The 110,152-nt window shown below is 64.7% G+C and carries 118 protein-coding genes, 4 tRNA genes and 2 pseudogenes (2 of these 124 only partly in view); 38 read left to right on the forward strand and 86 right to left on the reverse strand.

Going from position 1 to position 110,152, the window contains the following annotated elements; genetic code table 11:
• Positions 1 to 737, forward strand: partial view of a cell wall metabolism sensor histidine kinase WalK gene (locus Q9R30_RS06640; RefSeq protein ID WP_104998625.1) — the final stretch only. It extends 934 nt beyond the left edge of the window; only the last 737 of its 1,671 coding nucleotides appear in the window; its start codon lies beyond the left edge, outside the window; the stop codon is at positions 735 to 737.
• 43 nt (positions 738 to 780) lie between these two features.
• Here Q9R30_RS06640 and Q9R30_RS06645 read toward each other — a convergent pair whose 3' ends face one another.
• From Q9R30_RS06645 to Q9R30_RS06680, 8 genes are all read right to left on the reverse strand, one after another.
• Positions 781 to 1,692, reverse strand: coding sequence for a tRNA pseudouridine synthase A (locus Q9R30_RS06645; RefSeq protein ID WP_311217135.1), 912 nt, complete (start codon positions 1,690 to 1,692; stop codon positions 781 to 783).
• A gap of 32 nt (positions 1,693 to 1,724) precedes the next feature.
• The gene (gene rplQ, locus Q9R30_RS06650; RefSeq protein WP_104998626.1) at positions 1,725 to 2,318 is read right to left on the reverse strand and encodes a 50S ribosomal protein L17; all 594 of its coding nucleotides are present in this window, start codon (positions 2,316 to 2,318) and stop codon (positions 1,725 to 1,727) included.
• Positions 2,319 to 2,389: 71 nt separating this feature from the next.
• Positions 2,390 to 3,400, reverse strand: coding sequence for a DNA-directed RNA polymerase subunit alpha (locus Q9R30_RS06655; RefSeq protein ID WP_311217136.1), 1,011 nt, complete (start codon positions 3,398 to 3,400; stop codon positions 2,390 to 2,392).
• Positions 3,401 to 3,530: 130 nt separating this feature from the next.
• Positions 3,531 to 3,932 carry a 30S ribosomal protein S11 gene (rpsK, locus tag Q9R30_RS06660; protein WP_018769149.1) on the reverse strand — a complete coding sequence of 134 codons (402 nt, stop codon included), beginning with the start codon at positions 3,930 to 3,932 and terminating at the stop codon, positions 3,531 to 3,533.
• A 54-nt stretch (positions 3,933 to 3,986) separates the two neighbouring features.
• Positions 3,987 to 4,361 carry a 30S ribosomal protein S13 gene (gene rpsM / locus Q9R30_RS06665; protein WP_003803743.1) on the reverse strand — a complete coding sequence of 125 codons (375 nt, stop codon included), beginning with the start codon at positions 4,359 to 4,361 and terminating at the stop codon, positions 3,987 to 3,989.
• A gap of 183 nt (positions 4,362 to 4,544) precedes the next feature.
• Positions 4,545 to 4,658, reverse strand: a complete 114-nt coding sequence (rpmJ, locus tag Q9R30_RS06670; RefSeq protein WP_009358722.1) for a 50S ribosomal protein L36 — start codon at positions 4,656 to 4,658, stop codon at positions 4,545 to 4,547.
• A 70-nt stretch (positions 4,659 to 4,728) separates the two neighbouring features.
• On the reverse strand, positions 4,729 to 4,950 hold the full coding sequence (infA, locus tag Q9R30_RS06675) for a translation initiation factor IF-1 (RefSeq protein ID WP_009358723.1): 222 nt from the start codon (positions 4,948 to 4,950) through the stop codon (positions 4,729 to 4,731).
• Between the two features lie 167 nt (positions 4,951 to 5,117).
• A complete protein-coding gene (locus Q9R30_RS06680) occupies positions 5,118 to 6,053 on the reverse strand; it encodes a P1 family peptidase (RefSeq protein WP_311217137.1) in 936 nt (311 codons plus the stop codon).
• Positions 6,054 to 6,291: 238 nt separating this feature from the next.
• On the opposite strand from Q9R30_RS06680, the gene Q9R30_RS06685 reads away from it, so the two are divergent.
• From Q9R30_RS06685 to Q9R30_RS06695, 3 genes are all read left to right on the forward strand, one after another.
• Positions 6,292 to 7,248, forward strand: a complete 957-nt coding sequence (locus Q9R30_RS06685; RefSeq protein ID WP_311217138.1) for a sugar ABC transporter permease — start codon at positions 6,292 to 6,294, stop codon at positions 7,246 to 7,248.
• Positions 7,245 to 8,165: a carbohydrate ABC transporter permease gene (locus tag Q9R30_RS06690; protein ID WP_311217139.1), complete on the forward strand. Its 921-nt coding sequence runs from the start codon at positions 7,245 to 7,247 to the stop codon at positions 8,163 to 8,165. Before Q9R30_RS06685 ends, Q9R30_RS06690 begins: the two co-directional genes overlap by 4 nt.
• Before the next feature lie 74 nt (positions 8,166 to 8,239).
• On the forward strand, positions 8,240 to 9,583 hold the full coding sequence (locus tag Q9R30_RS06695; RefSeq protein WP_311217140.1) for an ABC transporter substrate-binding protein: 1,344 nt from the start codon (positions 8,240 to 8,242) through the stop codon (positions 9,581 to 9,583).
• Between the two features lie 86 nt (positions 9,584 to 9,669).
• Here Q9R30_RS06695 and map read toward each other — a convergent pair whose 3' ends face one another.
• The 23 genes from map to rpsJ all read right to left on the reverse strand — a co-directional run bounded on the left by map (position 9,670) and on the right by rpsJ (position 22,838).
• Entirely contained in the window at positions 9,670 to 10,497 is an 828-nt protein-coding gene (gene map / locus Q9R30_RS06700; RefSeq protein WP_311217141.1) for a type I methionyl aminopeptidase, read from the reverse strand.
• 71 nt (positions 10,498 to 10,568) lie between these two features.
• Positions 10,569 to 11,138, reverse strand: coding sequence for an adenylate kinase (locus Q9R30_RS06705; protein WP_199775422.1), 570 nt, complete (start codon positions 11,136 to 11,138; stop codon positions 10,569 to 10,571).
• A 5-nt stretch (positions 11,139 to 11,143) separates the two neighbouring features.
• Entirely contained in the window at positions 11,144 to 12,454 is a 1,311-nt protein-coding gene (secY, locus tag Q9R30_RS06710; protein WP_104998629.1) for a preprotein translocase subunit SecY, read from the reverse strand.
• A 215-nt stretch (positions 12,455 to 12,669) separates the two neighbouring features.
• Positions 12,670 to 13,155, reverse strand: coding sequence for a 50S ribosomal protein L15 (gene rplO, locus Q9R30_RS06715; protein ID WP_104998630.1), 486 nt, complete (start codon positions 13,153 to 13,155; stop codon positions 12,670 to 12,672).
• Positions 13,156 to 13,362, reverse strand: coding sequence for a 50S ribosomal protein L30 (gene rpmD / locus Q9R30_RS06720; protein ID WP_078027228.1), 207 nt, complete (start codon positions 13,360 to 13,362; stop codon positions 13,156 to 13,158).
• A gap of 2 nt (positions 13,363 to 13,364) precedes the next feature.
• On the reverse strand, positions 13,365 to 14,087 hold the full coding sequence (gene rpsE / locus Q9R30_RS06725; RefSeq protein WP_104998631.1) for a 30S ribosomal protein S5: 723 nt from the start codon (positions 14,085 to 14,087) through the stop codon (positions 13,365 to 13,367).
• Complete coding sequence (gene rplR, locus Q9R30_RS06730) at positions 14,084 to 14,467, reverse strand: 50S ribosomal protein L18 (protein WP_104998632.1); 384 nt, start codon at positions 14,465 to 14,467, stop codon at positions 14,084 to 14,086. The genes rpsE and rplR overlap by 4 nt, the downstream gene beginning before the upstream one ends.
• Positions 14,468 to 14,469: 2 nt before the next feature.
• Positions 14,470 to 15,006 carry a 50S ribosomal protein L6 gene (gene rplF, locus Q9R30_RS06735; RefSeq protein WP_050054319.1) on the reverse strand — a complete coding sequence of 179 codons (537 nt, stop codon included), beginning with the start codon at positions 15,004 to 15,006 and terminating at the stop codon, positions 14,470 to 14,472.
• Positions 15,007 to 15,024: 18 nt separating this feature from the next.
• Entirely contained in the window at positions 15,025 to 15,423 is a 399-nt protein-coding gene (gene rpsH, locus Q9R30_RS06740) for a 30S ribosomal protein S8 (protein WP_041652213.1), read from the reverse strand.
• 92 nt (positions 15,424 to 15,515) lie between these two features.
• On the reverse strand, positions 15,516 to 16,097 hold the full coding sequence (gene rplE, locus Q9R30_RS06745) for a 50S ribosomal protein L5 (RefSeq protein WP_102975105.1): 582 nt from the start codon (positions 16,095 to 16,097) through the stop codon (positions 15,516 to 15,518).
• The gene (gene rplX / locus Q9R30_RS06750; protein WP_102975106.1) at positions 16,097 to 16,459 is read right to left on the reverse strand and encodes a 50S ribosomal protein L24; all 363 of its coding nucleotides are present in this window, start codon (positions 16,457 to 16,459) and stop codon (positions 16,097 to 16,099) included. The genes rplE and rplX overlap by 1 nt, the downstream gene beginning before the upstream one ends.
• Before the next feature lie 3 nt (positions 16,460 to 16,462).
• Complete coding sequence (rplN, locus tag Q9R30_RS06755) at positions 16,463 to 16,831, reverse strand: 50S ribosomal protein L14 (protein WP_009358299.1); 369 nt, start codon at positions 16,829 to 16,831, stop codon at positions 16,463 to 16,465.
• A 636-nt stretch (positions 16,832 to 17,467) separates the two neighbouring features.
• A complete protein-coding gene (gene rpsQ, locus Q9R30_RS06760) occupies positions 17,468 to 17,773 on the reverse strand; it encodes a 30S ribosomal protein S17 (protein ID WP_013601827.1) in 306 nt (101 codons plus the stop codon).
• Positions 17,770 to 18,099: a 50S ribosomal protein L29 gene (gene rpmC, locus Q9R30_RS06765; protein ID WP_013601828.1), complete on the reverse strand. Its 330-nt coding sequence runs from the start codon at positions 18,097 to 18,099 to the stop codon at positions 17,770 to 17,772. Before rpmC ends, rpsQ begins: the two co-directional genes overlap by 4 nt.
• A 2-nt stretch (positions 18,100 to 18,101) precedes the next feature.
• Complete coding sequence (rplP, locus tag Q9R30_RS06770; protein WP_013601829.1) at positions 18,102 to 18,518, reverse strand: 50S ribosomal protein L16; 417 nt, start codon at positions 18,516 to 18,518, stop codon at positions 18,102 to 18,104.
• Positions 18,519 to 19,364, reverse strand: a complete 846-nt coding sequence (rpsC, locus tag Q9R30_RS06775; protein ID WP_104998633.1) for a 30S ribosomal protein S3 — start codon at positions 19,362 to 19,364, stop codon at positions 18,519 to 18,521.
• On the reverse strand, positions 19,365 to 19,730 hold the full coding sequence (rplV, locus tag Q9R30_RS06780) for a 50S ribosomal protein L22 (protein ID WP_009358304.1): 366 nt from the start codon (positions 19,728 to 19,730) through the stop codon (positions 19,365 to 19,367).
• A 38-nt stretch (positions 19,731 to 19,768) separates the two neighbouring features.
• Entirely contained in the window at positions 19,769 to 20,050 is a 282-nt protein-coding gene (gene rpsS, locus Q9R30_RS06785) for a 30S ribosomal protein S19 (RefSeq protein WP_003803803.1), read from the reverse strand.
• Between the two features lie 12 nt (positions 20,051 to 20,062).
• Positions 20,063 to 20,902, reverse strand: a complete 840-nt coding sequence (gene rplB / locus Q9R30_RS06790) for a 50S ribosomal protein L2 (protein WP_104998634.1) — start codon at positions 20,900 to 20,902, stop codon at positions 20,063 to 20,065.
• A gap of 29 nt (positions 20,903 to 20,931) precedes the next feature.
• Positions 20,932 to 21,237, reverse strand: coding sequence for a 50S ribosomal protein L23 (gene rplW / locus Q9R30_RS06795; RefSeq protein WP_102975110.1), 306 nt, complete (start codon positions 21,235 to 21,237; stop codon positions 20,932 to 20,934).
• Positions 21,234 to 21,857, reverse strand: a complete 624-nt coding sequence (gene rplD / locus Q9R30_RS06800; protein ID WP_104998635.1) for a 50S ribosomal protein L4 — start codon at positions 21,855 to 21,857, stop codon at positions 21,234 to 21,236. The genes rplW and rplD overlap by 4 nt, the downstream gene beginning before the upstream one ends.
• Before the next feature lie 4 nt (positions 21,858 to 21,861).
• Positions 21,862 to 22,512 carry a 50S ribosomal protein L3 gene (gene rplC / locus Q9R30_RS06805; protein WP_013601833.1) on the reverse strand — a complete coding sequence of 217 codons (651 nt, stop codon included), beginning with the start codon at positions 22,510 to 22,512 and terminating at the stop codon, positions 21,862 to 21,864.
• Between the two features lie 17 nt (positions 22,513 to 22,529).
• The gene (rpsJ, locus tag Q9R30_RS06810) at positions 22,530 to 22,838 is read right to left on the reverse strand and encodes a 30S ribosomal protein S10 (RefSeq protein ID WP_003803825.1); all 309 of its coding nucleotides are present in this window, start codon (positions 22,836 to 22,838) and stop codon (positions 22,530 to 22,532) included.
• A 410-nt stretch (positions 22,839 to 23,248) separates the two neighbouring features.
• Between rpsJ and Q9R30_RS06815 the strand changes: the two genes are divergently transcribed.
• Positions 23,249 to 24,685, forward strand: a complete 1,437-nt coding sequence (locus Q9R30_RS06815; protein WP_311217142.1) for a GH1 family beta-glucosidase — start codon at positions 23,249 to 23,251, stop codon at positions 24,683 to 24,685.
• Positions 24,686 to 24,710: 25 nt separating this feature from the next.
• Here Q9R30_RS06815 and Q9R30_RS06820 read toward each other — a convergent pair whose 3' ends face one another.
• The 7 genes from Q9R30_RS06820 to rpoB all read right to left on the reverse strand — a co-directional run bounded on the left by Q9R30_RS06820 (position 24,711) and on the right by rpoB (position 37,352).
• Positions 24,711 to 24,836: a hypothetical protein gene (locus Q9R30_RS06820; RefSeq protein WP_267895214.1), complete on the reverse strand. Its 126-nt coding sequence runs from the start codon at positions 24,834 to 24,836 to the stop codon at positions 24,711 to 24,713.
• A 101-nt stretch (positions 24,837 to 24,937) separates the two neighbouring features.
• The gene (gene tuf / locus Q9R30_RS06825) at positions 24,938 to 26,128 is read right to left on the reverse strand and encodes an elongation factor Tu (protein WP_104998637.1); all 1,191 of its coding nucleotides are present in this window, start codon (positions 26,126 to 26,128) and stop codon (positions 24,938 to 24,940) included.
• A 264-nt stretch (positions 26,129 to 26,392) separates the two neighbouring features.
• Complete coding sequence (fusA, locus tag Q9R30_RS06830; protein ID WP_104998638.1) at positions 26,393 to 28,507, reverse strand: elongation factor G; 2,115 nt, start codon at positions 28,505 to 28,507, stop codon at positions 26,393 to 26,395.
• Positions 28,508 to 28,576: 69 nt separating this feature from the next.
• Positions 28,577 to 29,047, reverse strand: coding sequence for a 30S ribosomal protein S7 (rpsG, locus tag Q9R30_RS06835; RefSeq protein ID WP_026531948.1), 471 nt, complete (start codon positions 29,045 to 29,047; stop codon positions 28,577 to 28,579).
• Between the two features lies 1 nt (position 29,048).
• The gene (gene rpsL / locus Q9R30_RS06840) at positions 29,049 to 29,423 is read right to left on the reverse strand and encodes a 30S ribosomal protein S12 (RefSeq protein ID WP_009358312.1); all 375 of its coding nucleotides are present in this window, start codon (positions 29,421 to 29,423) and stop codon (positions 29,049 to 29,051) included.
• A 420-nt stretch (positions 29,424 to 29,843) separates the two neighbouring features.
• Positions 29,844 to 33,743: a DNA-directed RNA polymerase subunit beta' gene (locus tag Q9R30_RS06845; protein WP_104998639.1), complete on the reverse strand. Its 3,900-nt coding sequence runs from the start codon at positions 33,741 to 33,743 to the stop codon at positions 29,844 to 29,846.
• A 99-nt stretch (positions 33,744 to 33,842) separates the two neighbouring features.
• Positions 33,843 to 37,352: a DNA-directed RNA polymerase subunit beta gene (rpoB, locus tag Q9R30_RS06850; RefSeq protein WP_104999808.1), complete on the reverse strand. Its 3,510-nt coding sequence runs from the start codon at positions 37,350 to 37,352 to the stop codon at positions 33,843 to 33,845.
• Positions 37,353 to 37,813: 461 nt separating this feature from the next.
• Here rpoB and Q9R30_RS06855 point away from each other — a divergent pair, with 461 nt between their 5' ends.
• Positions 37,814 to 39,013 carry an acetyl-CoA C-acetyltransferase gene (locus tag Q9R30_RS06855; protein ID WP_311217202.1) on the forward strand — a complete coding sequence of 400 codons (1,200 nt, stop codon included), beginning with the start codon at positions 37,814 to 37,816 and terminating at the stop codon, positions 39,011 to 39,013.
• Positions 39,013 to 39,510, forward strand: coding sequence for a YbaK/EbsC family protein (locus Q9R30_RS06860; protein ID WP_311217143.1), 498 nt, complete (start codon positions 39,013 to 39,015; stop codon positions 39,508 to 39,510). Before Q9R30_RS06855 ends, Q9R30_RS06860 begins: the two co-directional genes overlap by 1 nt.
• 137 nt (positions 39,511 to 39,647) lie before the next feature.
• Here the strand turns inward: Q9R30_RS06860 and rplL are convergent, their stop codons facing one another.
• The 9 genes from rplL to Q9R30_RS06905 form a co-directional block, all read right to left on the reverse strand.
• On the reverse strand, positions 39,648 to 40,025 hold the full coding sequence (gene rplL, locus Q9R30_RS06865) for a 50S ribosomal protein L7/L12 (protein ID WP_013601842.1): 378 nt from the start codon (positions 40,023 to 40,025) through the stop codon (positions 39,648 to 39,650).
• Positions 40,026 to 40,102: 77 nt separating this feature from the next.
• Positions 40,103 to 40,684, reverse strand: a complete 582-nt coding sequence (gene rplJ, locus Q9R30_RS06870) for a 50S ribosomal protein L10 (protein WP_104998642.1) — start codon at positions 40,682 to 40,684, stop codon at positions 40,103 to 40,105.
• Positions 40,685 to 40,981: 297 nt separating this feature from the next.
• Positions 40,982 to 42,100, reverse strand: a complete 1,119-nt coding sequence (locus tag Q9R30_RS06875; RefSeq protein ID WP_104998643.1) for a GNAT family N-acetyltransferase — start codon at positions 42,098 to 42,100, stop codon at positions 40,982 to 40,984.
• Between the two features lie 8 nt (positions 42,101 to 42,108).
• Positions 42,109 to 43,248, reverse strand: a complete 1,140-nt coding sequence (locus tag Q9R30_RS06880; RefSeq protein ID WP_311217144.1) for a GNAT family N-acetyltransferase — start codon at positions 43,246 to 43,248, stop codon at positions 42,109 to 42,111.
• Positions 43,249 to 43,372: 124 nt separating this feature from the next.
• Positions 43,373 to 44,080 (reverse strand): 50S ribosomal protein L1, encoded by a 708-nt coding sequence (rplA, locus tag Q9R30_RS06885; protein ID WP_104998645.1) that lies wholly within the window; start codon positions 44,078 to 44,080, stop codon positions 43,373 to 43,375.
• A gap of 186 nt (positions 44,081 to 44,266) precedes the next feature.
• On the reverse strand, positions 44,267 to 44,698 hold the full coding sequence (rplK, locus tag Q9R30_RS06890; protein WP_003803853.1) for a 50S ribosomal protein L11: 432 nt from the start codon (positions 44,696 to 44,698) through the stop codon (positions 44,267 to 44,269).
• Positions 44,699 to 44,827: 129 nt separating this feature from the next.
• Entirely contained in the window at positions 44,828 to 45,640 is an 813-nt protein-coding gene (nusG, locus tag Q9R30_RS06895; RefSeq protein ID WP_104998646.1) for a transcription termination/antitermination protein NusG, read from the reverse strand.
• A gap of 114 nt (positions 45,641 to 45,754) precedes the next feature.
• Positions 45,755 to 46,039, reverse strand: coding sequence for a preprotein translocase subunit SecE (secE, locus tag Q9R30_RS06900; RefSeq protein WP_104998647.1), 285 nt, complete (start codon positions 46,037 to 46,039; stop codon positions 45,755 to 45,757).
• Positions 46,040 to 46,121: 82 nt separating this feature from the next.
• Positions 46,122 to 46,194 (reverse strand) — tRNA-Trp (locus Q9R30_RS06905).
• A gap of 275 nt (positions 46,195 to 46,469) precedes the next feature.
• Here Q9R30_RS06905 and Q9R30_RS06910 point away from each other — a divergent pair.
• A complete protein-coding gene (locus Q9R30_RS06910; RefSeq protein ID WP_311217145.1) occupies positions 46,470 to 47,687 on the forward strand; it encodes a pyridoxal phosphate-dependent aminotransferase in 1,218 nt (405 codons plus the stop codon).
• Between the two features lie 145 nt (positions 47,688 to 47,832).
• Here Q9R30_RS06910 and Q9R30_RS06915 read toward each other — a convergent pair whose 3' ends face one another.
• Positions 47,833 to 48,522 (reverse strand): response regulator transcription factor, encoded by a 690-nt coding sequence (locus Q9R30_RS06915; RefSeq protein WP_104998649.1) that lies wholly within the window; start codon positions 48,520 to 48,522, stop codon positions 47,833 to 47,835.
• Positions 48,519 to 49,946, reverse strand: coding sequence for a PspC domain-containing protein (locus tag Q9R30_RS06920; RefSeq protein ID WP_311217146.1), 1,428 nt, complete (start codon positions 49,944 to 49,946; stop codon positions 48,519 to 48,521). Before Q9R30_RS06920 ends, Q9R30_RS06915 begins: the two co-directional genes overlap by 4 nt.
• A 124-nt stretch (positions 49,947 to 50,070) precedes the next feature.
• Between Q9R30_RS06920 and Q9R30_RS06925 the strand changes: the two genes are divergently transcribed.
• The 5 genes from Q9R30_RS06925 (at position 50,071) to Q9R30_RS06945 (ending at position 54,201) form a co-directional block, all read left to right on the forward strand.
• Positions 50,071 to 51,663, forward strand: coding sequence for a PspC domain-containing protein (locus tag Q9R30_RS06925; RefSeq protein WP_311217147.1), 1,593 nt, complete (start codon positions 50,071 to 50,073; stop codon positions 51,661 to 51,663).
• Between the two features lies 1 nt (position 51,664).
• On the forward strand, positions 51,665 to 51,964 hold the full coding sequence (locus tag Q9R30_RS06930; RefSeq protein ID WP_234005399.1) for a hypothetical protein: 300 nt from the start codon (positions 51,665 to 51,667) through the stop codon (positions 51,962 to 51,964).
• A gap of 3 nt (positions 51,965 to 51,967) precedes the next feature.
• Entirely contained in the window at positions 51,968 to 52,225 is a 258-nt protein-coding gene (locus Q9R30_RS06935) for a PspC domain-containing protein (protein WP_311217148.1), read from the forward strand.
• A 151-nt stretch (positions 52,226 to 52,376) separates the two neighbouring features.
• Entirely contained in the window at positions 52,377 to 53,402 is a 1,026-nt protein-coding gene (locus Q9R30_RS06940; RefSeq protein ID WP_104998653.1) for an ATP-dependent 6-phosphofructokinase, read from the forward strand.
• An 82-nt stretch (positions 53,403 to 53,484) separates the two neighbouring features.
• On the forward strand, positions 53,485 to 54,201 hold the full coding sequence (locus Q9R30_RS06945) for a GNAT family N-acetyltransferase (protein ID WP_104998654.1): 717 nt from the start codon (positions 53,485 to 53,487) through the stop codon (positions 54,199 to 54,201).
• A gap of 85 nt (positions 54,202 to 54,286) precedes the next feature.
• Here Q9R30_RS06945 and Q9R30_RS06950 read toward each other — a convergent pair whose 3' ends face one another.
• From Q9R30_RS06950 to Q9R30_RS06965, 4 genes are all read right to left on the reverse strand, one after another.
• The gene (locus Q9R30_RS06950) at positions 54,287 to 54,721 is read right to left on the reverse strand and encodes an ankyrin repeat domain-containing protein (protein WP_104998655.1); all 435 of its coding nucleotides are present in this window, start codon (positions 54,719 to 54,721) and stop codon (positions 54,287 to 54,289) included.
• Positions 54,718 to 55,803, reverse strand: coding sequence for a glycine cleavage T C-terminal barrel domain-containing protein (locus tag Q9R30_RS06955; protein WP_311217149.1), 1,086 nt, complete (start codon positions 55,801 to 55,803; stop codon positions 54,718 to 54,720). Before Q9R30_RS06955 ends, Q9R30_RS06950 begins: the two co-directional genes overlap by 4 nt.
• A 100-nt stretch (positions 55,804 to 55,903) precedes the next feature.
• Entirely contained in the window at positions 55,904 to 56,512 is a 609-nt protein-coding gene (locus Q9R30_RS06960) for an FABP family protein (RefSeq protein ID WP_104998656.1), read from the reverse strand.
• A gap of 171 nt (positions 56,513 to 56,683) precedes the next feature.
• On the reverse strand, positions 56,684 to 57,451 hold the full coding sequence (locus tag Q9R30_RS06965) for a permease (protein ID WP_104998657.1): 768 nt from the start codon (positions 57,449 to 57,451) through the stop codon (positions 56,684 to 56,686).
• A gap of 339 nt (positions 57,452 to 57,790) precedes the next feature.
• Between Q9R30_RS06965 and Q9R30_RS06970 the strand changes: the two genes are divergently transcribed.
• The 11 genes from Q9R30_RS06970 (at position 57,791) to asd (ending at position 67,936) form a co-directional block, all read left to right on the forward strand.
• Positions 57,791 to 58,489 carry a response regulator transcription factor gene (locus tag Q9R30_RS06970; RefSeq protein WP_104998658.1) on the forward strand — a complete coding sequence of 233 codons (699 nt, stop codon included), beginning with the start codon at positions 57,791 to 57,793 and terminating at the stop codon, positions 58,487 to 58,489.
• Between the two features lie 33 nt (positions 58,490 to 58,522).
• Positions 58,523 to 59,494, forward strand: coding sequence for a mycothiol synthase (gene mshD / locus Q9R30_RS06975; protein ID WP_104998659.1), 972 nt, complete (start codon positions 58,523 to 58,525; stop codon positions 59,492 to 59,494).
• A 128-nt stretch (positions 59,495 to 59,622) separates the two neighbouring features.
• Positions 59,623 to 61,872, forward strand: coding sequence for an RNA degradosome polyphosphate kinase (locus Q9R30_RS06980; RefSeq protein WP_104998660.1), 2,250 nt, complete (start codon positions 59,623 to 59,625; stop codon positions 61,870 to 61,872).
• Positions 61,873 to 61,883: 11 nt separating this feature from the next.
• Complete coding sequence (locus Q9R30_RS06985) at positions 61,884 to 62,852, forward strand: NUDIX hydrolase (RefSeq protein ID WP_104998661.1); 969 nt, start codon at positions 61,884 to 61,886, stop codon at positions 62,850 to 62,852.
• A gap of 44 nt (positions 62,853 to 62,896) precedes the next feature.
• A complete protein-coding gene (locus tag Q9R30_RS06990; protein WP_104998662.1) occupies positions 62,897 to 63,700 on the forward strand; it encodes a thymidylate synthase in 804 nt (267 codons plus the stop codon).
• Positions 63,697 to 64,281, forward strand: coding sequence for a dihydrofolate reductase (locus Q9R30_RS06995; RefSeq protein ID WP_104998663.1), 585 nt, complete (start codon positions 63,697 to 63,699; stop codon positions 64,279 to 64,281). Before Q9R30_RS06990 ends, Q9R30_RS06995 begins: the two co-directional genes overlap by 4 nt.
• Before the next feature lie 3 nt (positions 64,282 to 64,284).
• The gene (locus Q9R30_RS07000; RefSeq protein WP_104998664.1) at positions 64,285 to 64,503 is read left to right on the forward strand and encodes an NF038396 family protein; all 219 of its coding nucleotides are present in this window, start codon (positions 64,285 to 64,287) and stop codon (positions 64,501 to 64,503) included.
• A 112-nt stretch (positions 64,504 to 64,615) separates the two neighbouring features.
• The gene (locus Q9R30_RS07005) at positions 64,616 to 65,659 is read left to right on the forward strand and encodes a hypothetical protein (RefSeq protein ID WP_311217150.1); all 1,044 of its coding nucleotides are present in this window, start codon (positions 64,616 to 64,618) and stop codon (positions 65,657 to 65,659) included.
• A gap of 20 nt (positions 65,660 to 65,679) precedes the next feature.
• Positions 65,680 to 66,321 carry a hypothetical protein gene (locus Q9R30_RS07010; RefSeq protein ID WP_104998666.1) on the forward strand — a complete coding sequence of 214 codons (642 nt, stop codon included), beginning with the start codon at positions 65,680 to 65,682 and terminating at the stop codon, positions 66,319 to 66,321.
• Entirely contained in the window at positions 66,318 to 66,728 is a 411-nt protein-coding gene (locus Q9R30_RS07015; RefSeq protein ID WP_311217151.1) for a hypothetical protein, read from the forward strand. The genes Q9R30_RS07010 and Q9R30_RS07015 overlap by 4 nt, the downstream gene beginning before the upstream one ends.
• 65 nt (positions 66,729 to 66,793) lie before the next feature.
• Positions 66,794 to 67,936, forward strand: coding sequence for an aspartate-semialdehyde dehydrogenase (asd, locus tag Q9R30_RS07020; RefSeq protein WP_104998668.1), 1,143 nt, complete (start codon positions 66,794 to 66,796; stop codon positions 67,934 to 67,936).
• Positions 67,937 to 68,020: 84 nt separating this feature from the next.
• Here asd and Q9R30_RS07025 read toward each other — a convergent pair whose 3' ends face one another.
• The 9 genes from Q9R30_RS07025 to Q9R30_RS07065 all read right to left on the reverse strand — a co-directional run bounded on the left by Q9R30_RS07025 (position 68,021) and on the right by Q9R30_RS07065 (position 76,208).
• A complete protein-coding gene (locus Q9R30_RS07025; protein WP_104998669.1) occupies positions 68,021 to 69,130 on the reverse strand; it encodes a winged helix DNA-binding domain-containing protein in 1,110 nt (369 codons plus the stop codon).
• A gap of 101 nt (positions 69,131 to 69,231) precedes the next feature.
• Positions 69,232 to 70,299 (reverse strand): UDP-N-acetylmuramate dehydrogenase, encoded by a 1,068-nt coding sequence (locus Q9R30_RS07030; protein WP_104998670.1) that lies wholly within the window; start codon positions 70,297 to 70,299, stop codon positions 69,232 to 69,234.
• A 39-nt stretch (positions 70,300 to 70,338) separates the two neighbouring features.
• Positions 70,339 to 70,776 carry a MaoC family dehydratase gene (locus Q9R30_RS07035; protein WP_311217152.1) on the reverse strand — a complete coding sequence of 146 codons (438 nt, stop codon included), beginning with the start codon at positions 70,774 to 70,776 and terminating at the stop codon, positions 70,339 to 70,341.
• A gap of 2 nt (positions 70,777 to 70,778) precedes the next feature.
• Positions 70,779 to 71,240, reverse strand: coding sequence for a MaoC family dehydratase N-terminal domain-containing protein (locus Q9R30_RS07040; protein WP_104998672.1), 462 nt, complete (start codon positions 71,238 to 71,240; stop codon positions 70,779 to 70,781).
• Positions 71,241 to 71,280: 40 nt separating this feature from the next.
• Positions 71,281 to 71,505, reverse strand: coding sequence for a DUF3188 domain-containing protein (locus Q9R30_RS07045; protein ID WP_311217153.1), 225 nt, complete (start codon positions 71,503 to 71,505; stop codon positions 71,281 to 71,283).
• A 22-nt stretch (positions 71,506 to 71,527) separates the two neighbouring features.
• Positions 71,528 to 72,460 (reverse strand): DUF2797 domain-containing protein, encoded by a 933-nt coding sequence (locus tag Q9R30_RS07050; protein ID WP_234005400.1) that lies wholly within the window; start codon positions 72,458 to 72,460, stop codon positions 71,528 to 71,530.
• Positions 72,461 to 72,489: 29 nt separating this feature from the next.
• The gene (locus Q9R30_RS07055; protein ID WP_104998675.1) at positions 72,490 to 73,353 is read right to left on the reverse strand and encodes a CoA ester lyase; all 864 of its coding nucleotides are present in this window, start codon (positions 73,351 to 73,353) and stop codon (positions 72,490 to 72,492) included.
• A gap of 166 nt (positions 73,354 to 73,519) precedes the next feature.
• Positions 73,520 to 74,461, reverse strand: coding sequence for an aldo/keto reductase (locus Q9R30_RS07060; RefSeq protein ID WP_311217154.1), 942 nt, complete (start codon positions 74,459 to 74,461; stop codon positions 73,520 to 73,522).
• A 34-nt stretch (positions 74,462 to 74,495) separates the two neighbouring features.
• Positions 74,496 to 76,208 (reverse strand): glycoside hydrolase family 13 protein, encoded by a 1,713-nt coding sequence (locus tag Q9R30_RS07065; RefSeq protein ID WP_311217155.1) that lies wholly within the window; start codon positions 76,206 to 76,208, stop codon positions 74,496 to 74,498.
• A gap of 96 nt (positions 76,209 to 76,304) precedes the next feature.
• Here Q9R30_RS07065 and Q9R30_RS07070 point away from each other — a divergent pair, with 96 nt between their 5' ends.
• Positions 76,305 to 77,510 carry an ROK family protein gene (locus tag Q9R30_RS07070; protein ID WP_311217156.1) on the forward strand — a complete coding sequence of 402 codons (1,206 nt, stop codon included), beginning with the start codon at positions 76,305 to 76,307 and terminating at the stop codon, positions 77,508 to 77,510.
• Positions 77,511 to 77,516: 6 nt separating this feature from the next.
• On the opposite strand, the gene Q9R30_RS07075 is transcribed toward Q9R30_RS07070, so the two are convergent.
• The 6 genes from Q9R30_RS07075 to Q9R30_RS07100 all read right to left on the reverse strand — a co-directional run bounded on the left by Q9R30_RS07075 (position 77,517) and on the right by Q9R30_RS07100 (position 82,590).
• The gene (locus Q9R30_RS07075) at positions 77,517 to 78,167 is read right to left on the reverse strand and encodes an NAD(P)H-binding protein (RefSeq protein WP_311217157.1); all 651 of its coding nucleotides are present in this window, start codon (positions 78,165 to 78,167) and stop codon (positions 77,517 to 77,519) included.
• A gap of 16 nt (positions 78,168 to 78,183) precedes the next feature.
• Complete coding sequence (locus tag Q9R30_RS07080; RefSeq protein WP_311217158.1) at positions 78,184 to 78,741, reverse strand: dihydrofolate reductase family protein; 558 nt, start codon at positions 78,739 to 78,741, stop codon at positions 78,184 to 78,186.
• Between the two features lie 195 nt (positions 78,742 to 78,936).
• A tRNA-Met gene (locus Q9R30_RS07085) sits at positions 78,937 to 79,010 on the reverse strand.
• A gap of 61 nt (positions 79,011 to 79,071) precedes the next feature.
• A tRNA-Thr gene (locus Q9R30_RS07090) sits at positions 79,072 to 79,143 on the reverse strand.
• A gap of 250 nt (positions 79,144 to 79,393) precedes the next feature.
• Entirely contained in the window at positions 79,394 to 81,529 is a 2,136-nt protein-coding gene (locus Q9R30_RS07095; RefSeq protein WP_311217159.1) for a DEAD/DEAH box helicase, read from the reverse strand.
• Between the two features lie 404 nt (positions 81,530 to 81,933).
• Positions 81,934 to 82,590: an MOSC domain-containing protein gene (locus Q9R30_RS07100; RefSeq protein ID WP_311217160.1), complete on the reverse strand. Its 657-nt coding sequence runs from the start codon at positions 82,588 to 82,590 to the stop codon at positions 81,934 to 81,936.
• A gap of 196 nt (positions 82,591 to 82,786) precedes the next feature.
• Here Q9R30_RS07100 and Q9R30_RS07105 point away from each other — a divergent pair, with 196 nt between their 5' ends.
• From Q9R30_RS07105 to Q9R30_RS07115, 3 genes are read left to right on the forward strand one after another with little or no spacing between them, the layout of a single operon-like run.
• Positions 82,787 to 83,428 (forward strand): Tat pathway signal protein, encoded by a 642-nt coding sequence (locus Q9R30_RS07105; protein WP_311217161.1) that lies wholly within the window; start codon positions 82,787 to 82,789, stop codon positions 83,426 to 83,428.
• Between the two features lie 2 nt (positions 83,429 to 83,430).
• Positions 83,431 to 84,642 (forward strand): glutathionylspermidine synthase family protein, encoded by a 1,212-nt coding sequence (locus tag Q9R30_RS07110; protein ID WP_311217162.1) that lies wholly within the window; start codon positions 83,431 to 83,433, stop codon positions 84,640 to 84,642.
• Positions 84,643 to 84,655: 13 nt separating this feature from the next.
• Positions 84,656 to 86,194, forward strand: coding sequence for an APC family permease (locus tag Q9R30_RS07115; RefSeq protein ID WP_311217163.1), 1,539 nt, complete (start codon positions 84,656 to 84,658; stop codon positions 86,192 to 86,194).
• 76 nt (positions 86,195 to 86,270) lie between these two features.
• On the opposite strand, the gene Q9R30_RS07120 is transcribed toward Q9R30_RS07115, so the two are convergent.
• From Q9R30_RS07120 to Q9R30_RS07150, 7 genes are read right to left on the reverse strand one after another with little or no spacing between them, the layout of a single operon-like run.
• A complete protein-coding gene (locus Q9R30_RS07120; RefSeq protein ID WP_311217164.1) occupies positions 86,271 to 87,041 on the reverse strand; it encodes an SDR family oxidoreductase in 771 nt (256 codons plus the stop codon).
• Positions 87,042 to 87,075: 34 nt separating this feature from the next.
• Positions 87,076 to 88,380, reverse strand: a complete 1,305-nt coding sequence (locus tag Q9R30_RS07125) for an MFS transporter (protein WP_311217165.1) — start codon at positions 88,378 to 88,380, stop codon at positions 87,076 to 87,078.
• On the reverse strand, positions 88,377 to 88,868 hold the full coding sequence (locus Q9R30_RS07130; protein WP_104998687.1) for a helix-turn-helix domain-containing protein: 492 nt from the start codon (positions 88,866 to 88,868) through the stop codon (positions 88,377 to 88,379). The genes Q9R30_RS07125 and Q9R30_RS07130 overlap by 4 nt, the downstream gene beginning before the upstream one ends.
• Before the next feature lie 57 nt (positions 88,869 to 88,925).
• Positions 88,926 to 90,089, reverse strand: coding sequence for a cystathionine gamma-synthase (locus tag Q9R30_RS07135; protein WP_104998688.1), 1,164 nt, complete (start codon positions 90,087 to 90,089; stop codon positions 88,926 to 88,928).
• Between the two features lie 10 nt (positions 90,090 to 90,099).
• A complete protein-coding gene (locus Q9R30_RS07140) occupies positions 90,100 to 91,485 on the reverse strand; it encodes a cystathionine beta-synthase (protein ID WP_104998689.1) in 1,386 nt (461 codons plus the stop codon).
• Positions 91,486 to 91,518: 33 nt separating this feature from the next.
• Positions 91,519 to 91,896: a DUF1304 family protein gene (locus Q9R30_RS07145; protein ID WP_104998690.1), complete on the reverse strand. Its 378-nt coding sequence runs from the start codon at positions 91,894 to 91,896 to the stop codon at positions 91,519 to 91,521.
• Positions 91,897 to 91,927: 31 nt separating this feature from the next.
• Positions 91,928 to 92,368, reverse strand: a complete 441-nt coding sequence (locus Q9R30_RS07150; RefSeq protein WP_311217166.1) for a VOC family protein — start codon at positions 92,366 to 92,368, stop codon at positions 91,928 to 91,930.
• Positions 92,369 to 92,536: 168 nt separating this feature from the next.
• On the opposite strand from Q9R30_RS07150, the gene Q9R30_RS07155 reads away from it, so the two are divergent.
• The 3 genes from Q9R30_RS07155 (at position 92,537) to Q9R30_RS07165 (ending at position 95,409) form a co-directional block, all read left to right on the forward strand.
• On the forward strand, positions 92,537 to 93,517 hold the full coding sequence (locus tag Q9R30_RS07155; RefSeq protein WP_311217167.1) for a 3-methyladenine DNA glycosylase: 981 nt from the start codon (positions 92,537 to 92,539) through the stop codon (positions 93,515 to 93,517).
• Between the two features lie 120 nt (positions 93,518 to 93,637).
• The gene (locus Q9R30_RS07160) at positions 93,638 to 94,606 is read left to right on the forward strand and encodes an ATP-binding cassette domain-containing protein (protein ID WP_104998693.1); all 969 of its coding nucleotides are present in this window, start codon (positions 93,638 to 93,640) and stop codon (positions 94,604 to 94,606) included.
• Positions 94,607 to 94,626: 20 nt separating this feature from the next.
• Positions 94,627 to 95,409: an ABC transporter permease gene (locus tag Q9R30_RS07165; RefSeq protein WP_104998694.1), complete on the forward strand. Its 783-nt coding sequence runs from the start codon at positions 94,627 to 94,629 to the stop codon at positions 95,407 to 95,409.
• A 49-nt stretch (positions 95,410 to 95,458) separates the two neighbouring features.
• Here Q9R30_RS07165 and Q9R30_RS07170 read toward each other — a convergent pair whose 3' ends face one another.
• Together Q9R30_RS07170 and Q9R30_RS07175 are read right to left on the reverse strand one after the other, a co-directional pair.
• On the reverse strand, positions 95,459 to 96,400 hold the full coding sequence (locus tag Q9R30_RS07170) for a hypothetical protein (protein ID WP_311217168.1): 942 nt from the start codon (positions 96,398 to 96,400) through the stop codon (positions 95,459 to 95,461).
• Between the two features lie 153 nt (positions 96,401 to 96,553).
• A complete protein-coding gene (locus Q9R30_RS07175; protein ID WP_311217169.1) occupies positions 96,554 to 98,230 on the reverse strand; it encodes an AMP-binding protein in 1,677 nt (558 codons plus the stop codon).
• Positions 98,231 to 98,336: 106 nt separating this feature from the next.
• On the opposite strand from Q9R30_RS07175, the gene Q9R30_RS07180 reads away from it, so the two are divergent.
• The gene (locus Q9R30_RS07180; protein ID WP_311217170.1) at positions 98,337 to 98,615 is read left to right on the forward strand and encodes an antibiotic biosynthesis monooxygenase; all 279 of its coding nucleotides are present in this window, start codon (positions 98,337 to 98,339) and stop codon (positions 98,613 to 98,615) included.
• 84 nt (positions 98,616 to 98,699) lie between these two features.
• Here Q9R30_RS07180 and Q9R30_RS07185 read toward each other — a convergent pair whose 3' ends face one another.
• Positions 98,700 to 99,122, reverse strand: a complete 423-nt coding sequence (locus Q9R30_RS07185; RefSeq protein ID WP_311217171.1) for a thioredoxin family protein — start codon at positions 99,120 to 99,122, stop codon at positions 98,700 to 98,702.
• 159 nt (positions 99,123 to 99,281) lie between these two features.
• Between Q9R30_RS07185 and Q9R30_RS07190 the strand changes: the two genes are divergently transcribed.
• Both Q9R30_RS07190 and Q9R30_RS07195 read left to right on the forward strand, forming a co-directional pair.
• On the forward strand, positions 99,282 to 100,205 hold the full coding sequence (locus Q9R30_RS07190) for an ABC transporter ATP-binding protein (RefSeq protein WP_104998698.1): 924 nt from the start codon (positions 99,282 to 99,284) through the stop codon (positions 100,203 to 100,205).
• Positions 100,202 to 100,999, forward strand: a complete 798-nt coding sequence (locus Q9R30_RS07195) for an ABC transporter permease subunit (protein ID WP_311217172.1) — start codon at positions 100,202 to 100,204, stop codon at positions 100,997 to 100,999. The genes Q9R30_RS07190 and Q9R30_RS07195 overlap by 4 nt, the downstream gene beginning before the upstream one ends.
• Here the strand turns inward: Q9R30_RS07195 and Q9R30_RS07200 are convergent.
• Positions 100,996 to 101,547, reverse strand: coding sequence for a thioesterase family protein (locus tag Q9R30_RS07200; protein WP_104998700.1), 552 nt, complete (start codon positions 101,545 to 101,547; stop codon positions 100,996 to 100,998). The two genes, Q9R30_RS07195 and Q9R30_RS07200, sit on opposite strands and share 4 nt — an antisense overlap.
• A gap of 101 nt (positions 101,548 to 101,648) precedes the next feature.
• On the opposite strand from Q9R30_RS07200, the pseudogene Q9R30_RS07205 reads away from it, so the two are divergent.
• Together Q9R30_RS07205 and Q9R30_RS07210 are read left to right on the forward strand one after the other, a co-directional pair.
• Positions 101,649 to 102,107: pseudogene (locus Q9R30_RS07205) on the forward strand (potassium channel family protein); the annotation flags it as partial.
• 353 nt (positions 102,108 to 102,460) lie between these two features.
• Positions 102,461 to 103,429: a LysM domain-containing protein gene (locus Q9R30_RS07210; RefSeq protein WP_311217173.1), complete on the forward strand. Its 969-nt coding sequence runs from the start codon at positions 102,461 to 102,463 to the stop codon at positions 103,427 to 103,429.
• Between the two features lie 98 nt (positions 103,430 to 103,527).
• On the opposite strand, the gene Q9R30_RS07215 is transcribed toward Q9R30_RS07210, so the two are convergent.
• The 5 genes from Q9R30_RS07215 to Q9R30_RS07235 form a co-directional block, all read right to left on the reverse strand.
• Entirely contained in the window at positions 103,528 to 103,959 is a 432-nt protein-coding gene (locus tag Q9R30_RS07215) for a CBS domain-containing protein (protein ID WP_104998702.1), read from the reverse strand.
• 140 nt (positions 103,960 to 104,099) lie between these two features.
• The gene (locus tag Q9R30_RS07220) at positions 104,100 to 105,527 is read right to left on the reverse strand and encodes a CoF synthetase (protein WP_311217174.1); all 1,428 of its coding nucleotides are present in this window, start codon (positions 105,525 to 105,527) and stop codon (positions 104,100 to 104,102) included.
• Positions 105,528 to 105,690: 163 nt separating this feature from the next.
• Positions 105,691 to 106,767, reverse strand: coding sequence for a hypothetical protein (locus tag Q9R30_RS07225; RefSeq protein WP_311217175.1), 1,077 nt, complete (start codon positions 106,765 to 106,767; stop codon positions 105,691 to 105,693).
• A gap of 298 nt (positions 106,768 to 107,065) precedes the next feature.
• Positions 107,066 to 107,147, reverse strand: a tRNA-Tyr gene (locus tag Q9R30_RS07230).
• A gap of 168 nt (positions 107,148 to 107,315) precedes the next feature.
• The gene (locus Q9R30_RS07235; RefSeq protein ID WP_311217176.1) at positions 107,316 to 107,570 is read right to left on the reverse strand and encodes a hypothetical protein; all 255 of its coding nucleotides are present in this window, start codon (positions 107,568 to 107,570) and stop codon (positions 107,316 to 107,318) included.
• Between the two features lie 183 nt (positions 107,571 to 107,753).
• On the opposite strand from Q9R30_RS07235, the gene Q9R30_RS07240 reads away from it, so the two are divergent.
• Positions 107,754 to 108,245 carry a YajQ family cyclic di-GMP-binding protein gene (locus tag Q9R30_RS07240; RefSeq protein ID WP_104998705.1) on the forward strand — a complete coding sequence of 164 codons (492 nt, stop codon included), beginning with the start codon at positions 107,754 to 107,756 and terminating at the stop codon, positions 108,243 to 108,245.
• Positions 108,246 to 108,329: 84 nt separating this feature from the next.
• On the opposite strand, the gene htpX is transcribed toward Q9R30_RS07240, so the two are convergent.
• The gene (gene htpX / locus Q9R30_RS07245; RefSeq protein WP_311217177.1) at positions 108,330 to 109,199 is read right to left on the reverse strand and encodes a zinc metalloprotease HtpX; all 870 of its coding nucleotides are present in this window, start codon (positions 109,197 to 109,199) and stop codon (positions 108,330 to 108,332) included.
• A 51-nt stretch (positions 109,200 to 109,250) separates the two neighbouring features.
• Positions 109,251 to 109,517: pseudogene (locus Q9R30_RS07250) on the reverse strand (MFS transporter); the annotation flags it as partial.
• 217 nt (positions 109,518 to 109,734) lie between these two features.
• On the opposite strand from Q9R30_RS07250, the gene Q9R30_RS07255 reads away from it, so the two are divergent.
• Positions 109,735 to 110,152: the 5' portion of a Fur family transcriptional regulator gene (locus Q9R30_RS07255; RefSeq protein ID WP_104998707.1), read on the forward strand. Its footprint extends 68 nt past the window's final position; the window shows 418 of its 486 coding nt (coding positions 1-418); it begins with the start codon at positions 109,735 to 109,737; its stop codon lies off the right edge, out of view.

Below are 110,152 nucleotides of genomic sequence, written 5' to 3' on the forward strand. Positions count from 1 at the left end.
GTGCGGTGGTGGTCTACAGCGATGTCACCGGCTGGGTGGAAGCCCTCGCCGCCAACCAGGAACTCGTCACGAACGTCTCCCACGAGTTCAAGTCCCCCCTTAATTCGATCATCGGCAACATCGACCTCGTCCTGGACGACGTCGGCGCGGAACTGCCGCCGCAGGTGGCCCAGCGCCTGCTGGTGGTCCAGCGGAACGCGGAACGGCTGGTTGCCCTCGTCTCCGACCTTTCGGCGTCGGCGTCGGCCGCCCTGAATGTCCACCCGAAGCGGACAGACCTGGCCAGCCTGGTGGAGACCAGCCTCGGTTCCGCGCAGGCCCAGGCTGAGCGGGCACACATCGAACTCAGGACCGACGTTCCTTCGCCCCTCTGGGCCTACGCGGATCCGCTGCGCATCGGGCAGGCACTGGACAACCTCGTCTCCAACGCCATCAAGTACTCCCCCGACGGCGGGACGGTCAGCGTCAGCGCCAGTTTCAGTGAGGACTGGGTCCGGCTCAGCGTCAGCGACACCGGAATGGGCATGAGCAGCGAGGACACCGCAAGGGTCTTCAAGCGCTTCTTCCGGACGGAGTCTGCACGGAAGGCGGCCATATCCGGCGCAGGGCTTGGCCTGTCCATCACCAAGATGATTGTGGAGGGTCACGGCGGCACCATCACCTGTGAGAGCGGCCAGGGCAAGGGCAGCACGTTCACGCTGACGCTCCCGGCGGACGGGCCCCCGCCGTCCTTCTAGGCCGGGCCCACGCCCGCAGGGTTCCCTGGCCGTACTTGCGAGGTTAGGGTGTGGGTGGGGACGAGTGCTCCCGTACCGCCCTTGTCAGTTCCGCGCGGGCCAGCAGCTCGTCGTCTGACGGGTAGGCCACTTCCTCCAGCACCAGCGGGTGCGGCGCGGCGAGCACGGACTTGGCGTCCCGCTTCCTGGCCAGCAGGCGCTCATGCAGCCAGCCCGGTTCTTCAACGCCCTCCCCCACATACAGGGCAGAGCCGATCAGGGCGCGCACCATGTTGTGGCAAAAGGCGTCGGCCTGGACAGTGGCGACGATGACGCCGTCTTCGGCCCGCGTGAACTCGAAGCGCTGGAGCTCGCGGATGGTGGTTGCACCCTCCCGCGGCTTGCAGAAGGACAGGAAGTTCTGCAGCCCCAGGAGCTTGGCGGCACCCTCATTGAGCAGATCAACGTCCAGCGGATTCTTATGCCACAGGGTGGAGTAACGGCCCAGCGGGTCCCACAGGGCAGGCCCGTCTGCGATGCGGTAGCTGTAGCGCCGCCACAGGGCCGAGAAACGGGCATCAAAGCCTTCAGGTGCCAGGGAAATCCTGTGCACCTCCACGGCGCCGGTGAGGTCCCCTAGCACCCGGCTCAGGGCGCCGCGGATCCTGCGCAGCATAGCGACGGCGGGATCCAGTTCGTGCCCGCGCGGGAGTCCCAGCCACTCGGCTTCCGTGAGGTCCAGGTGGACAACCTGGCCGCGTGCGTGCACTCCCGCGTCCGTTCGGCCCGCAACAGTGACGCGGACCGGCCGCCGTACCAGCAGGTGCAGGGCCTCCTCGAGGACGCCCTGGACTGTGCGCAGGCCAGGCTGCAATGCCCACCCGTTGAAAGGGCCGCCGTCGTAGGATAAATCAAGCCGGACACGCAAAAACCCGCCGCCCCCCAAAACGGGGGCCGCGGGTTTTTGGTCGTTCATAGACTCAAGTCTATGCGAAGGAAGTCAGCGAATTACTTCGCGTCCTTCTCCTCGGCAGCCGGAGCTTCGGGAGCTTCCTCAGCGGCGGGTGCCTCTTCGGTTGCAGCCTCTTCAGCGGCGGGAGCCTCAGCCGCTTCGGTCTCAACAACCTCAGCCTCAGCTTCGGGAGCTTCCTCGGCAGCAGGGGCAGCAGCAGCGGTTTCCTTCTTGTCCGCGTCGCGCTTGGCAGCGGAGGTAGCCTCAGCCACAACAGCCTGCTTGGCGGAAACGGGCTCGAGGACGAGCTCGATGACAGCCATGGGAGCGTTGTCGCCCTTGCGGTTGCCGATCTTGGTGATGCGGGTGTAGCCGCCGTCGCGGTTCTCCACTGCCTGGGCAATGTCGGTGAACAGCTCGTGGACGACGCCCTTGTTGCTGATCAGGCCGAGGACCCGGCGGCGGGAAGCGAGGTCGCCGCGCTTGGCGAAGGTGACCAGGCGCTCTGCGTACGGCTTCAGGCGCTTGGCCTTGGTCACCGTTGTGGTGATCCGCTTGTGCTCGAACAGGGATGCTGCCAGGTTCGCGAGCATGAGGCGCTCGTGAGCCGGGCCGCCTCCGAGGCGCGGGCCCTTAGTGGGGGTAGGCATAATTGTTTCTCCTCAAATGGAAGCCGTGGGCGCTGCACACCGTGGTGCCTGCCCGCCGGCCAAGGTCTGGTTTAGAGTTCGTCGTCGCCGAAGGCGACGTCGTCCTCTTCGATTGCTGCGGCGCGTGCTGCGAGGTCAAAACCGGGAGGCGAGTCCTTGAGGGACAGGCCCAGTTCAACCAGCTTTGCCTTGACCTCGTCAATGGACTTGGCACCGAAGTTGCGGATGTCCATCAGGTCAGCCTCGGAGCGGGCAACGAGTTCACCCACGGTGTGGATGCCCTCACGCTTGAGGCAGTTGTAGGAACGGACGGTGAGGTCCAGATCCTCGATCGGCAGTGCCATGTCGGCTGCCAGGGCAGCGTCGGTGGGCGACGGGCCGATCTCGATACCTTCAGCTGCGGTGTTCAGCTCACGTGCCAGACCGAAGAGCTCCACCAGGGTGGTGCCTGCGGAAGCAACAGCATCGCGCGGGGCGATGGCCTGCTTGGTCTCGACATCGACAATCAGCTTGTCGAAGTCGGTGCGCTGCTCAACACGGGTTGCTTCCACGCGGAAAGTAACCTTCAGCACCGGCGAGTAGATGGAGTCGACCGGGATGCGGCCGATCTCTGCATCGCCGGACTTGTTCTGAGCTGCCGAAACGTAGCCGCGGCCGCGCTCGATGGTCAGTTCGAGTTCGAACTTGCCCTTCGAGTTCAGCGTGGCGATGTGCAGATCCGGGTTGTGGAATTCGACGCCGGCCGGAGGAGCGATGTCCGCGGCGGTGACGACTCCGGGGCCCTGCTTGCGCAGGTATGCAACAACCGGCTCGTCGTGCTCGGAGGAGACCGAGAGGCTCTTGATGTTCAGGATGATCTCGGTGACATCTTCCTTCACACCCGGAACCGTGGTGAACTCGTGCAGCACGCCATCGATCCGGATGCTGGTTACGGCAGCACCGGGGATGGAGGAGAGCAGGGTACGGCGGAGGGAGTTTCCGAGGGTGTAGCCGAAGCCCGGTTCCAGCGGTTCAATGATGAAACGCGAACGGTTTTCGGAGACTACCTCTTCGGAGAGGGTGGGGCGCTGTGCAATGAGCACTTAGGTTTCCTTTCGGCGAGCATCCGCTATATGACGCAACACAGGTGGTGGAAATTCGGTCTGAAGACTTAACGCGCTGGGCTTGCCCGGACCGTCGACGGTCCGGGCAAGCTCAAACGGCGGAAAAGCCTTAGACGCGGCGGCGCTTCGGCGGGCGGCAGCCGTTGTGTGCAGCGGGGGTGACGTCCTGGATGGAGCCAACCTCGAGGCCGGCGGCCTGGAGCGAACGGATCGCGGTCTCGCGTCCGGAGCCCGGGCCCTTGACGAAAACGTCTACCTTGCGCATGCCGTGCTCCTGCGCACGCTTGGCAGCAGCTTCGGCAGCCATCTGGGCTGCGAACGGGGTGGACTTACGCGAGCCCTTGAAGCCAACCTCACCTGAGGAAGCCCAAGAGATAACAGCGCCGTTCGGGTCCGTGATGGAAACGATGGTGTTGTTAAAAGTGCTCTTGATGTGCGCCTGGCCCAGCGCGATATTCTTCTTGTCCTTCTTACGCGGCTTGCGAACCGCGCCACGAGTCTTCGGGGGCATTTTTTCTCCTACAGAAAGTTATCGGGGGAAAGTCCGTTAGTCCCGGCGGGGATTTTAACGGGCCTTCTTCTTGCCAGCGACGGTACGCTTCGGGCCCTTGCGGGTACGTGCGTTGGTCTTCGTACGCTGTCCGCGTACGGGCAGGCCCTTGCGGTGGCGCAGGCCTTCGTAGCTGCCGATTTCAACCTTGCGGCGGATATCTGCTGCTACTTCGCGGCGAAGGTCACCCTCAACCTTGTAGTTGCCTTCAATGTAGTCACGCAGCTCAACCAGCTGGGCGTCAGTCAGGTCCTTGACGCGAACGTCAGCGCTGATGCCAGTGGCAGCCAGGGTTTCGTGTGCACGGGTCTTGCCCACGCCGTAGATGTAAGTAAGCGCAATTTCCAGCCGCTTTTCGCGGGGAATGTCTACGCCAGCGAGACGAGCCATAGTGGCAGTACTCCTTGATAAACCGGAGGTCCTAGGCAGTACACCCGCACGTTCTGTGCGGCCCCAGCCTCCGACCGGGGGTTAGCTGTCCGGACTCTTTCGAGCTCAATGTTCCAGATCAGCTTGTGCTGCCTTTATTTACTTGCGTGGGTTAGCAACCCAGGATTTCCCGATGAAGGGAAATTAGCCCTGGCGCTGCTTGTGGCGCGGGTTCTCGCAGATCACCATGACCCGGCCATTACGGCGGATCACTTTGCACTTTTCGCAGATCTGCTTGACGCTCGGCTTGACCTTCATGGCATTCCTTTGCGTGTAACAGTTGGTCAACTGGAGCGGCCCTCAGCTCGCGCTGAAGCCGCCCAGCAATTTACTTGTAGCGGTAGACGATACGACCACGGGTGAGGTCGTACGGGCTCAGCTCCACCACTACGCGGTCCTCTGGGAGGATTCGGATGTAGTGCTGACGCATCTTTCCAGAGATGTGTGCCAGAACGATGTGCTTGTTGGTGAGCTCAACGCGAAACATCGCGTTAGGCAGCGCCTCGGTCACAACGCCTTCGATCTCAATGACCCCGTCCTTCTTGGCCATACCCTCCGCTAACTGTTGTTGCCGCAGCCCTGCCGGATTGCACCGGGCATGGCCACGAACGTTTTGGTTGGATCGATTGCCGGCTCCAGACCCAAAAGGGCGTGGCAGTCCAGACAACCAACAAACAACACTACGCCACTTTGCAGCGAAAGTTAAATCCAGCCATGCTAGCGCATCCCGCCGCCGTACGCACCATATTCCCCCGCCGGAGTGCTCACGGCTTGGGCGCTGGCCACGCCATCGAGGATGGCCAGGCGTACGACGTCGGCTGCCGCACTCTGCAGGGTGATGAGGCTGAGCCGCCGGGCAGCTTCGTCCGAACGGTCGAGTGCCGCAGCCTGGGTGGCCAGGCAGAATACAGTGTCCCCGTCGGCCAGGGTGTGGCTTGGATTCAGGGCCCTTGCTATGCCGGCGTGCGCCGCGGAAGCAGTCCGCTTGCACTCGGCAACATCCAGAACGGCGTTGGTGGCGACAACGAGGAGGGTAGTGTTCAGTGGCGCGTCTGCATCATGGAGATTGGGCTTTTCGAAACCAAACGGGAGTCCCAACGCGTTGACGATGGCAAGGGCTCCGACAATGACGCCGTTGTCCAGGGTGATGGAGGCCGTGCCTGCGCCGCCTTTGAACTGTCCCCTGCCGATGAGGGCCCCGGTGCCGGCGCCTACGTTGCCGCGTCCGACGTCGTGCCCTTCCGTTTGCGCCGCAGCGGCGGCGGTTGCCGCGTAGCCCATGTCCGCCGTCGGGCGTGCGGAGAAGTTCCCGCCCCTGCCCAGGTCGAAGATCGCCGCTGCCGGCACGATAGGGACTACTCCCCCGGGCACCGGGAAGCCGCGGCCGTTCTCCTCGCACCAGCGCTGGGCGCCGGCAGCGGAGGCAAGGCCGTAGGCGCTGCCGCCGGTGAGGACTATGGCGTGAACGGTGCTGACCAAGGTGGTGGGATCCAGCGCGTCGGTCTCGTGGGTGGCCGGTCCGCCTCCCTGGACATCCACAGAACCTGTCGTTCCGGGCGGCGGCAGGACCACCGTCACCCCGCTCAGCCAGCCGTCGTCGGATTTTTGCGCATGGCCAACCCGGATCCCGGGCACATCGGTAATTGCTCCCATGGCACCCATTCTTCCCTTTTGACCAGCAAACTGATGAATACGGCGGGTCCCTGACTTTCAAATAAAGTTTGTGCAAGACTGCAGGCAGCACAGCGTTAACAGGCAATGAAGCCTCGTATAACAGTCCCCTTACGAGGGCATTCGTAGCTTTCCGCCTACTGACATTGTGGTGAAGTAATGGCTAGACTCCCCCGACCACGGCCGGCCACGAGCAGGCACGAATCCCGTGAGAGACCGCATGACCCGTCAACTCGCACCCCATCCGTCCACCGATCCCACGAAGCCCGGACCCGCCGCCGCCCCTGGACGCCGGCGCTGGACGCAGCGAACCCGGCGTGACTTCTTCGTGTTCCTTGCCCTCGCTTTGCCCAACCTGGTGCTGATCGCCGTCTTCACATACAGGCCGTTGGTCAGCAACATCTACTACTCCACGCTGGACTGGACCCTGGGGTCGCCCTCAGCCACGGTGGCGGGCATCAATAACTACGTCACCTTCTTCACCAGCGACGACGCCTCCAAGGTACTGGGCACCACGGCGATCTTCACTGCAGTCACGGTGGGCGGATCCATGATCCTGGGGCTGCTCATCGCCCTGGCGCTGAATGCGAAAGTCCCAGGAACCACATTCGCCCGTTCAGCGGTATTCGCTCCCTACGTCCTGTCCGGCGTGGGCGTAGGCCTGGTGTGGCTCTTCATTTTCGATCCGGGCTACGGCGTCCTGGCCTGGCTGCTCCGGGGCATCGGCCAGCAGAGCCCGCAGTGGATCAATGACCCGCAGCTTTCCCTGGTCATGGTCATCCTCGTCTACGTCTGGAAGAACCTGGGGTACTGCGCGGTGGTCTACCTGGCCGGGCTGCAGTCCCTGCCGCAGGATGTCATGGAGGCGGCGTCCCTGGATGGCGCGAACGGGTTCCGGCGGTTCATCAGCATGTCGTTGCCCCTCCTGTCCCCCACCACGTTCTTCCTGCTGATCACCACCATGCTGTCCTCGCTGCAGGCCTTCGACCTGATCCGCATCATGACCCCGTTGGGAACCGGTACCAGCACCCTGATCTACGAGGCGTATCTCCAGGCTTTTGGTGCCTTCAACCGCGCAGGCTATTCGGCCGCCATCTCGGTGGTCCTGTTCGCGATCCTCCTGGTAATCACCGTGTTCCAACTGCGTTTCGTGGAACGGAAGGTGCACTACTCGTGAGCTCCCTGTCACCGGTCAACCCGGACCCCACCGTCCCGGCAACGCAGGAAGCCGAACCGCTTCTTCCCCGCGATCGGCCCTTCTCGCGGCGCAACCTGGCGCAGGCCGTCCTCTGCGGCTACGTCCCGCTGGTCCTGGCAACCCTGGTGGTCTTCCTGCCGCTGCTCTGGATGGTGCTCAGCTCATTCAAGCAGCCTGGTGAGATCATCACCATGGACCTGAAGATCCTGCCGGAAAGCCTCAATCTGCAGAACTACCAGATCGCGATGACCACTGTGCCCTTCGGCCAGTTCTTCCTGAACAGCACCATCGTCACGGTGACGGGCGCCAGCGTGAAAGTCATCCTGGCCATCCTGACGGCCTACGCCCTGGTGTTCGTGCGCTTCCCGTTCAAGAACGCGATTTTCGTCCTGATCCTGGTGGCCCTTATGGTGCCGCCCCAAGTGTCCATCCTGCCCAACTACATCCTGATCTCGGGAATGGGCGGAAAGAACACCCTGTGGGGCATCATCCTCCCGGGCCTCGGAACCGCCTTCGGAACCTTCCTCCTGCGCCAGCACTTCCTCACACTGCCCGCCTCCATCCTTGAGTCGGCGGAAATCGATGGCGCCGGCCACTGGCGCCGCCTCTGGCGGATCGTGGTGCCGGTCTCCGTTCCCTCGATCGCCACGGTGGCACTCGTGACCATTGTCAGCGAATGGAATGAGTACATCTGGCCGCTGATCATCACGGACCGTCCCGACACCATGACCCTGCCGGTGGGCCTGACACTGCTCCAGAACTCCGAGGGCAACGCCTCCGGATGGGGCATCCTCATGGCCGGCGCCGTCCTGGTCATCGTCCCCATCCTTATCGTTTTCGCAGCCCTCCAGCGTTACATCGTCGCCGGGCTCACCCAGGGCAGCGTCACCGGGTAAGCCCGTGCCGCCGTCGTTCGTCACAGAAGAAGCACCCAACTCCTCAATGCGGCACCCAACGAAAGGACCTGCACATGACACAGCACCTCGATCGGAGGCACTTCCTGGGACTCGCCGGGGTCACGGCGTCGGCCGCTGCCCTGGCAGCCTGCGGCGGCCCGTCCACGAGCGGCACGCCCAAGGCCAGCGAAGCCGCGGAACTCGACTTCAGTGGAGTGAAACCGGCCGCGAAAATCGACTTCTGGTCCAACCACCCCGGTAAGTCGCAGGACGTCGAAAAGGCCATTATTGAGAAGTTCCACGCCAAGTTCCCGGACATCCGGGTCAACCTGGTCACAGCCGGCGCGAACTACGAGGAAATCGCGCAGAAGTTCCAGACCTCGCAGGCGGCAAAATCCGGCCTCCCGGGCGTCGTAGTCCTCTCCGATGTCTGGTGGTTCCGCTACTTCACCAACGGCAGCATCATCCCGGTGGACGCCCTCGTCAAGCAGCTGGACATCAAGCTGGACGATTTCCGGAAGTCACTCGTGGACGACTACAAGTACAACGACAAGCAATGGGCGCTCCCCTACGGGCGTTCAACTCCCCTGTTCTATTACAACAAGGACCACTTCAAGGCGGCCGGGCTGCCGGACCGGGCACCCAAAACCTGGCAGGAGTTCGGCGAGTGGGCGCCCAAGCTGAAGGCCAGCTCAGGCGCGCAGTACGCCTACATCTATCCTGCACTGGCGGGCTACGCGGGGTGGACCCTGCAAAACAACCTCTGGGGCTGGGGTGGCTCCTGGTCCAAGGGATGGGAGATCACCTGCGATTCGCCTGAATCCATCGAAGCGCTTCAGTGGGCCCAGGACTCCATCTACAAGAACGGATGGGCCGGCGTATCCTCCAAGGAAGCTGCGGACGACTTCTCCGCCGGGCTGACCTCGTCCACGATCTCCTCCACCGGATCCCTCCTTGGTGTGCTGAAGTCCGCGCCGTTCAATGTGGGTGTAGGCTTCCTTCCCGGCGGACCGAAGGCCGAGACCAACGTCTGCCCCACCGGCGGCGCAGGGCTGGGCATCCCCAGCGGCATCACCAAGGAAGAGCAGCTGGCAGCCGGCACGTTCATCAAGTTCATGACCGAGCCGGAAAACAGCGCAGCCTTCTCGGCTGCCACCGGCTACATGCCCTCCCGCGAGTCGGCGGACATGAAGGCGGTCCTGGCCCGGACGCCGCAGATCCAGACTGCCGTGGACCAGCTGGCTGTTACGCGGGTCCAGGACAATGCCCGCGTGTTCCTCCCGGGTGCTGACCAGGAACTGGCCAAAGCGGCCGCAGCGATCCTTACCCAGCAGGCGGACGTCAAGTCCACCATGACCAGCCTGAAGAAGACGCTGGAGGGCATCTACGAAAAGGACGTCAAGCCGAAGCTCGGTTGAGTTTCTCCTTAAGGACGAAGCGCCGGCTGACGTTGTGGAATCACAACGTCAGCCGGCGCTTCGTCTTGGGCAGGAAGGCCGCGGGGCTACGGGATCGGCACCGGGGTGACGCCGAGGGGCACCAGGTGCTCCGCGCCGCCGTCGGGCGCTGACAGCACCCAGATGCCCTTCTCATGGACAGCCACCGAATGCTCCCACTGGCAGGAGCGCTTGCCGTCCGTGGTCACCACGGTCCAGTCGTCCTCAAGGACAGCGGTGTCGATGCCGCCGCGGACCAGCATGGGCTCGATCGCGAGGCAGAGGCCGGGCCGGATCTTGGGGCCACGGTGGCTGGTGCGGTAATTCAGCACATCCGGGGCCATGTGCATTTCCGAGCCAATGCCGTGGCCTACGTAATCTTCAAGGATCCCCAACGGCTTGCCGGGGACGGAGGAAACGTAGTCGTCGATGGCGGCGCCGATGTCACCCACATGCTTGCCCGTGGCCAGCGCCGCGATTCCGCGCCACATTGCCGCATTGGTCACGTCCGAAAGGCGCTGGTCCTCCGGATCGGCGGTGCCCACAATGACGGTCCTGGCAGAGTCGGAGTGCCAGCCGTTCACAATCGCGCCGCCGTCGATCGAGATGATGTCCCCGTGCTTGAGCACACGGCTGCCGGGGATACCGTGCACCACTTCCTCATTGACGGAGGTGCAGATGGTGGCCGGAAATCCGTGGTAGCCGAGGAAGTTCGACTTTGCGCCCGCCTCGTTCAGCACTGCGGCGAAGACGTCGTCCAGGTGCTTGGTGGTCACTCCGGGCACGGCCGCGGCGACGGCAGCGTCAAGCGCGCGGCTCAGGACCAGGCCTGCCTCGTGCATGGTGCGCATCTGGGCATTGGTCTTGTATTCGATGCGGGGCTGGCCAAAGGCCATGGTGTTCCTTCTTTCAAATGGCTGAGGCTCCTCCCGGATGACGGGAGGAGCCTCGGATAACTGCCGCCTTGTCAGGCTGCCTGCGCTGCCTTGATGGCCTGCATGACGCGGTCGGTGACCTCGTCGATGGGGCCGATGCCGTCCACCTGGGTGAGGATGCCGCGCTCGGCGTACTTTGCCACCACGGCTTCCGTCTGCTCGTGGTAAAGGTCCAAGCGGTGGCGGATGACGGCTTCGTTGTCGTCGCTCCGGCCCGTTTCCTTGGCCCGGCCGAGTAGCCGGTGCACCAGTTCCTCATCGTCTGCAGTCAGCTGCAGGACGACGTCGAGCTTTTCCTCACCCTTGGCGAGGATCTCGTCCAGGTAGTCCACCTGGGCGGTGGTGCGGGGGTAGCCGTCCAGCAGGAAGCCGTTTTCGACGTCGGCCTCGCTGAGCCGGTCCCGCACCATCTTGTTGGTCACGCTGTCCGGAACGAAGTCGCCGTTGTCCATGTACTTCTTGGCCTCGATGCCAAGCGGTGTCTCGCCCTTCACGTTCGCACGGAAGATGTCGCCGGTGGAGATGGCCACAACGCCGAGGCGCTCTGAAATCCGTTCCGCCTGCGTTCCTTTTCCGGAGCCCGGAGGCCCAATAATCAGCATTCTCGTCATCGCAAAAGCCCTTCGTAGTGACGTTGTTGTAGCTGCGCATCAATCTGCTTGACGGTCTCCAGGCCCACGCCCACCATGATCAGGATCGAGGTGCCACCGAACGGGAAGTTCTGGTTCGCGTTGATCAGAACCAGTGCAACCAGCGGGATCAGCGCCACGAACCCCAGATACAGGGCTCCGGGCAGGGTGATCCTGGAGAGCACGTACTGCAGATAGTCAGCGGTCGGCTTACCCGCGCGGATACCCGGGATGAAACCGCCGTACTTCTTCATGTTGTCCGAGACCTCTTCAGGGTTGAAGGTGATCGCGACATAGAAGTAGGTAAAGAACACGATCATGGCGAAGTACAGCACCATGTAGATCGGTTGGTCGCCGCGGACCAGGTTGTTGTTGATCCATTCCACCCACGGCTGGAGCTGCTCGCCCTGCTTGGGCTGGTTGAACTGGGCAATCAGGCCCGGCAGGTACAGCATGGAGGAAGCGAAGATCACCGGAATAACACCGGCCATGTTGACCTTGATGGGGATGTAGGTGCTGGTGCCGCCCACGGTGCGGCGGCCGATCATCCGCTTCGCGTACTGCACGGGGACACGGCGCTGCGACTGCTCCACAAAGACCACCAGGGCCACGGTGAGCAAGCCGACGGCGAGGACGATGAAGAACGTCCCGGGACCCTGCGAGGTCCAGATGGCGCCCAGGGAGGTGGGGAAGGTGGCGGCAATGGACGTGAAGATAAGCAGCGACATGCCGTTGCCCACGCCCTTCTCGGTGACGAGTTCGCCCATCCACATGATCAGGCCGGTGCCGGCCGTCAGGGTGATGATGATCAGGATGGTGGTGACCACGCTGCTGTCAGGAATGATCGGCAGGTTGCAGCCCGGAAGCAGCTGGCCGGAACGCGCCAGCGACACCAGGGTGGTGGCATTGAGCAGGCCCAGCGCGATGGTGAGGTAACGGGTGTACTGGGTCAATTTCGACTGACCTGAGGCGCCCTCTTCGTAGAGCTGCTGGAAACGGGGAATGACCACCCGAAGCAGCTGGACGATGATGCTGGCCGTGATGTACGGCATGATGCCCAGGGCGAAGATGGACACCTGGAGCAACGCGCCGCCGCTGAACAGGTTCACGAGCTGGTACAGCCCGCCTGCCGTCTGACCGTTCTGCAAGCATTGCTGGACATTCTGGTAGTTCACACCAGGCGAGGGAATGAAAGCACCCAAGCGGAAGATGGTGATGATTCCCAGCGTGAACAACAACTTGCGTCGCAGATCAGGCGTGCGAAAGGCCCGGCCAAATGCGCTAAGCAAGCGTCCTCCTGTGGTGTAAATAAGAGTGGTGTGATGGGGATCTATGAATCCCAACAACCGAGTCTAACGGGTGTACGCGCCCTGCGAACAATCCGCGGAAGCGGCACTGCGCCGGATGGCGGCGAAAAAACGCCGGGCGGATGGAAAAACTCCCGGCCCCGGGGGCCGTAGCCCCGGGACCGGGAGTTCAACAACGGGCTTGGCGCCCACCGGCTCTAGAGCGCGGTGGTGCTTCCGCCTGCTGCGGCAATCTTTTCAGCGGCGCTGGCCGAGAATGCGTGGGCGGTGACGTCAACCTTGACGGTGATGTCGCCGGTGCCCAGCACCTTGACGGGCTGGTTCTTGCGAACGGCACCCTTTTCGACCAGGTTCTCCACGGTGACTGCGCCACCTTCGGGGAACAGCTCGTTGAGCTTGTCCAGGTTTACAACCTGGAACTCGACCCGGAACGGGTTCTTGAAGCCGCGCAGCTTGGGCAGGCGCATGTGCAGCGGCAGCTGGCCGCCGGCAAAGCCAGCCTTGATCTGGTAGCGGGCTGCAGTACCCTTCGTGCCACGGCCAGCGGTCTTACCCTTGGATGCTTCACCACGACCAACACGGGTCTTGGCGGTCTTGGCACCCGGGGCGGGACGCAGGTGGTGAACCTTCAGGGCGTTCTGCTTCTCAGCAGCCTGTGCCTTATCAGCAGTGTTCTCTGCCATTTACTTCGCCTCCTCTACCTTTACCAGGTGCGGAACCGTGTTGAGCATTCCAACGGTCACGGCATCAGCGGTGCGGACAACAGTCTGTCCGATCCGCTTCAGGCCGAGGGACCGCAGGGTGTCGCGCTGGTTCTGCTTGCCGCCAATGGCGGACTTGATCTGAGTGATCTCCAACTGGGCGTCGGAGGGAATCAGGTTCTTAGCCATGACTAGGCACCTGCCTTCATGTTCAGAAGGGCCTTCACCAGTGCCGGCGGAGCGATCTCGTCGAGGGGCAGGCCGCGGCGTGCTGCCACTGCTGCCGGCTCTTCGAGGCGCTTCAGGGCATCAACCGTCGCGTGAACGATGTTGATGGCGTTGGAGGAACCGAGCGACTTGGAGAGGATGTCGTGGATGCCCACGCACTCCAGTACTGCACGGACCGGTCCACCGGCGATAACACCGGTACCGGCGGAGGCCGGACGCAGCATTACGACGCCTGCGGCAGCCTCACCCTGAACGCGGTGCGGGATGGTGCTGCCAACGCGGGGAACGCGGAAGAAGGACTTCTTAGCTTCTTCTACGCCCTTTGCGATAGCGGCAGGAACTTCCTTAGCCTTGCCGTAGCCAACGCCGACCATACCGTTGCCGTCACCGACGACGACCAGGGCGGTGAAGCTGAAGCGACGACCACCCTTGACCACCTTGGAAACGCGGTTGATGGTGACGACGCGCTCTACGAACTGGCTCTTCTCGGCTTCACGGCCGCCGTCGCGGCCGCCACGGCCACCACGGTCGCCGCGGCCCTGGCCACGGTCGCCACGCTCGCCGCGACGAGCGCCACCACGGCGGTCATCGGCAGCTGCGGGGGCAGTGGTCTCAGCGGCAGCTACGGCTTCAGTAGCCTTCTGATCTGCAGACACAGTGTCCTTTTCCTTGTTTGCTTCCGTCACAGTGACAGCCCACCTTCACGTGCACCGTCAGCGACGGCGGCGATCCGGCCGTGGTACTTGTTACCACCGCGGTCGAAGACAACAGCTTCGATACCGGCAGCCTTGGCACGCTCTGCGACGAGTTCGCCAACGCGCTTGGCCTTGGCAGTCTTGTCGCCGTCGAATGCACGAAGGTCGGCTTCCAGAGTGGAGGCGCTCGCTACGGTCATGCCCTTGGTGTCATCGACAACCTGGACGAATACGTGGCGTGCGGAACGGTTGACGACCAGACGCGGACGTACAGCCGTACCAGAGATGCGCTTACGGATACGAAGCTGGCGGCGGCTGCGCGAAGCAGACTTGCTCTTGTTCGTACGCTTCTTGTTAATTGAGATGGCCATGGTTACTTACCAGCCTTTCCGACCTTGCGGCGGATGACTTCGCCGGCGTAACGGATGCCCTTGCCCTTGTAGGGGTCCGGCTTCCGCAGCTTGCGAATGTTGGCAGCAACCTCGCCGACCTGCTGCTTGTTGATACCTGAAACAGAGAGCTTGGTCGGGGTCTCAACTGCAAAGGTGATGCCCTCCGGTGCGGAGACATTGACCGGGTGGCTGAAACCGAGAGCGAACTCAAGGTCAGATCCCTTGGCCTGAACGCGGTAACCGGTACCGACGATTTCAAGCTTCTTCTCGTAGCCCTTGGTGACACCCTCGATCATGTTGGAGATCAGGGTGCGGGTCAGGCCGTGGAGTGAACGGGAGGCGCGCTCGTCGTTCGGGCGGGCGACAGTCAGGGTGTCTGCATCCAGGGTGACCTCGATCGGGCTGGCCACAGTGTGGTTCAGCTCGCCCTTGGATCCCTTGACGCTGACGACAGAGCCGTCAACCTTGACCTCAACGCCGGCAGGAACGGTGATGGGGAGACGTCCAATACGTGACATTATTCTCTTCCTTTCCCGTTACCAGACGTACGCGAGGACTTCGCCGCCCACGCCCTTCTTGCCGGCCTGCTTGTCAGTCAGGAGGCCGGAAGAGGTGGACAGGATTGCGACACCCAGGCCACCGAGCACGTGCGGCAGGTTGGTGGACTTTGCGTAAACACGCAGGCCCGGCTTGGAGATACGGCGAACACCAGCGATTGAACGCTCGCGGTTCGGTCCGAACTTGAGCTCGATGGTCAGCTTCTTGCCAACCTCAGCGTCCTCTTCCTTCCAGCCGGCGATGAAACCTTCGGCCTTGAGGATGTCGGCGACGCGTGCCTTGAGCTTGCTGTACGGCATGGTCACGGTGTCGTGGTATGCCGAGTTTGCATTGCGCAGACGCGTAAGCATGTCTGCGACAGGATCTGTCATTGTCATGGTGGGCTCTTGCCCTTCCTCGTAACGGTTTCCGCGGCGCAGCTTTCCTGACGGAGTCAGGACCGTGCCGCCGGACCTTTTACGTAGTTAGATTAGTCTTCGGCCTTGAACGGGAAACCAAGCGCCTTGAGCAGCGCGCGGCCTTCGTCATCGGTCTTGGCAGTGGTAACAACCGTGATGTCCATACCGCGGACGCGGTCGATCTTGTCCTGGTCGATCTCGTGGAACATAACCTGCTCGGTCAGACCGAAGGTGTAGTTGCCGTTGCCATCGAACTGCTTGCCGGAGAGACCGCGGAAGTCCCTGATTCGGGGCAGTGCCAGGGTGACAAGACGATCCAGGAATTCCCACATGCGGTCGCCACGCAGGGTAGCGTGCGCACCGATGGGCATGCCTTCGCGCAGCTTGAACTGTGCGATCGACTTGCGGGCCTTGGTTACCTGCGGCTTCTGGCCGGTGATCTGGGTGAGGTCGCGGACAGCGCCGTCGATCAGCTTGGAGTCCTTGGCGGCATCTCCAACACCCATGTTCACAACGACCTTCACGAGGCGGGGAACCTGGTTGACGTTCTGGTACTTGAATTCCTCAATGAGCGTGCTCTTGATGGATTCGGCGTACTTGGTCTTCAGACGAGGAACGATCTTCGTTGCCGGAGTCTCGAGAGTCTCAGTCATTAGATGTCCTTCCCTGAGCTCTTGGCCACGCGGATGCGGACTTCGCGCTGCTTGCCGTTACGCTCAACGGTCTCAGTGCGGAAGCCGACGCGGGTGGGCTTCTTGGTGGACGGGTCAACCAGAGCCACGTTGGAGATGTGGATCGGGGCTTCAACAACCTCGATGCCACCGGTCTTGGTGCCGCGCTGCGACTGACCGACCTTGGTGTGCTTGGTTACGCGGTTAACGCCTTCAACCAACACGCGGTTGGTGTCGGTGAAAACACGCAGGACCTTGCCCTGCTTGCCGCGGTCGCCGCCGCGCTCAGCCTTGGCGCCAGTGATGACCTGAACGAGGTCACCCTTCTTGATCTTAGAAGCCATGGACTAGAGCACCTCCGGAGCCAGAGAAACGATCTTCATGAACTTCTTGTCACGGAGTTCACGACCAACCGGTCCGAAGATACGGGTACCGCGGGGGTCACCGTCGCCCTTCAGGATCACAGCTGCGTTCTCGTCAAACTTGATGTAGGAACCATCCGCACGGCGGCGTTCCTTCTTGGTACGGACGATGACTGCCTTGACAACATCGCCCTTCTTTACGTTGCCGCCCGGGATTGCATCCTTGACGGTGGCGACAATGACGTCACCGATGCCTGCGTAGCGACGGCCAGATCCACCGAGAACGCGAATGGTAAGGATTTCCTTAGCACCCGTGTTGTCGGCGACCTTGAGTCGCGACTCCTGCTGAATCACTATTTACTCCTTGCGTCGCGCCGGTTCTCAGACCGAAAATCTTCCTACGGAATGAGCCTTGCGGAACGGTTGATCGGGGTGTCTCTTGACCTGCCTGGATTTTGCCAGACCAGGCCTAAACTCCCGTGCCAGAAGCAGTTGCTCCCATCCGGTCCAGGACTGGTCCTGGGCGCAAGGGGGCACTATGCCGTGGCACGCTTGTTTACGAGGTTGATGACGGCGCACGAAAGGCGCCATACAAACTCAAAATCTTAGCACAGTTCCGCCCAGTCCCCATATCACCCCCGGCGCTCCCCCGCAAGGCGGACGACGGCGTCACGCACCGCAGCCTTTCGGCCCCCCCTGGTGCCGCTCCCCGCCGTCGGACGCTCTCTCACTTAATGCGCCATTTCCACCATCGCTCTCTCACTTTCCTGAGGGAAGTGAGAGAGCGACGGCCAAAAACCGGCGTTAAGTGAGAGAGCGTCCGGGGATAACGACGGCGTCATTAGCGGCGGCCTTTCGGCGTACCTTACATGCCACTTCCGCACGAAGCCGCAGCGCCGCCGTCGTGCGGTCACCAGGAGTACACGCTGTTAAAGCGGAAACCCCCGCTCCCAAGGGAGCAGGGGTTTCCGGTTACCGAAGCAGCAGGTGCTACTTGGCCTTCTCGAGGATCTCCACGAGCCGCCAGTTCTTGGTGGCGGACAGCGGGCGGGTCTCGGCGATAACAACGAGGTCGCCGATGCCGGCGGTGTTGTTTTCGTCGTGAGCCTTGACCTTGGAGGTACGGCGGATGACCTTGCCGTACAGGGCGTGCTTCACGCGGTCTTCAACCTGGACAACGATGGTCTTTTCCATCTTGTCAGAGACCACGTAGCCGCGACGCGTCTTGCGGTAACCGCGCTGCTCAGCCGTGGCTGCGGTAGCAGTTTCCGTCACGTTCTCGTCCTTTTCACTCACTTGGCATCCTCCTCGGTCTCAACCGTTTCAGCCGGCTCGGCCTTCTTGGTTGCGGCCTTCTTGGACTTCTTCTCTTCCTTGGCTTCCACAACCGGTGCGGCAACCTCGGCACGAATGCCCAGCTCGCGCTCACGGAGAACGGTGTAGATGCGGGCGATGTCCTTCTTTACCGCCCGCAGACGACCGTGGTTCTCCAGCTGTCCGGTGGCGGACTGGAAACGCAGGTTGAACAGCTCTTCCTTGGCCTTGCGGAGTTCTTCAACGAGACGCTCGTTGTCGAAACCGTCCAGCTGTGCGGGAGCCAGATCCTTGGATCCTACTGCCATTTCTATTCACCACCTTCGCGACGCAGAATGCGTGCCTTCAACGGGAGCTTGTGGATTGCCAGGCGCAGTGCCTCGCGGGCTACCGATTCCTCGACACCGGAGATCTCGAAGAGAACCCGGCCCGGCTTGACGTTTGCGACCCACCATTCCGGTGAACCCTTACCGGAACCCATGCGGGTTTCGGCAGGCTTCTTGGTCAGGGGACGGTCCGGGTAGATGTTGATCCAGACCTTACCGCCACGCTTGATGTGGCGGGTCATCGCGATACGGGCAGACTCGATCTGACGGTTGGTGACGTATGCCGGGCTCAGGGCCTGGATGCCGTACTCACCGAAGGAGACCTTGGTGCCGCCCGTAGCAGCGCCGGAACGACCCGGGTGGTGCTGCTTACGGTGCTTGACTCGACGTGGGATAAGCATTTAAGCCTGTCCTCCTTCTACAGCCTGTGCCGGTGCGGCAGCAGCTGCCTCGGCTGCCGGAGCCTCGGCAGCAGGAGCTGCGTCGGCGGCCGGGCGGTCGTTGCGACGGCGGCGGTCACCACGGTCAGCGCCACCCGGGCGGCCCGGACGGTCGCTGGGACCGCGGCCACGGGACGGGGCGGAAGCGGCCTGCTGGGCCAGTTCCTTGGCGGTGACGTCACCCTTGTAGATCCAGACCTTCACGCCGATGCGGCCGAAGGTGGTCTTGGCCTCGTAGAAGCCGTAGTCGATGTTCGCACGGAGGGTGTGCAGGGGCACACGGCCTTCGCGGTAGAACTCCGAGCGGGACATTTCAGCGCCACCCAGTCGACCGGAGCAGGCGATACGGATGCCCTTGGCACCTGCACGCTGCGCGGACTGCATGGCCTTCTTCATCGCGCGGCGGAACGCCACACGTGAAGTCAGCTGCTCAGCAACGCCCTGGGCAACAAGCTGGGCTTCCATCTCGGGGTTCTTGACCTCGAGGATGTTCAGCTGGACCTGCTTGCCGGTGAGCTTTTCGAGCTCGCCGCGGATGCGGTCTGCTTCTGCTCCACGGCGGCCGATGACGATGCCGGGACGGGCCGTGTGGATGTCCACGCGGACGCGGTCACGGGTGCGCTCGATCTCAACCTTGGCGATACCGGCGCGCTCCATGCCCGTGGACATGAGCTGGCGGATGCGGATGTCTTCGCGAACGAAGTCCTTGTACCGCTGGCCGGCCTTGGTGCTGTCAGCGAACCAGTGCGATACGTGATCGGTGGTGATGCCGAGTCGGAACCCGTGCGGGTTTACTTTCTGTCCCACTTAGCGAGCCTCCTCTTTCTCCGGGGTAGCGACTACCACGGTGATGTGGCTGGTGCGCTTCTTGATCTGAAATGCACGACCCTGGGCACGCGGCTGGAACCGCTTCATGGTCGGGCCTTCATCAACAAACGCTTCGCTGATGATGAGGTCACCTTCGTCAAACGCCACGCCGTCGCGGTCCGCGAGGACCCGGGCGTTGGAGATTGCCGACTGTACTACCTTGAATACCGGCTCCGAAGCTGCCTGGGGGGCAAACTTCAGAATTGCCAGAGCCTCATTCGCTTGCAATCCACGAACAAGGTTGACGACGCGCCGGGCCTTCATAGGCGTTACGCGGATGTGGCGCGCAATTGCCTTGGCTTCCATTGCTTTCCTTCTCTCGTCTTTGACGTAAGTGCAGGCGCCTAGCGGCGCTTGCCCTTACGGTCGTCCTTGACATGGCCGCGGAATGTCCGCGTGGGAGCGAATTCGCCGAGCTTGTGCCCGACCATCGACTCAGTGACAAACACCGGAATGTGCTTGCGTCCGTCGTGTACGGCGATCGTGTGTCCGAGCATGTCGGGGATGATCATCGAACGGCGGGACCAGGTCTTGATGACGTTCTTGGTGCCCTTTTCGTTTTCCCTGGCTACCTTCACAAAGAGGTGCTGGTCGACGAAAGGACCTTTTTTCAGGCTGCGTGGCATGTGTCCAGGCTCCTATCGCTTGTTCTTGCCAGTACGACGGCGACGAACAATAAGCTTGTCGCTCTCTTTGTTGGGGCGGCGGGTGCGGCCTTCCCGCTGACCGTTGGGGTTGACGGGGTTACGTCCACCGGACGTCTTACCCTCACCACCACCGTGCGGGTGGTCAACCGGGTTCATGGCGACACCACGGACGGTCGGGCGGACGCCCTTCCAGCGCATGCGGCCAGCCTTGCCCCAGTTGATGTTCGACTGCTCGGCGTTGCCGACCTCGCCGACGGTTGCGCGGCAGCGCACGTCAACGTTGCGGATTTCGCCGGAAGGCAGACGCAGCTGGGCGAACCGGCCTTCCTTGGCAACAAGCTGGATGGATGCACCGGCGGACCGGCCCATCTTGGCGCCGCCACCCGGACGCAGTTCAACTGCGTGGATAACGGTACCCACGGGGATGTTACGCAGGGGCAGGTTGTTGCCAGGCTTGATGTCAGCGTTGGCGCCGGCTTCTACGAAGTCACCCTGGGCAAGCTTGTTCGGGGCGATGATGTAACGCTTGGTGCCATCAACGTAGTGCAGGAGGGCGATGCGAGCCGTACGGTTCGGATCGTACTCAATTTCAGCAACGCGGGCGTCCACGCCGTCCTTGTCGTGACGACGGAAGTCGATCAGACGGTACTGGCGCTTGTGTCCGCCACCCTTGTGACGGGTGGTGATCTTACCGGTGTTGTTACGGCCGCCCTTTTTGGGCAGCGGACGTACCAACGACTTTTCCGGCGTTGACCGCGTGATTTCGGTGAAGTCCGCTACGCTCGAGCCACGACGGCCCGGGGTAGTCGGCTTGTATTTACGGATTCCCATAATTTATTTCCTCGTTAAAGTGGTCTCCGCTACGAGAGCGGACCGCCGAAGATGTCGATGGTGCCTTCTTTGAGGGTGACAATCGCACGCTTGGTGTTCTTGCGGGTACCCCATCCGAATTTGGTGCGCTTGCGCTTACCGGCACGGTTGATGGTGTTGATCGAGTCGACCTTGACGGAGAAGATTTTCTCCACGGCCAGCTTGATCTCGGTCTTGTTCGACCGGGGGTCCACCAGGAAGGTGTACTTGCCCTCGTCGATCAGGCCGTAGCTCTTTTCCGACACGACGGGTGCAAGCACGACGTCGCGGGGATCCTTGATGGTGGCTGCACTCACTTGGCATCCTCCTCATTCTTTGCCACTGCCTTGCCGGCAACGAATGCGTCGTAGGCAGCCTTGGTGAAGACAACGTCATCAGACACGAGAACGTCGTAGGTGTTCAGCTGGTCTGCGTACAGAACGTGAACACCGGCGAGGTTGCGCACGGACAGTGCAGCAACATCGTTGGCGCGCTCGATGACGACCAGCAGGTTCTTGCGGTCGGAGACGCCGCGCAGCGCTGCAAGTGCAGCCTTGGCGGAGGGCTTGGAGCCTTCTACCAGCTCGGCGACAACGTGGATGCGTCCGTTGCGTGCCCGGTCAGACAGTGCGCCGCGCAGTGCAGCAGCAATCATCTTCTTGGGAGTGCGCTGGCTGTAGTCACGCGGGGTGGGACCGTGGACAACGCCACCGCCGGTCATGTGGGGAGCACGGATTGAACCCTGACGGGCGCGGCCGGTGCCCTTCTGCTTGAACGGCTTGCGTCCTGCACCGGAAACTTCAGCGCGGGTCTTGGTCTTGTGGGTACCCTGGCGAGCAGCAGCGAGCTGGGCAACGACAACCTGGTGCAGCAGCGGCACGTTGGTCTGAACGTCGAAGATCTCTGCAGGCAGGTCAACCTGGACAGTGTTAGCCATTGGACTAGGCTCCCTTCACGGCGGTGCGTACGAGGACGACCTGGCCGCGGGCGCCGGGAACGGCACCCTTGATAAGGAGCAGCGACTTCTCGACGTCAACCGCGTGAACCGTGAGATTCAGCGTGGTGTGACGAACGGCGCCCATGCGGCCGGCCATTTTCATGCCCTTGAAGACGCGGCTCGGGGTGGATGCGCCACCGATTGAACCGGGCTTACGGTGGTTCTTGTGGGCACCGTGGGAAGCTCCAACGCCGTGGAAGCCGTGACGCTTCATAACACCGGCGAAGCCCTTACCCTTGGTGGTGCCGATGACGTCGATCTTCTGGCCGGCTTCGAAGACCTCTACGGAGAGCTCCTGGCCCAGCTCGTACTCAGCAGCATCTGCGGTACGGAGTTCGACGACGTGGCGGCGAGGCGTGACGCCTGCCTTTTCAAAGTGACCAGCCAGCGGCTTGGTGACCTTGCGGGGATCGATCTGGCCGTAGCCGATCTGAACGGCGACGTAGCCATCAGCTTCTGCGTTGCGCAGCTGGGTGATGACGTTCGAATCTGCCTGGACCACAGTGACGGGGATGAGCTTGTTGTTCTCGTCCCAGACCTGGGTCATGCCGAGCTTCGTGCCCAGCAGGCCCTTTACGTTACGGGTTGCGGTCATAGTCTCTCAGCACCTCCCTACAGCTTGATTTCGATGTTCACGTCAGCCGGCAGGTCGAGACGCATGAGCGAGTCAACAGCCTTCGGCGTGGGATCGATGATGTCGATAAGACGCTTGTGCGTGCGCATTTCGAAGTGCTCGCGGCTGTCCTTGTACTTGTGCGGAGAGCGGATCACGCAGTACACGTTCTTCTCCGTAGGCAGCGGCACGGGGCCCACTACCGTTGCGCCTGCGCGCGTGACCGTCTCAACGATCTTCCGTGCTGAAACGTCAATGACCTCGTGGTCGTATGACTTCAGCCGGATGCGGATTTTTTGTCCCGCCATGTCGCCTGACTCTCTTTCAGTCTGTGCTTCCCCTGGTTAGGGCTGCCCTGTTCATTTCTCGTTGTATGGCTGCCGAAGCATTTGAAGTCGTAACTACCACCCGCCGCACAAACTGAATCCGGATGAATCCGGGTTCCTCACCTTGCCGGCGCAACCGACCCCCGCGGTCGGGCGTGTCGCGCTCTGCACGCATACAAATCCGCTATTCCATGGGGAGTGGGTTATGTTTGGTCTTCCACTTGGACCCTGGCATCCGGCATTATCCGGATCGGGACGCGAAGAAGCGCTTGAACAACTCATCTAGTATGCCGGAATTTGGCGGCAGAAGCGAATCGGCGGTCCTGACGCCCGCCTTGGGCCGCCCGCCCGGGGCCATTGCCCCCGGTCCTTGCCGAATGGATGATAGGGGCATGACCCTCGAACGCACTGAATCGGCGACGGAACTCGCCAGCCGCATGCCGCCGTCGTTCACTTTAGGGGTGGCCGCCGCCGCCTTCCAGATTGAAGGAGCATTGGCCGACGGCGGGCGCGGGCCCTCCGGCTGGGACGCCTTCGCCGAAAAGCCCGGCGCCATCGTGGACGGCCACTCCCCCGCCGTGGCGTGCGACCATTACAACAGGCTGCCGGAGGACGTGGCCCTGCTGCAGGATCTTGGGGTGGATTCCTACCGCTTCTCACTGTCCTGGCCGAGGATCCAACCCGAAGGGCGCGGCGGTTTCAACAAAGAAGGCCTGGACTTCTACGACCGGCTCCTGGATCACCTGCTCGCGGCCGGGATCAGCCCCATGGCCACGCTCTACCACTGGGATACCCCGCTGCCGCTGGAACACGGCGGCGGCTGGATGAACCGGGAGACAGCCGAGCGCTTCGGCGAATATGCCAGTGCCGCGGGCAAACGGTTCGGGGACCGGGTGGCGCAGTGGGTCACCTTGAACGAGCCCGTCTCGGTGACCCTGAACGGTTATGCCCTGGGCGTTCATGCCCCCGGCCATGCGCTGATGTTCGATGCCCTCCCGTCCATCCACCACCAACTGCTGGCCCACGGCCTCGGTGCCCAGGCCCTGCGGGCGGCCGGCGTAACCGGAGGCATCGGGGTGACCAACCTGCACGCCCCTGTGCGGCCCGCCAGCGGCAAGATAGGTGACCGGCTCGTGGCCCACCTCTATGACCTGCTGATGAACAGGATCTACGCAGATCCCGTGCTGCTGGGCCGCTACCCGAAGCTTCCCCTGTATGCCAAGCCGTGGCTGCGCTCTATCGGAAAGATCTCCGATGCCGATCTGCGCACCATCCACCAGCCACTGGACTTCTACGGCCTGAACTACTATTTCCCCGTGAAGGTTGCGTTGGGACGCGGCACGGCATCAATCCCGGCAGACGTCCACAAAGCGGTGGCCAGGCTCCCCTTCCACGAGGTGGGCTACCCGGAATACGACAGCACCGGATTTGGTTGGCCTGTGGCCCCGGACCACCTGGGTGTCCTGCTGAAGGAGCTCCACGACCGGTACGGCGAAGTTTTGCCGCCGGTGTTCATCACCGAGGGCGGCGCAAGCTTCCCGGAGCCCGAGACGGTGTCAGGAACGTTGCAGGACGAGGCGCGGGTGCGCTATTTGGCCACGCATCTCGGGGCGGCCCTTGATGCCACGGCGCCGGACGGGATCGCCTCCGGCGTGGACCTCCGCGGCTACTACGTGTGGACCCTCATGGACAACTTCGAGTGGGCGGCCGGATATTCACAACGCTTCGGACTGGTCCATGTGGACTTTGACACCCTGGCGCGCACGCCGAAACAGTCCTTCTACTGGTACCAGGCACTCAGCCGTGCGAGGAAGGCGCGCAGGACCTAGTTTGCGGTAAGGCTGCCGGGAGCCGCTACAACTTTTTGTTTGCCCTGTTAATGCGTTTCGCGCGGTCGATCTCGTGGCGGAAATGCCTCTTGGCCCAAAACACGCCGGCCACGACGGCAACAGCGATGATCAGGAAAATTAGCCAGGTCACGGTGGACTCCTTTCGGTCCAGCAACACTATCAGGGCGGCGTTAACGGAAAAGAACAGCCCCGCTGCAGTAGCAGCGGGGCTGTTCTTCAGTTCAACAAGAATTACTTGATGATCTTGGTAACGCGTCCTGAACCAACGGTGCGGCCGCCTTCGCGGATTGCGAAGCCGAGGCCCTCTTCCATTGCGATCGGCTGGATGAGCGCAACGGTCATCTCAGTGTTGTCGCCAGGCATAACCATTTCCGTGCCCTCGGGCAGGGTGATAACGCCGGTTACGTCCGTGGTACGGAAGTAGAACTGCGGGCGGTAGTTGGAGTAGAACGGGTTGTGACGTCCGCCTTCGTCCTTGGAGAGGATGTAGACGTTAGCCTCGAAGTCGGTGTGCGGGGTGATGGAACCCGGCTTGACAACAACCTGGCCACGCTCGACATCGTCGCGCTTCAGACCGCGGAGCAGGAGGCCACAGTTCTCGCCGGCCCATGCTTCGTCGAGCTGCTTGTGGAACATCTCGATACCGGTAACCGTGGTCTTCTGGACCGGGCGGATGCCGACGATCTCGACCTCGGAGTTGATGGCGAGGGTTCCACGCTCGGCGCGGCCCGTAACAACGGTGCCACGGCCGGTGATGGTGAAGACGTCCTCGATCGGCATCAGGAAGGGCTTGTCGCGGTCGCGGATGGGGTCCGGAACGGACTCGTCCACAGCAGCCATCAGGTCCTCAACGGACTTGACCCACTCGGGGTCGCCTTCGAGGGCCTTGAGGCCGGAAACGCGCACAACCGGTGCTTCGTCGCCATCGAAGCCCTGCGAGCTGAGGAGCTCACGAACTTCCATTTCAACGAGGTCCAGCAGTTCCTCATCGTCAACCATGTCGGCCTTGTTCAGGGCGACCAGCAGGTAGGGAACACCAACCTGGCGGGCGAGCAGAACGTGCTCGCGGGTCTGTGCCATGGGGCCATCGGTCGCAGCAACCACGAGGATTGCGCCGTCCATCTGGGCAGCACCGGTGATCATGTTCTTGATGTAGTCAGCGTGACCGGGAGCGTCTACGTGTGCGTAGTGGCGCTTCTCGGTCTGGTACTCCACGTGGGAGATGTTGATGGTAATACCACGCTGACGCTCTTCGGGAGCAGAGTCGATCGACGCGAAGTCGCGCTTCTCGTTGAGATCCGGGTACTTGTCGTACAGCACCTTGGAAATGGCGGCCGTCAACGTCGTCTTACCGTGGTCAACGTGACCAATGGTGCCGATGTTAACGTGCGGCTTAGTCCGCTCGAACTTTGCCTTTGCCACAGGTTCCTCCTAGAACGTTTTCAAATGACGTACCCTTCAGCCGCGCTTGTCGCGGCGGAAACTCAGGTAAGTCTACTTGGGGGGCTTTGGATTGGTGAAATTGCAGATTCAGGAACTAATACTAGTGCCTTGAGCCTGTTCGTGCAGATGGCCGAAACCCGGCTTGACCGGATGAATCCGACCGGCCCGGCCACCTGCACCGGCTGCGCTGTCCGCTTCCGGCAGGCGCACCCGAGGTTGTTCGCTTAGAAAAGTCCCAGGGGACTATTCGCCACGGCTCTTCTGGATGATCTCGTCGGCAACAGCCTTCGGGACCTCGGCGTAGCTGTTGAACGTCATGGAGTACACAGCACGGCCCTGGGTCTTGGAGCGCAGGTCACCGATGTAGCCGAACATGCCGGACAGCGGGACGTGTGCACGGATGACCTTGACGCCCTGTGCATCTTCCATGGACTGCATCTGGCCACGGCGGGAGTTGAGGTCACCAATAACTTCACCCATGTATTCCTCAGGGGTGCGGACCTCGACATCCATCAGCGGTTCGAGCAGAACAGGGTTCGCCTTGCGTGCGGCTTCCTTGAAAGCCATACGGCCGGCGATCTTGAACGCCATTTCCGAGGAGTCGACATCGTGGTATGCGCCGTCAACCAGCGTTGCCTTGATGCCAACAACCGGGTAGCCGGCCAGGACACCGTCGTTCAGCGCATCCTGGATACCAGCGTCAACCGACGGGATGTACTCGCGGGGAACGCGGCCACCGGTGACCTTGTTCTCGAACTCGTACAGCTCGCCCTCGGCAGTGTCCAGCGGCTCGATCGCAATCTGGATCTTTGCGAACTGGCCCGAACCACCGGTCTGCTTCTTGTGCGTGTAGTCGTGACGCTCCACAGCACGCTTGATGGTTTCGCGGTAGGCGACCTGCGGCTTGCCCACGTTGGCCTCGACCTTGAACTCGCGGCGCATGCGGTCCACCAGGATGTCCAGGTGAAGCTCGCCCATGCCGGCGATGATGGTCTGGCCGGTGTCTTCGTTGAGGGACACCTGGAAGGTGGGGTCCTCAGCGGAGAGCTTCTGGATGGCCGTGGAGAGCTTCTCCTGGTCACCCTTGGTGTTCGGCTCGATGGCAACCGAGATCACGGGCTCCGGGAAGCTCATGGACTCGAGGACGATCTGGTTCGCGGAATCACACAGGGTGTCGCCCGTGGTGGTGTCCTTCAGGCCGATGGCTGCGTAGATGTGGCCCGCGGTAGCGCCCTCAACGGGCATTTCCTTGTTGGCGTGCATCTGGAACAGCTTGCCGATGCGCTCCTTCTTGCCCTTGGTGGAGTTAACCACCTGCGCGCCTGCCTCCACGTGACCTGAGTACACGCGGATGAAGGTCAGCTGGCCGAAGAACGGGTGCGCAGCAATCTTGAAGGCCAGTGCGGAGAACGGCTCTTCGGAGGACGGCTTGCGGGTCAGTTCCTTCTCTTCGTCGCGAGGATCGTGGCCGATCATCGGCGGGACGTCAAGCGGGTTCGGCAGGTAGTCCACAACTGCATCGAGCATGGGCTGGACGCCACGGTTCTTGAATGCGGAACCGCAGAAGATCGGGTACAGCTCGGAGTTGATCGTCATCTTGCGGATGCCGGCCTTGAGCTCGTCGATCGAGATCTCTTCGCCCTCAAGGTACTTCTCCATGAGTTCTTCGGAGGACTCGGCGACGGTCTCAACGAGGTTCGCGCGGTACTCCTCAGCCTTTGCCTGGAGGTCGGCCGGGATCTCGCGGATCTCGTACTTGGCACCCATGGTCACGTCGCCCTTGGCGTCGCCGGGCCACACGAGGGCGCGCATGTAGAGCAGGTCCACAACACCGATGAAGTCGTTCTCTGCACCGATCGGCAGCTGCATGACCAGCGGCTTGGCGCCGAGGCGGCTGATGATGGTGTCTACGGTGAAGTAGAAGTCGGCACCGAGTTTGTCCATCTTGTTGACGAAGCAGATGCGCGGAACGTTGTACTTGTCAGCCTGGCGCCAAACGGTCTCAGACTGCGGCTCAACGCCTTCCTTGCCATCGAAAACGGCAACGGCACCGTCGAGGACGCGCAGGGAGCGCTCAACCTCAACGGTGAAGTCAACGTGGCCGGGGGTGTCGATGATGTTGATCTGGTTGTTCTCCCAGAAGCAGGTCACGGCGGCAGACGTGATGGTGATGCCGCGTTCCTTTTCCTGTTCCATCCAGTCAGTGGTCGAAGCGCCGTCGTGCGTTTCGCCGATCTTGTGGTTCACACCCGTGTAGAACAGGATGCGCTCGGTGGTGGTGGTCTTGCCGGCATCAATGTGGGCCATGATGCCGATGTTGCGGACCTTACTAAGGTCGGTAAGCACGTCCTGTGCCACGGGGTCTCCTTTTGGGATTGACTACGCGTTCGCCGCCGGCTCGGTTGAGCCGGCGGCGCCCGGGGAGTATTACCAGCGGTAGTGTGCGAAGGCCTTGTTGGACTCGGCCATCTTGTGGGTGTCTTCGCGACGCTTCACAGCGGCACCGAGACCGTTGGATGCATCCAGGATTTCGTTCTGGAGGCGCTCGGTCATCGTCTTTTCGCGGCGGGCCTTGGAGTAGCCAACCAGCCAACGCAGTGCGAGGGCGGTGGAGCGGCCCGGCTTGACCTCGACCGGAACCTGGTAGGTTGCGCCACCAACACGGCGTGAGCGGACCTCAAGGGAAGGCTTGACGTTGTCCATGGCCTTCTTGAGGGCTGCTACGGGGTCGCCGCCGGACTTGGCACGGGCGCCTTCGAGGGCACCGTAGACGATGCGCTCTGCAGTGGACTTCTTGCCGTCAACGAGCACCTTGTTGATGAGCTGGGTGACCAGCGGGGAGCCGTAAACGGGATCTAGTACGAGCGGCCGCTTGGGGGCCGGACCCTTGCGAGGCATATTACTTCTTCTCCATCTTTGCGCCGTAGCGGCTGCGTGCCTGCTTACGGTTCTTGACACCCTGGGTATCGAGGGCGCCACGGACGATCTTGTAGCGGACACCCGGAAGGTCCTTCACACGACCACCGCGAACGAGCACAATGGAGTGCTCCTGCAGGTTGTGGCCAACACCGGGGATGTAGGCGGTAACTTCCACGCCGCCGTTGAGGCGCACACGGGCCACCTTACGCAGAGCCGAGTTCGGCTTCTTCGGGGTGGTGGTGTAGACGCGGGTGCAGACACCGCGGCGCATGGGGCTGCCCTTAAGCGCGGGAGCCTTGGTCTTTGAGACCTTAGGCGTGCGGCCCTTGCGGACCAGCTGGTTAATCGTAGGCACTCTCGTGTTCTCCGTTTTATCCGGAGTGGCCGCTTCCGGCCACTCTCCTTTGCGTTGCCCCGCCGCCCGGGCCTTGAAGAAGTTCTCCATGGCGGCGAAGGCGAAGCCTTAATAGTCGGATCGCATCCAAGGAACTGACTCGCGTCTTCAATGGCCCCTAGGCATGCAAAAATGTGGCATACGTTGCACAAGAACCCTGCAAACCGGAAACGTCGCTCTGGTTCAGCCTTTCAGCTGGTACCGGCGCACTCATCCACTGCCACAATAACAATTGGTAACAAGTCTAGCATGGACGGGCTCCACGCCTTAATCAGGCCGTACTCCCCCGGTGCACCCGGGCTTAAACAGCAACGCGGGGTCACTACGTGCCCAATCCGGGGTGCGGATTGGGCCGTAAGTGACCCCGCGTTGCTTTAGGGGTTAGCGGAAGTCGTTGCCGAGATCGTAGTCATCCAGCGGGATGGCGTGGAACTCGGGAGCTCCATCCCCACCCAGGGTGTCGTACGAGAAGTCACTGAACGCGCTGGGGCCGGTGAACAGGTTGGCCTTTGCTTCTTCAGTGGGCTCCACGGTGACCTCGGTGTAGCGCGGGAGGCCCGTGCCGGCCGGGATCAGCTTACCGATGATCACGTTCTCCTTGAGGCCCAGCAGCGGATCGCTCTTGCCCTCCATGGCCGCCTGCGTCAGGACGCGGGTGGTCTCCTGGAAGGATGCTGCGGACAGCCAGGACTCAGTGGCCAGCGACGCCTTGGTGATACCCATGAGCTCAGGACGTCCGGATGCCGGAGTCTTGCCCTCGGACACAACGCGGCGGTTGGCATCCTCGAAGCGGCTGCGCTCGGCGAGCTCGCCGGGCAGCAGGTCCGATTCGCCGGACTCGATGACCGTGACGCGGCGCAGCATCTGGCGGACGATAACCTCGACGTGCTTGTCGTGGATACCGATGCCCTGGCTGCGGTACACGCCCTGGACCTCGTCCACCAGGAACTTCTGTGCTGCACGCGGGCCCATGATGCGCAGGACCTGCTTGGGATCCACCGGTCCGTTGATCAGCTTCTGGCCGACGGTGACGTGGTCGCCATCCTCGATCAGCAGGCGTGAACGGCGCAGGACCGGGTACGCGATCTCTTCGGTTCCGTCATCGGGAGTGATGACCAGGCGCATCTGGCGCTCGGACTCTTCGATGGTGATGCGGCCGGCTGCTTCGGCAATCGGCGCGACACCCTTCGGAGTACGGGCTTCGAAGAGCTCCTGGATACGGGGCAGACCCTGGGTGATGTCGTCGCCACCGCTGGCGGAGACTGCACCACCGGTGTGGAACGTACGCATGGTCAGCTGGGTACCGGGCTCACCAATGGACTGTGCGGCGATGATGCCCACGGCCTCACCGATGTCCACGGTCTTGCCGGTGGCCAGCGAACGGCCGTAGCAGAGGGCGCAGGTGCCGACGCTGGACTCACAGGTGAGCACGGAGCGGACCTTGACCTCGGTGATGCCTGCCTTGAAGAGCTCATCGATGACCACGTCACCGCAGTCGGTGCCGGCGGCCGCAAGGACCTTGCCCGTGGAGTCCACGACGTCGACGGCGAGGGTGCGTGCGTAGGCACTGTTCTCGACGTTCTCGTCCAGGACCAGCTCACCGTTGGAATCGGCGACGGCGATGGGCGTGACCAGGCCACGCTCGGTGCCGCAGTCCTCTTCGCGGACGATGACGTCCTGGGACACGTCCACAAGGCGACGGGTCAGGTAACCCGAGTTTGCGGTACGCAACGCGGTGTCAGCCAGGCCCTTACGGGCACCGTGCGTGGCGATGAAGTACTCCAGCACCGACAGGCCCTCGCGGTAGGAGGACTTGATGGGACGCGGGATGATTTCACCCTTCGGGTTGGCCACCAGGCCACGGATACCCGCGATCTGGCGGACCTGCATCCAGTTACCACGTGCACCGGAGGACACCATGCGGTTGATGGTGTTCATCGGCGACAGGCTGTCGCGCATTGCCTGGGCGATCTCGTTGGTTGCCTTGTTCCAGATCTCGATCAGTTCCTGGCGACGCTCGTCGTCGTCGATCAGGCCCTTGTCGTACTGGCCCTGGATCTTGGCAGCGCGTTCCTCGTAACCGGCGAGGATCTCAGGCTTTGCGGCCGGAACCTCGATGTCCGAGATGGCGACGGTAACGCCCGAGCGGGTGGCCCAGTAGAAACCGGCATCCTTGAGGTTGTCCAGCGTTGCCGCGGTGACGACCTTCGGGTAGCGCTCGGCGAGGTCGTTGACGATGCGGGACAGTTCGCCCTTGTCGGCAACAGCCTCAACCCACGGGTAGTCCTCGGGCAGGGTCTCGTTGAAGAGAACCTGGCCCAGGGAGGTCTGGACGAGTGCCGGCTGGCCCGGCTCCCAGCCTTCCGGAGCTTCCCAGCCGGCGTACGGCACGAAGCCTTCGAGGCGGATCTTGACCTGCGAGTTCAGGTGCAGCTCGCGGGCGTCGAACGCCATGATGGCCTCTGCGACCGAGCCGAAGATGCGGCCTTCACCGGCCGAGCCCTTCCGCTTGGTGGTCAGGTGGTAGAGGCCGATGATCATATCCTGCGACGGCAGGGTGACCGGGCGTCCGTCAGAGGGCTTCAGGATGTTGTTGGAGGACAGCATCAGGATGCGGGCTTCAGCCTGGGCTTCGGGGCTCAGCGGCAGGTGGACTGCCATCTGGTCGCCGTCGAAGTCGGCGTTGAAGGCGCCACAAACCAGCGGGTGGAGCTGGATTGCCTTGCCTTCAACAAGCTGCGGCTCGAAGGCCTGGATGCCGAGGCGGTGCAGGGTGGGTGCACGGTTGAGCAGCACCGGGTGTTCGGTGATGATCTCTTCCAGCACGTCCCAGACCTGCGGACGGTAACGCTCAACCATGCGCTTGGCCGACTTGATGTTCTGGGCGTGGTTGAGGTCAACCAGGCGCTTCATCACGAACGGCTTGAAGAGCTCCAGCGCCATCTGCTTGGGCAGGCCGCACTGGTGCAGCTTCAGCTGCGGACCGACGACAATGACCGAACGGCCCGAGTAGTCGACGCGCTTGCCCAGGAGGTTCTGGCGGAAACGGCCCTGCTTGCCCTTGAGCATGTCGCTCAGGGACTTCAGCGGACGGTTGCCCGGTCCGGTGACCGGACGGCCGCGGCGGCCGTTGTCGAAGAGGCTGTCAACAGCTTCCTGAAGCATGCGCTTCTCGTTGTTGACGATGATCTCCGGAGCACCGAGGTCAAGCAGGCGCTTGAGGCGGTTGTTGCGGTTGATCACGCGGCGGTACAGGTCGTTGAGGTCGGAGGTCGCGAAGCGGCCGCCGTCCAGCTGGACCATGGGGCGCAGTTCCGGCGGGATCACCGGGACGGCGTCGAGGACCATGCCAAGCGGGCTGTTGTTGGTGGTCAGGAACGCGTTGACCACTTTCAGGCGCTTCAGGGCGCGGGTCTTGCGCTGGCCCTTGCCGTTGGCAATGATGTCGCGCAGCAGGTCCGACTCGGCCTGCATGTCGAAGCTCTCAAGGCGCTTCTTGATGGCTTCGGCACCCATGGAGCCTTCGAAGTACATGCCGTAGCGGTCGCGCAGCTCACGGTACAGGCCTTCGTCACCTTCGAGGTCTGCGACCTTGAGGTTCTTGAAGCGGTCCCAGACCTGCTCGAGGCGCTCGATGTCGGCGTCCGCGCGCTTGCGCACGTTGGCCATCTGGCGGTCCGCGGAGTCGCGGGCCTTCTTCTTGTCGGCAGCCTTCGCGCCTTCGCCTTCGAGGCGGGCGATTTCGCCTTCGAGGTCGCGGGCGATCGCCGCGATGTCGGAGTCGCGGTTGTCGATGAGCTGCTTCTTCTCGATGTCGTGCTCAACCTGCAGGTTGGGCAGTTCCTCGTGGCGGGCGGCTTCATCAACGCTGGTGATCATGTAGGCGGCGAAGTAGATGACCTTTTCGAGGTCCTTCGGCGCCAGGTCAAGGAGGTAGCCCAGGCGTGAGGGAACACCCTTGAAGTACCAGATGTGCGTGACCGGAGCGGCCAGTTCGATGTGGCCCATGCGTTCGCGGCGGACCTTTGCGCGCGTGACTTCAACGCCACAACGCTCACAGATGATGCCCTTGAAGCGCACGCGCTTGTACTTGCCGCAGTAGCATTCCCAGTCCCGGGAGGGGCCGAAGATCTTCTCGCAGAAGAGGCCGTCCTTCTCGGGCTTGAGCGTGCGGTAGTTGATGGTTTCCGGCTTCTTAACCTCGCCGTAAGACCAGCCGCGGATGTCTTCCGCGGTGGCGAGGCCGATCTGCATGAGGCCGAAGGAGGATTCGCTGGACATATGGTCCCTGTTCTCTCTTGTTCTCTAAATTCTGAAGTCTTGGGTGCGGGATGAGGAAGGAGGACGACGACGGGCACCGGCCCGTCGTCGTCGGACTCCTTAGACCTCTTCTACGGAACTGGGCTCTGCACGGGACAGATCGATACCCAGTTCCTCCGCAGCCGTGAAGACTGCGTCATCAGAGTCACGCATTTCAATTGTGGTTCCGTCCGTGGAGAGGACTTCCACGTTCAGGCACAGCGACTGCATTTCCTTGATCAAGACCTTGAAGGACTCGGGAACGCCCGGCTCGGGGATGTTCTCGCCCTTGACGATGGCTTCGTATACCTTCACGCGGCCATGGATGTCGTCAGACTTGATGGTGAGGAGCTCCTGGAGCGTGTAGGCGGCGCCGTAAGCTTCGAGCGCCCACACTTCCATTTCACCGAAGCGCTGGCCACCGAACTGTGCCTTACCACCCAGCGGCTGCTGCGTGATCATGGAGTACGGGCCGGTGGAGCGCGCGTGGATCTTGTCGTCCACCAGGTGGTGGAGCTTCAGGATGTACATGTAGCCGACCGAGATCGGATCCGGGAACGGCTCGCCGGAGCGGCCGTCGAACAGGCGGGTCTTGCCGGAGGAGTTGATCAGGCGTTCGCCGTCACGCGTCACGTTGGTGGAGTCGAGCAGGCCCGTGATTTCCTCTTCGCGGGCGCCGTCGAACACCGGCGTTGCAACAGTGGTCTGGCCACTCTCGCGCGGCAGGTTCGGCAGCTGCTTGACCCATTCGGGCTCGCCTTCGATCTTCCAACCGGTCTTGGCAACCCAGCCGAGGTGCGTCTCGAGCACCTGGCCCACGTTCATACGGCCCGGAACACCCAGCGGGTTCAGGACGATGTCAACGGGGGTACCGTCGGCCAGGAAGGGCATGTCCTCAACGGGGAGGATCTTGGAGATGACACCCTTGTTGCCGTGGCGGCCGGCGAGCTTGTCGCCGTCGGTGATCTTGCGCTTGGCAGCGACGTAGACGCGGACCAGCTGGTTGACGCCCGGGGGCAGCTCGTCGTCGTTGTCGCGGTCGAAGACGCGCACGCCGATGACCGTGCCGGACTCCCCGTGGGGCACCTTCAGGGAGGTGTCGCGCACTTCGCGGGACTTCTCGCCGAAGATCGCGCGCAGCAGGCGCTCTTCCGGGGTCAGCTCGGTTTCACCCTTCGGGGTGACCTTTCCGACCAGGATGTCGCCGGCTTCAACCTCGGCACCGATGTGGATGATGCCGCGCTCGTCCAGGCCCGCCAGGACTTCCTCGGACACGTTGGGGATGTCACGGGTGATTTCCTCGGCACCAAGCTTGGTGTCGCGGGCATCGATCTCGTGCTCCTCGATGTGGATGGAGGAAAGAACGTCCTCGGCAACAATGCGCTGCGAGAGGATGATGGCGTCCTCGAAGTTGTGGCCTTCCCATGACATGAATGCCACGAGCAGGTTCTTGCCGAGGGCGAGCTCGCCCTGGTCCGTTGCCGGACCGTCGGCGATGATGCCGCCAACTTCCAGGCGCTGGCCTTCGTTCACCAGGACACGGTGGTTGTAGCAGTTGCCCTGGTTGGAGCGGGCGAACTTGTTGATGCGGTAGTTGGTCTCGGTGCCGTCGTCGTTGAGCATGATGACGAGCTCGGCGGAAACCTCGGTGACCACACCGGCCTTCTTCGCGATGACAACGTCACCGGCGTCGACGGCTGCGGCGCGCTCCATGCCGGTGCCCACGAACGGAGCCTCGGAACGGACCAGCGGCACGGCCTGGCGCTGCATGTTGGCACCCATGAGTGCGCGGTTGGCATCGTCGTGCTCGAGGAACGGGATCAGGGCGGTAGCCACGGACACCATCTGGCGCGGGGAAACGTCCATGAACTCGACGTCTGCGGCGGGAACGAGGACAGGCTCGCCTCCACCACCGCGGGCACGGACCAGGACGGTCTCTTCGGCGAACTTCTTGTTCTCGTCCAGCGGCGCGTTGGCCTGGGCGATCAGCACTTCGGCCTCGTCGTCGGCCGTCAGGTACTGGACGTCATCGGAAACGACGCCGTCCTTGACCAGGCGGTACGGGGTCTCGATGAAGCCGAACGGGTTGATGCGTCCGTAGGAAGCCAGCGAACCGATCAGGCCGATGTTCGGGCCTTCAGGGGTTTCGATGGGGCACATACGTCCGTAGTGGGACGGGTGCACGTCACGGACTTCCATGCCGGCGCGGTCACGGGACAGACCACCGGGGCCAAGCGCGGACAGGCGGCGCTTGTGGGTCAGGCCCGAGAGCGGGTTGTTCTGGTCCATGAACTGCGAGAGCTGGGAGGTTCCGAAGAACTCCTTGATCGCGGCGACCACGGGGCGGATGTTGATCAGGGTCTGCGGCGTGATGGCCTCGACGTCCTGGGTGGTCATACGCTCGCGGACAACGCGCTCCATGCGGGACAGGCCGGTGCGGACCTGGTTCTCGATGAGCTCGCCGACGGCGCGGATGCGGCGGTTGCCGAAGTGGTCGATGTCGTCGATTTCGACGCGCAGGTCCACCTCCTGGCCATCGCGGGTGCCCTTGATGGTCTTCTCGCCGGCGTGCAGCGCGACGAGGAACTTGATCATGGCAACGATGTCTTCAACGTGCAGGACCGAAGCTTCCTTGTCGCCAAGGGAGCGGTCGATGCCAAGCTTGCGGTTGATCTTGTAGCGGCCAACCTTGGCCAGATCGTAGCGCTTGGAGTTGAAGTACAGGTTGTCCAGCAGCGACTGGGCGGCCTCGACGGTGGGCGGCTCGCCCGGGCGCAGCTTCCGGTAGATGTCAAGCAACGCGTCTTCGCGGGTTTCGGTGGCGTCCTTCTCCAGGGTTGCCCGCATGGAGTCGTACTGGCCGAACTCCTCGAGGATCTGGCCTTCGGTCCAGCCGAGGGCCTTGAGCAGGACCGTGACGGACTGCTTGCGCTTGCGGTCGAGGCGCACGCCGACCTGGTCGCGCTTGTCGATTTCCAGTTCGAACCAGGCGCCGCGGGACGGGATGATCTTCGCGGTGAAGATGTCCTTGTCGCTGGTCTTGTCGGCGGCGCGCTCGAAGTAGGCGCCCGGAGAACGGACCAGCTGGGAGACGACGACACGCTCGGTGCCGTTGACGACGAAGGTGCCCTTCTCGGTCATCAGCGGGAAGTCACCCATGAACACGGTCTGCTGCTTGATTTCGCCCGTGTTGTTGTTCATGAACTCGGCCTTGACGTACAGCGGAGCCGAGTATGTAGCGTCCCGGTCCTTGCACTCGGCCATGGTGTATTTGGGGTCAGCGAACTCCGGATCGGAGAAGCTCAGGGACATGGTGCCCTGGAAGTCCTCGATCGGGGAGATCTCTTCGAAGATGTCCGACAGGCCGGACGTAGTGGCGACGCTGAGATCGTTTTCTTCGACAGCCTTCGCTACGCGTGCCTGCCAGCGCTCATTTCCGACCAGCCAGTCGAAGCTGTCCGTCTGGAGGGCAAGCAGATTCGGAACGTCAAGAGGTTCGTGAATCTTTGCGAATGAGAGCCGGCGAGTGGCACCATCAGTGCTGTCGGCGGTGTTAGCGGTTTCGTTATTAGAGGTGCTCGAGGCGACCAAGAGGGATCCTTCCACAGACCTTCAGGCGTTTTCAGATCTCCCCCGCTGTGCACCCTGCGGAATGCTCCGCAGTGCTACCAGTCCGGTTCCGCTATATGACCCGGGGCCCGTGCTGACCATGCTGTGACGTTGTTGACGGCACGTTGATTGTCAGCTGCCAGGCAAAGCCCACCGCTATATGAAGGCTGAAGGTAAACAGGGAAGACGCAAATATCTACGATACGGCAAAATAACCTACATGTCTACCCCACATCCGGCCCGATTGCAAGCACCGGTTTCCGCCCAGCTCTACGGCACCATTTGAAGGGCCCCCTGAACAAGCCCCCGGGACGCCGCCCGCTTTCCGGGATGCACCTCGCTTTGCGGAATGCACCTGGCGGGACCTGCGTTTGAATAGTTAGGTGACCAGGGTCACGGTACCCTTGGTGGCCTACACCGAATACAGACCGGAAGAGATAACCATGGGCAACTCTCCTGACAACACTGACGTTGTCATACTCGCAGCAGCGCGCACACCGCAGGGCCGGATCAACGGTCAACTGGCAAGCTTCACCGCGGTGGAGCTCGGGGCCCGCGCCATCAAGGCTGCCCTGGAAGCCAGCGGCACGGACGCCGCCGACGTGGACGCCGTCATCATGGGCCAGGTGCTGCAGGCGGGCGCCGGCCAGAACCCCGCCCGGCAAAGCTCCATCGGCGCCGGCATCGGCTGGGACGTCCCTGCCGTGACCGTGAACAAGGTGTGCCTGTCCGGGCTCACCGCGGTGATCGACGCTGCCCGCCTTATCCGGGCCGGGGAGGCGGACGTTGTGGTGGCCGGCGGCCAGGAATCCATGACCCGGGCCCCGCACCTGCTGCCCGGCTCCAGGCAGGGGTGGACGTACGGCTCAATCCAGGCACTGGACGCCGCCGCCCACGATGGCCTGACTGACGCCTTCGACGGCCAGTCCATGGGCCTCTCCACCGAGACCCGCAACCTGGCCCTGGGGATCGACCGGACCTCCCAGGACAACGTCGCGGCGCAGTCCCACCAACGTGCCGCGCTGGCTGCCAAGAATGGAACGTTCGACGACGAGATCGTCCCGGTCAGCGTGAAGCAGCGCAAGGGCGACCCCATCGTGGTGTCCACGGACGAAGGGGTCCGGCCCAACACTTCCGTGGATTCCCTCGCCGGCCTGCGCGCCGCCTTCGTCACGGACGGCACCATCACCGCAGGGAACTCCTCTCCCCTGTCCGACGGGGCGGCCGCCCTTGTGCTGGCCTCCCGCGGTTATGCGGAGAAACACGGCCTTGAGTACCTTGCTGTGGTTGGGAAGCCCGGGCAGGTGGCAGGACCGGACAACTCGCTGCACTCCCAGCCGTCCAACGCCATCCGGGACGCTTTGGCACGGGCGGGCTGGACCGCTGCTGACCTCGACTTCATTGAAATCAACGAGGCCTTCGGATCGGTGGCGGTGCAGTCACTGAAGGACCTGGACTACCCGCTTGAGAGGTGCAATATCCATGGCGGGGCAATTGCGCTGGGCCATCCTATCGGGGCCTCCGGCGCCCGCCTGGCCGTGCATGCAGCCCATGAACTCAAGCGCCGCGGAACCGGCAAGGCGGCAGTGTCCCTGTGCGGCGGCGGCGGGCAGGGCGAAGCGCTCCTGCTGTACCGCGACTAATGGCGGGCCAGATCAGGAAGGACGCGGACGGCGTCGGACATGGACGCTTCCTGGCCGATGCCGCCGCCCGCGGCCTGCAGGTGGACGTCGTCGAAAGACCCGCCGCCAAAAGCCTCGAGGAAGCAGCCGGCATCCTGGGAATCACGCCGGGGGACATCGTGAAGTCGCTGGTGGTCAAGCACAAGGACGGCTCGTTCCTGTTTGCGCTGATTCCCGGCGACCGCCAGATCTCGTGGCCCAAACTGCGGACACTGGTGGGCGTCAACAAGCTGTCGCTGCCGCCCGCGGACGTGGCCCTGGATGCAACCGGCTATGAACGCGGCACCATCACCCCGCTGGGCAGCACCAAGAGCTGGCCGGTCTATGCGGACTCCACCGTGACCGGGCGCAGGATCTCGATGGGCGCAGGGGCCCACGGCTACAGTGCCTTCGTGGACGCGGACGCCCTGACCGCAGCACTGGGTGCCGTGGTCGCGGACATCAGCGACCCCGCCTGACCTCCCCGGACCCAACTAGGTAGCGCGAAGTGTCGTTTTGAACCCTCAAAACGACACTTCGCGCTACCTAGTTGGGCTGGGAACGCAAAAGCCCCGCCCACAAGATGTGGGCGGGGCTTTTCGCGGAAACGGCGTTGTTACTTGAGGGTAACGGTGGCGCCTGCAGCCTCGAGCTGCTCCTTGGCCTTCTCGGCAGCTTCCTTGGTTGCACCTTCGAGGACAGCCTTGGGAGCGCTGTCAACCAGGTCCTTTGCTTCCTTGAGGCCCAGGGAAGTGATGGCGCGAACTTCCTTGATCACTGCGATCTTCTTGTCGCCGGCTGCTTCGAGGACGACGTCGAAGTCGGTCTTTTCTTCAACCTCTTCAGCAGCTGCGCCACCGGCGGGGCCGGCAACTGCAACAGCAGCAGCGGTAACTTCGAAGGTCTCTTCGAAGAGCTTGACGAACTCGGAGAGCTCGATGATGGTCAGTTCCTTGAAAGCTTCAATGAGCTCTTCGTTGCTGAGCTTCGCCATGGTAGGCGTCCTTCCTGTTGTGGTGTTCAGCGGCACGGGGCCGGGCATCACACCGGAGTCTGGTGGGGTGAAGAGACTTAGTTCTCTTCAGCTGCGGGAGCGTCAGCCGGGGCTTCAGCTTCTGCGGCAGGTGCTTCTTCAGCGGCAGGCGCCTCGGCAGCTGCCGGTGCACCGTTCTCTTCTTCAAGCTTGAGGCGCAGTGCGTCAATGATGCGTGCAGCGGCGGCGGCAGGGGCCTTGAGGACGCCTGCAACCTTGGCGAGCTGCAGCTCACGGGACTCGAGTGCTGCCAGTGCGGCAACCTCGCTGGCGTTCAGAGCCTTGCCCTCGAAGTAGCCGGTCTTGATGACGAGCTGCTTGTTGGTCTTGGCAAAATCCGTCAGGCTCTTGGCAGCGGCAACTGCGTCACCCTTGATGAACGCGATTGCAGTGGGGCCGGAGAGCTGGTCGTTGAATGCTTCAACGCCGGCTTCCTTGGCTGCAATGGCGGTCAGGGTGTTCTTGACGACCGCGAACTTGGTGTCCTGGCCGAGAGAAACACGCAGCTGCTTGAGCTGTGCAACGGTGAGCCCGCGGTATTCGGTCAGGACAGCGGCGTTCGATTCCTTGAAATCGTTAGTGATCTCAGCTACTGCTGAAACCTTGGTAGGCGTTGCCATAACCCTCCTTCCGGGGATAGTGCCGGTATTCGACGGTCCCCGCTCAAGGTGAGCTAAAACTAAAAACGCCCCGCGCAGATGCACGGGGCTTGGCTCAACACGGATATCCCATGGAGCTGCTGCTTCGTTCACCTGCGCCGGCCGCCCTACGTTAAGGGTCCTTCGTCCAGAAACCCACTGCGCCTCCCGCGCACAACTGCAGAGTTGAGCCATGTTCGAGAGAGTGGATTTCCAACAACCGACGGTCTTTGGTCCTTCAAGTCTACGGGAGAGCCATCACTGCGCCAAATCGCGCCCTCAGCTGGTGCTTGTGCCCAGCTGCGGGAGTTCTTTCTGCCAGATGCCGGTGACCCCGGCCGTCTGGAACCCCAGCTGCTTGTTGACCGTCAGGAGGTACCGGTTTTCCGGCGCATTCCAGGTGTAGATGATCCGGGCATCCGGAAACTGTTCGGTGAGCCGTTCCATGTTTGCCACCTTGATCAGCAGGCCGAGCTTGTTTCCGCGGTGTTCCTGCAGCACCAGTGTGTCGTCCTGGAAGACAACGTCGGCGCGGTGAGCCAGGACAGTGATGGTGGTCAGGCCCACAAGGGCGCCGGTGGCGAGGTGCTCGACGGCGGTGACCACCGTCCGCCGCCCCTGCGCGATGGCGACGTCTTCCGCTTCCCGGAGGATGCCGCCGTCGAACACCATGTCCTGCTCAACGGGCGCTTCCAAGGAGGGATCGACGTCGGCCCCCGCCTGGTTCTCAAGGACGGCGACAGCTTCGAGCCATTGGTCCGGGCACCGGTCCGTCCAGTGGTGCAGCCGGTAGCGGCCGTTGTTGGCCTCTTCCGCTTCGGCCTGCAGATCCGCAACCAGCTTCGAATCCAGCGGCAGGGCGCAGGAGCTGAACTGTTCAATGTGTTGGAGCGTGTACCCGGTCTTCTGCGCGAACTCTACTTCGCGGCTCTCAAGCGGCACGAAGCCCTGGCCGGAACCGGGGACAAGCTGAGCCTTTTCGAACTCGTGAAGCGACGCACCCGGGTGGTTGGTGTCCACCAGGATCATGGTGCGCCCCTCTGCCCGGGCCAGCTGTTCGGCGGCCTGGAGCAGCCGCCTGCCCACGCCCTGGCGCTGGAATTCCGGCAGGATGTCCAGCGTGAACTCCGCGAGGTCCAGGTTGTCGGTGAGGGGCAAGGCGATGTCCACGGTGCCCACGATTTCGCCCTCCACTTTGGCCACCAGGATGAGCTGCCGCTCATAGGGGTCTTCAAATTCCAGGAGCTTTTCCAGCGGCTCGTAGGCGAGGTCGTCACTCCCCCAGGTCTGCATCCGGACCTTCCGGCCCACCTCGACGGCGGCAAGGAAGTCTGCGGCGTCCGGGGACTCGAGTGAGTCGGGGATCCAGAGCTGTTCGATCTTCACGTCTTTTGCCATTGGCGTCTTCATCCCAGCCGTTTCTGCCACTCACCTTCATAGCCGGCGGGCCTGAATCCAAGGGCAATATTTATGGCCAGCATATGTTGGTTTTCAATGGCATTCCACGTCAACACCGAACGCGCGGACGGCCACCTGTCCTGGGCGCGCCGGAGGTTCGCCAGTTTCACCAGGAGCCCGAGGCGGTGGCCGCGGTGTCCTCCGGCAACGAGCGTGTCCTGCTGGGCGATCGTGTCGGGGACCCCGGGCCGCCAGTTCAGGACGGTGTAGGCAACCAGCTCGCCCGTACTTAGGTGGAGGGCCGCCGTCACTGCCGACTGCACTCCGCCCCCGAGCAGCGTCCGTTCCTCCTCCCGCACGCGGGCGGCATCCCAGTCCTCGCCTTCCCAGTCCATGCCGGCGATGGGAACGTCCTCGGTCATCCTGGCCTTTAGCCGGGCGAAGGCGTCCACCAGGGTCTCCGGGCAGTGATCGTCCCAGCCGGTAAGTCCGTAGCCTGCGGCCCGGGAAGAGGCTTCGGCCTCCAAATGGTCCAGCAGTTCCGGCGGCACCGGCAGCTCCAGGCGGCTGGATCGCTCAACCTGCTCCAGCTCGTAGCCGGAAACGAGGGCAAAGGCTACGGCGGGCGCGGTGAGCGGCAGGCCCCCCGCACCGGATTTGGCGGGCAGCAGGACAGCTCCGTCCGCATACTCCAGCGGGACCTCGTGATAGGCGTCCAAGGACGTCCTGCCCCGCTCCCGGGCTACGGTTTCGGCGTGTTCCCGGAGGATGCGTCCCAAACCCCGGCGCCGGTGGGCCGGGGAGACGAGGACGTCGATTCCGGCGGTGTGCGTGTTCTCGCGGAGCGGGAGCGTCACAGAGCAGAAGCCCACCGGTTCCCGGCCTAGCCTGGCAAGGTAAAGCTGCCGCTCCTCGTACTCATTGCCCCGCCAGAACTCCACGGCTTCCGCCAGCGTGGGGCAGCGGTCCAGGTTGCCCCACAGCTCCAGTTCGTGGGCCACGCGCATGGCATGGCACACCTTGAAGTCGGCAGTTGCCTCCCGGGCGCCTGCCACCGTTCCGCTGCCAGGTGCCAGGAGGACGTCGACGGCGGAAATCGTGAGGGCATCGGGCGTCCCCGGGACGCCATCCAACTCCGGTCCGGCCATTTCTACAGCTTAGGCACAACGCAACCCTTCCGGGACGGACGCTTAAAACACAACCGCCCAGCACAGGTGCCGGGCGGTTGTGTTGGCTGCGGACGGGTCCGCAGCCAGAAGTTCAGGTGAGGATTTAGGCCTCGGTCAGAACCTTGGTGACGTTCGGGTCAACGGAGATGCCGGGACCGAACGTGGTGGCGACAGTAGCCTTCTGGATGTAACGGCCCTTGGAAGCGGACGGCTTCAGGCGAAGCACCTCTTCCAGCGCTGCTGCGTAGTTCTCGGCCAGCTTGACGGCGTCGAAGGACACCTTGCCGATGATGAAGTGCAGGTTGGAGTGCTTGTCGACGCGGAAGTCGATCTTTCCACCCTTGATGTCGTTGACGGCCTTGGTGACGTCAGGGGTCACGGTGCCCGTCTTCGGGTTCGGCATCAGGTTACGCGGACCCAGGACCTTACCGAGGCGGCCAACCTTGCCCATGAGGTCAGGGGTGGCGACGGCGGCGTCGAAGTCGGTCCAGCCGGCCGCGATCTTTTCGATCAGGTCATCGGAACCAACGAAGTCGGCGCCGGCGGCGATTGCAGCCTCAGCCTTGTCGCCGGTGGCGAACACCAGGACGCGGGCGGTCTTACCGGTGCCGTGGGGCAGGTTGACCGTGCCGCGGACCATCTGGTCAGCCTTGCGGGGGTCGACGCCGAGGCGGAATGCAACCTCTACGGTGGCATCGAACTTGGACGGGTTGGTGTCCTTGGCGAGGGTTACTGCCTCGAACGGCGCGTAGAACTTCTCCGCGTCGATCTTGGCGGCTGCTGCCTCATATGCTTTGCTGCGCTTTGCCATGCTGCTTGTTTCTCCTTGTGCAGTTGTGGTCTGCGGACCGCGCTGGGCCCTGCCACAGTTGGTGAGCGGACTCGTTATCCGTGCCCGGTTCCCAACATTTCTATGTAGGTGGTGCCGGTCGTCCCGGCGGTGCCGCCCGTCGTCGTGATCGGTTTCCCGAGCCCGACGCCAAGACGACGGAAGCGACTAGCCTTCGACGGTGATACCCATGGAGCGGGCGGTGCCGGCGATGATTTTCGCGGCGCCTTCGAGGCTGGTGGCGTTGAGGTCTTCCATCTTGGTGGAAGCAATCTCGTTGACCTGGGCCTGGGTCAGCTTGGCAACCTTGACGGTGTGCGGGGTAGCTGAACCCTTGGCGACGCCTGCAGCCTTCTTGATGAGCTCTGCAGCCGGCGGGGTCTTGGTGATGAACGTAAAGGAACGGTCCTCGTAGACCGTGATTTCCACGGGGATGACGTTTCCGCGCTGGGCTTCCGTCGCAGCGTTGTACGCCTTGCAGAATTCCATGATGTTGACACCGTGCTGGCCAAGCGCAGGACCGATCGGCGGAGCCGGGTTAGCGGCACCTGCCTGGATCTGCAGCTTGATGAGGCCGGTGACCTTCTTCTTGGGAGCCAATGTAGGGTCCTTCTCTCAATAACGTCCTGGGGCACAGGAGCGTGCCTCAGGTTTTTGGCCGCCATGGCGAGGCGGCCGGCCGTTCCGGTGCCGCTAAGCGGGCAGCGCCGGGACGAATTCTTTGGATAATCAGATCTTGGTGACCTGGTTGAACGCCAGGGTGACCGGGGTTTCGCGCTCGAAGATGGAAACCAGCACCACGAGGGTCTGGGATTCGACCTTGATCTCGGAGATCGTGGCGGGAAGGGTCTCGAAGGGGCCCTCCTTGACGATGACCGACTCGCCGACCTCGAAGTCAACGTCCACCGGAGCCTGGTTCTGCTTGTTGACCGGCTTGCCCTTCTCGGCCTGCTCTTCCTCGAAGACGGGGGCGAGCATGGAGAAGACCTCATCAAGGCGCAGCGGCACCGGGTTGTGGGCGTTGCCCACGAAGCCGGTAACGCCGGGGGTGTGCCGGACGGCGCCCCAGGAGGCGTCGGTCAGGTCCATGCGGACCAGCACGTAGCCCGGGATGCGGACGCGGTTGATCACCTTGCGCTGAGCGTTCTTGATCTCAACGACTTCTTCCATCGGGACCTGGATCTCGAAGATGTAATCTTCCATGTCCAGGGTCTGGATGCGGGTTTCCAGGTTGGCCTTCACGCGGTTTTCGTAACCTGCGTAGGAGTGGATGACGTACCAGTCACCTTCCTGGCGGCGCAGCTTGGCCTTGAACTCTTCTGCGGGGTCTACCTCGGCCTTGGCGGCGGCAGCGGCGAGGGCGTCGGTGGACTGTCCCTCGGAGCCGGCCTCGTCATCGGCCTCTGCGTCGAAGTCATCGGAATCGGCGTCATCGGATTCGGGCGCGGAGGATTCAACCCCAGACTCGTCACCGGCTTCTGCCGTGATGTCCGCGGACTCTTCCAGCTCAGTCTCGGTTACCTCGAGCTCCTGCTCAGACACTTGGTCTCCTGCTTCCTCATTGCCTAACATGCCTATTTAAATGGCTCAATTCCGCACACCGCGTGTTCCCTCCGGATTCCCGGATGGAACACACAGCCTGCGGACGGTGCAGCCTTAGCTGTCCGTGGGGCCTTTACCGCCGAAGAGCCAGCCGACGGCGGATCCGAAGCCAATGTCCAGCAGGCTGACGATGACCATCATGATGCCTACGAACACCAGCACCACGAGTGTGTAATTAATCAGTTCCTTGCGGGTTGGTGCAACAACCTTCTTCAGCTCGCCGATGATCTGGCGGACAAAGAGTGCAATACGGGCGAAGAAGTTTGCCTTGGCGTCCTTCTTAGCTGGGCGGCCCTTGGAGCTGCTGGCAGCTGTTTCGGTCACCTGGTCCTCGCTCATCTTTGCAATGTTGGATTACCCGGCCCTGATCAGAACCATGGTTGCTGCGCTTGCCCCGGTTTTTCGCCCGGGGCAGCTTGCGCAGGGCAGACAGGACTCGAACCTGCAACCTGCGGTTTTGGAGACCGCTGCGCTACCAATTGCGCCACTACCCTATGGAGTGAATTCCACTCTCCGATGACGAACCGCCAGCTGCACTGGGGCGCACGTCATCATCCGTGTTTCAACACCGGTGAACCAGTCTACGCAACAACTTCGCGTTCGTCGAACCGGCCCGTTTCCGGCCCCCGACTGCTGCCCCTGGCTGACATTGACCGGAACAGTCACAAATCAAAACGGGCAACCCGGAGGGTCCGCTGAACAGCATAGAGTAGAACTCGTCGAATCCCACATTCCAGCCGCCAGGCTGCAAGCGAAGAACGGACCTGCCATGTCTGCCGCCCGCGTTTCCCAGCGCATTTCCGCCATTGCCGAATCCGCAACCCTCGCCGTTGATGCCAAGGCGAAGGCGCTGAAGGCAGCAGGCCGGCCGGTCATTGGTTTCGGCGCGGGTGAACCCGACTTTCCCACCCCGGACTACATCGTCCAGGCCGCCATTGAGGCGGCGGGCCAGCCGAAATACCACCGCTACTCCCCTGCCGGCGGGCTGCCCGAACTGAAGAAGGCCATCGCCGAGAAGACCCAGCGCGACTCCGGCTACGCCGTGGACCCTTCCCAGGTGCTGGTGACCAACGGCGGCAAGCAGGCCGTCTACAACACCTTCGCCACCCTGGTGGACCCGGGTGACGAGGTCATTGTTCCCACTCCATTCTGGACCACCTACCCGGAAGCCATCCGGCTTGCCGGTGGCGTGCCCGTGGAGGTCTTCGCCGGCCCGGAGCAGGACTACCTAGTCACCGTTGAACAGCTTGAGGCGGCTGTCACGGACAAAACGAAGATCCTGCTTTTCGTCTCGCCGTCCAACCCAACCGGCTCGGTCTACTCGCCGGAGCAGGTTGCCGAGATCGGCAAATGGGCGGCGTCAAAGGGCCTGTGGGTGGTCACCGACGAGATCTACGAGCACCTGACGTACGACGGCGTTCCCTTCACCTCGATCGCGACCGCCGCCCCTGAGCTGGGCGACAAGGTCGTCATCCTCAACGGCGTCGCGAAGACTTACGCCATGACCGGCTGGCGCGTGGGCTGGATGATCGGCCCGGCCGATGTCATCAAGGCAGCCACCAACCTCCAGTCACACGCAACGTCCAATGTCTCCAACATCATGCAGATCGCCGCCCTGGCCGCCGTTTCCGGTCCCCTGACCGCCGTCGACGAGATGAAGGTGGCGTTCGACCGCCGACGCAAGGCCATCGTTGCGGGCCTGAACGCCATCGACGGGGTGGAGTGCCCGACGCCGAAAGGCGCCTTCTACGTCTACGCGGACGTCCGCGCGCTGCTGGGGAAGGAATTCCCGACGGCGTCCGGCACCGCCACGCCGCACACCTCCGCTGAGCTGGCGGCACTGATCCTGGACGAGGTCGAGGTGGCAGTGGTTCCGGGTGAGGCCTTCGGCCCCTCCGGCTTCCTGCGCCTTTCGTACGCACTGGGCGACGATGACCTCGCCACCGGTGTGCAGCGCCTGCAGGACTTCCTGGGCAAGGCCCAGTAGGCACCCTCTCTCACTTAACGTGGGAAAAACCGGAGCGCTCTATCACTCCCTCCAGGAGAGTGAGAGAGCGTTCGGGTTTAAGGCGCATCAAGTGAGAGAGCGTTCGGGTTTAAGGCGCATCAAGTGAGAGAGCGTTGCGTGGGGGTTAGAGGAGGCGGCGTTCGGCGGCCCACTTGGTCAGCTCGTGCCGGCTGGACAACTGGAGTTTGCGGAGTACTGCCGAGACGTGGGTTTCCACGGTCTTGATGCTGATGAAAAGCTCCTTGGCCACCTCCTTGTAGCTGTAGCCGCGGGCGATGAGGCGCATCACCTCGAGCTCCCGCGCGGAGAGCCTGTCCAGCTCGTCATCCGCGATGTCGGCCGGGGCGGTGCCGAAGGCGTCCAGGACAAAGCCGGCCAGCCGCGGCGAGAAGACGGCATCTCCTCCGGCCACCCGATATACGGCGTCGGTTATTTCGGCCCCGGAGATGGTCTTGGTGACGTAGCCCCGGGCTCCAGCCCGGATGACCGCCACCACGTCCTCCGCCGCGTCCGAGACGCTGAGCGCCAGGAACCTCGTAGTGGACAGCAGTGCCGCCGAGCCGGCGATCACTTCGCGGCCGCCGCCGCCGAGGCCGCCCGGCAGGTGGACGTCGAGCAGCACCACGTCCGGCCGTTCCTGCGCTATCACGGCGATGGCCTGCTCCACGGTGGCGGCCTCGCCCACAATCTGGACGCTCGGATCGAGGTCGGCCTTCAGGCCTGAACGGAAGATCGCGTGATCATCCACGAGCACCACCCGGACAGACTGTGTGGCGCGGTTGGTCCCGTTGCCGGCTCCCTGTGCTGTATTCATGGTTTGCCTTCCGTGTACTGCGGTTGCTTCTCCGCCTGCGCGGCCGGGAACCCCAGCCGGACTTGCGTGCCTTCACTGGTGCTGGTGATGGTGGCCGAGCCTCCGTGCCGGTTCATCCGGCCGATGATGGACTCCCGCACGCCCAGCCGGTCTTCGGGGACGTCCTGGAGTTCGAAGCCGGGACCCCGGTCCTTGATGAACACTTCGGCCCGCCCGCGGGTGGCCTCAAGATAGACCGATACCGCGCCGCCGCCGTGCCGCGACGCGTTAAGCATTGCCTCACGGCTGGCCTGGATCAGCGCCTCATGCCCCTCGGTGACCTCGGTGTCTCCCACGCTGACCACCTCCACTGCGTTCCCCAGCAGGTCCTCCACTTCCCCGGCGACCGCCTTGATCCGGTCCGAGAGCAGCCCGGAGTCCTTTCCGGGGTCGCCGAATAGCCAGCCCCGGAGTTCCCGCTCCTGCGCGCGGGCCAGGCGGACGACGTCGTGCTCGTTGGCGGCGCGCCGCTGGATGAGTGCCAGCGTCTGCAGGACCGAGTCGTGAAGGTGTGCCGCGATTTCCGCGCGTTCGGTCTCGCGGATCCTGCCGGCGCGTTCAGCTTCGAGGTCGCGCCAGAACTTCAGCGCCCACGGCAGCAGGACCAGCACCACCCCGCCGAGGACGGCCACGGATGCCAGCAGCGCCAGCCAGGTCTGCTCCCAGGAACCGGAGCCGGACACCATCACCAGGACGCCCGCCACCACCAACGCCAAGCCGGCGGCGAGCCGGGCCCAGCCGCCCGCTTGGTTTGCTTTGGTCTTGTCCACCAGCCCGGCCCGGCGGGTCTCATCAAGCTGCATCCAGGCGATGGAGGCCCCGCCCAGGACCGCGGCCGCGGGGATGATGGTCCCCAAGGGAACGTCCACGCCCAGCAGTTGGGCGCTCAGGATGCCCGCCACCAGGAGCAGCCCGGCACCGAGCAGGATCTCCTTGCCGTACCGCATCTCGCGGAACCGGAACCAGGGTGCCGGCACCTCCTCCGCGGCCAGTCCTGCTCCTGCAACCATGCCGGGGCCGGCGTTAGCCGACGGCGTGCCCATACCGGCGCCGGCGGGAGAACCGCCCGGGGAGCCGCCGGCAGGAACGCCTTTGAAGGGATCCACCGTAGTCCCGGCCGGCAAGGGCTTGAGGCTCACGGCAGGAGCAATGGGCGACGCCGGCCGCCGTCCCTGCCGCCGGGCGCTTTCGTAAGCGGTGGGCACCATGATCCAGAGCCAGGCGTAGAACACGACGCCGGCACCTCCGGCAAGGGACGCCAGGACCATCCCCACACGCACAGTGTTCACCGGCAGCCCAAGATGCGCGGCGAGGCCTGAACAGACCCCCGCAATGAAGCGGTCGCTGCTCCGGACCAGCGGCGGGCGGGCGGGCGCGGATGTCATGGTTCAATCCAAGCACGGATCAGGGTCTCCCGGACCCGGTTCGCACGGGAACCGGGGGCCCCTCAGGGAAGGCTCAGGGTGTCCCCCAGTAGAGCGGCCCAGCCGGGGGCGGCACGATCGAAGTATGAACTCGCTAACCCCAAACCCCCATGACGGCACGCCGGAAGATCCCCCAGCCAGCCCGGAAAAGGAGAATCCCACAGAGCCCCTCCCCAGGCGCGGGAACCCCACTCAGCCCCTGGTTCTGCCTCCTTCTGCCTCCGCATCGCCGCAGGATTCCGCAAGCCCGGGCCCAGCGCATGAACCAGTCTTCGAAACTGCGCAGGAGTCCGCCCAGGACTATCCGCATGGTCACCGGTCCCAGGGCCCTCCGCAGCCGGAAACTCCTGGCGGCGGCAGCTACTCCTATGCCGGAGTCCCGGACCAGCAGACCGACTTCTTCGGCTGGGTCCGCAGCCAGGGAATCAGCCGCGGCCAGGACCGCTGGGTGGGGGGCGTTTCCAGCGGCATCGCGCAGCGTATGGGAATCGACCCGTTGATTGTCCGCGGCGTCTTCATCATCCTTGCCCTCTTCGCCGGGATCGGCGTGCTTCTCTACGGACTTGCCTGGGCCTTCTTGCCTGAGCCCGACGGGCGCATCCACGTCCAGGAAGCCGGCGCGGGGCGCTGGACCACCGGGATGACGGGTTCACTGATCACGGTGGTGGCAGGATTCAGCGGGCTCGGCAACGGCTTCTGGGGCTGGGGCAACCGGGGTGTTGGCCCCTTCCTGTGGTCCCTGTTGTGGGTCGGCGGTGCCATCTACCTGGTGTACTACCTGGTGCAGCGCAACAAAACAGCCCCAGGCACGCCGGCCAGTGCAGCTACGGCCGGCGCGGCTGCCTACCCAGCGGGGACGTCCACTCCAACTACCCCGCCGTACTCAGACGTCGCAGGCAGCGGCCCGTTTGCCGGCAACCCCTACGGCGGGACTGTCGGTGGCACCGGAGCTGGTGCCGGGAGCGGTTCCGGCAGCGGTGGATGGGGCAGCGGTGGATACAGCGGCGGCCGGCCGTCGCCGGTTCCGCCCCCCACTCCCAGGGTGCGCGCCGCAGGTCCCGGAACTCCCGCCGTCGCAATCGCTGCAGGCAGTGCGCTGCTGGTGGGCGCTGGCCTGAAAGCCCTGGACCTCACCAACGTCATCGACCTCGGCAACTCCGCCAACGCGGTTGCCTGGGCCAGCGCGGCAGCCGTCCTGGGCATTTGCATCCTCATTCTTGGCCTCCGCGGCCGGACCGCCGGCATCCTCTCGTTCTTTGCCGTGGCGGCCCTGATCACAGGAGGAATCTTCAATGTGGTGGGCAACAACGGAGACCGCGTCCGCTTCCAGCACGTTGACTGGGCACCGACGAGCATCGAGCAGGCCAGCGGCGGATTCGACATCACGGCCGGCAGCGGAACCGTTGACCTTACGGCCATGCCCCTGGATACCCCGCTCACCTCGGAGGTCCGCGTCCCCCTGGACATCACCGCCAGCAACGTCACAGTGATCATCCCGGGCGAGGTGCCCGTGGACATCAAGGCGGACATGACCCTCGGCAACCTGAACGAACGCGGGAACCAGCGGGGCGGCATCACCACCCGGCAGGGCAGCTACAACACCGACAAGCCCGGCAGCCACCTGGTGATCCAGATCAACGGCACTGTCAGCAACGTCACCATCCAGGAAGGCAAGTGACATGAGCAGCCAAACTACGGGCCCAAACCCGTACATTCCGGATCCGCATGCACAGGGAAGCACGACGGCGGCAGGCGCCTCTCCTGCCCCATCTTCCGGGGCACGCGTGGGAACCATCGTCTGGGGCCTGATCGTCCTGGCCCTCGCCGCACTGATCATCATCGCCCAACTGGGCATCGTCGCCCTCAACGGAACCTACGTCCTGATCGGACTCATGATCGGGGCAGGCGCGGCCCTGGTGCTCGGCGGCCTCCTCTCCGCCCGGAAACGTGACAACGGCCCAACAACACGGAAGTCTTGAACCATGGACAAGTTTTTCAGCATCGTCAGGGGCCTCGGCCTGAAACGCGGACCGGAACGGTGGCTTGGAGGCGTACTGGGAGGAATGGCTGCCAAGCTCAACGTGGACGTTGCTTTCGTCCGCATCGCGTTCCTGGTTTTCTGCCTGCTCCCCGGCCCGGCCGTCATCTTCTACCTCCTGGCCTGGGTGATCCTGCCGGACCAGAAGGACGTCATCCCGCTCCAGGTATTCCTCGAGCGGCGGTCCCTGAACCGTCCCTGACAACAGCACCACAAGGCCCCCGCTCCAGCTGCACCGGAGCGGGGGCTTTGTGTAACCAGTTTGTGTCGTACCCCACACACGCCACTAGAATCTATGTGAGCTCAGCGTGGCGCTCTGCCTGTAAACCCTCTCCCCAGGATTTGAGCGAGACATGAAAATCGGAATTCTTACCAGCGGTGGCGACTGCCCCGGCCTGAATGCGGTCATCCGCGGCGCGGTCCTCAAAGGTATTGCCATCCACGGCCACGAGTTCGTGGGCTTCCTCGACGGCTGGCGCGGCGTCGTTGAGGGCGACATCATCGATATCCCCCGGACCATGGTCCGCGGCATCGCCAAGCAGGGCGGCACCATCCTGGGCACCTCACGTACCAATCCGTTCGAAAACGGTGGCGGTCCCGAGGTCATCAAAGCCCACATGGACCGGCTGGGAATTGATGCCATCATCGCCATCGGCGGTGAGGGAACCCTCGCTGCGGCGAAGCGCCTCACGGACGCAGGCCTGAAGATCGTCGGCGTGCCCAAGACGGTGGACAACGACCTTGACGCCACGGACTACACGTTCGGCTTCGACACCGCTGTGCAGATCGCCACCGAAGCGATCGACCGCCTCCGCACCACCGGTGAGTCCCACCACCGCTGCATGATTGCCGAAGTCATGGGCAGGCACGTCGGCTGGATCGCCCTCCACGCCGGCATGGCCGCCGGCGCGCACGCCATCCTCATCCCGGAGCAGAAGGTCAGCATCGAGCAGATCACCGAGTGGGTGAAGGAAGCCCATTCCCGCGGCCGTGCGCCGTTGGTGGTGGTGGCGGAAGGTTTCGTCCCGGAGCACATGGAGACCCCGCATTCCGAGCGCGGCCTGGACACCTTCGGCCGCCCCCGTCTGGGCGGCATCGCGGACCAACTCGCCCCGGAACTGGAAGCCCGGACCGGCATCGAAACCCGCGCCACCATCCTGGGCCACATCCAGCGCGGCGGCGTGCCGTCCGCCTTCGACCGCGTCCTGGCCACCCGACTGGGCATGGCGGCCATCGACTCCGTGGTGGAAGGCTACTGGGGCACCATGGTGGCGCTCAAGGGAACGGACATAGAGCACGTGGGCTTCCAGGATGCGCTCGGACAGCTCAAGACCGTCCCGCAGAAACGCTACGACGAAGCCGCCGTCCTGTTCGGCTGAGTTGTCGCCGGGAGGCCAGGTCCTCCCCTGCTGCCGTGGTGTCCTGTTCTGCGGCGCGCGCTGCCCGCCCTAGGCTGGAGGCATGACACTTGACCCCGGTTCCGCAGCCATCATCCAGCTCGCGTGGGCCCGGCACCTGGGACTCGAGGACGACGCCTTCGGATCCGCCCTGGCGTCCGGGGAACGGATCGTCCGCGCGGACGACAATGCCCGGACGGTGGAGTTTGTCCGGCTTTTTGGCAGCTCTGCCCTGGTGGGCCCGCAGTGGGTCATCGACGCCGCGGAGGGCATCGCCGACGAAGAGATGGCCCAGCATGTAACGCTCATGACGCTGACGCGGTCCCACGGCGGCCATGGGATGGGCGCCGCAGCCCTGTTCTTCGCGGACGACCTCCCCCTGAAGCAGCCCCCGGAAGAGATGACTGTTTCACACGGCAACCCGGAGGCCATCGAACTGGAGGGCAACTGCCCGCCGGACGACGTCAACGAGGTGGGCCTGTCGGACCTCGAAAACCGTTACACGATCGTCCACGAGGTGGAGGGCCGCCGCGTGCCGCTTGCCTGCGGAGCCTACTCCGAGTGGGAGGGCCTGCTGGCCCACTTGGGTGTCCTGGTGGACCCGGCATGGCGGCGGCGGGGCCTGGGGACGCTGGCCGCTTCCATCGCGGCGCACGAGGCGCTGGCCGCGGGGCTCACGCTGCAATGGCGGACGGACGTCAGCAACACCGGAGCCCTGGCGCTGGCCCGGAATCTCGGCCTGTCAGCCGGCGGAATCCAGACCAGCGTCCACCTTGGCTGACCCCGGGATTGCCGCGCCAGGTCCGGTGAGGGCCACCGGGTCCTCCTCGGCCAGGTTGTGATCTGCCGGACGGGACCCGGTGGCACTAGCCCAGGAGATCCGTGATCTCCTGGCGGGCGAACATTTGGGCTGCTGCGCGGGCGGACGGCGAACCTGCGTCCGGATCGGCGCCGGCGTCGAGCAGCACCCGGGCAACGTCGGTGTAACCCTTGAATGCGGCCCCGGCGAGCGGTGTCTGGCCCCGGTCGTTCGCGGAGTTGGCATCGGCACCGTGTTTCAGGAGGAGCTGAACGGTCTCCGCGTGGCCGTGGTAGGCGGCCAGCATGAGCAGCGAATCCCCGGCCGCATTGGTCAAGGTGGCGGGAGCGCCGGCGTCGAGATACGCACGCAACAGTGCAGTCTCCCCCTCCCGTGCCGCCTGGAAGAGCGTCTGCGCCAGGGCCAGCGTCTCGTCGTCGGGCGCTGCGCCGCGTGGTGCTGTGCTGGACGGCGCTGTTCTGGTTTCGGCGTCTTCGGTCATGAGCGTGGCCCCCTGAGGAATCCGGTCTGGCGCCCCACCACCTGGCCGGCGTCGGGGGCAACAATGAGTTCCTGGGCAGCGGGGTACGGCTCGTCGCCGTCCAGGACCGTCAGTATCTCATCGGGGGCAACCGAACGCTTTATGACTGCCAGGGCAACCGGGCCCATCTCATAATGCTGCGCCACGGATGTAACGGTCCCCACCTTCCGCTCCCCCGCCAGCACGGGGCTGCCGGCCTGGGGCAGCGTGTGCTGGGAGCCGTCCAGCTGGAGGAAGACGAGCCGCCGGGGCGGGTGGCCCAGATTGTGCACACGCGCGATGGTTTCCTGTCCTTTGTAGCAGCCCTTGGCCAGGTGCACGGCGGTCCTCAGGAGGTCCAGCTCGTGCGGAATGGTCTTGTCGTCCGTCTCGGCCCCGATCCGGGGACGCCAGGCGGCCACGCGCAGCGCCTCGGCGGCAAGGACGCCTGCAAGGGGACGCTCTCCCACTGTCCGCTCCAGCTCGTCGGCCGGCACCAGGTACTCGAACCACGGCCGGTCCAGGCCGGGGTGGCCCGACTCCGGGACAGTGGCGTAGGAGTAGCCGCCCGCCCCCACGTGCGGCCACGGGTCCTGCCAGGCCAGCAGACCGGACCATTCGGACACAGCCTTCGTGCTGCCGACCACGGCCCAGTCCGCGGAGGCATCCGCGATATCCACCCGCAGCGTGAACTTCATCCTGTTGAGGAACTCTGCCAGCGGGGCGGCTTCGGCGGCCTCGACGATCAGCCAGGTGGTGCCGCCGTCGTCAATGACCCGGGCGTCGAAATCGATCCGGCCCTGCACGCTCAGAAGGAGCAGTTCGCTGGACTCGCCCGGCTGCAGGCCTGTGACCTGCTGCGAGGAGAGGGTGTTGAGCCAGCTGAGGCGGTCCGGACCTGTCACTGTCACGACGCCGCGGGAGGAGAGGTCGACGACGGCGGTTCCGGCCGCGAGGGCGCGCTGCTCGCGGAGGGGCTCACCGTAGTGGGCGGCAACACCGGCGTCGGCACCGGCCGCCTCGACGGCGCCAGGGCGCGACAGCAGGGGGCTGGGAGTAGTCATATGTAGTAGAAGTCCTTGGGGCTCGGCGGTATTCCGGATTCTTGCAAATCGACGCGGGATTCGGCCGCCTGCACCCTCGGCGCGGAAGGACGGGTAGGGGTCAGGAGACCTTTTTCAGGAAGGCCGAGGCGTGCGCTTCCAGGCCCTTTCCTTCCTTGCCGCCAACGGCCACGTCCCAGCGCCACAGGAGGTTCCCGTCTACCAGGCCGAAGATGCGCGTGGCGGCGCTGTAGTCCTTGGAATGGCTGCCGCGCATCACCATATCCGTGGTGAGCTGGATCTGCGGGCCCTTGATCTGCCCGTAGTAGAGCTCGGAAATGCCGCCGGGGTGCGAAATGGACACCGAGATGTCGAACCCGCCCTCGCTGTTGCGCAGGGCCTCCACTTCGTCGGCACTCTTCAGCGCCGGAACGATGTCCGCGGGGATCAGGCCCGGGCCGCCGTCGGCATCAAGCTGCTTGCGCTCCAGCGCCCAGAAGCCGGTCTCGACGGTGAGCGGCCGCAGGCGCGTGCCGTCGTCGTCCGTCAGCCAGCTCTCCGCGCGGTACTGAAGGTACGGCAGCCCGTTGTGGGTGAAGGACACGTGCTGCAGGAAATGCTCCGAGTCCTCGTCCCCGCTGCCGAGGCGGCCGCGGCCTTCCCACTCACCAATGAGCCAGGAAAGCGGAACAAGTTCGGGAGTCAGGTCTGTGGGAATCTCAATGGGCACTGCGATTACCTCGGGAAACGGCTAGCTCCGGAAAAGGGGACTACTTCTGGCCTTTGAACAGGCGGTAGACCACGAAGCCGGCAAACCAGGCCATGGCGAGGCTGGCGATGCCGAGCAGGACAAGGAAGAAGATTTCAAAAGCAAGTACGGACATGGTGCCATCCTAACGCGTTAGTAGATGAGAAGTTTGTCTATGAAGTAGGCCAGGGAACCCACCGCGGAGACAGGAGCTAGGCCCATGCTAAGGGCTGCCTGGATGTTAAGGGGTGCACCGCGAAGCGTGACGAGCCGCCGGAAGCTTGCCAGTACTGCACCAACCACTACGCCGAAGATGGCGGCCGGCAGGACGGCTATGTCCGAGAACACCAGTCCGGCAAGGGGCCCGGCAAGGCCGGCCAGCACGATTCCAAGGGGCGCCACCACGCTGTCCGGCCAGCGGATCAGCCCGGCCAGCAGGGCAACTGCGGCACTGATGGCCGCCACCAGGAGCATCTCCCGGACACCGTTGAACCGCGCACCCGCTATCCAACCGGAGCCCAGGCAGGCGAGCAGCACGCCTACGCAGCATCCCAGCGTGGATTCCAGCCGCTGCGCCTGCCCGGTTCCGCGGATCAACTGCACCACAAAGACCGCGATCATGCCCAGGGCGATGAAGGCGGGGGTCCAGTCCAGGTACCCGGGAGCGGGAGCCAGGCCGGCACCGAGCGCGGCTCCGGCGCCTGGCACGGCAATCACTGCTGCCAGGGTCTTCTTGGCAGGAATACGGAGAAAGTGCGGCCAGCCGACGCCGATGGCGGCGGCGGTGGCCACCGCCACGCCTACGAGCACCTCGCGGGACGTATAGACGCCGGCAATGATCGCGGCCAGGCCGGCCATTCCCACCACGCCGATGGTCCACGAGCCCAAGGGCCGCGCAGGAGCCTGCAGTTCCGCCGTCATGCGGAACCCGGCCTGGACTTAGTTTCTGCACTCACTGCGCTGCAATCCCATCCTGGCGGCGACCTGGAAAGGCGGGCCGCCCTTCGCGGAGGGCGTCGGGGCCCTTGGCTCAATCCTGCCTTATATGAACGGCATATGTCGCAAAACGTCCCCTCATCCGGGCCGAATCCATGGTTGCGAAGGCACCGCCGGGTATACTCAAAGCTCAGCTACGCTCCCTGCTGAGGTTGCCGGCCGGCGCCCTGAACAATGGCCGGAGACCCGAGCAGGAAGCCAGTACCGGCCGGTGGAAACCCGGTTCAGTCGCCCAATGATGCGCGGACGGCCCTTGGAGGAACAATGTCGCACATCCTGCTCTTGACGAACAGCCCTGGCTCTTCGGTGGACATCCTGCCCGCCCTGGAATTGCTGAACCACCGGGTCCACATCCTCCCTGCCGAGCCCACCGCGCTGCTGGAGACGGACCCCTGCGACATCGTGCTGCTGGATGCCCGCAAGGACCTGGTGGGCGCCCGCTCCCTCACCCAGCTGCTCAAGGCCACCGGCCTGAGCGCGCCCCTGGTACTGATCCTGACCGAAGGCGGAATGGCGGCTGTTTCCTCGGCCTGGGCCGTGGACGACATCGTGCTGGACTCCGCCGGGCCTGCTGAAGTGGAAGCCCGGATCAGGCTGTCTGTTGCCCGCGCCGTCCCGGACCAGGAGGACACGCCGACGGAGATCCGGGCCGCCGGCGTAGTCATCGACGAAGCGAGCTACACCGCCCGCGTGAACGGCGCACCGCTCAACCTGACCTTCAAGGAATTCGAGCTGCTGAAGTACCTGGCGCAGCACCCCGGCCGCGTTTTCACCCGCCAGCAGCTGCTCACCGAAGTGTGGGGCTACGACTACTACGGCGGCACCCGCACCGTGGATGTCCACGTCCGCCGCCTACGGGCGAAGCTGGGCGCCGATCACGAGAACCTCATCAGCACCGTGCGCAACGTGGGCTACCGCCTGACCTTGGTGCGGCAGCAGGAGGATGAGCTCACCGAGGCCTGAGCGCCGGAGCCGCTTCCCGTATAGCCTTGCCTCATGACTCCAGCGCACCCAGAGAAGTGGCCCGTCCATGCTGAACGGGGCGCGGTTGACCAGCAGCTGCTGAAGGACTGCCGGGACCTCCTGACCGCGGCAGAGGAATCGGACGGTAATCCTTCCATTTCGGAGCAGACCCAGGTGACCATGCGCGCCGGCGATTCGGCGGAGCACTCGGTGCTCACCCTGGCGCTGTATGCCCCTGACGAGGACTCTGATCCCGCCAGCGGGCAGGACCTGGCCGGATTTGCCGTGGTGGTGGAATCCCCCGACGGCACCGGAGTGCTGGAGATCGCCGTCCACCCCAGCTACCGGAACCAGGGCGTGGCAGACCGCCTGGTGGGTGCCCTTCAGGACAGCCGCGGCCTAAACGGATTGAAGGCGTGGTCCCACGGCAACCACGAGGCCGCCGCGGAACTGGCTGCCCGCTACGGTTTCGGGCCGGTGCGTGAGCTTTGGAAGATGAGGATGACGACGGCGGGGGCGGACCTTCCCGAGGCCGTCCTGCCGGAGGGCGTGTCAATCCGCGCCTTTGTTCCCGGGCAGGATGAGGAAGCCTGGCTGGCCGTCAACCGGGCCGCCTTCGCCCACCACCCCGAACAGGGCAGCCTTACCCGGGCCGACCTTGAGGCGCGCATGGCCGAGGACTGGTTCAACCCTGAAGGCTTCCTGCTGGCCGAGGACCGGCAGGGCAGGCTGCTGGGTTTCCACTGGACCAAGGTCCACCCCAAGCACGGACCCCACCCGGCCATCGGCGAGGTGTACGCGGTGGGTGTTGCCCCTGAAGCGCAGGGGATGGGCCTTGGCAAGGCCCTTACCCTGGCCGGCATCAGGTACCTGCAGGACCTGGGGCTGCACGCCGTCATGCTTTACACCGATGCGGACAACGTCCCCGCAGTTTCGCTGTACCGGCGGCTGGGGTTCACCCGTTGGGACATGGACGTAATGTACGGGCCGGTGGCAGCCGGTTAGTCCTGCAGGCGGTTCATGAAGGTGGGGCCGGAAATCCGCGGTCTTGGGCCAGCTGAATGCTTGTAAGGTTGAAGCAGGACCGCGCAGGCCGGAAGCGCCAGCATCAACCGCCAGGTAAAGGAGATGCCATGAACCCGGAACCTTCCGGATCAGCCACGTCACAGGATGTTGCCGTGCCGGTGCGTGCCCGCTTCGGTTCCTCTGAGGTTCCGGCGTCGCGCGCCACCCAGGACCGCATTGACATCCCCGAATTCGCGCCGAACCTGCAGCCGGAGGGCGACATCCGGCCGGACCGCTTCCTGGACCGGGAGCTGAGCTGGCTCAGCTTCAACTCCCGCGTGCTGGAACTGGCCGAGGACGCCACCCTCCACCTCCTGGAGCGCGTCAGCTTCCTGTCGATCTTCGCCTCCAACCTGGACGAGTTCTTTATGGTGCGGGTAGCCGGCCTCAAACGGCGCATCGCCACCGGCCTGGCCGTCCCCTCCCCCGCGGGCCTCAGCCCGGTGGAGGTGCTGGAACGGATCAGCGAAGAGGCCCACCGGTTGCAGCAGCGGCACGCGCAGGTCTACGCCGAGCAGATCCGCCCCGCCCTGGCCTATGAACACATCCACCTCATGCACTGGGACGAACTGGATGAGACCGCCAAGCAGCAGCTCAGTGTGATGTTTGCCGAGAAGGTGTTCCCCATCCTCACGCCCTTGGCGGTGGACCCGGCCCACCCCTTCCCCTACATCTCAGGGCTTTCGCTCAACCTCGCCGTTGTGGTCCGTAACCCGGTCAGCGACAAGGAGCTCTTCGCCCGCGTCAAGGTACCGGACCAGCTCCCGCGCCTGATCTCCATCGACGGTCCCCGTGCCGGTGCGGTGGCCGGGCGCGTGGCCCGCTTCATCGCCCTTGAGGAAGTCATTGCCGTCCACCTTGACAAGCTTTTCCCTGGGATGGAGGTCCTGGAGCACCACACCTTCCGCGTCACTAGGAATGAAGACGTTGAGGTGGAGGAGGACGACGCCGAGAACCTCCTGCAGGCCCTCGAAAAAGAACTCCTGCGCCGCCGCTTCGGCCCGCCCGTCCGGCTTGAGGTCACCAACGACATCAACCCGAACATCCGCGCGCTGCTGATCCGCGAGCTGGGCGTCGACGAATCCGAGGTCTACTCCGTTCCGGCTCCCCTGGATCTGCGCGGGCTGTCCGTGATTGCCGGCATCGACCGTGCCGACCTCCACTACCCCAAGCACGTCCCGCACACGTCCCGGTACCTCAATGAGTCGGAGACGTCCAAGGCCGCGAACGTGTTTGCCGCCATGCGCCGGCGGGACATCCTGCTCCACCACCCCTACGACTCGTTCTCCACCTCCGTGCAGGCTTTCCTGGAGCAGGCTGCCGCGGACCCCAAGGTCCAGGCCATCAAGCAGACCCTGTACCGCACGTCCGGCGACTCCCCCATCGTCGACGCGCTGATCGATGCTGCCGAGGCCGGCAAGCAGGTCCTGGCCCTGGTGGAAATCAAGGCGCGGTTTGACGAGCAGGCGAACATCTCCTGGGCGCGCAAGCTGGAACAGGCCGGCGTGCACGTGGTCTACGGCATCGTGGGACTCAAGACCCACTGCAAGCTCTCGCTGGTGGTCCGCCAGGAGGTTGACGGGCTGCGCCGCTACTGCCACATCGGCACCGGCAACTACCACCCCCGGACTGCCCGCTACTACGAGGACCTGGGCCTGCTGACCGCCAACGAGCAGGTGGGCGAGGACCTGTCCAAGCTGTTCAACCAGCTCTCCGGCTACGCGCCCAAGTCAACGTTCAAGAGGCTGCTGGTCGCTCCACGCTCCGTGCGTTCAGGGCTGATCGACCGCATTGAGACTGAAATCCGCAATGCCCGTGCCGGAATCCCCGGCCGGGTGCAGATCAAGGTCAATTCCATGGTGGATGAGGCCATCATCGATTCCCTGTACCGCGCCTCGCAGGCCGGCGTGAAAGTGGACGTGGTGGTCCGCGGAATCTGCTCCCTCCGCCCGGGAGTGCCGGGCCTCAGCGACAACATCACCGTCCGCTCCATCCTGGGCAGGTTCCTGGAACACTCCCGCGTGTTCGCCTTCGCCAACGGCGGGGATCCCGTGGTGTACATCGGTTCGGCGGACATGATGCACCGCAACCTGGACCGCCGGGTGGAGGCCCTGGTCCAGCTGGCCAGCGCCGACGACATCAGCTACGTCCTTGACCTGTTGAAGCGCTACATGGCTCCGGAAACCGCCAGCTGGCACCTCGACAACCAGGGGGTCTGGACCCGGCACCACCTGTCCGAGGACGGAACGCCGCTTGAAGACGTCCAGTCCTGGCTGCTGGCCTCCCGCCCCCGGCAGCGCAGCCTGAGCCGGCGCTAAGGGCCACTGTTTTGTCGAGCGATGCACTTGTAGCAGACCAGACAGACCACCCCGGGGAACCAGTAGCCGTAACAGCTGCCGGCGCCCTGCCCTGGCGCGTGGTGAAGGACAAGCTTGAGGTCCTGCTGATCCACCGCCCGCGCTACGACGACTGGTCGTGGCCCAAGGGCAAGATCGACGACGGCGAGACGGTGCCGGAGTGCGCGGTCCGGGAGGTGCAGGAGGAAATCGGGCTCATCGCCCAGCTGGGCATCCCCCTGCCGCCCATCCACTACCACGTGGCCTCCGGCCTCAAGGTGGTCCACTATTGGGCTGTCAAGGCAAACGGGGTCAGCCTCCTTCCCGACGGGAAGGAGGTGGACAGCGTCATGTGGTGCGCCCCCGAGAAGGCGGCTGCGCTGCTGTCCAACCCCTCCGACGTCGTGCCCCTTCAGTACCTGCACGACGCGCACAGGCGCGGGGAGTTGGACACGTGGCCGCTCATAGTGCTCCGCCATGCCAAGGCCAAGCCGCGCTCATCCTGGAGCAAGGCGGAGGGCGAGCGGCCGCTTGCCGCCACGGGGACACGGCAGGCGCAGGCCGTCAGCAGGCTGCTGCACGCCTGGAAGCCGCTCCGCGTGGTGACCAGCCCCTGGCTGCGGTGCGTGGCAACAGTGGCGCCTTACGCGAAGGCGGCGGGCGCGAAGGTGAAGCTGGCGGAGCCGCTCACGGAGCACCGGCACCAGCGGAGCCCCAAGAAAACGGCAGCCGTCATCGAGGGCCTTTTCGACAAGCAGCGTCCGGTGGTCATCTGCACGCACCGCCCCGCGCTGCCCACGGTGTTCAGCCAGCTCAGCCGGCACATGCCGGCGCACCTGCGCGCCCTCCTGCCGGCCAAGGAGCCGTACCTCAGCCCCGGCGAACTGGTGGTGTGCCACGTGGCACCAGGCGGGCAGGCGCGGGTTGTGGCGGTGGAGCAGTTCAAGCCGTTCGACGACTGAATGTCGCGCAGCTGCTCTCCGGACCAGCCAAGTAGACTTTAGCCGTGAGCATCCCAACGCCTTATGAAGACCTCCTCCGCGATGTCCTGGCTTCCGGCACGCACAAATCGGACCGCACCGGAACCGGAACCACCAGCGTTTTCGGCCGCCAAATACGCTTCGACCTGACGAAGGGTTTCCCGCTGATCACCACCAAGCGGGTGCACTTCAAGTCCGTGGCAGTAGAGCTCCTGTGGTTCCTGCGCGGTGAAACAAACATTAAATGGATGCAGGACCAGGGCGTCACCATCTGGAACGAATGGGCTGACGCCGACGGCGACCTCGGACCTGTCTACGGCGTGCAGTGGCGCAGCTGGCCCACTCCCGACGGCGGCCACATTGACCAGATCGCCGAGCTGATCGACAACCTGAAGTCCAACCCGGACTCACGCCGGCACATTGTGTCCGCCTGGAACGTCTCCGAACTCCAGGACATGGCCCTGCCCCCGTGCCACGCCTTCTTCCAGTTCTATGTGGCTGACGGCAAACTGTCCTGCCAGCTGTACCAGCGCTCCGCGGACATGTTCCTGGGCGTCCCCTTCAACATTGCCTCCTACTCGCTGCTCACCTGCATGGTGGCGCAGCAGGTGGGGCTGGAGCCCGGCGAGTTCATCTGGACCGGCGGAGACGTCCACATTTACGAGAACCACATGGACCAGGTCCTCAAGCAGCTGGAGCGGGAGCCGTACGAATACCCGCAGCTGAGGATCACCCGCAAGCCGGCGTCGATCTTCGACTACACGCTGGAAGACTTCGAAGTGGTGGGCTACAAACACCACCCGACCATTAAGGCCCCGATCGCCGTATGAGCACCGAGAACTTCACTGACCCGCAGTCCTTCACTGAAGAACTTGCCGCCTCCGTGACGGGCGTTGGCCTGGTCTGGGCGCAGACCCCGGACGGTGTCATCGGCAAGGACGGCGACATGCCGTGGCACCTGCCCGAGGACCTCAAGCACTTCACCCGGCTGACCATGGGCCACCCCGTGATCATGGGCCGCAAAACGTGGCTGTCCTTCCCGGACAAGTACCGCCCCCTGCCCGGCCGCACCAACATCGTGGTCACCCGGCAGAAAAGCTGGGCCGAAACGCCCGAGGCGGAGGGCGCCGTCGTCGTTCCCTCCCTTGACGACGCGCTGCTGGAATCGCAGTTCGTGGATGGCGGGGACACGGTCTGGATCCTGGGCGGCGGCGAGATTTTCCGGCAGGCCACCGAGCTCGCCAACGTTGCGGTGGTCACCACCATCGACGTCGAGGCCGACGGCGACACGTTCGCCCCGGAGCTTGGCACCAGTTGGGAGGCATCCGCCTCCGTCCCTCCCGACGGGTGGCTCACGGCCGCCAACGGCACGCGCTACAGGTTCACCAAATGGTCAAGGACCGAGGGCTAGGACATGCTGAAGAAACCGGAAACCCTGTTTGTCCTCGGGTACATGCTTCTCCCGCTCCTGGCTCTCTTGTCCGCGATCGTTGGGCTCACCATGATTTTGGGCGGGAACAAGATCGCCGGAGCCATCGTGCTGGTGGTGGTGACGCAGGTGTTCGCGTTCGGTGCATTCTTCGCCTTGCGTGCCCGAAAAGCTGCTGTGCGGGAGGAATCCGACACTCGTTAGTGGCCTTGTTCGAGGATGGGGAGGACACCCCATCGCGCACGCCCCGGGTTGTTAACTAGGCTGGGGCCTGCAGCGTCAAGGACGGCTGTTTCAAAAGATTGGGGGATGCCTGGTGGCAGGAAACTTGTGGGGCGCCGACGTTGAGCAGCTGCGGACGCTCGCGAAGCAGTTCGGCACAACGGCGGACCTGCTGCTGCAGCAGTCCACGCAGCTGAGCAGCCAGATCAACAACACGCCTTCCTGGAAGGGCCAGGACGCTGAGCATTTCCGTTCCGACTGGAACGGCAACCACCGTGCGCTCCTGCAGAAGACGGCTGCACGCCTGAAGCAGGAATCAAAGCTTTTGCTCACCAACGCCGACGAACAGGACAGGGCGAGCAGCGCCGGTGGTGCCGGCACGCCCGGGACAGGCGGCGCGGGAGCGCCGGGCGGCGGTCCGGGCGGGACTGTCCCCGGACAAGGCAGCAACAACCCGTGGGGCCCGGACTGGCTCGCGGCGGGTTCACCATTCAGGGATGCCTGGGGGCTCCGGGGAACGGGAAAGGCAGCCCTGGACCTGCCCAAAAGTGTCTTTGGACTCGCCACCATGGCCTCCAAAGGGCTCGACAGCTTCACTGATGCAGCCCTCTGGGCCAAGCTTCCGGCCCAAAGCGTCACCTACAACTTGCTGGATTCCGGTACAGACCTCCTCGGACTCAAGAATCTCCAGAAATACGTCCCGGCCCTCAACCAATTCGGTGGGGTCTTCAAGGAGAGCCCGTGGCTGTTCAAAGGCCAGGGCTCAATCATGGAAAGCCTTGGGAAAGGCGGTCTCGGCCGTGGCCTGGGGTGGGCTGGTGTGGGCCTGAATGCATTCGACACAGCCGGTTACATCGCGGCGGGTAAAACGGAGGATGCCCTCTGGTCGGGGGCAAAGACAGTGCTTGGCGTAGCGTGTTTCCTTCCGCCGCCTGCCGGGACCATCTGCACGGTGGCCAGCGCGGGAATCGCGATCTACGAAATTCCTGCTGTCAAGGAGTTCGTGAACGGTGCTGCCAGCACCGTCGCGGACACTGTGGCCAGCGCTGTGAAAGATCCAGGCAAGTTCGTCGAAGACACCGGCGAGAACCTGGCGGACCTCGGAAAGAGCGCCGCCAGCTTCCTCGGATTCGGATAACTCAACCAAAGGACAATCCCGTGACAACCAGCATCGACTCCACCGAGTCGCCCGGCACTGCAGTGGGCTTCGGTTTCGCCGAAATCGCCTACCTCATCAAAAGGTTTGATACCGAAGCTGCCAAGAAGTCCGGCCAGGTACTGCGGCTGGAAGAGGAAGTGCAGTCCGATCCAATCTGCATCGCCGGAGGATCGTCGCTTCTGGGCCGCGGCTTCGCGAGCGTCGACGACGACCTTGAATTGGAAGGGCCGGCAGTACCCACCGCGTATGCCTTGTCCAAGGCGGTCCGCTGGACCGAAATCAGTCTTGTCGACGGGGAGAAAACCGACACTGTCGTACACGTCGAGTCCGACAAGGTATCCCTGCTTATGCAGCCCCGAACCTTGGGCACCTGGTTTGTCTTCGCCCAAGACCCCGACGTTGACGGCGCTGACGCCCAACTCTCCGTTATCGAAGCGCACACCCAGGCCAATCCCCAAGGGACCGCATTCATCAGGGTCAAGTCGATGTCCGGCGAAGACCACCTGCTGATCCGACCGGACGGCCTCGGCTGGGCGGTCGCCAAAGTCGTCGATCCCACAACGGATGTCGAGGAAACCACCGGCCTGGACACTTCAGGGCTGCTCACGTCCATTCGGGAAACCCGGGGAGAAACTCCATGAGCAACGAGATTCCGCCTGCTGAGCCTCCGGCCCGGCGCAAGGGCTATTACAAGCGCCAGGCCGAACTGGAAGCCGCGAGGCAGGGACTCACGCCGGAGGAGTACGGAGTCTACAAGGGCTCCACCGGCAGTGTCATCAAACCCATAAATTCGGCCGGTGGCCTGCTCTTCCTGGCTATTCTGATCTCAGTCTTCTCCGCGGTTGTCGTCGGGGCCGCCATCATTCTCCTCACAGGTGAGGGGGTCACCAACTGGGTGCAATTCATCATCGGCTGCGCCGTTGTGGTTTTCCTTGTCCCGACGTCATGGGCGTACTACTTCAAGGAACGCAAAGCCACACGTTTACGGAAGGCAGCGGGGAAAACACTTGAACCCCCTACCCGCCGCTCAAGCAGGCCGGACTGGTAACAACGCGTTCCGCACCGTGACGTAACCGACTGCGCCGTCCCGGTTCCGAAGTCTAAACTGGACGAATGACTACAGCAGCTACCCCTTCCGTCGGCCTGGTCGGATGGCGCGGCATGGTCGGTTCCGTCCTCATGCAGCGCATGCAGGACGAGGGCGACTTCGCCAACATCAACCCGGTGTTCTTCTCCACGTCCAACGCGGGAGGTGCCGCGCCGACACTGGCCGGAACAGCAGCAGGCAGTGCCGGCAAGCTCGAAAACGCGTTCGACGTCGACACGCTGGCTAAGCTGCCCATTATTGTCACCGCCCAGGGCGGCGATTACACCAAGCAGGTCCACGGTGAGCTGCGCAGCCGCGGCTGGGACGGCCTCTGGATCGACGCCGCCTCCACCCTGCGCATGAACGACGATTCAATCATCGTGCTGGACCCGATCAACCGGGACGTCATCGACAAGGGCCTGGTCAACGGCACCAAGGACTTCATCGGCGGCAACTGCACGGTCTCCTGCATGCTCATGGGCCTCGGCGGCCTGTTCAAGAACGGCTTGGTGGAGTGGGGCACTTCCATGACCTACCAGGCTGCCTCCGGCGGCGGCGCACGGCACATGCGCGAGCTGCTCAGCCAGTTCGGCACGCTCAACGCCGAGGTCAGCACGGAACTGGACGATCCGGCGTCGGCCATCCTGGACATTGACCGCAAGGTCCTTGCCCACCAGCGGACGGACATCGACGCCACCCAGTTCGGCGTTCCGCTGGCCGGTTCCCTGATCCCCTGGATCGACGCAGACCTGGGCAACGGACAGTCCAAGGAAGAGTGGAAGGCCGGGGTCGAGACCAACAAGATCCTGGGCACCTCCGAGGAAAACCGCGTGATCATGGACGGCCTTTGTGTCCGGATCGGCGCCATGCGGTCCCACTCGCAGGCCCTGACGCTCAAGCTCCGCGAGGACCTGTCCGTCGCCGAGATCGAGAAGCTGCTCGACGAGGACAACCAGTGGGCCAAGGTGGTTCCGAACACCAAGGAAGCCTCCATGGCTGACCTGACGCCGGTTGCCGCATCAGGCACCCTTGACATTCCGGTGGGCCGCATCCGCAAGATGGAAATGGGCCCGCAGTACATCAGCGCCTTCACCGTGGGTGACCAGCTCCTCTGGGGTGCTGCCGAGCCGCTGCGCCGCATGCTCAACATCGCCACCGGGAACCTGTAGCTCTCCCCGTACAGAGCAACGCGGGGTCACTTACCGCCCGATCCGCACCCCGGATGGGTCGCTAAGTGACCCCGCGTTGTTTTGTCAGGTGCTGAGGAACGTGAAGTAGCGCTGGGCTGCTTTGGCGAAAGCTGCCTCGGCGGCCGGACCTAGCGGCCGGGCGGCGTCAAACAGTTCAGGCACGACGCCGGCGCGCGGGCCGGTGCCGTCGCGGGACCACGTGCCGATCACCTCTCCCCCGGCCACCAGTATCTTCTTGAAGACGCCGTTGCCGCCGGGGACGATCCTGCCCGAATGCTCCGGCGGCAGCACGGCGCGCCGGTCCGTGTAGCCCAGCAGGAACTCGTCGAAGCCGGGCAGGAGCAGGATTGACCGGGCCCCCGGCACCCCGGTGTCCAACAGGGAGGCGGTCTCCGGCGACATCCAGAAGTCCCCGCCGTCGAACCGGAAATCCACCAGCAGGCCGCGGACGGACTCGAGCGCCGCCCGGACCTCAGCCAGGGGAATCTGGGTCCACCAGGCAAAATCGCGCAGGGTGGCCGGGCCATGGCTGCGGAGGTACCGCAGCAGGAACTCTGCGACGGCCTCCTGCCGTTCCAGCTTCCGCGAAACGGGTATCCAGTCCTCGAAGGCCACCAGCAGCTGCTGGTTCTTGGCCAGCGGCCCCTGAACGAGCCACGCGTGCCTGCACAGGGTCCCCAGGATGTGAATGCCCCGCTGGCCCTTCGTCGGCTGCCCTGCTGCGTCGAAGGCGGTGAACAGTTCGGTGCGGCTGGCGGGACCGCCGCCGGCAATATGGTCCAGCGCGATGTCCCGGCATTTCTCGATGTCCGCCCACGTGATTTCCAGCTCCCGGTGCCGCGCGGCAATAATCTTGGTGAGCCGGTCCGCTGTGAGCCCAAGCATCCACCGCAGGTCCTCCGGAGCCACCAGGTGCAATGTCCCGCGCATCGGCCAGGACCGCACCACAGCACCTGAATCAATGGCGGACCGGACGTCGGTGAGGCCGCATCCGGGAACCCTGGCGCCCACAGCCCACATCGCTGCCTGGAGGTCCTGCGCCTGCATGGCGGTCATCCAGCGGACAGCATCAGCAACCGAGCTGGACGGCCGGGCTCCGCCTGCGAGGCCCTGCGAGGCCATCCTCAGGCGGCCCACCGTTTTGCGGTTGGAACGGTGCAGGTCAGCAGCCATGGGCCCATCTTAGGCACGTTCCCGGCCCGCCCGCACAGCCCGTTAGGGAACGGGGAGAGCGGCGCGGCCAGGACTAAGCGGCCAGGACTAAGCGGCCAGGACTAAAGCGTCAAGCCGATAAGCAGGGGTTCCGGGTGCAGTCGGATGCCAAAGCGCTGCTCGACGCCGGCGCGCACCTCCCGCGCCACCGCCAGCACGTCCTGGGCGCTGGCAGAGCCGCGGTTGGTAATGGCGAGCGTGTGCTTGGTGGACAGGGACGCCCGGCCCCCGCTCACACTGCCCGGCTCCAGTCCAAAGCCCTTGCTGAAGCCCGCCTGGTCGATGAGCCAGGCCGCGGACAACTTCACCATCCCGTCATTGCCTGCCGGGTAGCGGGGCGCCTTTTCCGGCAGGGCTGCCGCGATTTCGGCGGGGACGATCGGGTTGGTGAAAAACGACCCCGTGGAATAGGTATCCCTGTCCGCCGGGTCCAGCACCATTCCCTTTGAAGCCCGCAGCCGCAGCACTTCCCGCCGCACGTCCGTGGAGTAGGCGCGCTTGCCCTGCTCCACGCCCAGTGAGCGGGCCAGCTCCGCATACCGGATGGGAGCGCTCATCCGGCCGATGGGCAGCTGGAATTCCACGGTCAGCACCACGTAGCGCGGCGAGCCATTCGTGGTGGCCTGTTTGAGGATGGAGTCCCGGTAGCCGAACTTGAGCTCAGAGTTCGTGAAGGTCTTCACGGCGTTCCGCTGGCGGTCCCAGGTCCGGACAGCGGCGATGGTCTGGGACACGTCGGAGCCGTAGGCGCCGACATTTTGCACCGGGGTGGCTCCCGTGGAGCCCGGGATGCCCGCGAGGGCCTCAATCCCGGACCACGCGTGAAGAACAGCGTATTCCACCAGCTTGTCCCAGTTGTGGCCGGCCTGCACCACCACGGCCACGCCGCCGCAGGAATCCTCCGCGTTGACCGCGAAGCCTTCCGAGGCGATCTTCACTACCGTGCCGGGGAACCCGTCGTCGGAAACCAGCAGGTTGGAGCCTCCGCTGATGATCAGCAGAGGCTCCCCGGCAGCGTCGGCTGACCGGACGGCCTCGATGATCTCAGCCTCGGTGCGGGCCTCGATGTAGGTGCCGGCGGGCCCCCCGACGGCGGCCGTTGTGAGCTGGGAGAGCAGGGTGGAAGTCACCAGACAACCCTATCGGGAAAGTGGGACACGCTTCCCGGCTCAGCTGAGCCGGACGACGGCCTGGGCTTTCATCAGGACCTTCTGTCCCGCGGAAACTACGGTGAGGTCAACACGCGCGGTGTTCGCCTCGGCGTCGAGCTTTCCGATGATGCCGCTGACCTCGATGGTGGCGCCGGGTTCGTCTGTACCCGTGGTGTCCGAGACCAGGACGGGCTTGGTGAAGCGGGTCTGGAAGTCGACGACGGCGGCCGGGTCGCCTGCCCAGTCAGTGACCAGCTGCACGGCCGAACCCATGGTGAACATGCCGTGGGCGATGACGCCGGGCAGTTCCACGCTGGTGGCGAAGGCTTCGTTCCAGTGGATGGGGTTGAAGTCGCCGGATGCTCCGGCGTACTTGACCAGGTCGGTGCGGGTGACCTCGATGGTGCGGCTGCCGATCTCCTGGCCGGCGCTGAGGTCGTGGATGCTGAGGCTCATGGTTACTGTCCCTCTCCGCGGACCAGGATGGACGACGTGGTGGTGGTGACGGGCTCGCGGGAATCGTCCGTACCGAGGGAAAAGACCTCCGAACGCGTGGTGATCATTGCCCCGCCACCCATGGCACGGACGCCGTCGACGTGGAGCTCCGCTACCAGGCGGTCGCCGGCGAAGATGGGCCGGTGGTGGGTGAAGCGCTGGTCCGCATGGACCACGCGGGAGAAGTCGATGCCGGCCTCCGGATCCTCGATGAGCTGTGCGTCGGCGCGCTGGGCGATGATGATGGCGAACGTCGGAGGGGCAACAAGATCCGCGTGCCCCAGGGCCTTGGCGGCGTCGACGTCGAAATGTGCAGGATGGGCGGCCTTCACGGCGCGGGCAAACTCGCGGATTTTCTCGCGGCCAACGTCGTACACCTCTGCGGCAGGGTAGCTTCGGCCCTGCAGGTCCGGATTGATAGTCATGGGCTCCAGCCTATCGCCAGGCTTCGGGGCGCCCGAAAGGTTACCGGCGGAGGTTCTTCCGGATGGCCTGGCCGCGGACCACGATCCCGGCGACATGAAGGACGAGGCCCAGCCCGATCAGCGGGAGGGATGCGGTGGCGAGGACGGAGTTGCCGCTGGTGTTGCCCACCAGGTTCAGGATGATGCCGACGGCGATCATTCCCATCGCACTGAAGACCAGGACTTTGTAGCGGGTTGGCGCGGTGGCCCAGAATTCGTTCAGCACCCTGAAAGTCTACCGGGCAACCTCAGAACAGGGCTTCCTGCACGGCCGGGACCTCCGAGGAATAGTCTCCCAGTTCGATGGTTCTGCCCTTGAGCCGGCCGAGGTCCACGACGAATTCGAGGTCCGTTCCACCGAGGGCGGCCAGCACGAAACTGCCGCTGACGGACTGGATGGTGAAGCCGTGCGGCCCGGACGCCAGGCTGTGGGGGTAGGCGTGCCTGGGGCTTGCCGAACACAGCCGCCAGGCCAGTCCGGGCCTGCGCCAGGCCTCGTCCACCACCTCGAAACCTTCCAGGCCCGAGCCGGAAATGACCTGGCGCGCGGTGGCCGCCAGCGTCAGATTGTGCGCCGTGAGCCGGCCTGCCGGTGCGGGGCCGGCCAGGGCACTTGCCTTGGCGGCTGACCGCACCTGTTGCGGCAGCCCGCAGTCGCGCGTTACAAGGTCCTCAAGGATCCGCACTATCCGCCCGTCCGCGGCGCGCGCCACGTAGCTCGCTACCACCGCACCCTGTTCCGCGAGCCGCTGCCATTTCCTCAGATTGGAGGCCGTTCCCACCTTGCTGGCCCCGTCGGCGAAGGTGGCGATATACAGCCAGTGCGGCTGCATCAGGTAGCTGCGGAGGCCCGGCGGGACGCGGCCGTCCCGGTGGAAGTCGTGCATGAGCCGGAAGTCGTCCGCCACAAAGCACCGTTCGCACTGATGTCCACGGGCGGAGGGCAGGCGTTCGGCACAGAGGATGTGGTCCCGGCGGGCCGGGCCGTGGACCCGGTGGTGGCCGAGGCAGGACTTCCCTTCGGCGGCGAGCCGGATGCCCAGGCGGGTGCCGTCGTCGAGCGCTGTTTCCTGGAAGGTGCCGTCCGGAGCCTGCAGCCGCAAGACAGGAGGCGCGCCGTTGGCGGAATCGTCCGCCGCAGGCCAAAAGACCCCGTGGACCAGATAGCGCGTACCGGTCACGGGGTCTCCTGGGGTGAAAAGCATGGGTTCTACAGCGCGGGCTGCACCCCAAAGGCTACCGCGAGCTTCATGATCTTCTCGGCGCGGCCCAGGCGGGGCAGGTCGGACCCGTCACGGATCACGCGGCCGTTGGCTTCGAAGTCGGCCATGAAGTCGGTGGCCCAGGCGACGTCCGACGGCGTGGGGCTGATGACCTCGTTGATGACGGGGGTCTGGTCGATGGCAAGGCAGAGCTTGCCGGTCATGCCCATCATCACGGTGATGCCGGTCTGTTCGCGCAGGATGGGGTGGTTGGTGCCCACCGTGGGGCCGTCGATGGGCCCGGGCAGGTTCCCGACGCGGCTGGCGACCACCAGCTTGGCGCGCGGGTAGGCCATGGCTTCCGGGGTGGCGGCCATGCCGGTATCGCGGCGGAAGTCGCCGGAGCCGAAGGCCAGCCGGAAGGCCCCCTGCGCCTTGGCGATGTTGTTGGCTTCCTCGATGCCGACGGCGGATTCCACCAGCGGGATCACGGGCGTATTGCCGTCCATGCGGTGGAAGCTCTCAGTCACCTGGTCCGCGGATTCGGTCTTCGCCAGCATGATGCCGAGCAGGCCCGGCGTGCCGCGGAGGCCGGCCAGGTCCGCTGCCCAGAACGGGCTGGTGGCGTCATTGATGCGGACCCAGGCCTTGCCACCGGCAGTCAGCCAGTCAATGACGTTGTTCCGGGCATGGTCCTTCTGGGAGGGGTCCACCGCATCTTCAATATCCAGGATGATCGAATCGGCGCGGGACACTGCCGACTGGTCGAAAAGCTCCGTCTTCATGGCATTCACAAGGAGCCATGAGCGGGCGATCTCTGCTGGGATATTGCGTTCCGGCCTTACGGTCTCGGTGGCGATGGTAGACGTCATGTATCTACCGTATCCGCCCGGGCAGGGGCGCGGGGCACAAAAACGGCCAGCACGGGAGGTTCAATACGAACTAAACGGGATATGACGGCCGGCCAGCGAAAGCAGGTGGCAGCAGGTGTCGATCCGGGGCGCCAAACGACACCTGCTGCCACTCAGTTGGGGTGGGTCAGGGGATGTTGCTGCCGCGCGCAGTGACCCACAGCCGGTACCAGTCCGCGCGGGTCATCGCCTGGGCCACGCGCGCGGCATCGGCACAGGCCCGGATCCGGCCCGGGTTGACGGTCCCTATCACCGGCGCGATGCCGGCCGGGTGCTTCATCAGCCATCCCAGCAGGACCGATTCCCCGGAACTGCCGTACTCCCCCGCCAGCTGCGCCACGAGCTCGACGGTGGCTGCCTCCGCCGACGCCGGGCTCTCCGGTTCCGCCCCCGTGTACAGGCCCTTGGCGAGCGAGCCGTAGGCCTGGAGCGTGATGGAGTTCCGGACGCAGTACTCCAGGGTGCCGTGCGGGAAACTGTAGTCCAGGTGCTCGGCGTGGTTGACCAGCACCTGGCTTTCCAGCCATGCCCGCTTGAGCAGGCTCATTTCCAGCTGGTTCGCCACCACGGGCGTTTCCAGCCGGTCCTGCAGGGCCTCGATCTGCGCGCCGGACATGTTGGAAACACCCAGCTGCCGGACCTTGCCTTCGGCCATCAGCTGCCCGACGGCGGCCGCCACCTCCGCCGGGTCCGCCAGGGGATCCGGGCGGTGCAGCAGGAGGATGTCCACGTAGTCCGTCCGCAGCCGCTTCAGGCTTTCGTTGACGCGTTCCAGGATGGCTCCGCGGCTGAGGTCGTAGTGCCCGGGCTGCCCGGGTTCGCTGAGCCGGATGCCGCACTTGGTCTGCAGCCGGATGCGGTCACGCAGCCCGGGAGTGGACGCCAGCACCTCGCCGAAGACTGCCTCGGATTTGCCCCTGCGGTAGATGTCCGCGTGGTCAAACAGGGTGATTCCCGCACCCAGGGCGGCTTCGATGGCGGCAGCGGCCTCGTCCACATGCTCGGTGGCATGCGGCTCGTCGGACCAGCTGCCGCCCAGGCCCATGCAGCCATAAATCAGTTCCTGCATCAGGCATCCCGCCCTTCAGGGGCCGGTACCGGCATCAGCGCAGCCACGCGGTGGTGTTAGCGGGCAGCTTGCCGTCCTCCAGGACATCGCTGCTGACCAGGACGGCGCCTGCCGGGAGGTCGACGGCGGTGTCCCCGAAGTTGGTCACGGACTGCCAGCCGTTGGGGCGGCGGAAGTGGAGGACCTCCGGGTTGCCGGTATCCACCCATTCCAGCACTTCGTCCGTCTGCAGCTCGCGGCGGAGCTTCAGGGCCTTGCGGTAGAGCTCCAGCGTGGAACCCTCGGTCCCGTCCTGCGCCTCGACAGCGTACTTGCTGAACCAGTCAGGCTGCGGCAGGTGCGCGCCGCCGTCACCGAAGCCGAAGGAGGTTCCCTCGACCTTCCAGGGCAGGGGCACCCGGCAGCCGTCACGGCCGATTTCGACGCCCTTGTTGCGGAAGAACGAGGGATCCTGGCGCTCTGATTCCGGGATCTCCGCCACTTCCTGGAGTCCCAGCTCCTCACCCTGGTACAGGTAGGCAGAGCCGGGGACGGCGAGCATCAGCAGCGTGGCGGCGCGGGCACGGCGTTCACCGAGCTCCACGTCCAGCTCCTCCTCGGGGCCGCCGGCCAGCAGCCAGTCCTTGCCGTCCTGGCCCTTGGTGCGCTCCTTGCCCTTGGAGACCTGCGGCAGGCCGTACCGGGTGGCGTGGCGGACAACGTCGTGGTTTGAGAAGACCCAGGTGGAGGAGGCTCCCGTGGCAGCCGCCTCGGCCAGGTTGCGCGTGATGATCTCGCGGAACTCCGCCGCGTCGAAGTCGGCCTGCAGGAGGTCGAAGTTGAAGGCCTGGCCGAGTCCCTCGGGGCTGGCATAGCGGGCACGGCGCGTGGCATGGACCCATGCCTCGGCGACGGCGGTGCGCGGCGGGTTGTACTCGTTGAACACCTCGCGCCATTCGGCGTAGATCTCATGCACTTCGTCGCGGTCCCAGAAGGGGTGCGTGCCGTCGTCGAAACCGTCCACGCCGGTGTTGGCCGCGCTCAGTTCCAGCTTGGACAGCAGCGGTTCGGTGAGGTCCTTGGTCAGCGCATGCGCCACGTCCACCCGGAAGCCGTCCACGCCGCGGTCGGACCAGAAGCGCAGGGTCTTCAGGAAGTCCTCGCGGATTTCCCGGTTGGACCAGTTCAGGTCCGGCTGCTCCTTGGCGAAGATGTGCATGTACCACTGGCCGGGGGTGCCGTCCGGCTCGGTGATGCGCTCCCAGGCAGGGCCGCCGAAGACGGAGTCCCAGTCCGATGGCGGGAACTCGCCGTTGGGGCCTTTGCCGTCACGGAAGATGTACCGGTCCCGTGCGGGTGATCCCTTCGGGGAAGCGAGCGCTTCCTTGAACCACTGGTGCCGGTTGGAGGAGTGGTTGGGGACGATGTCGGCGATGAGTTTGATGCCGGCCTGGTGCAGCGCCTTGGCCATCTCGTCAAAATCGGCCAGCGTGCCCAGCTTCGGGTCAACGTCGCGGTAGTCGTCCACGTCGTAACCGCCGTCGGCAAGCGCCGAGGGGTAGAACGGGCTCAGCCAGACGGCATCAATCCCGAGCGATTTCAGGTAAGGGACCTTGGCGGTGATGCCCTTGAGATCGCCGATGCCGTCGCCGTTGGAGTCCGCGAAGCTGCGCGGATAGATCTGGTACACAGCGGCTTGGCGCCACCAGTTGGGATCGGCCAGGCGGTGGGAATCGGAAAGGGTTGCCAGAGTGGCGGTGGTGGACAAGGGGTGATCCTTTGCTGCTTGTCGACTATATTTATTTTGGTTCTAAATTTAGCTGCCCGATCATTATCTGGCGCCCTGCCCGGAAAGGTCAACAGCATGGCTGAAACCACCGCCGCCACACCCCAGCTGCTCCGCCGAGTAAGCGCCGGGGCTGTGCTGGACTTCATGCGTTCCTCCGGTGTTGTCACCGTCACCCAAGTCATGGAAGCCACCGGCCTCACCCGCGCCACGGCCATCTCCGTCTGCGAGGACCTCCAGGAGCGGGGCTGGCTCCGCGAACTGGAGAACCAGCGTGCATCCGGCGGGTACCGGAAGGGCAGGCCCGCCCGCCGGTTCGAACTCAACGAGCGTGCCGGCTGCGTGCTGGGCATGGATGTGGGGGTTTCCAAGGCCACCGTGGTGGTGTCGGACCTTCGCGGGCAGGTGCTTGGGCGGTCCACCCTGCCCTTCGCGGAAGCCGAAATTTCGGCTGGGGAACGCATCTCCGTCATCGACCGCGCCGCGATGACGGCCCTTCGCAGCGTGGGCGCCGCCCCGGCGTCGGTCCTCGCCGCCTGTGCCGGCATCGCCGCCCCGGTGGACCGCAACGGTGACGTGCTGGTGGCCCAGCACTTCTGGGGATTGTTCGACGTCGGCCTGAAGGCAGCCATGCGGGACCGGCACGGCTGGACGGTCCTGCTGGAAAATGACGCCAACCTTGCCGCGCTCGGCGACCGCTGGCGGGGTGCGGCGGCGGGAGTGGACGACGTCGTGGTGATCCTTGCCAGTGAGCGTTTCGGTTCAGGGGTGATCGACGGCGGGCGGCTGCTGCACGGGAGCCGCGGCGGCGCCGGTGAACTCGCCTTCCTGGACCAGGTTGAGGGCGTGGGGGACACCTTCGGCATTGCCAGCCTCGCCAGGACGTGGGCGGCCGAGGCGCTGGCCGGCAAAACCCGGACATCCCTCCGGGATTATGCAGCCCAAGGCGGCGCGGAGGCTGAGCACGTCTTCGCGGCCGCTGCGGAGGGCGACGCCGTGGCCCTGCTCATTCTTGAACGCCTGGCGGACCGGCTGGCCCGGGTCATTGGCGCGGTTGCAACGGTGTTCAACCCGGAGCTTGTGGTGATCGGCGGTGCAGTGGCCAACTCCGCAGGCGTCCTGCTCGAACCGATCAAACGGCGGCTGAAGGATTTCACCGCCACTCCCCCGCGGATTGCGGTCTCGCCGCTGGGCGACTCGATCGTGACCGTTGGGGCCGTCCGGGGCGCGCTGGACTACGTGGAGAAGCATTCCCTCGACTTGCAGCTGATCCCCCGCGCTTAGTCCGCGCTAGGGCTGCAGGGCAGCGGCGATGGGCAGCGTTCCGTCACAGAATTCGATGGTCCTGCCCGCGGTTTCCGGCAGGTCCAGCACGGCGACCGCGACGCTTGCGGTATTGCTCCGGGAGGTTTCCCGGGTGCCCCCGGGGGCGGGACCAACGTCGATCAGCCCGGTTCCCGGCTTGTCCGTCAACGTCCCCGGGCCCAGGATGGTCCAGGCGAGGCCCGTGCCGCGCAGGTACTCGTCGGCGGCGGCCTTCGCCTCGGCGTACGCAAAGAAGGAGTGGTCCGCCGGCACGCCATGGTCCTTGGCCGCGCCCAGGTAGGAAACCATCACGTAGCGGCCCACCTTGGCGTCGGAGGCAGCATCCATCGAACGGATGGCCGCGTCGCGGTCCACCGCATAGGTGCGTGACGGGTTCCCGCCGCCCGCACCGGCGGACCAGACCACCGCGTCATGGCCCTTCAGCGCTTCGGCGAGTGCCGCCGTCGTCGCATTCTCAACGTCCAGGACCGACGGCGTTGCGCCGGTTCCGGCAACATCGCCGGCGTGGTCCGGGTTCCGGATGAACGACGTAACGCTGTGGCCTTCTTCCGTGAGCAGGGCGGACAGGTGGAGGGCCACTTTGCCGTGGCCGCCGATGATTGCGATTCGCGTCATGGACCCATTCTGCCCTTCACCGCAGGATGCGGTAGCGCAGGTACGCCACGCCGTTGCCGAAACGGCGCAGGTCGAGGAGCTCAAGCCTGGATTCCAAGCCGCCGGGCAGGAAACGCAGGCCCCCTCCCACGGCCACCGGACTGATGAGGAGCTGGCACTCGTCCACCAGTCCCGCCCGGAGCGCGGCGGCGGCCAGCGTGGCTCCGCCGATGCTGATGCTCCTGTCCGTACCGGCCTTCATTTTGCGGACGGCTTCCGGATCGAAGGTCCGCTCCACGCGGGTGCGGGCGGTGGTGGTTTCAGCCAGCGATGAAGAGTAGACAACCTTGTCTGCCTCCTGCCAGATCCGGGCATAGTCCTGAATGACCGGCGGGTCCCCCGGGCCGCCCATCGTTTCCCAGACCGACATCACCTCGTACATGCGCCGTCCGTAAAGGTGCGTACCGGCGTCGCGCTCCAGGTCGTTGACGAAGGCGTGGACTTCCTCGTCGGGGGCGCTCCAGTCGAAATTGCCGTGGCTGTCAGCCACATACCCGTCCAGGGAGGTGATGCAGGTGTAAATAAGCCGGCCCATGGTCCCCATTGTGGCCGCGAAGGCAGGGAGTTGGAAGCCGCCGCGTCCACGCGCAGTTCCCCGGCGGGGTCAGGCAGTCCGCCGGAACCAGTCGTTCCGGCAGGCCAGGAAGTACCTCAGGACCTTCCGTGGGTGCCGCGCAAAAAGGGCACAGAAAAGCCCCCGGAATCTTGGGGATTCCGGGGGCCTAGCCTGTAGCGGTGGGGAGGCTCGATCTCCCGACCTCACGATTATGAGTCGTGCGCTCTAACCAACTGAGCTACACCGCCACGAATGAGAAAAACCTGCGCCAAGCCGGTCAAAACCGCCTTGACACAGGCCCTCATCCAGAGCCCCCCACCGGAATCGATCCGGTGACCTCGTTCTTACCAAGAACGCGCTCTACCACTGAGCTAGGGGGGCAACGAGTAAATACTCTACCGGAAGATTTTCCCACCAACAAATCGGCGCTCCGACGCAGCCCTGGCCCCTTAAAAGCGCATAAAACCGGGCCTCAATGAGCCTTCGGTGCGCCAATGAAGGGCTGGCAGAACCCGCAGTGAAACTGGTGTGACGAAGCGAACACGCCGGTCCCGCCGTCGTGCGCTTAAACGCCAGTGGGCCGGCTCGAAAGCCGGCCCACTGGGGGGAACTGCGTCAGGCTAGCTGACGGTTACCACTTGCCCTTGCGGTTGAAGTCTCGCTGGCCGCCCTCGTTGCCGTGGCGGGGCTTGCGGGAGCCGTCACCGTGGCCGCCGAAGCGGGAGTCACTGGCCTGGCCGCGGCTGGCACCGCTGTCAGCGCTGAAGGAGCGCTCGCTGTAGGAGCGGCCGCCGCGGTCCGCGGAGGAACGCTCGCCGTCGTTCTTGCGGAAGTCTTTCTTGAACCCGCCGGCGCCCTTGAAGTTGCCTCCCCGGTCACCGCCGCGGTTGCCTTGGTAGGAGCCGCGCTCGCCGGCAGGCTTGCGGCCGTTGTCCAGCTCGAGGTGGATCAGCTCGCCGCCGATCCGGGTGCGGGACAGGGCACGCAGCTGCTCGGGGCTCAGGTCCGCCGGGAGCTCCACGAGGGAGTGGTCCGAGCGGATATCGATGCCGCCGATCTGTGCCGAGGAGATGCCGCCCTCGTTGGCAATGGCGCCCACGATGGAACCGGGCATGACGCGCTGGCGGCGTCCCACGGCGATCCGGTAGGTGGCGTTGCCCTCGGTGAGCGTGCGGGTCGGTCCGCGGGAGCCGAAGCCGTCCTTGGAGCGCTCGCGCTTCTGGAACTCGGGAGCTGCGGGCAGTTCCTTCACCAGCAGCGGCTGCCCGCCCTGGGCCATGACGGCAAGCGCAGCAGCGATCTCCGAGGCAGGCACATTGTGCTCTTCCTCGTAGGAGGCGATGAGGTCGCGGAACGGGGCCACGTCCTCGGAGGCGAGGGTTTCCGTGATGCGCTCGGCGAACTTGCCCAGGCGCAGGGTGTTCACGGTCTCGGCGGTGGGCAGGTGCATCTGCTCCACCGGCTGGCGCGTTGCCTTCTCGATGGAACGCAGCAGGTACTTCTCCCGCGGCGTCATGAACAGGATGGCGTCACCGGAACGGCCCGCACGGCCGGTGCGGCCGATGCGGTGCACGTAGGACTCGGTGTCGTGCGGGATGTCGTAGTTGATGACGTGGCTGATGCGCTCCACGTCAAGGCCACGGGCGGCGACGTCGGTGGCCACGAGGATGTCGATGCGGCCTTCCTTCAGCGCGTCAACGGTGCGCTCACGCTGCTGCTGGGGGATGTCACCGTTGATCGCGGCAGCCTGGAAACCGCGGGACTTCAGCTTGTCAGCCAGGTCCTCGGTAGCCATCTTGGTGCGCACGAAGGCGATGACGCCGTCGAACTCTTCCACCTCGAGGATGCGGGTCATGGCGTCGAGCTTGTGCGGGCCCATGACCTGCAGGTACCGCTGGCGGGTGTTGGCGCCGGTGGTGGTCTTGGACTTGACGGAGATCTCGGCCGGGTTGTTCAGGTACTGCTTGGACATGCGGCGGATCTGGCTCGGCATGGTGGCGGAGAACAGTGCAACCTGGCGGTCCGACGGGGTCTGCTGGAAGATCTGCTCCACGTCTTCGGCGAAGCCCATGCGCAGCATTTCGTCGGCCTCGTCCAGCACCAGGTACTGGAGCTCGGACAGGTCCAGGGAACCCTTGGAGATGTGGTCGATCACGCGGCCGGGGGTACCGACGACAACCTGGGCGCCGCGGCGCAGGCCGGCGAGCTGGGGGCCGTAGGCGGAGCCGCCGTAGACGGGGAGGACGGTGAAGTCATCGATGTGCTTGGCGTACGAGGTGAAGGCCTCGGCTACCTGGAGGGCCAGCTCGCGGGTGGGAGCCAGGACCAGTGCCTGGGTCTTCCGGGACGGGCCGTTGAGGTCGTGGAGCTCGGCCAGGCGGGAGAGTGCCGGTACTGCGAATGCTGCAGTCTTACCGGTGCCGGTCTGGGCGAGGCCCACGACGTCGCGGCCTTCGAGCAGCAGCGGGATGGTTGCTGCCTGGATGGGGGACGGCTTCTCGTAGCCGACGTCCTGGAGGGCGGCGAGGACGCGTTCGTCAATGCCGAGGTCGGCGAACTTGACGCCTTCTTCTTCGTCTTCCTCAGCCTGGGCGGCGGGAGCGGCGGCGGCAGGAACTTCCTCAGCCTCGGCGGCGGGAGCGGCCGGTGCTTCAGCAGGAGCTTCGGCGGGAACCGTTGCGGCCTCAGCTGCAGGAGCAGCGGGCTCGGTGAATTCGATGCTGGCGGTTGCTGCTTGAGCGGCGGCGTCGTTGTGATTTTCGGGCATAGGGGAATATTCCTCATCCATAGGGGGCCAGGCGGCACTACCCGAGGTGAGCGGAGCCGCAGTACGTGTGACTAAAGGTGCCAGGCAAACATTGACTGGCGGTCACAGAAGTCCGGCGCTTTCGCAATCCCGTGGCAGGACTTCCCGCTGCATCTCTTGGCTGCTATCCCAGCAGTCTGTACAGCGTTTTCTTTAGCCGGCTCTCCCTATGAAAATGCCCGCATCGCTTGTGCGGGCCCCAACACTTGCCAGTCCTGCCTCAAAAATTGGGCAGGAATAAGGGATTTCCGGAGTGGGGGATGTTTCCAGTGTAGGGCACGCGGCCGCTCCAGCGGAAATTAAGGGCCCGACGGCGGCGGTGAGCTTGCGCACACCGCTCCCCTTCCAGCCGCTTTAGCCTGGGGTTACCGGCCCAGCTGCCGTTCCAGCGCCTCGAACTTCTGGTTGAACTCCGGCTGCTGCAGGCGGATCTCGCCGTCGGCATCGGCGTCGCGCAATGCTTCCATCGCCTCCAGGTCCGGCTCGCTGAACCACTTGCCCACAGTGATGCCGTGCTTCGGGACATATAGCCGGTGGATATGGTCTCCCGCCTGGATGCTCCCGGTCCTGATGACGCGCAGATAGGCTCCCACCCGGCCCTCCTCCGTGAACCTCTTGACGAAGTGGGGCTCCCCCATCCGGCGCTGGAAGGTGGCGCAGGGGGTACGGGGCGAGGTCACTTCCACTTCGACGTCCAGGCCGATCCGCCAGCGCTCGCCAATCACGGCACCAGTGACATCGATCCCGGCCACCCGCAGGTTTTCGCCAAAGATCCCCGGGGGCAGGTCCCTGGCGAGTTCACGGGACCAGTAGTCCGCATCCTGCCGGCAGTAGGCGTACAGGGCCTGGTCCGGTCCCCCGTGGTGGACGCGGTTCGCCTGGATGTCACCCTGGAGGCCCAACCGGTGCACTTTGACCGGGCCGTCGGCGGGGCGCTTGTCGATGGCGGTGACGCCCACGTTCGAGGTATCCGGCAGGAGCTGGTGGACGCGGCACACGGCAAGGACGGAGGCGGTTTCCATGGCTCCAGTGTATGGCTCCCCTTGACGGCCCCTACACCCAACTCGCACTCATTTAAAGTCGCCAAACAGCGGTTTCGCGGCGTTTAATGCGAGCTGCTTGGGCCAGCGGGCACCGGCAGGGACTACGCTGATTTGAGGATTGCAATTGGGGGTGCGCCGCTGTGCCCAATTCACGTGGACAACTCAGGGGGACACCATGGACCCGAACAAGGACCCGGACCACGGGCGGCCCGGCAGCGAGCCGCCTGCGGGCGAGGGCCACCAGCCGGCCGGCGAGGGCGTCCAGCCGGCCGGAGACGGGCACGGCGGCGCCAAGCCTCCTCCCTGGCAGGTACCCAAGCCGGAACTCCGCCCCGAGCTCCTGGATCAGCCGGTTACCCCGGTGGACCCGTTCGCCCGGGACCGCGAACGGCAGCTCGACGAGGAGGCGTCCCGGAAGAAGCGCTCCCAGCGGCGCACCGTTGTCGTGGGTTTGGGCGTGACGGCGCTGCTCGCCGGCACCATCACCGCCGTGGTGGCCAGCAACCAGGATGATCCCGAGTACGCGCAGGTGTGTTTTAACGACGAAACGGGCGAGCGCGTGGAGGACACCAACTGCAACAGCTCCGCCGGAAGGGGCGGCGGCCTCTATGCCTGGTACTTCTTCTCCCGCGGCGCGTACGTCCCCGCTATCGGCCAGAACCGCTCCACGGCCCCCAACTACTCGAGGACCGTGCCCAGCGGCGCGAAGGCGTCCACGGGGTACAGCTCCCAGGGCGGAACGGTCAGCCGGGGCGGGTTCGGCACCAGCGCGAAGAGCGGCACCAGCAGTGGCGGCAGCAAAGTCTCGGGGGGCTGAGTGTGAAGCGGTTGATGTCCGAGCCCCGGCCCGGCTGGAAGCAGAAGATCGAAGAGCAGGGCTTGGTGTTCTCCACCACCACCATGGAGGACGGCCGCCGGATGGAGTACTGGAACGAGGCCGCGTACTACGAATTCACCATGGAGGAGGTGGAAACCCTCGAGGTGACGGCCGAGAACATGCACAAGATGTGCCTGGAAGCGGCGAAGTTCCTGGCCACCGGTGCCATGGGCAACATCGGCATCGGACCGCAGGCGCTGGAGCTCGCCGCGGAATCCCTCCAGGCCGGGGACGTGGATGTCTACGGCCGGTTCGACTTCATCTATGACGGGCAGGGCGGCCCGGCCAGGATGCTCGAGTACAACGCGGACACCCCCACGGGCCTGATCGAGGCGGCGGTGGCGCAGTGGTTCTGGCTGCAGGACGTCTTTCCGGAAAAGGACCAGTGGAACGGCATCCACGAAGCCCTGATCCGGCAGTGGAAGAAGGTGCAGTACCGCACCGGGATGAGCACCCTGCACGTTGCCCACTCGGAGGTTGAGGAGTCCGGCGAGGACTGGATGACCGCGGCCTACATGCGGGACGTGGCCGGCCAGGCGGGCTGGACCACCATTGGCATCAACATGTCCGATATCGGCTGGGATCCCAACCTCAACCGCTTCGTGGACCTGGACAACTTCATGATCAGCACCATCTTCAAGCTCTACCCGTGGGAGCTGATGATGAAGGAGCCGTTCGGGCACCGGCTGCTGGAACGCGCCCACAACCCCCGCTGGATCGAGCCGGCCTGGAAGATGCTGCTCTCCAACAAGGCCCTGCTGGCCGCGCTGTGGCACCTCTACCCCGAGCACCCCAACCTGCTGCCCGCGTACCTCAACGAGCCGGGGCCGCTGAAGGAATGGGTGGCCAAGCCCCTGCACGGCCGCGAAGGCGACAACATCAAGATCCACGCGCAGGGCATCAGCCTTGAGCAGCCCGGCGGCTACGGCCGTGAAGGTTGGTGCTACCAGCAGTACCAGGAGTTGCCCGCCTTCGACGGCAACCATCCCGTGCTGGGCCTGTGGGTGGTGGACGGGGAATCCGTGGGCTGCGGCATCCGGGAATCGGACGGGCCCGTCACGGATTATTACTGCCGCTTCGTACCGAACACCATCGACGCGCCGGCGCCGCTTTCGGCCGTGGCCGCCTCCAGCAAAGCAGGTATCGCACTATGAACCCGGTGACAGCATGAGCACAGGCATTACGACGGCGGGAGGCCCGGGCGGCGCGCCCGGCACCACAGTCCCGGCCAAGGGGCTTCGGGCCGGCATCCTGGATCTCGGCGACTCCGTGATGATCGGCCTTGCCTCCACCGCACCGGTGTACTCACTGGCGGCAACACTTGGCCTCATCGTGGCCGTGAACGGGAACTACACTCCCCTGATCCTGCTGCTGGGCTTTGTCCCCGTCCTGTTCATCGCCTACGCGTTCCGCGAACTGAACAGTGCCATCCCGGACTGCGGAACCACCTTCACCTGGTCGCGCCGTACCTTCGGCCCCTGGGCGGGCTGGCTGGGTGGCTGGGGCGTGGCGCTCGCGGGCATTGTTGTCCTGGCAAACCTGGCCCAGGTGGCCGGACAGTACCTGTGGCTCCTGGTGGGTGACGGCTCGCTCGCGGAAAACAAGGTGCTGGTCACTGCCACGGGCGTGTTGTTCATCGCTGTCATGACACTGGTTAATTACCGCGGCATCCGGCTCGGCGAGCATGTCCAGCGGGTCCTGACGTATGTGCAGTACATTGCGCTGGGCATTTTTGCCGTGGCCATCGTCGTCGGGATTGTCCGGGGCTCGGCGGGCGGCGACACCACCATCCAGCCCTTCGATTTCGAGTGGTTCAACCCGGCAGGTGCCTTCGCGGACCCCGGAGCAGTGGTCCACGGCGTGCTCCTCGCCCTGTTCATCTATTGGGGCTGGGACACCTGCCTTGCAGTGAATGAGGAAACCGAGAACCCCTCCACCACCCCTGGCCGCGGTGCCGTGATCTCCGCGTTCATCCTGGTGGCCATCTACGTCTCCGTCGCACTGCTGGTGATGATGTACGCAACCGTGGGAACGGAAGGCATCGGCCTGGGCAACGAGGCCAACCAGGACGACGTCTTCCTTGCCATGCGGGACGTGGTGCTGGGCCCGTGGGGCTGGCTGATCGTCGTCGCGGTCCTGGCCTCGGTGCTGTCCTCCACCCAGACCACCATCCTGCCCACGGCCCGCGGCACCCTCTCCATGGGTGTCCACGGCGCACTGCCCGCGAAGTTCGGCGAGGTCCACCCGAAGAACCAGACGCCGGGCTTCTCCACGCAAGTCATGGGGGCTGCGGCCATCGCGTACTACGTGGCCATGAGCTTCCTGAGTGAAAACCTGCTGTCCGATTCCATCAGCGCCATCAGCCTGTTCATCGCGTTCTACTACGCGCTGACCGGTTTCGCGTGCTTCTGGTATTTCCGCAGCACTCTGGGACAGTCCGCGCGGAACCTGTGGTTCCGGGGCATCCTTCCGCTTGTGGGCGCGCTCCTGCTGACGGCCGCCTTCTTCATCTCGGCCGTCCAGATGTGGGACCCGGCCTACGGCAACACCCAGATCTTCGGCGTCGGCGGCGCGTTTGTGAGCGGGGTGCTGCTGCTGGCCCTGGGTGTGCTCCTGGCCGTGGTCTGCCGTTTCCTGCCATCAACCCGGGGCTACTTCACCGGGACCAGCGTCGCAGGCGAAACCCCCGCCCACTCCCCCAAGTAGGTAGCGCTAAGTGTCGTTTTGAGGGGTCAAAACGACACTTAGCGCTACCCAGTTGGGCCAGGCGCGCAAAGGTGCGTCATGCCGAGAAGCCGCCGTCGGATTTGATGAGCTGGCCGGAGACCCAGCGGCCGGCGGGTGAGAGCAGGAACGCCACGGTGGCGGCGGCGTCGGCCGGTGTCCCCAGGCGGCCTCCCGGCTGGCGGTCGGTCAAAGCTTCCCGGACCGCGTCGTCCATCCAGCCAGTGTCCACCGGCCCCGGGTTCAGCACGTTCGCCGAGATGCCCAGCGGCCCAAGCTCCCGGGCCGCTGCAATCACGATCCGGTCCAGCGCACCCTTCGAGGCGCCGTACGGCAGGTTGAACGCTGTGTGGTCACTGGTCAGCGCAACGATCGCGCCCCCGTCGTCCGTTGCCTGCCGCGCGAAGGCGGCAATCAGCTGCCAGCTGGCCCGGGTGTTCACGGCGAAGTGCCGCTCGAACGATTCAAGGCTGGTATCCAGGATCCCCGAATCGACGGACTCGGCGTGGCTCAGCACCATGCCGTGCAGCGGGCCGGCGAGCTGAACGGCGTCAGCCACCAGTCTCTCCGCCGCGGCAGGGTCCTCCAGGTCCGCCGGCAGGGCGTGGGCCTGGGCTCCGATGGCTTCCAGCTCGGCGGTCAGGCGGACGACGCCGTCCGGTTCCGTTCCCCACGGCATGCGGGCGTCGTAGTCCGGCCAGTAGGCCAGGACCAGGTCCCAGCCTTCCGCCGCCAGCTGCCGGGCAACACCGGCGCCGATGGAGGCAAGGCGGCCCGCGCCCGTCACCAGGGCTACGTTTCGGACGGGAACTTCGGGTGGGGTCTCCATGGCACCAGCCTAGCGGCGGTGTCCGGGGGCGGTATTAGGAGGGCACTCCGGCCGGGGCGGGCTCGCGGGAGACGGCGTGCTTGCGGATGGTGGCGCTGATCACCGCCGCGATGGTGCACATCGCGGCGGCGCCGAACCAGGCGTAGGTGTACTGGCCGGTGGCGTCCCGGATGGCACCGGCGCCCAGGGCGGCCGCGGCCGCGCCGAGCTGGTGTGCCGCGAACACCCACCCGAACACCACGCTGCCGTCCGCGCCGAACGTTTCCCGGCAGATGGCTGCTGTTGGCGGCACGGTGGCCACCCAGTCCAAGCCGTAGATCACGACGAAGACGATCATGCTTGGCCGGACTTCGGCGCTCAGCAGCAGGGGCAGCACCAGCAGGCCGATCCCTCGGAACTGGTAGTAGACCGCCAGCAGGATGCGCGGGTTGAACCGGTCGGTCAGCCAGCCTGAGGCGATGGTGCCCACGATGTCGAAGATTCCGACGACGGCGAGCAGGCCCGCGGCGGTAGTTTCGGCCATGCCGTGGTCGTGGGCGGAGGGGATGAAGTGGGTGCCGATCAGGCCGTTCGTGGTGGCGCCGCAAATGGCGAACCCGGCCACCAGGGCCCAGAACGTCCTGACCCTGCTGGCCCGGCGGAGCACCTGGAGTGCGCGGACGGCGGCATTTGTCCGTGGGCCGGCGCCGTCCGGAGCATGGGCGGGCGTGCCGGGTTCCGCGGGTTCCGCACCGTAGGGCAGGACGCCGACGTCGGCCGGCGAGTTTTTGAGGAACTTCAGCACGAGCGGGACCACCGCCAGGGCTCCGGCGGCGATCAGGAGCGAAGCCTGCCGCCAGCCGGGATCCTGCGCGAGCACGGCGATGAACGGGAGGAAGACCAGCTGGCCAGCCGCGCTGCCGGCTGTCAGGATGCCGATGACCAGCCCGCGGCTCTTGACGAACCAGGTGTTGGCGATAGTGGCGGCAAACACCAGGGCCATGGACCCCGTACCCAGTCCGATCAGCAGCCCCCAGGTCAGCAGGATCTGCCAGGACTGGTTCACCAGGACGGTCAGGGCGCTGCCCATGCCGATGAGCACCAGCGCCAGGGCAGTGACTTTCCGGATGCCGAAGCGCTCCATCAGGGCGGCGGCGAACGGTGCCGTCAGCCCGAACAGGACCAGGTTGATGCTGACAGCCGCCGACAGCACCGTGGTGGACCAGCCGAATTCCTGCTGCAGCGGAACCATGAGCACGCCGGGTGCGGCCCGGAAGCCTGCCGCCCCCACCAGCGCGAGGAAGGCAACGGCGGCCACGATCCACGCAGGATGCAGGGGGCGGTTATTGGTGGCCTTCATGCGGCTGCCGTGGCGAGCCGGACAGGTTCCGCTGAACGGGTCCTGCTGTGCCAGCTGGTGTTGGCAGCCGTCAGCCGGTCACCGCACCCGGTGCAGGTGTCGGCGGAACTGGTGCGCTTGCCACAGCCGGAGTGGATGACATAAAGATGCGCCTGGTCGGACGGGGCCGGGAGGTGCTTCTCCGACCAGATGGCCAGAGCATTCAGCACCGGGAGCGCATCTTCGCCTTTCGGCAAGAGGACGTACTCAAGCCGGGCGCGGCCGCCGTCGTCGTACGCCTGTTTCTCCAGCAGCCCCTCCTCGACCAGGCGGGCCAGGCGCCTGGTGAGCACGGAGTCCGCCACCTCAAGGTGCGCCTTCATGGCGTCAAACCGCCCGTTGCCCAAAAAGACCTCGCGCAGGACAAGGATGGTCCAGGGGTCGCCCAGGATGTCCAGCCCGCGGGCAATGCTGCAGTTCCGCTGCGACCAGTCGGATCGAAGTGCCATACCCGCACCCTAGCTGACTATCTTGAAGAAAGCCAGCTAGGGTTTTTGTGCATATCACTAGGGGATGGACGAGAACGCCTGCTCAAGGTCCGCCACCAGGTCCTCCACGTCCTCGATGCCGCAGGAGAGCCGGAGCAGGTTCACCGGGACGGCCAGCTCGGTGCCCTTGACCGAGGCGTGGGTCATCTCGGACGGGTAGTTCATCAGCGACTCGATGCCGCCCAAAGACTCCGCGAGGGTGAACACGGAGGTTGACTCGGCCACCTTGCGGGCCGCCGCCTCGCCGCCCTTGAACTGCACCGACACCATGCCGCCGAAGCTCCGCATCTGCCGCTTGGCCAGCTCGTGGCCGGGGTGGGACGGCAGGCCCGGGTAGAGGACGGCTTCCACCTCGGGCCGCTCCAGCAGCCACTCGGCCACGGCCTGCCCGTTGAGGCTGTGCCGGTCCATCCGCACGCCCAGGGTTTTCAGGCCGCGCGTGGTGAGGAAGGCGTCCATGGGGCCGGAAACAGCGCCCACGGCGAACTGCACAAAGCCGATTTTCTCCGCCAGCTCGGCGTCCTTGACGACGACGGCGCCGCCCACCACGTCCGAGTGCCCGCCGATGTACTTGGTGGTGGAGTGGACCACGACGTCGGCACCCAGGGCGAGCGGGGTCTGCAGGTAGGGGGACGCAAAGGTGTTGTCCACGACCAGGAGGGCGCCGGCGTCGTGCGCTATGTCCGCGAGCGCGGCGATGTCGGTGATCTTCATGAGCGGATTCGACGGCGTTTCCACCCAAAGGATCCGCGCCTTGTTCGCCGCGACTGCTTCGCGGACGGTGTCCAGGTTGGCCATGTCCACGGGGGTGTTGCCGATCCCCCAGCCGCCGAGCACCCGGCTGATCAGCCGGTAGGTGCCTCCGTAGGCGTCGTTGCCCAGCACGATGTGGTCCCCGGGCCGGGTCAGGGCACGGATCAGTGAATCCTCGGCGGCCAGCCCGGAGCTGAAGCTGTAGGCGTGCGTGCCGAGTTCCAGTGCTGCGAGCTGTTCCTGCAGGGCGTCCCGGGTGGGGTTGCCGCCGCGGCCGTACTCGTAGCCGTCGCGGAGCCCGCCGATGCCGTCCTGGGCGTAGGTGGAGCTGAAGTGCAGCGGCGGGACCACCGCACCGGTGCGCGGCTCGAAAGCCTGGCCTGCGTGTACGGCGCGGGTGTTGAAACCCTGGTTTTCAGAGGCGGACATGGTGCTCCTGTCAGTTGCTGAGGTAGGCGAGGAGGTCGTGCCGGGTCAGGATGCCCACGGGGGCACCCACGAACGTGACCATTACGGTGTCCACGTCCGAGAGTAGTTCCCTGGCCGCTGAAATGGTCTCCAGCGAGCCGATGACGGGCAGCTTGGGGCCCATGTGTTCGGAGATCTTGTCCGTGAGCTTGGCTTCGCCGCGGAACAGTTTGGCCGTAAGGCTGCGCTCATCCACGGCGCCCAGCACCTCGCCCATGACCACCGGCGGCTCCTGGGACAGGACGGGGATATGGCTGACGCCGAACTCGTTCATGATGTTGATGACGTCGCGCACGGACTCGTTCGGGTGGATGTGGACCAGGTCCGGCAGTTCACCGTTCTTGGAGCTGATGACCTCCCCCACCGAGGTTTCCTCGCCGCCGGAGAGGAAGCCGTAGGAGCGCATCCACTGGTCGTTGAAGATCTTGGCCAGGTAGCCGCGGCCCGAGTCGGGAAGAATGACGACGACGACGGCGGACTCGGGCAGGTCCCGGGCCACCTGCAGGGCGGCCACCACAGCCATTCCCGAGGATCCGCCCACCAGCAGGCCCTCCTCCCGGGCGAGGCGGCGGGTCATGGCGAAGGAGTCGGCGTCGCTGACGGCGATCACCTGGTCGGGGACGGACTTGTCGTAGTTCGCCGGCCACATGTCCTCCCCCACGCCCTCCACGAAGTACGGGCGCCCGGTGCCGCCGGAGTAGACCGAACCTTCCGGGTCCGCACCGATGATCCGGACCACGCCGCCGTCGGACTCCGGCCGGCCAGCCGAAACCTCTTTCAGGTACCGGCCGGTGCCCGTGATGGTGCCGCCGGTGCCGGCGCCGATCACGCAGTGGGTGACCTTACCGTCCGTATCGCGCCAGATCTCCGGGCCGGTGGTCAGATAGTGGCTGCCGGGAGCGGCAGGGTTGGAAAACTGGTCCGGCTTGTATCCTCCCGGTGTCTCCCGGACCAGGCGGTCCGAGACGCCGTAGTAGCTTTGCGGGCTGTCCGGCGGCACGGCCGTGGGCGTGACCACCACCTCCGCGCCGTAGGCCTGCAGGACGGCACGCTTGTCCTCGCCCACTTTGTCCGGCACCACAAAAATGCACTTGTAGCCTTTTTGCTGCGCCACGAGGGCCAGGCCCACTCCCGTATTGCCGGAGGTGGGCTCGATGATGGTGCCGCCGGGCTGCAGCTTGCCGTCCCGCTCGGCGTCCTCGATCATCTTGGCCGCGATGCGGTCCTTGATGGATCCGCCGGGGTTCAGGTACTCGAGTTTGACCAGGACGGTGGCCTTGATGCCGTCGGTCACGTGGTTGAGCTTGATGAGCGGGGTATTGCCGATGAGGTCCAGGACGGACTGGGCGTACTTCATAGGTACAAAGCTACCGCTTCCGCCCGCCCGGCTTCAGCCGGCGAACATGAGCCACAGGATTACCACCGGGAGGAACGACTGTCCGATGCCACTGAGCCATAGCCTGCGCTCGCTGATGATCAGCACCATGCCCAGGATTGCGTGCGCGATGCACATCATTGCCACGACCGTCCGGCCCACCGTGACCTCTCCGGAGTTGGCCAGCACCACGCCGGCGATCCCAAATAGGCCCCAGACGATGTTGTAGAACCCGACGTTGACCGTCCAGAGCCGGACGGCGTCTGTGTCCTCCGGCTTGATCAGGAAAATCGGGTGGAGTCGCTGGTCCTTGTACCGGAAGGCTTCCAGCAGTCCGACGGCGATCAGGACGACGCCGGTGATGACGGCCAGCACCTGGACGAGGACACTCACGGCTGCGCCCCAATCTGTTTGCGGCCGGCTGCTAAGCGGGAGTGCCGTCCGCAGTGTCCCCGGCCTGCCCGGCCTGCCCGGCCTGCTGGTCCGGCGGCAGGTTCTCCCACAGGCCCATGACGTTGCCCTCGGTGTCCTTGAAGTACGCGAAGAAGCCCATCCCGGGGATGGTTTCCCGGGGCTTGACCACGGCACCGCCCAGTGACTCCACTGTCTGCAGCGTGGCGTTGATGTCCGGCACGTCCACGGTGATCACCGGGGTCTTCAGGTCCGGGTCCCTGGCGAACATGCCGCCGTTGATGGCGCCTGCTTCGGTGGGCTGGCCGGTTGCCTCGTCCATGGGGGTGGTGATGACCATGTTGTAGTCCATGCCCGGGACGGGGTCGATCCGCCAGCCGAGGGCCTCCTGGTAGAACTTCCTGGCCCGCTCCTGGTCGTCCGCGGGGATTTCGAAATGCACTACTCCGCCCATTGTTTCCTCCTGGTTTTTCGAGCTTCCGGGCGCGGTGTTTTCCGCACCACAGGGTGGAGTCTAGTCCTGGTCACGGGGCTGGTTAAGGGGCTGTTTCCCTCGCCTGCATGGTGCCGCCGGAGCGTTGCTCGCAGGCGGATGTCGCAGGGGCGTGGGACGATGGAGGACATGACGATTGCAGAGGCACCTCCCCGGCTGGCAGCCGCGGCGGACGCCTCTCTCCGGTGGTATCCCGCCGGCCCGTACCACCTTGCCCGCACGCTCGGTCCGCTCCTGCGCGGCAACAGCGATCCGTCCTTCAGCGTCCAGGGGAGCGTCATCTGGAATGCCTTTACGACGACGGACGGCCCGGCCACTGTGAGGTTCAGCGCAGCCGGCGGGGACCTGGAGCATTGGGTGGATGTCCAGGCGTGGGGACCCGGCGCCGCCGCGGCCGTGGCGGCAGCGCCCCGGCTCCTGGGTGCCGACGATGACTGGCAGGACTTTGACGAGCCCGCTTTCCATGCCACCCTCCCGCACATGGTCCGTGAAGCACGACGCCGGAGCCTGGACCTGCGCCTTCCCGCCAGTGGGCGGATGGTGGACCAGCTGGTGCCCATCATCCTCGAGCAGAAGGTCACGGTGATTGAGGCGCGGCGGGCCTACCGGTATCTGGTGCACCGTTACGGAAGGCCGGCGCCGGCGGCCGGATTGTCCACTCCAGCCGGTTTGCTGGTGCCGCCCGCCGCGTCGCAGTGGCTGCAGGTTCCCAGCTGGGAATGGCACAGGGCGGGGGTTGGACCACAGCGTTCGGCGACCGTGATGCGGGCGCTGCGGTCCGCCGTCGCACTTGAACGGCTGGCAGCCCTGCCTGCCCTTGAGGCGGGCGCGAAGCTGCAGGCCATCCCGGGCATCGGCATCTGGACGGCGGCGGAAGTGGTGCAGCGTACGCATGGTTGCCCGGATTCCATCTCGGTGGGCGACTACCATCTGGCGGCATACGTGGGGGCCGCTTTGACAGGCCGTCGCACCGATGACGCGGGCATGCTTGACCTGTTGGCTCCGTGGAAGGGCCACCGGCAGCGGGTGGTCCGGATGATCCAGGCCAGCGGTTTCCGCAAGCCCACCTTCGGCCCGCGGATGACCATCCAGGACCACCGCCGGCACTGACGCCGCCCCCGGCAGTCCGGCTGTCCAGGTGCCCGTGGACTGGCCCCGCGGTTGGGTATAGCGTGGCGCCAGGGAGCCCTTTCGAGGGGCCCCGGCAAGCCGCATCCTCCGGAGTCACCCATGATTCACACGGACAAGCTGAGCAAGACCTTCACCGTCAAGAAGGAAACCGTGGAAGCCGTCAGGGGCGTCGACATCGACGTTGCCCCCGGGGAGCTGGTGGCGTTCCTGGGTCCCAACGGTGCGGGCAAGTCGACAACCCTGCGGATGCTCACCACCCTGCTCCGCCCCACCTCCGGCTCCGCCACCGTGGCCGGAGTGGACGTCACCGCGGATCCGGCAGGGGTTCGGGCACGGATCGGCTACATCGGCCAGGGCAACGGCGGCGGGCATAGCTTCCGCGTGATTGATGAACTGGTGATGCAGGGCCGTTTCTACGGCATGAACAGCAGCGACGCCGCCGCCCGCGCCCAGGAACTGCTCCGGTCGATGGACCTTTCGGACCTCGCCAAACGCACGGTGGTCAAGCTCTCCGGCGGCCAGCGGCGCCGGATGGACGTTGCGCTGGGCCTGATGCATTCCCCCAAGCTGCTGTTCCTGGACGAGCCGTCCACCGGGATGGATCCGCAGAACCGGGCCAACCTCTGGGACCACATCATGCGGCTTCGCCGGGAGCACGGCACCACCATCGTCCTGACCACGCACTACATGGATGAAGCGGATTCCATGTCGGAGCGGGTCATCGTCATCGACCACGGCCGGATCATTGCCGATGACACGGCCGCGCGCCTGAAAGCCAACCTCGCCGGCGACCTGCTGGCCGTCGAGGTGGCGGCTGAGTCGGCGCCGGGCGTGCGGGGATTGCTGGGACGGGCCGCGGCGGGCGGCGAACTACAGGAAAACAGGCTCGACGGGGTGGTGACCTTCCGGTTGCGCCTGCCCGAAGGCGCACGGCTCGCCCCGGCCCTGCTGAAGGAAATGGACGACGCCGGCGCTCCCGCACAGTCGCTTGAACTGAAGCCGCCCACCCTGGATGACGTGTTCCTGGAACTGACCGGGCGCAACCTCCGGGAAGGAGCGAACCGGTGAGCGTGGAAAGTCCTGGCGCGATGCGCGAAAGGCCCGGCCTGGGCCAGGTCCTGCGCGACACCAGGTACGTCTTCTGGCGCGAGATGCTGCTGCCGCTGCGCGACCCGTTTTCCCTGGTCTTCTCCCTGATCCAGCCGCTGGTGTTCCTGGGCCTGTTCGGCCCGCTGCTCAGCGCCTCCGTGGGCGCCCCGGCGTTCGGCGGGCAGTCCACGCTGCAGTGGTTCCTGCCGGGTGTGGTGGTCATGATCGCCCTGTTCGGCACCTCGATGACCGGTTCAAACCTCCAGTACGAGCTGATGACCGGATCCTATGAGCGGATCCTCGCCACTCCCTTGTCCCGCTCGTCCCTGATGATCGGGCGGGCGCTGAAGGAGTGGGCGCCGCTGGTGGTCCAGGGGCTGCTCATCGCCCTGGTCTGCATCCCGTTTGGCTTTGTCTTCCACCCCCTGCACGTGCTGGCCGGGCTGGTGATCCTCGGGATCTTCGGCGTCGGCATCGGCGCGCTCTCCTATGCCCTGGCGCTGGTGTCGCAGAACAAGGAATGGATTTTCTGGGGCGTGCAGCAGACGCTGCTCTTCCCGCTGATGATCCTCTCCGGGATCATGCTCCCTCTCGAGGCCGGCCCGGCCTGGATGAAGACCGCCAGCATGTTCAATCCCCTGACGTACCTGGTTAACGCCGAACGGGAACTGTTCGCCGGGACCATCGGCGGGCACACCCTGTGGGGACTTGTGGCAGCAGCGGTGACGGCCGCCGTCGGACTGGTGGTCGGCGTGCGGGCGATTAACCGCACCATCAGGTAGCAGCGGGACCACTGCAACGCGGGGTCACTCCTAGCCCGATAAAGCCGGATTATCGGGCGGAAAGTGACCCCGCGTCATGGCGGGAATAGGCCCGTTTGATTCTGGCGATGAGATCCTGAAAACCGTCGGCGAGGTCATCTGCGTTTGGCTTGAAATAGGACCAACCCGCATTGATGAAGAATTCGTCGCGACGGTTGTCGCGCGACTGTTGTTCCCTCGTCCGGTGATGGGCGCCGTCGTACTGCACCGCGATCCGGTGCCTTCGATACCCAAGGTCGGCTGCAGGCGACCTTGGATCGCCGGGGTTAAGACGGAGCTGCAATTCGGGTTCGGGGAGGCGCGCGTCCAAGAGCGCCAGCCGCAGGAACGTTTCCGGGAGGGAATCCGACCCTACCCGCATCTCATCCAACGCCAGTCGCGCCTTTTCGACACCTTTCATGTTGGGATGCTGCCGTATCAAAAGGCGCAGACCTTCCTTGTAGGCAAACGGCAGGCTGCGGAACTCCAACTCCGGCCGGGGAGTGCGGATCAGTTGGTCCCCCATGGCCACGAGATACCGCAAGGGAAGCTTATGGGCCAGATCAAGCCACGTTCGAGCGGGACAGCTGACCCTGATCCCGTCAATCTCCATGACTTCGCCGGGAATTACACGCACGCGGTGACCGATGACCCCGGCCCGGCGGACCCTTGGTAATCCGTGAGGCTTGCTGAGATGGATGAGCGGCTCCTGGCCAAGCCATGGAGGGAGACCCAGATCGAAGAAGATACCAGCAGTCTCGTGCGACACCCAAGCGTCCGGGGTGGCAGCACACAGCACGCGTGCCCGCTCGACAATGGAAGGCTCGCGGCCGGTGTGCACCCGGATTAGGCGTCCTGCTCCCATCAGGTCCTTGGCCCGCAAACGGTTCGGCGCAACACCCAGGGCCCGCGCCTGATAGATCGTGAATGGAAGTTTTGAGAGCTCCTCGGGGAGTGGCTTCGCAGTAACCATGCCACCCAGTGTGCGCGTTCGGGCAGAACAGCGTCTCAAGTTATCCACAGGGCGCCGTTCCCTCGGCAACGCGGGGTCACTCCCTGCCGGAGAAACCCGCATTATCGGGCAGAAAGTGACCCCGCGTTGCTGTAGGTTGCAGTGGAGGGCGAGTCAGAGACCCAGCCGGGCCACTGCTTCCTCGCGCATCTCCACTTTGCGCACCTTCCCGGAGACTGTCATGGGGAAGCTCGCCCGGATGTCCACATAGCGCGGGACCTTGTAGTGCGCCAGGCGCCCGCGGCAGAAGTCCGAAACAGCGGAAGCATCCAGTGGTTCCGCCCCTGGTTCCAGGATGATGCAGGCCATCAGTTCCTCGCCGTATTGCGCATCCGGGACACCGATGACCTGCACGTCCCGGATGGACGGATGGGTGTAGAGGAACTCCTCGATTTCCCGGGGATAGATGTTCTCTCCGCCCCTGATCACCATGTCCTTGATCCGGCCCTCGATCACCACGTAGCCGTCCCCGTCCATGCGGGCGAGGTCCCCGGTGTGGATCCATCCCTCGGTGTCGATGGCCTCGGCCGTCTTGTCGGGCTGGCTCCAGTACCCTTCCATCACCGCGTAGCCCCGGGTGCACAGCTCGCCGATTTGCCCGCGCTCCAGGACATCTCCGGAGCCCGGATCCACGATCTTGCTTTCCAGGTGCGGCATGGTCCGTCCCACTGTTTCGGTGCGGTGCTGCAGGGTATCGCCCTGCCGGGTCATGGTGGACACCGGAGACGTTTCCGTCATCCCGTAGCAGATGGCCACATCCCGCATGTTCATCTCCGAGATCACCCGGTTCATCACCTCGATGGGGCAGAGGGAGCCGGCCATGACGCCGGTGCGCAGGGTCGAGAGGTCGTAGGACGCAAAGTCGGGCAGCGCCAGTTCGGCGATGAACATGGTGGGCACGCCGTACAGTGACGTGCCGCCAAAATCCTGCACAGCCTCCAGGGCCGCTGCGGGGTTGAAGCCGCGGCTGGGAATGATGGTGGCCGCACCGTGGCTGAGGGCGTTGAGGTTGCCGATCACCATGCCGAAGCAATGGTAGAACGGCACCGGAATCACCACCCGGTCGTGCTCCGTGTAGCCGAGCAGCTCGCCAATGGAAAACCCGTTGTTCAGGATGTTGTGGTGCGTCAGGGTGGCTCCTTTGGGGAATCCCGTGGTCCCGGACGTGTACTGCAGGTTGATGGGATCGTGCGGGCCGAGTTCAGCCATGCGGGCCTTCAGGCCGGAATGTCCGACGGCGTCAGCGCGCCGAAGCAGTTCGGCGTAGGTCAGCTCCGCGTCACTGAGGGGGACGCCGGCGTCGAACCCTTCCCCGCCCGATGCCGGGAGGAAAACGAGCTCCTTCAGGTCCGGGCAAACGGCGAGCGCCTGGCGCGCCATGCCCACGTAGTCGCTGTTCCGGTCCGACGGGGCGGTGACCAGCATCCGCATGCCGTTCTGGTTCACCACGAATTCCAGCTCGTGGCTGCGGTAGGCCGGGTTGACGTTCACCAGGATGGCGCCGGCCTTGGCCGTGGCGTACTGCAGCAGCGTCCACTCGGCGCAGTTGGGGCTCCAGATCCCCACCCGGTCCCCCTTGGCGACGCCCATGGCGAGGAGTGCTCGCGCCAGCCTGTCGACGTCGTCATTCATCTTCGTGTAGCTCCAGCGGCGCGCATCCGCTCCGGGAACAGGCGCCGCCTCAATCAGCGCGTCGTGGAAGGGGAACCGCTCCACCACCCGCTCAAAGTTCTGGCCAATGGTCTCCTCGAGCAGCGGGACGTCAGTGTCCCCGGCTGTGTAAGCGCGCATGGTGGCACGCTACCAAGTGGCCCCCGGCAATAAAAGCACCGCTGAACCACGGGTGTCCGGCGCAACAGAGGCAAAGCCCTCCCCTGCTGCCGGTATTGTGAAATCCATGAGTTCACCCATTGACCTGCAGGCAACGTTCATCCCCAACGACGGCGAGTTCCACCGTGTAAAGCTGGCGCTCGAAATAGCCATCGATGAGGTGGTGAACGAACCGGGCTGCATCCGTTACGAGCTGACCGAAGCCACCGAAGAGAAGCTGGTCCTGACCGAGCAGTGGGCGTCGGAGGAGCATCTGGCCAAGCATTCCAAGGGCATCGCGGTGCAGGACCTCAACGAATCGCTGAGCGCGCTGCTGGCGGAACCGGTCAAGGTGGAACGGATCTAGCTACAACAACGCGGGGTCACTCCGCGCCCGAAGAACCGAGGTTATTGGGCGCGGAGTGACCCCGCGTTGCTTTAAGGAGGTGGGTCAGTCCGGGATCTGGGTTCCGTCCTGGGGTCCGGCATGCTTGCCGGCCGTTGCTGCGGCTTCTTCCCGCTGGCGGGCCACATGGGCATGGACTTCCTCCATGTCAAGCGCCTTCACGGCGTCCACCACCTGTTCGAGCTGCTGGGCGTTCAGCGCACCGGGCTGCGAGAACACCAGCACCTTTTCACGGAAGGCCATCAGGGTGGGGATCGACGAGATGCCTGCCTCGGCGGCGAGCTGCTGCTCCGCCTCCGTGTCCACCTTGGTGAAGAGGACATCCGGGTGCTTCTCTGAGACCGCCGAATACGTGGGCCCGAACTGCTTGCAGGGGCCGCACCATTCTGCCCAGAAATCCACCAGGACAATGTCGTTGCCTTCGATGGTGGATGCGAACTGTTCACCTGTGATGTCACGAGTAGCCATGCGTCAACGGTACGCGTGATGGCCCGGCATGTCCTGCGCGGAGGGCCCTTGTTCGCTCCCCGCGTCATCGGGAATAACCGTGAGCCTTCCATGTACACGGGGCGCGGGGGCACCTAGTCTTGGGGTCAACCGCCGCTGCGTTCGCGTCCAGGAGGGCTTGTGGCAACCGCTGTCTCTGCGAAGTCACTGACCAAGAAATTCGGCCGCCGGGAAGTGCTCCACGGCGTGGACTTCGCCGTGGAGGCAGGCTCCGTGTTCGGGGTGATCGGACCCAACGGTGCAGGAAAGACCACCACTATGCGCTGCCTGCTGGACATCATCCGCCCCACCAGCGGGGAAATCCGGGTGCTGGGGGTGGAGCCCAGGGCTGGCGGCCCTGGACTGCGGCGCCGCATCGGATACCTTCCCGGGGAGTTGTTCCTTGCGGGACGGGTGACGGGACGCAAACTGCTTTCCCACTATGAGGCCATCAGCGGGCCGGTGCCGCCGGGCCGGATTGACCAGCTGGCGGAGCGGCTGGGACTGGACCTTGACCGGCATACGCGCCAGCTGTCAAAAGGCAACAAGCAGAAGCTCGGGCTGGTGCAGGCGTTTATGCACCAGCCGGAACTGCTGGTCCTCGATGAACCCACCAGCGGCCTGGATCCGCTGGTCCAGCAGGAGTTCCACGCGATGGTGCGGGAGGCGAGACACCGCGGACAGACCATCTTCCTCAGCTCGCACGTCCTGAGCGAGGTCCAGCAGACAGCGGATACAGTTGCCATCCTGCGCGATGGGCGGATCATCACCGTCGAGTCCGTGGAAGGGCTGCGCGAAGGCGCCATCCGGCACCTCCGCTTCACCGCGTCCGGCATCGCAGCGCACGACGCCGTGGCGCAGCTGGCCCGGGTGCCCGGCGTCGGGCAGGTGCAGGTGCTGGAGGCGGACGGCAGCGTGACGCTGTCCGCTGTACTGGAGGGCGCCATCCAGCCGCTGGTCCGGATGCTGGACTCCCTCCAGCTGACCGACCTCGTCCTGGAGGAGCCTGACCTGGAGGAAGCCGTGCTGAAGATGTACGCCGGCGAGCCGGAGGACGCCCGGTGAAAGCACTTCCCTTGTTCCGCCGCGCCTTCTTCGACACGTGGCGCTCCACCCTGGGCTGGGCGGCCGGACTCACTGCCGCAATCTCCCTGTACCTGCCGCTGTATCCCTCAATCGGGGGCAGCGCCGAGATGCAGCAAATGGTCAACGCGCTCCCGCCGGAGATGACCAAGGCGCTGAACTATGACCAGATCGCCAGCGGCCCCGGCTACGTGCAGGCCACCTTTTTCGGGCTGATCGGATACATGCTCATGACCATAGCCTCGGTTGCCTGGGGCGCCGCTGCCGTGGGCGGGGACGAGGAGTCCGGCCAACTGGAACTGACCCTGGCCCACGGTGTGACCCGCGGCCAGGTGGTCCTGGAGCGGGCGCTGGCATTGTTCCTGCGCGTGGTCCTGCTTGCTGCCCTGGCCTGTGCGCTGGTGTGGCTGCTGAACGTGCCGGCGCAGCTGGATATCAAGCTAGACAACCTGCTGGGTGCCACCGTCTTGTTTGCCGGGCTGGCACTCCTGAGCGGAACGGCTGCCCTGTGCGTCGGCGCTGTCACGGGCCGGCGGACCCATGGACTCGCGGCGGGCGCCGCCGTGGCCGTCCTCGGTTACGTCTTCAACGCCGTCGGACGCCAGAGCGAGGACGTGGAGTGGCTGCTGGACCTGAGCCCCTACCACTGGGCCTACGGCAACTCGCCGGTGGCCAACGGGGCGGACTGGGCGGCGGCAGCGTGGCTGTGGGGCGTTTCGGCGGCACTGGTGGCGGTGGCCGCCGTCGCACTGGAACGGCGGGACGTGGGCGCTTAGGCCGCTGCCCAGTCATGCGGGGCCGGCGTTCTGCTGCCAGGCAGCGCGCTGGACGCCCGCCACTCGTGGATCCAGTCGGGAAGGACCAGGTCCGCCGGCGGCTCGCCGAACTCACGCAGGATCTCCTCCTGGCTGACCGGCCGGCCCTTCGCCACCAGCCGCGTGGCGATGTACGCGCGGGCGTAGATCTCGCCGTCGGCCACCATGCGCTGCTCGAAGAAGATCGCTTTGGCATCAAGCCCGATGATCCGGGTCTCGATGGTGTAGTGCTGCCACAGCTGGAGGGACTTCCGGAAGGCGATGGTCTCCGCGGCCACCACGGGGCCCCATCCGCGACGGCGCATCCGCGTCCAGACTCCGCTGCGCACCATGAGGTCGAACCGGCCCAGGTCCATGAGGGACAGGTACATGCCGTTATTGACGTGCAGGGCGATATCGATGTCCGTGGGCAGGACCCGCAGCGGGAGCGAGGCGCTGTCCCAGACCGTCACCGGCGGGCGGCGCGAGGAACGGAAGAGCATCAGGAGGGTTCTCAGGAGCAGGTGCATCCCCTTATGCTACCCGCCAGTAACATGATGGCCGCAGCCGGCGCCGGAGCTGTTAGTAGGATTTTCTGCATGACCCAACAACGCTACCGGGACCTGGCCGGAACCTGCATGAACTGGTGATTGTGGCACTGCCGTTTTTCCGGCCGCTGCGCCTCCTCCGCCTGGTGACGCTGCTGTCCGTGGTGCACCGGACGCTGGGCGACACGCTCAGGGGACGCGTCCTGGACGCGGAGCAGTCGGCGCCGGACGCGAAAATCATGACCTTCGGTGATGCCCTGTGGTGGGCCATGACCACCATTACCACCGTGGGTTACGGCGACATGTACCCGGTGACTCCGATCGGCCGCACGGTGGCCGCCGCGCTGATGATGAGCGGTATTGCCGTCCTGGGTGTGGTCACCGCGTCCATTGCGTCCTGGCTGGTCCAGCGGGTGGAGGACACCGCCGAGGCGGTGTCCGAGGCCGAGGAGCCGGTCCGCGCGGAAGTGGCGGAGCTGGTGGCCGAAATTGCCGCGCTCCGGCGCGAGATCGCCGGGCTCCAGGAGCGGCGCACGCCGTAGTCCGCCCGCGTCGGGGCAAGTATCGGCTGCCCGCGGTTGAGTAGTTGGTGGCCCGCTACCGCGTAGGCGGCGCAAATATTCGGGTAATTCCTACTGGTGCCGCCTGACTGCGGACTTCCTAGACTCGGGATTCCTAGGACCTGACACGTGCGGGCGGGTCCCCCGGGCTGGCTTCCCGGGGTCCTGCCTCCTCACGGGGCCTCCGTATTTTCTGGGTATGCGGACGCTCCATCACGCGCCTTTTGTGCGGCCCGGCAACAGCTGGGGGCGGCCGGCGCATATTTCCTGAATCCGTCCTGCCTGCTGAAGCGCACAGCGCCAGCCTGCCTGGACCGAACCCGGATGGGCTCCCCATGAACCAGCCATACCTCTCCACTCCCGAAGGCCCCAGCAGGAGCTTCGCCACCGATGAACCCCGCACGGACCTCACCGAGGTGCGGCCGGCCATCAGCAACAAGCTGTGGGCCGGCATGGCCACTGCTGCTGTGGTGGCCGCCGTCGGCGTCGGTGCCCTGGCGGCGCCTCCCGCGTCGCTGAACCAAAGCACGACGGCGATCGGCCAGGTCGCCGGGGCCGCGGCACCTGAAGTGCCGAATGCCGCAGCGGAGCCAGTTTCCGCGGCAGAAGCACCAGTTCCGGAAGCGGAAGCTCCCACGCCCGCAGCGCCCGAAGCCGCGGCACCGGCTGAACCTGCACCTGCTCCGGCGCCCGCGCCTGCACCCGCGCCTGCAGGTGATCCGAACCTCTACACCGTGGTGCCCGGGGATACTGTCGGGGCTATCGCGGCCAGTCACGGCGTGGACATGAATGCGATGCTCGCGGCGAACGGCCTAGGCCCGTTCAGCATCATTTACCCAGGGCAGACGCTGGTACTGACCGGTCCACCTGTTGCGGCGCCGGCGCAGGCTCCCCCTGCTTCCGCCCCTGCTGCGGCGCCCGTTTCCGCCCCGGCACCCGCGGCCGCCGCTCCGGCAGCTGCCCTTGCCGCACCCGCCGTCCGCACCATTTATGTTGCGGGCGCCGGCGGCCAAGGCATGGTGGACGCCTGCATCGGTCCCATCCACTACACCCCCAACGACGGCTATTCCCTCTTCATCACGGAGCACGATTTCTGCGGCGGCTGGGCACGCTTCTCCGGCATTGGGGTGGGCGAGACTGTGAGCATCCCGGGCTATGGAACGTACACGGTTTCTGCACGGGGACAGGTACCTAACCCGGGAACCACCAACGACGTTATTGCGGTCTTCGGCGGCTTCCCCCGGGCCATCCTGCAGACCTGCATCCCCGGCACCAGCCAGATGCTCCTGATCGCGCTGAACTGACTGCCTTGAAGATTGGCTGGCATAGCTTGTCCGCGGTCCCTGGCCTTCAAGGCAGGGAGCCGCGGACAAGGGCATGAACTGCGCCAGGAAAATCCCGGCTATGCGTTCATCCGCTTGCGTTCCGAGATGTGCTCCACCAACTCGCCCACGCGCTGTTCCGAGTAGTTGCGGGCGATGTCCCCCTGGCTGATGATGCCAACCAGCCTGTGGTCGGCGATGACAGGGAGCCGGCGGACCTGGTGTGCTTCCATCATTTCGATGGCGGCGTCAACGTTCGCATCGGCGTCGATCCAGTAGGGCTTGCCTGAGGCGAGTTCGCTGGCCAACATTTCGCGCGGATCACGTCCGGCGGCCACGCACCTGATCACGATGTCACGGTCGGTGATCATGCCATGCAGCTTGCCGTCATCGCCGCAGATGGGCAACGATCCGCAGTCCAGGTCCATCATCATCCGCGCGGCATCGGCCAGGGACTGGTTTTCCTTAATACACTGTGCGTCCGTAGTCATGAATTCACGTACGGCACTCATTGGTCCTCCTTCATCGATTGGGTATCGACGCAGGGCATCGGGCACATGCGCCGATGCTGCCAGACTACGCCTGGGCACTAACGATGTCGACGGCGGTTTGGCACTGTTCCGGGGCAGCTTCGGCCCCTGGACGGCCCACGTCAGTCAGCAGATGCCCGGCTCTTTTGGGCCCGGAACGTGAGGTCCAGCTCCCAGTCCTGGGGAGCCGTAGAGCCAAGCTGCCAGACGTACTCGTTCTTCAGCTTTGAACCGTCCGATGTGAAGGGGCCGGTGCGCAGCGGATAAAAGGCAATCGTTGGGAGGCTTGCATCTGGTGATGTAAGGATTGCGTTGTTGAAGTCGCCGTTCATGCTTCTCAGTCGTTCAAGGATGTATGTCCTGTAGGAAGCTGCCTCGAAGGTGCCCTCGGTGCTGGCTTTCGAGGTGAGCTGAAGCGCGATGTGAAGCTGTCGGTTTCCCAGGGCATCCTCAAAGCTGACAAGCCGATGGTTTTCCACGGCTGAAAGAAGGCTCTGGTCACTGCTAAGGACGTCACGCAATGCATCCGGTGCCACAACCGCTCCGTTGAAGTCGACGGACAGGTCGCTCCTGCCGTAATGGAAGAGCAGGGGCAGATCGAGGAACTGCTGTCGGATGATGTGTTCGAGCCCAAATTCCCGAAGCACAGCGTTGACTTCACGCACGCGCAGCACGTGTCCGCGGTCATGAATGTTGTAGCGGATCCGCGGGTTGACGTTCTCCTTGCGCACAATCGTGACGACGAGTTCGCCGTCCCCGTTCGTTTCGATGAGGTAGTCGTACGGGTTGAACTGGAAGATCATCGGGAGCACACCGTATTCGTCCTGTCGGGTGAGCCGTGCCGACAGTTCCGGGTTGGCCGCGACCGCCTGGCGGAGCTCCACGGTGTAGTCCGTTTCGATGGCTATGTTGATCTCAAGGTCGGACGCACCGTACGAGCCGAAGGCACTGTGGGCGTACTTCGTGATGTGTGCCCGCATGTTCTCGCTGATGCCCTCGCCGCCGAATGCCGCCACGATGTCGTAGTCCTCCCAGATGATCCGATCGTCGTCGAACAGGGCTTTCAGGAAGGGCGGATAGCTAAGGATGATGTAGGTGTAATCCGGCCCGAACTCCAGCATCGTGGCAATTACCTTGTCGCGGTCCGGGCCGATTGATTTGATCATTGTCACGTCTGTCAGGGATGTCGTGACGTTCATCCCCGTTGCCCATGCTCCGAGTGAGAAGCAGTTGAGCACGAACGGCTGCTTCCTAAGTGTCTCGGCGGTGCGTGAAAACCCAACCTGGAGCAGCTGCCTTGTTGCAAGACGTTCATCGAGGCCGCGCACCCAGCTGGTTGGGACGCCTGAGCTTCCGGAAGATTCATCGACAACCACACCGTGGCGGGGAAGCACGCCGTCCACGCTGCGGGCAGGAATGGTCCAGCGTTTGATGTAGCTGTCCTTGTCCATCTCCGGCAGCGCGGCGAAGGCCTCCGCCACCGTCTTGCGTTTGAGGGAAAGCCTTCCGCTTACGCCGTGCTCGGCGAGGAACTCACGATAGGCAGGCACGCGTTTAGCCGCCATCTCAAAGGTCCGCCAGGCCCTCCAGCGTCCGGCGGTCCAACGGAACGGTTCTATGCCCGGCATAAGCAGTATCCGATGAGTAGAAACCCTTGGCGTAAAGACCCCGACGAATCTGTCCATAAGAAAGACGAACGCAAATATGAGCTTCTTATTCAAGGTGTGGCTCCTGTACGTATATGTCATCGGTGAGCAGCATCGAGGCCGCGGGGCGGCGGTGAGCCTTCGGCGGGGTGGCGCTATAGCCGAACCTGAACAGCATCCACGCCATCCTGTTCGCTCCCTCGTTGATTCCAGCCTCCTTGACGAATTCCGCGTGAGAAGAAGGGTTAGTGATCACAGTGCCAAAGGGGTGGAGGGATACGCCCTTTTCCGAAAAGAAGAGCCATACCTGCATGAACGTGCGCCCGGCTTCGAGGAAATGGCTCGGCTCCGCGAACGGGCCTTCCAACCAGCCAAGCTGCCGCACGCCACGCATTGTGCGTAAATAGACGGCCTTAATGAAACCGCCGATGGCTGGGAAGGACCAAAGATTACGGTGCTCCATTGCGAATCGAAGCACCCGCCCGGGAATGATCATGGTCTCCGCGCTGAGACCGTCTGCCCGGGCGGCAGCCTCGTCCTTCGAAAACCGCAGCCACTCCATGATCTCGGCGTAGACCGCATTATTGCGCAGGTCGGAAAAAAGAGTTTTTTGATTAATCCGCACGAGCGATGAAACAGTTCTGCTGTCAGCGGTTGAATGGAATTCGTATCCTTGGCGGGCGGCAATGGAAGAAGCCGCCGTCAAGATCGCCTCATCGACCACCCGCCTGTCGTACGGCCGACGCGACGTCCGCCTGGCCCGGAATGCGGCCAAAGTACTTTCAGCCAAGGGACGGGAATGGGCGTCTACAGCAGGTTCCAATCTGACTGTGCCGATACGATGCAACCGGTCCTCGGCAGCGAAATCCATTTCGGAAAGCTCAAGGCTTTCCACGGTGCGGTAGCCCCTGGCCGCGGCCACCACAGACAATGACTCCAGGAAGACGCCCGCGCACACGTGGCCGAAAGGAATTCCGAACGATTCGGCAGGCAACCCGAGGTCAAGGTCATAATAAACAACTGCGACGGTCTCGCTGATCGGCCTCAGCTTAATCGGCTGGGAGTTATGTGGCGAGGGATACCAGCGGACCTCCTCAGCGATATCGAGCCAGGGTCCACCAGTATCTTCAGACGTGCCGGCCATCGACAATTTCCCCCCATAAAATTGCGAATATGTGAGAACACTATCGGTGGCATCATCAAGATCCGCCCAGATTTGTCACAGGATTGGAAAAAGATCGGACGGCGTGCCCACCTGCCTTGATCCGAAGCCAATGCAGGCCCACTGCCCATAGCCTTGCAGCGGATGCTCGGGGTCGCCCGTCCGGACGCTGCGGTCTCAAGGCTGGCTGTTGCGGGTGTTGCCGCCCGGACGGCTGCCGGGCATGACGAAGGCCCGTAGTTTTCCAGGTTTCCGGGAAAACTACGGGCCTTCGCTTGGGTGGCAGATGAGGGATTCGAACCCCCGTAGGCGTTGCCAGCTGATTTACAGTCAGCCCCCTTTGGCCGCTCGGGTAATCTGCCGAACTTCAAAAGAAGTACCCGCCGATGCAGTCTGCGGAACGTCCCTTTCCGGGCCGATCCGCTTCCAGTAACCGCGGGCAAGACAACTTTACAGAACTTCCGCCGAAGAATCGAATCGGGCCGCAAAGGCCCGGGAATCCCTTGAAACAACGGGGAAAGGGAACGGAATCAGGCCTCCCCCAGAATCCTGCCGGCCAGCCGGGCCTCGAACTTCACGGCCTGCTCCTCAGTGATCTGGTTCAGCTGGACTGCACGCAGCAGGTCCTCGCTGACTCCCTCCATCCGGGATGAAGCGTCTGCCACCGGCGCGAGGGTGATGGACGCCGCAACCGCCGCTGCGGCCACCGACGCCGCCACTGTTGCCACTGCCCCGGCGGCTGCTGAAGTAGTGCGGGTGGCATACGGGACGGCTTTGGGGTGCATGGTATTCCCTTCGAGCAACTTCCCAACACGTTCAACTCTTCCCGGCTTTCCTTCGTTCCTGCGGAGCGTCCGCTGGGAATGAACTGTGAATCCCGGACCTCCTCAACGCGGGCATCCGTACTAGGCTGGAATGCAGTGATCACGCCCTGTCCGCACAGGGCTTCCAACAGCAAAAGGAGAGTCATGGCAGGCGAGTCAACGTTCGACGTCGTAAGCAAGGTAGACAAGCAGGAAGTGGCCAACGCGCTGAACCAGGCGCAGAAGGAGCTGGCGCAGCGCTACGACTTCAAGGGCGTCGGTGCCGAAGTGGACTTCAGCGGTGAGAAGATCCTGATGAAGGCGAACTCCGAGGAACGGGTGCTTGCCGTGCTGGACGTGCTCCAGTCCAAGCTGATCCGCCGCGGCATCTCGCTGAAGTCGCTGGACGCCGGCGAGCCCTACGCGTCCGGCAAGGAATACCGGCTGGAAGCCTCCATTAAGGAGGGCATCGCACAGGACCTGGCCAAGAAGATCAACAAGCTCATCCGCGATGAAGCCCCCAAGTCGGTCAAGTCCCAGATCCAGGGCGATGAGCTTCGCGTGACGTCCAAGTCCCGCGACGACCTGCAGGCCACCATGGCCCTTCTGAAGGACTTCGAGGAAGCCGACCTGCAGTTCGTCAACTTCCGCAGCTAGCCGTCAGCCTCCGCGTAAAGAGGCCGGCGCCCCCCGATTATGGGCAGCGCCGGCCCTCTTTGCGCGTTACGGAGGCGCCGGACGTCAGCGAAGTGGCCGGCCTGCCATCCGTTCCAGCCTGGAAATCCTGTCCCGCATGGGCGGATGCGTGGCGAACAGCTTGGTCATGGCCCCGCCGCGGAACGGGTTGGCGATCATCAGGTGCGAGGCGTTGACCAGCCGCTGGTCCTGCGGCAGCGGTGCGATGGTGACGCCCCGCTCGATCTTGGCCAAGGCTGAGGCAAGCGCCAACGGATCTCCGGTCAGCTGCGAACCGTCCTCGTCGGCGTCGTACTCGCGGGTCCGGGAAATGGCCAGCTGGATCAGCGACGCGGCAAAGGGGGCCAGGAGCGCCATGGCCAGCATCGCCAACGGATTGGAATTGCGCCGGTCACCGCCGCCAAAGAACAGCAGCATCTGGCCCACCGACGTGATCACGCCTGCGACGGCGGCGGCCACGGACGAGGTGAGGATGTCCCGGTTGTAGACGTGCATGAGCTCGTGCCCCAGGACTCCGCGGAGCTCCCGGGCGTCCAGCAGTTGCAGCATTCCCTCGGTCACGCACACGGCGGCGTTCCGGGGATTGCGGCCGGTGGCGAAGGCGTTCGGGCTCATGGTGGGCGAGAGATAGATGCGCGGCATGGGCTGGTTGGCCCGGACGGACAGTTCCCGGACCATCTGGTACAGCTGCGGCGCCTGCGGCTCCGTGACGGGGTAGGCCGCCATGGCGCGGATGGCGATCTTGTCGCTGTTCCAGTAGCCGTATGCCGTCGTGGCCACCCCAAGGAGGGCCATGATCCAGATCGGCGCGGAGCTGCGGGTACTGGTGCCGACCAGCGCCCCGAGGCCCAGCAGCACCGCCCACAGCACCCCGAACAGCGCCGCGGTCTTGAGCCCGTTGTAGTGTTTATGCACGTCTCCTCCTTACTCACTATGGAAACGGCTGTCTAGGGGACCGGGTTCCGCGCGTCGTACCTGCGGAAGCCCGGCTGGCGGCAGGCCGCCGATCCGGGGGCCCTGGTCACCACCACGATGCAGGACGCCTACGGTCGCTTCGCCGCCGCCGATCATGACGGCACCGATGGCTGGCATCAGCGCCCGCGGCTGGGCCAGGACCGTGGCGACCAGGTCGATGACGAAGGTCGTCCGGAGGTTAGGCCGCGTGCCGAGGAAGCGGAAGCCTTCGACGACGGAGCGGACTCCGGGCCTGCCCGGACTCCCTGACGGCGGCAGGGCAGCCTGTAAACAGCATGGGCAGGATGGCGCTGCGGGCCGGTTGGTTGATGGCCTGCGCGCCGCCGGCCCTGGGTGGGTCCGGGCCGGAGCGGCGTGATATCAGCCAGCAGCTTCCCTACCCTGCAACCCTAGCGGCGGCACGGTTTCTTCCCGTTCACAACGTGTTAGCCGAGCCTTATTGTGAGATGCTCATAATAAGTGCTTGAATGGTGGCATGACGGAACACTTTGACGGCCAGGACGCATGGGCTGCCGCCCTGCGTGCCCACGGACGCAGGGTGACCAAACAGCGGCTGGCGGTCCTGGCCGCCGTCGAACGCCACCCCCACTCCCCCGCCGAAAGCATCCTGAGCGCCGCCCGCGCCGAACTTCCGGAACTGACGGCCCAGTCCGTGTATGTGGTGCTGGGCGACCTGACGGACCTTCACATGCTCCGCAGGTTTGAGCCGCCACACTCCCCCGCCCTGTACGAGACGCGGGTGGGGGATAACCACCACCACGCCATCTGCATCAGCTGCGGCCGGGTGGAGGACGTGGACTGTGCAGTGGGCCACGCCCCCTGCCTCACCCCCCACTGGGATGAAAACGCCAAGCCGATGACCATCCAGATCGCCGATGTCATGTACCAGGGCA

The sequence above is a fragment of the Arthrobacter sp. AB6 genome, from assembly GCF_031844545.1.
Lineage (GTDB): Bacteria > Actinomycetota > Actinomycetes > Actinomycetales > Micrococcaceae > Arthrobacter.

What these genes read in the sequence shown, in the direction of transcription:
- Q9R30_RS06945 (WP_104998654.1), top strand. Translation starts at nt 53,485, where the DNA reads ATGACACTTGACCCCGGTTCCGCAGCCATCATCCAGCTCGCGTGGGCC.
- Q9R30_RS07235 (WP_311217176.1), bottom strand. Translation starts at nt 107,570, where the DNA reads ATGCACCCCAAAGCCGTCCCGTATGCCACCCGCACTACTTCAGCAGCC.
- Q9R30_RS07060 (WP_311217154.1), bottom strand. Translation starts at nt 74,461, where the DNA reads ATGCAGGAACTGATTTATGGCTGCATGGGCCTGGGCGGCAGCTGGTCC.
- Q9R30_RS07200 (WP_104998700.1), bottom strand. Translation starts at nt 101,547, where the DNA reads ATGCACCTGCTCCTGAGAACCCTCCTGATGCTCTTCCGTTCCTCGCGC.
- rpsM (WP_003803743.1), bottom strand. Translation starts at nt 4,361, where the DNA reads ATGGCTCGTCTCGCTGGCGTAGACATTCCCCGCGAAAAGCGGCTGGAA.
- Q9R30_RS07000 (WP_104998664.1), top strand. Translation starts at nt 64,285, where the DNA reads ATGCTGAAGAAACCGGAAACCCTGTTTGTCCTCGGGTACATGCTTCTC.
- Q9R30_RS07025 (WP_104998669.1), bottom strand. Translation starts at nt 69,130, where the DNA reads ATGGCTGCTGACCTGCACCGTTCCAACCGCAAAACGGTGGGCCGCCTG.
- map (WP_311217141.1), bottom strand. Translation starts at nt 10,497, where the DNA reads ATGGCCTTTGGCCAGCCCCGCATCGAATACAAGACCAATGCCCAGATG.
- Q9R30_RS06855 (WP_311217202.1), top strand. Translation starts at nt 37,814, where the DNA reads ATGGGCAACTCTCCTGACAACACTGACGTTGTCATACTCGCAGCAGCG.
- Q9R30_RS07140 (WP_104998689.1), bottom strand. Translation starts at nt 91,485, where the DNA reads ATGAAGTACGCCCAGTCCGTCCTGGACCTCATCGGCAATACCCCGCTC.
- Q9R30_RS06970 (WP_104998658.1), top strand. Translation starts at nt 57,791, where the DNA reads ATGTCGCACATCCTGCTCTTGACGAACAGCCCTGGCTCTTCGGTGGAC.
- Q9R30_RS06705 (WP_199775422.1), bottom strand. Translation starts at nt 11,138, where the DNA reads ATGCTGATTATTGGGCCTCCGGGCTCCGGAAAAGGAACGCAGGCGGAA.
- Q9R30_RS06875 (WP_104998643.1), bottom strand. Translation starts at nt 42,100, where the DNA reads ATGGCAAAAGACGTGAAGATCGAACAGCTCTGGATCCCCGACTCACTC.
- rplL (WP_013601842.1), bottom strand. Translation starts at nt 40,025, where the DNA reads ATGGCGAAGCTCAGCAACGAAGAGCTCATTGAAGCTTTCAAGGAACTG.
- Q9R30_RS06980 (WP_104998660.1), top strand. Translation starts at nt 59,623, where the DNA reads ATGAACCCGGAACCTTCCGGATCAGCCACGTCACAGGATGTTGCCGTG.
- rplP (WP_013601829.1), bottom strand. Translation starts at nt 18,518, where the DNA reads ATGCTTATCCCACGTCGAGTCAAGCACCGTAAGCAGCACCACCCGGGT.
- rplO (WP_104998630.1), bottom strand. Translation starts at nt 13,155, where the DNA reads ATGGCAGAGAACACTGCTGATAAGGCACAGGCTGCTGAGAAGCAGAAC.
- Q9R30_RS06860 (WP_311217143.1), top strand. Translation starts at nt 39,013, where the DNA reads ATGGCGGGCCAGATCAGGAAGGACGCGGACGGCGTCGGACATGGACGC.
- Q9R30_RS07035 (WP_311217152.1), bottom strand. Translation starts at nt 70,776, where the DNA reads ATGAGCCTCAGCATCCACGACCTCAGCGCCGGCCAGGAGATCGGCAGC.
- Q9R30_RS07055 (WP_104998675.1), bottom strand. Translation starts at nt 73,353, where the DNA reads ATGACGTCTACCATCGCCACCGAGACCGTAAGGCCGGAACGCAATATC.
- rplQ (WP_104998626.1), bottom strand. Translation starts at nt 2,318, where the DNA reads ATGCCTACCCCCACTAAGGGCCCGCGCCTCGGAGGCGGCCCGGCTCAC.
- Q9R30_RS07125 (WP_311217165.1), bottom strand. Translation starts at nt 88,380, where the DNA reads ATGAAGGCCACCAATAACCGCCCCCTGCATCCTGCGTGGATCGTGGCC.
- rplF (WP_050054319.1), bottom strand. Translation starts at nt 15,006, where the DNA reads ATGTCACGTATTGGACGTCTCCCCATCACCGTTCCTGCCGGCGTTGAG.
- Q9R30_RS07040 (WP_104998672.1), bottom strand. Translation starts at nt 71,240, where the DNA reads ATGACTATCAATCCGGACCTGCAGGGCCGAAGCTACCCTGCCGCAGAG.
- Q9R30_RS06940 (WP_104998653.1), top strand. Translation starts at nt 52,377, where the DNA reads ATGAAAATCGGAATTCTTACCAGCGGTGGCGACTGCCCCGGCCTGAAT.
- rpsJ (WP_003803825.1), bottom strand. Translation starts at nt 22,838, where the DNA reads ATGGCGGGACAAAAAATCCGCATCCGGCTGAAGTCATACGACCACGAG.
- infA (WP_009358723.1), bottom strand. Translation starts at nt 4,950, where the DNA reads ATGGCCAAGAAGGACGGGGTCATTGAGATCGAAGGCGTTGTGACCGAG.
- Q9R30_RS07225 (WP_311217175.1), bottom strand. Translation starts at nt 106,767, where the DNA reads ATGGCCGGCACGTCTGAAGATACTGGTGGACCCTGGCTCGATATCGCT.
- Q9R30_RS07170 (WP_311217168.1), bottom strand. Translation starts at nt 96,400, where the DNA reads ATGGTTACTGCGAAGCCACTCCCCGAGGAGCTCTCAAAACTTCCATTC.
- Q9R30_RS06910 (WP_311217145.1), top strand. Translation starts at nt 46,470, where the DNA reads ATGTCTGCCGCCCGCGTTTCCCAGCGCATTTCCGCCATTGCCGAATCC.
- rpmD (WP_078027228.1), bottom strand. Translation starts at nt 13,362, where the DNA reads ATGGCTAAGAACCTGATTCCCTCCGACGCCCAGTTGGAGATCACTCAG.
- Q9R30_RS06950 (WP_104998655.1), bottom strand. Translation starts at nt 54,721, where the DNA reads ATGACCGAAGACGCCGAAACCAGAACAGCGCCGTCCAGCACAGCACCA.
- Q9R30_RS07070 (WP_311217156.1), top strand. Translation starts at nt 76,305, where the DNA reads ATGGCTGAAACCACCGCCGCCACACCCCAGCTGCTCCGCCGAGTAAGC.
- Q9R30_RS07240 (WP_104998705.1), top strand. Translation starts at nt 107,754, where the DNA reads ATGGCAGGCGAGTCAACGTTCGACGTCGTAAGCAAGGTAGACAAGCAG.
- Q9R30_RS06995 (WP_104998663.1), top strand. Translation starts at nt 63,697, where the DNA reads ATGAGCACCGAGAACTTCACTGACCCGCAGTCCTTCACTGAAGAACTT.
- rplR (WP_104998632.1), bottom strand. Translation starts at nt 14,467, where the DNA reads ATGGCCATCTCAATTAACAAGAAGCGTACGAACAAGAGCAAGTCTGCT.
- mshD (WP_104998659.1), top strand. Translation starts at nt 58,523, where the DNA reads ATGACTCCAGCGCACCCAGAGAAGTGGCCCGTCCATGCTGAACGGGGC.
- rpmJ (WP_009358722.1), bottom strand. Translation starts at nt 4,658, where the DNA reads ATGAAGGTCAAGCCGAGCGTCAAGCAGATCTGCGAAAAGTGCAAAGTG.
- Q9R30_RS07075 (WP_311217157.1), bottom strand. Translation starts at nt 78,167, where the DNA reads ATGACGCGAATCGCAATCATCGGCGGCCACGGCAAAGTGGCCCTCCAC.
- Q9R30_RS07185 (WP_311217171.1), bottom strand. Translation starts at nt 99,122, where the DNA reads ATGGCTACTCGTGACATCACAGGTGAACAGTTCGCATCCACCATCGAA.
- Q9R30_RS07115 (WP_311217163.1), top strand. Translation starts at nt 84,656, where the DNA reads ATGAGCACAGGCATTACGACGGCGGGAGGCCCGGGCGGCGCGCCCGGC.
- Q9R30_RS06935 (WP_311217148.1), top strand. Translation starts at nt 51,968, where the DNA reads ATGGACAAGTTTTTCAGCATCGTCAGGGGCCTCGGCCTGAAACGCGGA.
- rpsS (WP_003803803.1), bottom strand. Translation starts at nt 20,050, where the DNA reads ATGCCACGCAGCCTGAAAAAAGGTCCTTTCGTCGACCAGCACCTCTTT.
- rpsH (WP_041652213.1), bottom strand. Translation starts at nt 15,423, where the DNA reads ATGACAATGACAGATCCTGTCGCAGACATGCTTACGCGTCTGCGCAAT.
- Q9R30_RS07165 (WP_104998694.1), top strand. Translation starts at nt 94,627, where the DNA reads ATGCGCGAAAGGCCCGGCCTGGGCCAGGTCCTGCGCGACACCAGGTAC.
- Q9R30_RS07105 (WP_311217161.1), top strand. Translation starts at nt 82,787, where the DNA reads ATGGACCCGAACAAGGACCCGGACCACGGGCGGCCCGGCAGCGAGCCG.
- Q9R30_RS07210 (WP_311217173.1), top strand. Translation starts at nt 102,461, where the DNA reads ATGAACCAGCCATACCTCTCCACTCCCGAAGGCCCCAGCAGGAGCTTC.
- rpsG (WP_026531948.1), bottom strand. Translation starts at nt 29,047, where the DNA reads ATGCCTCGCAAGGGTCCGGCCCCCAAGCGGCCGCTCGTACTAGATCCC.
- Q9R30_RS07130 (WP_104998687.1), bottom strand. Translation starts at nt 88,868, where the DNA reads ATGGCACTTCGATCCGACTGGTCGCAGCGGAACTGCAGCATTGCCCGC.
- Q9R30_RS07175 (WP_311217169.1), bottom strand. Translation starts at nt 98,230, where the DNA reads ATGCGCGCTTACACAGCCGGGGACACTGACGTCCCGCTGCTCGAGGAG.
- Q9R30_RS06680 (WP_311217137.1), bottom strand. Translation starts at nt 6,053, where the DNA reads ATGGGAGCAATTACCGATGTGCCCGGGATCCGGGTTGGCCATGCGCAA.
- rplD (WP_104998635.1), bottom strand. Translation starts at nt 21,857, where the DNA reads ATGGCTAACACTGTCCAGGTTGACCTGCCTGCAGAGATCTTCGACGTT.
- Q9R30_RS06920 (WP_311217146.1), bottom strand. Translation starts at nt 49,946, where the DNA reads ATGACATCCGCGCCCGCCCGCCCGCCGCTGGTCCGGAGCAGCGACCGC.
- rplV (WP_009358304.1), bottom strand. Translation starts at nt 19,730, where the DNA reads ATGGAAGCCAAGGCAATTGCGCGCCACATCCGCGTAACGCCTATGAAG.
- Q9R30_RS06915 (WP_104998649.1), bottom strand. Translation starts at nt 48,522, where the DNA reads ATGAATACAGCACAGGGAGCCGGCAACGGGACCAACCGCGCCACACAG.
- Q9R30_RS06880 (WP_311217144.1), bottom strand. Translation starts at nt 43,248, where the DNA reads ATGGCCGGACCGGAGTTGGATGGCGTCCCGGGGACGCCCGATGCCCTC.
- Q9R30_RS07095 (WP_311217159.1), bottom strand. Translation starts at nt 81,529, where the DNA reads ATGCCCGAAAATCACAACGACGCCGCCGCTCAAGCAGCAACCGCCAGC.
- Q9R30_RS07155 (WP_311217167.1), top strand. Translation starts at nt 92,537, where the DNA reads ATGACGATTGCAGAGGCACCTCCCCGGCTGGCAGCCGCGGCGGACGCC.
- secE (WP_104998647.1), bottom strand. Translation starts at nt 46,039, where the DNA reads ATGAGCGAGGACCAGGTGACCGAAACAGCTGCCAGCAGCTCCAAGGGC.
- Q9R30_RS07150 (WP_311217166.1), bottom strand. Translation starts at nt 92,368, where the DNA reads ATGGGCGGAGTAGTGCATTTCGAAATCCCCGCGGACGACCAGGAGCGG.
- asd (WP_104998668.1), top strand. Translation starts at nt 66,794, where the DNA reads ATGACTACAGCAGCTACCCCTTCCGTCGGCCTGGTCGGATGGCGCGGC.
- Q9R30_RS06955 (WP_311217149.1), bottom strand. Translation starts at nt 55,803, where the DNA reads ATGACTACTCCCAGCCCCCTGCTGTCGCGCCCTGGCGCCGTCGAGGCG.
- Q9R30_RS07135 (WP_104998688.1), bottom strand. Translation starts at nt 90,089, where the DNA reads ATGTCCGCCTCTGAAAACCAGGGTTTCAACACCCGCGCCGTACACGCA.
- Q9R30_RS07120 (WP_311217164.1), bottom strand. Translation starts at nt 87,041, where the DNA reads ATGGAGACCCCACCCGAAGTTCCCGTCCGAAACGTAGCCCTGGTGACG.
- Q9R30_RS06815 (WP_311217142.1), top strand. Translation starts at nt 23,249, where the DNA reads ATGACCCTCGAACGCACTGAATCGGCGACGGAACTCGCCAGCCGCATG.
- Q9R30_RS07180 (WP_311217170.1), top strand. Translation starts at nt 98,337, where the DNA reads ATGAGTTCACCCATTGACCTGCAGGCAACGTTCATCCCCAACGACGGC.
- Q9R30_RS07215 (WP_104998702.1), bottom strand. Translation starts at nt 103,959, where the DNA reads ATGAGTGCCGTACGTGAATTCATGACTACGGACGCACAGTGTATTAAG.
- Q9R30_RS06930 (WP_234005399.1), top strand. Translation starts at nt 51,665, where the DNA reads ATGAGCAGCCAAACTACGGGCCCAAACCCGTACATTCCGGATCCGCAT.
- Q9R30_RS06845 (WP_104998639.1), bottom strand. Translation starts at nt 33,743, where the DNA reads ATGTCCAGCGAATCCTCCTTCGGCCTCATGCAGATCGGCCTCGCCACC.
- Q9R30_RS07100 (WP_311217160.1), bottom strand. Translation starts at nt 82,590, where the DNA reads ATGGAAACCGCCTCCGTCCTTGCCGTGTGCCGCGTCCACCAGCTCCTG.
- Q9R30_RS07015 (WP_311217151.1), top strand. Translation starts at nt 66,318, where the DNA reads ATGAGCAACGAGATTCCGCCTGCTGAGCCTCCGGCCCGGCGCAAGGGC.
- Q9R30_RS07160 (WP_104998693.1), top strand. Translation starts at nt 93,638, where the DNA reads ATGATTCACACGGACAAGCTGAGCAAGACCTTCACCGTCAAGAAGGAA.
- rpmC (WP_013601828.1), bottom strand. Translation starts at nt 18,099, where the DNA reads ATGGCAGTAGGATCCAAGGATCTGGCTCCCGCACAGCTGGACGGTTTC.
- Q9R30_RS06645 (WP_311217135.1), bottom strand. Translation starts at nt 1,692, where the DNA reads ATGAACGACCAAAAACCCGCGGCCCCCGTTTTGGGGGGCGGCGGGTTT.
- rplC (WP_013601833.1), bottom strand. Translation starts at nt 22,512, where the DNA reads ATGACCGCAACCCGTAACGTAAAGGGCCTGCTGGGCACGAAGCTCGGC.
- rplJ (WP_104998642.1), bottom strand. Translation starts at nt 40,684, where the DNA reads ATGGCAACGCCTACCAAGGTTTCAGCAGTAGCTGAGATCACTAACGAT.
- rplB (WP_104998634.1), bottom strand. Translation starts at nt 20,902, where the DNA reads ATGGGAATCCGTAAATACAAGCCGACTACCCCGGGCCGTCGTGGCTCG.
- rplX (WP_102975106.1), bottom strand. Translation starts at nt 16,459, where the DNA reads ATGGCTTCTAAGATCAAGAAGGGTGACCTCGTTCAGGTCATCACTGGC.
- Q9R30_RS06685 (WP_311217138.1), top strand. Translation starts at nt 6,292, where the DNA reads ATGACCCGTCAACTCGCACCCCATCCGTCCACCGATCCCACGAAGCCC.
- rpsK (WP_018769149.1), bottom strand. Translation starts at nt 3,932, where the DNA reads ATGCCCCCGAAGACTCGTGGCGCGGTTCGCAAGCCGCGTAAGAAGGAC.
- Q9R30_RS06965 (WP_104998657.1), bottom strand. Translation starts at nt 57,451, where the DNA reads ATGACGGCGGAACTGCAGGCTCCTGCGCGGCCCTTGGGCTCGTGGACC.
- rplA (WP_104998645.1), bottom strand. Translation starts at nt 44,080, where the DNA reads ATGGCAAAGCGCAGCAAAGCATATGAGGCAGCAGCCGCCAAGATCGAC.
- Q9R30_RS06695 (WP_311217140.1), top strand. Translation starts at nt 8,240, where the DNA reads ATGACACAGCACCTCGATCGGAGGCACTTCCTGGGACTCGCCGGGGTC.
- rplE (WP_102975105.1), bottom strand. Translation starts at nt 16,097, where the DNA reads ATGACTGAGACTCTCGAGACTCCGGCAACGAAGATCGTTCCTCGTCTG.
- Q9R30_RS07080 (WP_311217158.1), bottom strand. Translation starts at nt 78,741, where the DNA reads ATGGGCCGGCTTATTTACACCTGCATCACCTCCCTGGACGGGTATGTG.
- Q9R30_RS06925 (WP_311217147.1), top strand. Translation starts at nt 50,071, where the DNA reads ATGAACTCGCTAACCCCAAACCCCCATGACGGCACGCCGGAAGATCCC.